The organism is Arcticibacter sp. (genome assembly GCF_053551015.1).
The window spans coordinates 1-115,343 of sequence record NZ_JBMQOB010000008.1 but is presented as its reverse complement, the minus strand read 5'-3'; the positions used below and the strand labels follow the sequence as shown (position 1 = coordinate 115,343).

Below are 115,343 nucleotides of genomic sequence, written 5' to 3'. Positions count from 1 at the left end.
GAGGTGGCAAAAAGCAAAAACATACCAATTGTCATGATCGTGGAAAACACCGACAGGTTCAATAAAGCGTTGTGTTACATTATCGGCATCAAAGGCCTGATAATGAAGGTCCACCTGTTTCTTATCTGCAATTCCCCGGAACAATAAAGCAAGGGCATTTGACGCACTTTCCTGAAAAAGACTGGAGCCGGGCTGCATCATTACACTCGACTCGATATTCGATAACCAGTCCTTATCGGCACTTCTCAGAACCGCCTTCAATTTGAATGCAGCCGATTCATAGTGCCTGCCCATTTCCTTATCACTGAACTTCTGCATCAGCTTTTCCGCCGCGATAAAGCTCGCAGCCTCCTCACGCGTAAACATCACAGGCGGCAAGCGATAACCTTCCATCAGGGAATATCCCACCCCGGCCTCGCTACAGATCGGTACGCCCGAAGCTTCCAGGGTTCTGATATCACGGTATATGGTCCGCAGGCTAACGTCGAAACGATCGGCCAGGTCCTGCGCCTTGATAATTCTTCGCGACTGCAGCTGAATCAAAATAGCTACGATGCGGTCAAAGCGTTTAGGCGATTCGTCCATCTTGCAAGTATTTCGCCAAATATAAATATTTGATCACTTGCATTCCAGCTTTACGGACTTACCGTTTCCACATCATCACGCGTATCTTTCTCTCCAGATTCCTTGGGTTCAGCTTGTTCCTCCTTGCCGCTTTCCTCATTCTCAGACTGAGGCTCAGCTTCAGATGTAGTACTTCCAGATGCAGGTTCCTCAGAAGCCTGGCTTTCAGATGCAGACCCTTTGGTACTTGCACTATCAGAAGCCGGAGCTTCATTTTCGCTGCCTTTGTGCGCACTCAAATGCTCCATCCCGCCATTTTCTGTATCAGGTGTCACCGTTTCTATTTCCGAGGGAACATCAACTGATGGATCAGGATGTCCTTTCACGCCATTATTCAGATTTGGATCTTTTTCGTTATTTTCCATATCAAATAAATGCCCGAAACGTCATAAAAGTTTTTACAACTGTCAATCTACGTCAGACAGCGGTTTAAAAATCCGCAATCCGCCGCGGGCACCCGGGAGGACAAATCGCTGAAAGGATGCGACAAATGTTTCAATCCACCAGCATTCGTAGGAGATCAAGCCGCTTACATGTATTTTCGACCAAAACGCAATCATACACCCAGAAACTGTACTAACCAGGCTCCTGACAGCCACAGCAATTTAACACCATGAGAACTAGCCTTCACGGTAAACTGATTATCTTCCTTTTACTCGCCCTACCCCTCAGCCCTTTTCAACTTTTCGCACAGACCAAGTCGCCGCGCGAAAGAATCCTCATCAATGAAGGATGGCGGTTCTTCAAATATGCTTCCATGTCGGATGCAGACAGCCTGATATACGACGTACGTCCCGTTGTGATCAATGAACAGGATGACAAGCCTGCCGACTCCAGGCCTACTGAAGCCGTAAAGGTCGAACGAAAAGCCAGCGTACTGAAGCCCTGGATCATGCCAACTGGAAATTCCTTTATAAAAGATCCTCAAAGGCGTCATTCACGCCCAACTGGAAATCCGGGTACCGACTTCCCCTTCGTACAAAAAAACTTTAATGACAATACGTGGGAGCCCATTGATCTTCCTCACGACTGGGCAATCAAAGGCCCTTTTCAGCAGGGACAAAACAGCGAAGTAGGAGGCGGTATGGGAAGACTTCCTAGCCATGGTGTAGCCTGGTACCGGAAACAAATTGATATCCCTTCATCCGACAAAGGCAAGTCTATTTACCTCGACATCGATGGCGCCATGTCATACACCATGGTCTGGATCAATGGCAATCTTGCTGGCGGCTGGCCCTACGGATACAGCTCCTGGAGAATCGACCTGAGCCCCTATCTGCTTTACGGTGCCGCGAATCAGCTGGCGATCCGGTTAGACAACCCTCCTAGTTCCTCCAGGTGGTATCCCGGAGGAGGCATATACCGGAACGTCTGGATTACGAAAACTAGTCCCGTTCATGTAGCTCAATGGGGAACATTTATAAAGACGCGCAACGTCTCGTCGAACGCTGCAACTATCGACCTGGACCTGACAGTGGAAAACACTTCGCGCGCAAAGGTCAGCTCCAGTGTCAGCACTAACATCTACATCCTGAACAGTCAAGGCGAAAGGACCGGCAATCCGGTGGCACGTTTCAAGCCGGCAATTATTCAGATTCCCGGCAAGGAGACGGCAACGACGTCGGGTTCGCTGACCCTTGCAAAGCCACGCCTCTGGGGACCGGTGCCGGAACAACAGCCCAATCGTTATGTTGCCGTGACCACTGTCTCAGTAAATGGAGAAACCACCGACACCTACGAAACTACTTTTGGAATCCGCGACCTGCGATTCGACCCGGAAAAAGGAGTCTTCGTCAACGGTCAGCGAATTGAACTAAAAGGCGTTAACCAGCATCACGATCTTGGTGCGCTTGGTGCTGCATTTAACAAACTGGCAGCACAACGTCAGCTGGAGCTCCTTCGCGAGATGGGATGCAATGCCATCCGCATGGCACACAATCCACCTGCCCCTGAGCTTTTGGAGCTGACAGACAGCATGGGCTTCCTTGTTGTAAACGAGATATTCGATGGCTGGGAACTGAAAAAGACACCGCTCGACTTCCACCTGATCTTCCCCGATTGGTATGAACAAGACCTGCGGGCCTTGATCCGACGTGATCGCAACCATCCATCCGTCATCATGTGGAGCTATGGTAATGAGGTGGGCGAGCAATATACCGGCGAACAGGGAGCAAATCTCGCCAGGAAACTAAATCTGATCGTTAAAGATGAGGATACAACCCGCCCCACCACGCTGTCGATGAACTATGCCAAAGCACACATGCCGTTGCCTGGCGTCTCCGACATTATCAGCCTCAACTATCAGGGAGAGGGCATCAGAAACGGCGCTGCATACGCCGGATTAAAGGGGATCAATACGCCACCTGTATTTCCCGAATTTCATTCCAGATTCCCCGACAAGATGATCCTTAGCAGTGAAAACGCAGCAACACTCAGTAGCAGGGGTGAATACATCTTCCCTGTTTTCAAGGGCAACAGTGCGCCCGTATTAGGCAGTCAGGGTGGAGATTCGGTGCGACTGCAGGTCAGTGCTTACGAATTGTATACCGTCGCCTTTGGAGCATCGCCTGATAAAGTATTTGGAAGTATGGATAAACACCCCTTCGTGGCAGGCGGCTTTGTCTGGAGTGGTTGGGACTATCTTGGCGAGCCGAGTCCCTACTATCAGGCGCGCAGCTCGTACTTCGGCATCATCGACCTCGCAGGCTTCAAAAAAGACCGGTTCTATTTGTACCAGGCACGCTGGCGGCCCGAGCTTCCCATGGCACATATCCTGCCTCATTGGAACTGGCCTGCACGGACCGGCGAGATCACACCGGTACATGTTTTCAGCTCTGCAGACGAGGCCGAGCTGTTCCTCAACGGAAAGTCTCAGGGGAGAAAAAAAATGCAGGAATATGAGTATCGCTTTCGTTGGGACGATGTCCGGTATGAACCCGGAGAACTTCGGGTAGTAACCTATAAGAATGGCAAAAGCTGGGCGAACGACACCGTACGAACTACAGGACCTGCTCAGCTCCTCGACCTTAAAGCAGACAGAAACAATATCCGCTCTGATCGCGCAGACCTCTCGTTCATCACTCTGAAAATAAGCGACACAGCAGGCCAGATGGTCCCAACAGCCAAAAACCGGCTACGCTTCTCCATTCAGGGACCGGGCGAAATTGTCGCCACCGACAACGGAGACCCTGCCAGCTTCGTATCTTTTGCCAGCCACGAACGCGAAGCATTCAACGGCCTCTGTCTCGTCATCGTACGTGCGAAAAAGGGTCAGACAGGTAAGATCCGTCTCGTTGCGGAAGCAGAAGGCTTGATGCCCCAAACGATTACAATCAATACTACTGCCGATTAGTTGGCTCTCACCGACCCTGTAAGTTCTCAAGTGAAACTTGCAGGGTCTCAGACATCTTCCCGTGATTCCGCACGCACCCGCCTTTTCTCCGCTGCATACTCAGAAGGCAGCAGATGGAAGCGGGCTTTAAACATCCTTGCAAAGTAATTAGGTGTACCGAAGCCAGTCATATAAGCAACCTCAGAAACATTCATGTCGGTTTTCTCGAGCAGAGCCGCTGCCCGGTCCAGCTTTACAGCCCGGATGTACTCAATGGGACTCAGGCCGGTTAATTCCAGCACCTTGTGATAGAGCGATGCCCTGCTCATGCCTACATGCTTGCTCAGATCCTCTACAGACAGACTCCGGTCATTCAGTTTCTGCTCGATGTACCCATGAATTTGATTCAGCAGTTTCGTGTCTCTGAGTTCTACCTCAACATCCTGACCAACCATTTGAATCTGCTTCGAATAGGTGCTCTTCAACGAGTGATTAAGCGCTAGCAGATTCCTGATTTTCGCATTAAGTATCTCAAAGTTGAAGGGCTTGGTCAGATAATCATTCGCACCTGACTCCAGTCCCCTGATCTCTTCATACTCCCCGGTCTGGGCAGTTAGTAACACTACAGGAATGTGGTTCGTCCGCTTATCCGCTTTTATCTTTCTGCTTAATTCAATGCCATTCATATAAGGCATGCTGATATCGCTCACGATCAGTTCCGGGTGAGAAGACAGTGCTTTCTGCCAACCCTCTTTACCATTACCTGCTTCAATGATCCGATACCAGGCCTTCAGGTTATCTTTCAGGTAAAACCGGAAGTCTTCATTGTCCTCCACCAGCATGACCACCGGCCGCTTTCCATCCGCTAATTTATCCGAAGGTTCCGTTGGCTGGACAGGCCCATCACCGGCGAGAGATAAACTTCCCGTAATATCCGCGGCTTGTGGAGGCACAACGGGCAAAACGACCGTGAACGTGGTACCGACGTTCAACTCACTCTTTACAGTTATTTTCCCTCCATGCATATTCACAAACTCCCGCGTAATCGACAAGCCGATACCACTTCCCTGATTTAATACAGATGCAGCATTCTCATACTGGAAGAAACGTTCAAAGATCTGCTCATGCCGCGCATCCGGGATGCCAATCCCGGAGTCTGAAACTTGTAAGCAAAAATCAGACTGATCGTCTTCGTCCAATACATACAGGTACATATTCACCTCCCCCCCCTCCAGCGTGAACTTAAAGGCATTCGACAGGAGGTTGAATACAATGCGCTCCACCTTGTCGTGATCAAAGCAAGCGGGCAGAGTGCTCATCTCAGTGTGGATATTAAAGCGGATCTTCTTTCTTTCCGACAGATCATGAAATGAATCTGCGGCCTCTCTTACCCAAGCCAGCAAATCACCTGATGAAAGGTGTAAACGGAGTTCCTGTTCTTCCATTTTTCGGAAGTCCAGGAGTTGATTAACCAAATTAAGGAGCCTTTTCGCATTTCGTTTAATCATCTTCGCCTGAGCAGATATCGTCAGATCAGACACCTGATTGAGCATTTTCTCTACCGGCGCGAGAATCAACGAAATAGGGGTTCGGAATTCGTGACTTAGATTGGTCAGAAACTTGATCTTCAGTAAATTCAGCTCCTGCATCCGCTCTGCCTCCCGGCGCTCCTGCCTGATCAGCTCCTGTGCGCGCAGTTTCTCCTGCTCGAGTTCAAGCTGCATTCTGATCTTGCGCACGCTGTTTTTCCGCAGATAGTACAAAACCAAAGCCAGCACCAAAGCATACAGGATATAGGCGTAGATCGTGCGCCACCAGGGGGGCAATACCCTGACCACAATTGACCGGGGTTCTTTGCTCCATGCTCCTTCAGCATTACTTGTCCGCACTTTAAAAACATACTCACCAGGGTCGAGGTTCGTATATTGCGCCGTCTTCGCCCCACCCACATCATTCCAGTCGCTGTCAAAACCTTCCAGCTGATAAGCATACCTGTTCTGGCCGGGGTTCGAGTAGTTTAGAGCAACATACCCAATGGAAAAATTCTGACCATATTGAAGCTCGATATGATCCGCATAGTTAATTTCCGACTCGATGGGTCCCTTCTCTGATGGCCTGATGAGTGCATTTGACACCTTAAGCTCCGTAAATATCACGGGAGGTATATAGGAATCAGACGGCAGCGTCTCTGGATGAAAATAGTTGAACCCCGTTTCTCCACCGAAATAGATCTCTCCCTCCGATGATCGCATGCCTGAACCTCCGATAAAGGGACTATTTTGCACACGGTTCTCTCTCCCATAGTTTTTAAAACGCCGGGTATTTGGGTCAAAGCTGCTGATTCCTCTGTCCGTACTGAGCCATAGTTTACCCCCGCCATCTTCCAGTATTTTGAACACCGTACCGCTGGCGAGTCCATTGGCTTCTGTGTAATTGACAAACTTTCTCTTCTTCCGGTCAAATAGACTTAGTCCTCCATTAGTGCCGACCCATGTATTTCCTTTTCTGTCATGCAACATGGTAAGTACATGGTCGTTGAGGAGCCCGGTGTTTTCATGGCGATAGTGCGAGAAGGTTCCTTTACGGGGATCGAAGACCGCGATACCAGAACCATACGAACCCAGCCACATCTTCCCGTCACTTGCTTCTGCGAGAGCGCGTATAAAGCCATTGAGCGGGAGGCGGTTTGTACCCGACGCATTGCTCTCCGTTTCATAAACCCACTGGCGCCCATCCTCTGGGTTGAATACTTTTACCCCCCTCCCATTCGTTCCAATCCAGATATTTCCAAGACGATCCTCCTCTATACAATAGACCACATTGGCACTGATGGTATTACGGTCATTCTTCTCTATAAACTGCTTGTAGGTTCTCGAGCGTGTGTCGTAGCGGAAATACCCATCCTGGTTCGTGCCAATCCACAGAATGCCATTCCGGGCGACCTTCAGGCTTAGTACCGAAAAATTTTGCATGATCTGCTTCCTGCTCGAACGAATATCGACCCGCTCGAATAAGCGCTCCTTTCGGTTAAACAGCTGCAATCCCCCACCTTCAGTACCAATGAATATCCTGCCATCTCCCCGCTCCGCAAAAGAAGTCACAACGGGTGAGCTTAACCCCTGCCCATCAAAAACATTACTGCGCTGATACTGGAATAAGGCAAGGTTTTTATCCAGGCGATTGACGCCACCCCGGTATAAACCAAACCAGTAGATGCCCCTTTTTCCAATGTGTATACTTTTAACGGAATGATTACTTAAGCTGAAAGCATTCCTTAGATCAGGCTTTATTCTGATGAACTTCCGCGTCTGCACATTCATAATCCGCAATCCATCTTCCGTTGCCAGCCAGAGCTGATCATTCGGTGCACGTGCAAGCACATGAATAATATCCCCCCGCTTCAGTTGTTCATCATCCGGAGTATCCTTGTATAATTCAAAACTCTTCCCGTCGGCCCCCAGCCTGTTCAGTCCCTCCAACGTAGCGAACCACATGTTCCCATGGCTATCCTGAGAAATGCCGGTGACGTAATTACTGCTGAGGCTATTGGGTTGCTTCCTCTCGTGCATGAAACCTTCATACTGCTTTGTTTGTCTTTTGTATCGATAAAGGCCCACCTGAGACCCGATCCACATATTCCGGTCCTTATCTTCAAACAAGCTCAGGATAGCCCATACATTCTCCTTCGCACGCGCCTCTGCCGGCATCCTAACCATGCTTACCTTTCCTGACTTTGCATCCATGATGCGCAGGTCACTATAAGATCCCACCCACAAGTTTCCGCGATAATCACTCGTAATAGATCGCACCGGAACCTGAGCAAAGGCCTCTGGCCTGAAAAAGCGGTCGCTCTTTACATCGTAATAGCAAAGTCCGCTACCTGTACCAACCCATAGGCGGCCCTGTTTGTCTTCATAGAGTGCATGAACTTCATTGGCAGCCAAGCTATGCGGATCATCAACGCGGTTACGGTAGACTGTGAAGTTCGAACCCTCGTACTTGTTTAAGCCATTAGGAGTACCAAACCAGGTAAAGCCCCTTGAGTCCTCCAGTATCACATTCACCGTGTTTGAAGACAGCCCATCCGTCGTGCTCAGACTGGTAAAGTTGAATGGGCCCGAAGCATGGCTGTATAAAACGGTTAAAATTCCAAACAGCTGCAGGCAGAACAGCCGCTTAAAAAAAAGAGAAAGTTTCGGCATTAGAATAATGGCTAGTATTCTCAAATATAATCATCCTCCTCCAATATTTAGTCTGCCCCCTAACTGCCTATGCTCCCGAACGATGCCATTCCGCCGATCAGCGGCCGCCCCCGCCAATTTTAAACATACCGGATAGGTATTTTATCCAAATGTACTAACGATAAAGAGCTGTGCGGTTGAAATTTGACCCCATAAACCAATTGTATCAACCATTTCCCCTAACAGTATGAAGAAAATGCGACGTATAAAAAAACCAGGGATGCCCCGGATTGCGCTGGTCGTGATGGTGGGACTATCCCTTCCCCTGGCAGCGCATAGCAGTGCGACTCCGGCCAGGCAGACCACTGCAATGGAGATCTCCTCTCAGCAGAAGAAAGCTGCAATCGTGGTCTCCGGTAAAGTAACCGATTCAAAAGGCAGTCCGCTCATCGGAGTTAGTATCCAAGAAAAGGGAACAGCCAATGGCGTCAGCACCAAACAGGACGGAAGCTTTTCCATCCGTGTTGCCGAAAACGCCTTACTTGAAGTCAGCTATGTGGGCTTCAGAACAAAAGAAGTACCGGTGAGAGGCACTACTGTGCTGAACATCGTACTCGAAGACAGCGAACAGGTACTTGAAGAAGTGGTTGTCCGCGTGGGGTACGGAACACAACGGAAGGCTGATATCACCGGAGCGGTAGCAAGCGTAGACCTGGAAGCCTTCCGGGAAGCACCCAACACCAATATAGCGCAATATCTCCAAGGTTCAGTACCGGGTCTGAATGTCGGCGTAGCCACCAATGCCGGCGGCACTCCGCCCATCTCCATCAGAGGGCAGGTTACCCTGAATGGGAGCCAGAACGTGCTGATCATCCTCGACGGGGTTCAGTATAACGGATCTTTGTCATCCATCAACCCCGACGACATAGCCTCTATCGATGTGCTCAAAGACGCCAGCTCCACGGCAGTCTATGGTGCGCAGGCAGCCAACGGGGTTATCCTGATCACCTCCCGTCGCGGCAACGGCAACCGTCCCCGCATCGCCTTCACCAGCGCTGTCACCACTCAAAGCCCCACGGAAAACCTCAGGCCAATGAACAGGGAGGAATTCCTCGCCGGCGTGACGGAAGCATATTGGGACCGCGCCTACCTCGCACCGGATTATACGACTCCGAACCCGGCCTTTAATGTTGCCCAGGTAGTTGATGCGAGCAATCGCGACGCTTCCAACAATCTTCTGCCGAACGATTTTGACTGGTGGGAAGAAGGAACCAATCGGGGACTGATCGTCGACAATAACCTCAGCTTTTCAGGAGGATCAGACCGCTTCAGCTACCTTTTATCGGGAGGTATGCTTGATCAGAAAGGAACGATAATTAACGACCGCTTCAAGCGGAAGACTATCCGCGCCAACGTCGAAACGAAGGCACTTAGCTGGTGGAAGGTGGGACTCATTTCATCGGCTGCCTTTGTTAATCAGGACGGTGCAGAGCCAGCGCTGGCGTCATTGCAGCACATGTCACCTCTCCTGGTACCTTTCAGAGAAGATGGTTCCCTGATTCCATTCCCGACCAACACTCTGGAGTCGAACCCCTTCACCACGTATTATGTAGATGACAAAGACCGCAACAACTATTATTTCGCCAATATCTATACGGATATCGATTTTCCCTTTCTAAAAGGCCTTAATTACCGGATGAACTTTGGTAATAACCTGAGGACCACAGAACGCGGCTTTTCCAGTATTTACGCATCCAATCTGGCCGGTGAGGCTTCCAAGGCGAACGAGAACTATTACGATTATACATTTGACAACATACTCACGTATACCCGGCGGTTCGATAAGCATGACCTGACCGCTACGCTCCTCTATGGTGCATCAGAGCGCAAATTCAACAGCACCCTTGCCCGCGCAACAGGCTTCCCGAGGCTGAACCTGAGTTATAACAACCTGGGCCTGGGTACCAATCAGTTCAGCTCATCAGCCGGATACGATGAAGCGCTTGCTTACCAGATGGCCAGGATCAACTACAAGTTTGATGATAAATATTTAGTAACGGCAACCATCAGGCGCGACGGCTTTTCCGGCTTCGCGAGCAACAATAAGTACGCCGTCTTTCCAGTACTCGCGCTGGGATGGGTCATGTCAAAAGAAAGCTTCCTGGAAAATGTATCCGCTATCGAGTTTCTGAAGTTGAGGGCCGGATACGGGGAGATCGGAAACCAGACAGGCAGGTACACTTCCCTTGCACGTGTCGAAAACAGGGCCGCCTATGTGTTCGGCGACGGAGGAACCACCGCCTTCGGCCAGCAGCTTATTTCTCTGGGCAATGACGACCTGAAATGGGAACGTACCAAGGGGCTGAATATCGGTGTCGATTTCAGTCTGTTCGCAAACCGCCTCAGCGGCAGCTTGGAGTACTACAACAACAATACCGACGACCTGCTGTTCGACGTAGCCATTCCCGGCGTTACCGGATTCGGAAGCATCAGATCAAATCTGGGTCGCATCCGCAACAAGGGCTTTGAGGCGAGTCTAACGGGACACATCGTCCGCAAGACTGATTTCTCCTGGTCTTCCACTTTTAATTTCGCCACCAATAGCAATAAGATTATTTCACTTACAGGAGTAGATTCAGACGAGGATGGCACAGAGGATGACTTGGTATCAAGTGGCCTCTTCATAGGGAAATCCATCCGCACAATCTTTGATTACCAGCCCGCAGGAATTTACCAGCTGGGAGAGACGCCGCTGCCCGGCTTCTTCACCGGTAGCACCCGGCTCGTTGATCAGGATGAAAGCGGACGTATCACTCCAGACGACAGGGTGTTCCTCGGCCGCCGTGAGCCCGCATACAGACTCAGTCTGATGAACAGTTTCTCCTACAGGAGATTCGCACTAGGCGTGTTTTTAAATGCAGTTCAGGGTGGAAAAGACGGTTATCTGGGCAATGACAACCCTTCTTATTTCCGAGAAGACAATACCATTCGCTGGAATGATTTTGAAGGCACCGACTATTGGTCCCCTTCTAACCCCGCGGGCAAGTACCCGCGCAATATCTCAGGCAGTCGCGCCCAGGTTGAACCAAATGTCTGGAGAGACCGCAGTTTTGTCCGCCTTCAGGATGTATCCCTTTCGTATAATCTCAGTCCGGAACTGATGAAGAAGATCAAAGCCCAAAATATCAGTCTCTATGTCAGTGGAAAAAACCTCGTTACCTGGACTAAATGGGACGGATGGGACCCTGAATCGGTAGACGCGGATGGAAATGCTGTTGGCCGGCTTATCGGAGGTAGGCCTGTCATGCGCGCATTCACTCTTGGCTTAAACATCACATACTAAATCAATCACAGGAAAGAACATGAAAAAACTATATAAATATCTGATGGCTGTGATGATGCTTACGGGCACCGTCTCTTGCAACGACAGCTTTCTTGACGAAAAACCAGTAGATTTCCTCAGTCAGACAAATGCCTATGTAACGGAGGCCGACTTTGATGCCTCTGTTAACAGTTTATACGGACTCGTGCGCTCGGAATTCTATACCGTCAGCGACTGGCAGCCATTTCATTACCTCTACCGTACGGACCTGGTGTTCGAGATCACAGTGACCACTCCGAACCTCATCGCCGATTACGACCCTTCAGGTTTAGTAAACTCCCATTGGCAGGCCTTGTACAAGATCGTTTCCGAGTCGAATACCATCTTAAGCCGTTTACCGCAATCTCAGCTGAGTCCCGCCAGCGCTACACTTTATGAAGCAAAAGCCCGGTTCTTCCGTGCGTTTGCTTATCGGTCTCTGGCCTATCTTTTCGGAGGAGTTCCGCTGACACTTACAGAAATATCGGGAGAGAAGACCGACTTCGTCAGAGCCAGCAAAAAAGAAGTGCTGAGCCAGGTAATCGAAGACCTGAAGTTTGCAGGAGCCAACCTCCCGGCCATATCGGCGGTAAGGGATGGCGAAATCAGCAATCTCGTGGCACAGCATCTGCTTGCAGAAGTTTATATTGCTGATGAGCAGTTCCAGAACGCGGTGGCTGCGGCCTCTGTCGTGATAGATGATCCCGAAACATCACTGATGACCAGCAGGTTCGGCTCTCGCTCCACCGTAAATCCCGGCGATCCCTATTGGGATCTGTTCCAGGTCAGGAACCAGAACCGGAAATCAGCCAATAACGAAGAAGCGCTATGGGTGATCCAGATTGAACCCGACGTATTGGGCGGCGCCGGTAGCACTACTGCGGGATCGCAGTCGGATGTCTACTCTCTGGAACGCGTTCACGGGCCCCTTGTCCGCGACGTAAGAGTGAACGGTGTGGCCCCGTTCCTCTTCCCCGTAGGCGATTATACCGGCGGACGCGGAGTAGGCTTTATGGCCCCTTCTCCGTATTTCAGCGAAACTGTATGGCAGAGCGATTTCAATAATGACATCCGGAATGCCAACCATAATTTTGTAAGAGATTTCGTCGCCAATAACCCGGCGAGCCCCCTTTTCGGTCAGGTAATTTCCACGCGCAATCCCCCTGCCGGAGCAACGGGAGTGAATGGTGCGATCAGGGCAAACCGGGCTGACCGGGCATTCTACCCGTACCAAAGCAAATCCACCACGCCCTTCAGTCATCCGGCTGACCTTTATGTGAACCCTGGTTCTTCAGATCCAATCAGGAGATATGAATTGAAGGCCGGAGCTGGTGGCACCTATGCCGATCAATATATGTTCAGACTGGCGGAAACCTATTTGTTGCGGGCAGAGGCTTACCTGGGCATGAGCAATACGCCTTCCGCAGCTGTGGATATCAACGCAGTCAGGGCGAGAGCGAAGGCGTCGCCGGTATCGGCAGGAAACGTGAACTTAGATTACATCCTCGATGAGCGTATGCGAGAGCTGGGCGTCGAAGAAAAGAGAATGCTTACGCTGATGCGAACCGGGAAGTACTATGACCGCGTATCGCGGCTGAATCCCTTCTACGGCACACAGATGCAGCCGCATTTTAACCTTTGGCCAATCCCACAGCCCGAAATAGAAAGAAACAGAAGCAGCAAGCTTGAACAAAATCCGGGATACAACTAAGGTTTGCATAGTAGTACTTATCCTGGTAAGGCCGCACCTGCGCTAATGCAGGGCGGCCTTAATGGGTATCCGAGATCTGTCAACTCCTTTTGTTCAGAAAAGTTCGCGAAGATTGAATTAGATGAACCAGCCTGAACGAATGAAACTCGCCACCCCAACTGTCCAATGAAAGACGCAAATACCTTTCAAGGAATTGATGATCAGTCTAATTACTTTACCAAGATCATCAAGGACCTGATAAAGAAATCTGCGCTTAAACAAAGTCCCGCGAAAAACGTAATATTTGCATATGCGCGATATAACCAGCAAGCAAATAACCCTCCGCTCAGCACGAGCTGTTTCCGTTATCTTTTGTTCAGCCGAGACCATCGGACTTATCAGAAATGAAGAGCTTCCTAAGGGTAACCTTTTCGATGTGGCCCGTGCTGCGGGATTTATCGGAGCTAAGCTCACACCGCAGCTCCTGCCCCACTGCCATCCTGTGGCGATCGACGGAATGGACATCCGCTTCAGCTTCTTGTCAAAAGACGAACATGCAGAGTACTTCGACGAACAAACCCTTGAAAGAACGGGCATCGTCGTCCTCGGAGAAGCCAAATCTATCGGGCGGACCGGAATTGAAATGGAAATGCTTACAGCGGTTTCAGTTGCTGCTCTGGAGATCTATGACATGCTCAAACCGGTGGATACCGCGCTGGAGATAGGGCATATCAAATTGCTCAAAAAAACGGGTGGTAAGAGCGACCGGAAGAGATTCTTCGCTACTCCCCCCAATTGCGCAGTGCTTGTCTGCTCCGATTCAACCGCCGAAGGCAAGCGGGAAGATAAAAGCGGCAAAATTATCTGTCAGATGCTGGAGGAGATCAATGCCAAAGTTGTCGACTACCAGATCGTAGCCGACCAGAAGGAGGATATACAGAATCAGATAAAAAAATGGGTGGCTGAAGATGTGCACTTCATTTTCACTACAGGCGGTACAGGACTCGGTCCGCGCGACAATACCGTGGAAGCCGTAAGCGAGATTCTGGAACGCGACGCCGACGGTATCACCGAAGCCATCAGGAGCTACGGTCAGATGCGCACGCCGCTGGCCATGATGAGCCGTGCCGTTGCCGGGTCTATCGCACAAACCCTCATCGTTACGCTGCCTGGCAGCAGCTCCGGTGCACGGGAATCAATGGAAGCTATCGTTCCGGCGGTTTTCCACGCACGCAAAATGATGAAAGGCGGAGGTCACTAAGATGCTGGAATTCGAAGAGGCCTTGAAAATCATTGCTGCTCTGGCACAACCTTCATCTTCTGAGCGGATCCCTCTGGAAGATGCGGATGGCCGCATCCTGTCGGAGGATGTCGTGGCTGACCGGAACTACCCTCCCTTTAACCGGGCCGCTATGGATGGATATGCCATCCGGCTTAGCGACTGGCAGCAAGGCATCCGCAAGTATAAGATTGTCGAGACCATCCTGGCAGGTCAGACCTCACATGCAGAAATCACTTCAGGATCTTGTTATAAGATCATGACCGGCGCGGCAACACCTCCATCCGCTGATGTGATCATCCGGAGAGAAGATGCCAGGGAGCTGGATTCAGAAGTCGAACTATCGGCTGACAGCCTCCGTAAGTTCCAGAACATTTCTCTGGAAGCCGAAGATGCTGCTAAAGGATCTGTATTGGCAAAAGCACCTTTACGTTGTGAGCCGCAACTCATTAGCATTCTCGCCGCCACGGGGTACCATGAAGTCCCAGTTTATAAACTCCCCTCTGTATCGCTTGTCACCACGGGTGATGAAGTTGTCCCGCTTCCTGGTCCGGTTAATCCCGTCCAGATACGTAACAGCAACCAGTACCTGCTAAGATCCTTATTGAAGAAGTGGCAGATCGTACCGCAGCTATGTCGCCACGTCGCTGACAATCCCGCTGCGTTGCGCGACACTCTTGATGCAGCAATCAAAGCGGACATCACCATCATTAACGGGGGTGTTTCTGCTGGTGATGCGGACTATGTACCTACCATACTAAGGGAATTAGGAGTACGCGAGATATTTCATAAAGTAGCCATCCGACCGGGAAAACCTGTCTGGATCGGCCAAACGGATGATGGCAGGACCGTCTTCGCCCTGCCGGGAAATCCACTTTCCTGTCTGACTACTTTTACCTTGTTCGTAGAGGCATTTTTGTATAACCGCATCGGTTTTGATGGAAGGCCTTCCTACAAGATTCCACTGAATCAGAAACGCAGTAAAAAGAGCCATCTGACCGAATTTTTCCCGGTCCAACTTAACGCGCAAGCGTCCGGACTCGACATCCTCCCTTTCAACGGATCAGGCGATATCACAGCCGGACTCCTGGCTGATGGCCTGGCTGCTCATCCGAAAGAGGAGTCGTCAATCGAATGTGGTCAGCTTGTCGACTTCTACCCGTTCAAGTCGGTTTTTTAGTCGCGGACTTCTATGGGCCTTCCTGTATGGGAAGCTCTCTCGTCGCCTCCAGCTTGAGTCTGTTTCTACAAACGCCGTATTTCAGCTGCGCATTAACTTCGAACCAGCTTCGGACCGACTTCGGACCAGCTTCGAGAAAAGTCGACTTTTGAGCGAACTTGATCGGTCCCTGATCCGGCATTTCTTCCTGGTTGTAGGCCCGCAGTTGTAGAACCTTTGTACGCGAGTGCTAAAGCATTTTAATCACAATAGATACATATATTTACAACACTTTGCCCTCTCAAGCGTTAATCCTACCTGTTAGACATCATGACTGGTGAGTACTTATACTTAGAAAGGGAAAAGATGCGCTCAAACAGGTGAAACGGAATTCTACTGTCCCGTTTCATATCATATAAGGTTCAATGACTGAGATCAGAGATAATTTCAACAGAACATTTAAAACGCTTCGGGTAAGCTTGCTGAACACCTGTAACCTGGCTTGTGTGTACTGCTGCTGTGGAAATGAGGACAGCAAGGAAAACTACCGGGATGCAAAAAGCAAGGCGCTTTCAGCAACCGAGCTGATCACACTAATCAGGATGCTGCACGAGCGGCTTAATCTAACGACCGTCAGACTGACCGGCGGGGAACCTCTGCTGTACAAGCAATTACCGGATCTGGTTGCCGGCATCCGTCAGCTGGGCATCCCCGAACTGAAGATCACTACGAACGGATTGTTGCTGGAAGATATGGCTCCTGCATTGAAGGAAGCCGGCATCTCTTCCATCAATGTGTCGCTCGATGCTATTGAGCCGGAGGTGTATTACCTGATGAGTCGCAGGCATGACCTGAGCAGAACCTTAAAGGGTATTGAAACTGCAAAGCATCTCGGCATAGATGTAAAAATTAACTCCGTCGTCATGAAGGGATTGAATGACAGCCAGATCATGCCTTTGCTGCAGTATGCCTTCGACAGGGATATCACCATACGCTTCCTCGAAATCATGGCGATGGGGCATCTGCATGATAGTGCCGACAAGCACTTCTTTTCTCAGGAGGAAATACTCGCACTGATTGAAACCAAATATTCTGTTTTGCCGCTTCCGAGAAAGCCTGCATCCACGTCAAACTACTGGCAAACCGCAGGCGGTCACCTGTTCGGGATCGTAGCAAACGAAAGTGAGCCTTTTTGTTCAGACTGCAACCGGCTGCGTCTTGATGCATACGGAAACATCTACGGTTGCCTCAGCAGTAACAGTCCGATTAGTATCCGCGAAGCAGATCAGCAATCGCTTGATGGCGGACTTATGGAGGCTCTCGCTCAAAAACAATCTGTAAAATTTACCGGAAGCACGCTCAGTATGCTTCATATTGGGGGATAAACACACATGAAAATAGAAGTTTTTGCCGCTCTGAAGAACCATTTCAGCAAGGAATTTGAAGTGAATGAACGTCTCGAAACCGTGGCCGATCTGAGGCAGCATCTCCGCGATATCAATCCTTCCTCGTCCCACCTCATCAACATGTGCCGTTTTGTGGTGGAGGAAGATCTGGTAGCGGATGCTCATCCCCTCACTGCGGAAGACCACGTGATTATTTTACCACCCAGCAGCGGAGGTTAAAAATGGAATATATCACAGAAGAAGCGCTTGACTTAGCTGGCTTGTTGTCCGGATCTCACCATCCTGCTGCGGGTGCTGTTGTGCTTTTTAGCGGCGAAGTGCGCGATAACAATGTCGGCAGGCGGGTTAGCTACATCGATTACGAGTCTTACGTTCCCCTGGCCTCCAAAATGATGCGGCAGATCCTGGAAGATGCGAAAGCACGGTGGGATCTCACAATTGCCGTGGCTCAACATCGTGTTGGCAAGGTGCAGGTCCTGGAATCTGCAGTGGTGGTTATTACGGCATCCGCACACCGGAGTGAGGCATACGCCAGCAATCGCTACATCATCGACCGGATCAAGCATGAGGTCCCCATCTGGAAATGCGAATATTTCGAGGATGGAACCAGCATCTGGGGGGGTAATTGCAATTGCCATGCAGAGACGGGAGATCCAAACAAACATATTTACGAGTCGGAAAACGGATGATGCTCGGTGTAGTGTTATGTGGCGGTGAAAGCCGGCGTATGGGCCGCGACAAAGGTTTGCTATCAGCAGGTAGTGAAGCCTGGGCAGAGCGGGCCGCTTTCAAGCTGCAGATGCTCGGAATCCCTGTTCTTATCTCCATTAATACTTCACAAATCGAATCCTATAGCCTTGTGTTTCAGAGCGATCAGCTGATAATTGATTCAGTAGTTGCCAAAGGACCTCTGAGAGGTTTATTCAGCGTACATGAAGAACATCCGCTGGAAGATCTGCTGCTCCTGGCCTGTGATATGGTGGATATGGATGTGGCTACGCTGCAGAGGCTCAAAGAATCATACGTGGCGAAGCCTTGGGAGTTTGACTACTATACGTACGAACGCGAAGGATTCATTGAGCCGCTTTGTGCCATCTATCCGGCGCGGACACTCCGGCTATTGCGGAAGCGTCTACAGGAAGGGACGCTGACGCAATTCTCCCTGCAACGACTCATCAGCCAATCTAACTACATGGGCATTCCGGTAGAAGACAGCCGGAAATTCGAAAACTATAATTCGGTCAACCCATTCGCCTGAGGATTTAAGCCGCGTTCTATTTTTATCGAAAATCCCGTTATATTTGGCAGCAAATCTTTACACTTATTTTAATGGCAAAGGCATCTGAAGTAAAAACAGGAAATATCTTACGTTACAACGGCGAACTGGTAACGGTTGAAGAGCATGTACACCGTACACCAGGAAAAGGCGGTGCCTTTTACCTTGGAAAATTCAGGAACATCAAAACAGGAAAAATTGTGGAAGCACGTTTGGGTACTGACGAGCAGGTGGAAATCTGCCGCGTGGAAACCAACGATTACCAATACTTATATGACGAAGGTGATTATTTTGTTGTAATGGACAATATCAGCTTCGATCAGTTCAATATCCCTAAAGCACTATTCGGACCATCTGCCAAGTTCCTGAAGGAAGGAATGAATGTGGTTGTTTCTTTCGAGAGTGAAGAACCGATCATGGCACAGGCTCCGAACTTTGTGGAGTTGGAAATTACCTATGCTGAGCCGGCTGTTAAAGGTGATACATCTTCAGGCGCTCAGAAATATGCTACTACCGAAAATGGCGTTGAAGTAAAAGTTCCTTTGTTTGTGAACCAGGGAGACAAAATCAAGGTAGATACCCGCACAGGCGATTACGTAGAGCGTGTAAAATAAAACATCTTCATCTTGAAAGAACAGGGAAGCGGCTTTTTTTAAGGCCGCTTTTTTTGTGCCTTATTGTGAGCTGGAGGAATTGAGAGCCTTGTCTGACGAATTAGCTAAAGATTAGCTATATTAACAGGACTAATTTCTCCGGATGAACACACTTAAACCCACTTACACCACATTGCTGCTGCTTTGGCTATTTTCGTTGCCACTGCTATGCTTTTCACAAAAGCCGAAACAGGACCGAAAGCTGGAGAAGGCACTTGCCTCTCTTACGGAGGGCTTCAAAGGTACGGCAGGAATCTACGTGATGAACCTCAGAACAGGCGAATATGCCTCATTGAATGGCGACAGCATCTTCCCCACCGCCAGTATTGTTAAGGTTCCCATTCTGGTAGGTTTATTCGACCAGATCGAGAAGGGAGCGCTCAGTTACCACCAACAAATGATCTACCGGGATGCGATCAAATATGGAGGATCAGGGATCATGCAGTACTTCAAAGATAGTTCGGAGACAGAAGTGAGCGTCCTGGCACACCTGATGATGGCCTACAGCGACAATACCACATCGCTCTGGAACCAGCAGCTTGCCGGAGGAGGTGAGCAGATCAACAAGTTGATGGAGAAGTACGGACTGCAACATACGCGGGTTAATTCGCGCACAAAAGGACGTGAGGAGATCTGGAAGATATATGGCTGGGGACAAACCACCCCTCGTGAAATGGCCTCTCTCCTGGTGAAAATCCGCAACGGGGAGATCATCAGCAAGGCTGCGAGCGAAAGAATGTACCGGCTCATGAGCAAAGGCTACTACGACGAAGATGCCCTGAGCCAGATACCGCCCTATGTGCAGGCAGCAGCCAAAAGCGGCGCTGTAGACGCTTCCCGTTCTGAAGTTGTGCTGGTGAACGCGCCTTCAGGAGATTATGTGTTTTATGTGGGGACAAAAGATAATACCGATCAGAGCTGGGACCGGAGTAACGAGGGCCAGGCCTTGATCAGGAAGGTGTCGGCTTACCTCTGGAACTACTTCGAACCGAAGAGCAAGTGGAAACATGAGGAACTGCGCGGTACGAATTAAGGGAACAAGCGCAGCTGTCCGCTTTCAGCATGCCGGGGCAGATCGGGCTCGTTGAAGTTAGAGAGCGAGATGCCCAGCAGGCGTACCCGCTGATCTTCGTCGATACTGCCTTCCAGGAGGCGGGTGGCGATGGAATAGATCGCCTGCGCATCATTGATCCCTGTCTGCAGCGACTGACTGCGTGTGATCTGCCTGAAATCGCTGAATTTCACTTTGAGTGTAACAGTTCGTCCTTTCAGGTTCTTTTTCAACAAACGACTTTGCACCAGTTCGGCGATCTTGAGCAGTTCGGCGGCCATATCATCCAGAGAGACAAGGTCCTGACCAAAGGTATCTTCTGCACCTAAAGACTTGGTTTCGCGGTGGGGCTGCACCGGGCGGTTGTCGACCCCTCTTACAATATGGTAGTAAAAGGTACCGCTCTTCCCGAAGTGCCTGATGAGCTCCTGCTCAGAGAGCTTCTTGAGGTCGGCCCCAGTAAAGAAGCCCATGCTTTTCATCTTTGCGGCCGTGACCTTCCCTACTCCATGAAACTTTTCCACGGGCAGCGACTCCATGAAACGCTCTATAGACGAGGGACCGATAAATTTCAAGCCGTCAGGTTTATTGATATCGGAAGCGATCTTCGCAACAAACTTATTGATCGATACACCAGCCGAAGCGGTAAGGTTCAGCTCATCACGAATCGCTTGTTTGATCTGTTGCGCAATCTCCAGGGCAGAGCCAATGTTAAGCTTGTCCGTGCTGACGTCGAGATAGGCTTCATCGAGCGACAAAGGCTCGATCAGGTCGGTATACCTTCGGAAGATGTCCCGCAGATGAGCAGAAACCTCTTTGTAAACCTCGAAGCGGGGACGCACGAATATGGCATGCCTGCACAGCTGGTAAGCTTGTTTGCTCGACATGGCCGAGCGGATACCAAACTTGCGGGCCTCGTAGCTCGCCGTTGCCACTACGCCGCCACGTCCCTCAGGTGAGCCGCCAACGACGATCGGCTTTCCGCGAAGCTGGGGATTGTCGCGCTGCTCCACAGACGCATAGAAGGCATCCATGTCGATATGGATAATCTTACGAATCGGAGCTGAGGCAGGCTGCATGTTGCAAAATTAGCACAAACACTATAAAAAAGATGTTACGTAGCTCGATATCATGTCACAAAACTGATTCAGGATTTTGATGAAATGGGTATTCGTATATCTTTGCCCCAGAATGATCATCAAATTGTTTCACTTCTTGTCGCTTTTTGCGTATCTGAACATCACTGTTTACGAGGCTGGCGCTGGTTCGCCTTCTGAAAAGCAGTATATGTTTGCGGGTGATTCAATTATCGAGTTCTTATTGGACGATCTAATGGACATTCCGATGAAACATCACGGAAATGACATTGAAATCCCGAACGAGAAATACAGGGTCTTTCAAACCGGCACCTTTGTTGCCCCTATTCTGTTATTTTTTCTACTGATTTTCATCTTTAAAGCGATCGGGAGGACGATAAAGGTCAGCCATCCGCTTTATCAGAATAAAAGTTTCTGTTTGCCTGGATACTATTCCTATCTCTTCAGGCTAAAACCCTTTTAATACACCCATCTATACTGACAGACCAGGCTTTGCACAGCTTGCCCGTAGATTTTACGCGCAATAAATCCGCTTGTGCCATCACATAAGCCAGGCTCTTTCATTTATCCGGCTATCCATGGCTTTCACATGGTTAGCCTATGCTGCTGAATGATCATTCAGCATGTAGAGCATTTAAAACAAACTTCAAACTATACACTTCAAACCGGATGTACATACGTCCTAAACACCTTATGACATGATGAAAGTAAATCCCATAGCTTACTTTGCCTCTTTTGTTTCCCTGGCTTTTATGGCCTGCTCTGCAGAAAGCAAGAATACCTCGGCAACGAACAGCCCACGTTCCGTACCCGTGGCACAGGTCAGCGTGCTCGACACCGTGATCTACAACGAGTATGTCGCCGACATACAGGCATCGAAAAACGTTGAAGTGCGTTCCAGACTGAGTGGGTTTCTCGAAAAGATCTACGTCGATGAAGGTTCGCAGGTCAAAGCGGGACAGGTTTTGTTTAAGATTAATGACGAGGAATATAAAGCCGACCTGAGTAAAGCAGAGGCTGTATTGAACAATGCGATTGCGGATGCAAAAACCGTAGAGCTGGAAAAACAGCGGACGCAGACACTGGTCAAGAACAATATCGTTTCGAAGACTGATCTGGATCTGGCCGCAGCCAAGTTGAAAGCAGCACAATCCAAAGTTGCAGAAGCCAGATCGGCCCTGCAATATGCCAAGTCAAGATTGTCATATACACTCGTCAGGGCACCTTTCAGCGGAAGGATTGACCGGATTCCACTGAAGGCCGGTAGTTTACTAGCAGAGGGATCGCTGCTCACCAGCGTTTCGGATCTCAGTTCCGTGAACGTCTACTTCTCCATCTCGGAAAAAGAATATCTCGACATTGCCCGGGGTGCAGGCTATAGCAAAGACAACTTCAGGAAAGAAGTGAAACTCAGCCTGGTCAACGGGGAAACCTATCCTTTCGCGGGAACAGCCGCCTTCGCTGAAAGCGAATTTGCAAGTCAGACAGGTACCATATCCTTGAAAGCCAAATTCCCTAATCCGGATGGCCTCCTGAAACATGGAGCATCAGGTAAAATCAGCGTTCCGGTGGAGACCGGAGAAATACTGGCCGTTCATCAAAAATCTGTGTTTGAAATTCAGGACCGCACCTACGTCTATGTGGTATCAGCAGATAATAAAGTAAAAATGACGCCATTCAATGCAGGGCAGCGTGTGGGTCACTACTATACGATCAACTCAGGACTGAACAAGGAAGACAAAGTCGTATTTGAAGGAACACAGAGCCTGCGTGACGGGGTGCAGATTGCCCCCAAAGCAATGAACTTAACTGAGGCAGGCCGATTAGCAAAGAAATAAACCATGTTCGAGAAATTTATCAAGCGACCGGTGTTATCACTGGTCATATCCCTTTTTATAACCTTGTTGGGACTGCTGGCGCTGTTTACTTTGCCGATCACGCAGTTCCCGGACATCGTACCCCCATCCGTTGTTGTAACGGCAAATTATACCGGAGCGAATGCAGAAGTAAGTACCAATGCTGTAGCCATTCCACTTGAACGTGCGATCAACGGCGTGGCCGGTATGACCTATATGAACTCCGTTTCCACCAATAACGGAACGACGCTGATCCAGGTTTTCTTCAAGGTAGGCACAGATCCGGATATTGCGGCAGTAAACGTTCAGAACAGAGTAACCACCGTGCTTGACGAACTTCCCGAGGAAGTGATCAAGGCCGGAGTAACGACGGAGAAAGAGGTAAACAGTATGCTGATGTACCTCAATGTTTACAGCGACGATGAGACCGCCGACGAGCGCTTTATCTATAACTTCACGGATATCAACATCTTGAAGGAACTGAAGCGTATTGAAGGTGTAGGTTTCGCCCAAATTATGGGACTGCGGGATTACGCCATGCGCGTTTGGCTGAAGCCCGACCGGATGGCTGCGTACGACATCTCGAGCGATGATGTGATCGCTGCGCTCAGGAAGCAAAATGTGGAAGCAGCGCCAGGGCAGACAGGAATCGGTTCAGACAAGTCGGTAAACATGCAGCAATACGTATTGCGCTACCCCGGTAAGTTTTCCAGTGCCGAAGAATACAAGAACATACCGATCCGGGCAAATGCCGATGGCTCCATTATCCGCATCAATGACATCGCCGACGTCGAATTTGGCTCTCTGGATTACGAGATGGTATCGAAGACAGACGGGCGGCCTTCTGCTTCCATTATGCTGAAACAGCTACCCGGGTCAAACGCTCAGCAAGTAATTGAGAACGTAAAAGAACGTATGGCCGAGTTGAAGGATAGCTCCTTCCCTCCGGGCATGAAATACACGATGGGTTATGATGTATCACGCTTTCTGGATGCGTCTATTTCCAGCGTGTTGGTTACGCTTCTGGAAGCCTTTATCCTCGTGTTCATTGTGGTATTCCTCTTCCTGCAGGACTTCCGTGCAACGCTCGTTCCGGCACTTGCCGTGCCGGTTTGTTTGATCGGTGCCCTCTTCTTTATGCAGATGCTCGGTTTCTCTATCAACCTTTTGACGCTGTTTGCGTTGGTGCTGGCCATCGGGATTGTGGTGGATAATGCCATTGTGGTGGTGGAGGCCGTCTACTCCAAAATGGAAGAAGAACACCTTCAGCCTATGGAGGCTACTGTAGCGGCTATGAAAGAAGTAGGAAAGCCGGTTGTGGCTATCACCCTGGTTATGTCGGCGGTATTCATACCCGTGGCCTTCCTTTCAGGTCCAGTGGGCATCTTCTACCGTCAGTTCTCGCTGACACTTGCTTCGGCTATTATCATCTCGGGGATCAACGCGTTGACGCTTACCCCCGCCCTTTGTGCGATTATTCTGCGTTCTCCGCACGACAAGCCTGCAGCAAAAGGTTGGCTGGCCCGCTTTTTCGCGAGGTTTAATCATGGATACAACAGAATGTCGGGTGGCTACCACAGGCTCCTGACACGCATAGCAGGCCGGCGCGTATTGACCTTCGGCTTACTGATCGCCTTTTTCGTGGCTACGTGGGGAATGAGTAGTATCCTTCCCTCCGGATTTATTCCTACGGAGGATCAGGGTATGATCTACGTGAACGTCACAACGCCACCGGGAGCAACTGTGGACCGGACAGAAGCTGTCTTGAACGAAATTGACGCGATCAGCCGGAAGATGCAGTCGGTCGAGACCGTGTCGACCCTTGCAGGTTACAGTCTGGTGAATGAAGTGTCCGGTGCCTCATACGGCATGGGTATGATCAACCTGGTGGGATGGAAAGACAGGGAACAATCTGTTACCGACATGATTGCTGAGCTTAAAAAAGCCACTGCTCATATCATGGATGCAGAAATTGAGTTCTTCCCTCCTCCTACTGTCCCCGGTTTCGGAAACTCCGCAGGGGTAGAAATGCGTTTGCTGGATAAAAGCGGAAATGACGATCTGAACAAGACCTCCGAAGTGCTAAACAAGTTCATGGACGACCTGAGGGCTACTCCGGAAGTAGGCAATGTATTCAGTTCGTTCGACGTCAGCTTCCCGCAGTACCTGCTGAAGGTGGATTACGATCTGGCAGCTAAAAAGGGAATTTCGGTAGAGAACGCGATGAATACCCTGCAGACGCTGATGGGAAGCTTTTATGCCACCAACTTTATCCGTTACGGGCAGATGTACAAGGTGATGGTGCAGGCAGGACCGAATTACAGGGAGAAGCCTGAAGATGTGTTGAACCTGTTCATCAAGAACGAACAGGGAGAAATGCTTCCGTTCTCCTCGTTCATTACCATGGAGCGCGTATACGGTCCGGAGCAGATCACCCGCTACAATATGTTCTCTTCGGCGATGCTGAACGGTGATGCGGCGGCGGGTTACAGCAGCGGACAGGTTATCAAAGCCGTAGAGAAGGTTGCAGAAAGCCTGCCTCCGGGCTACGAGATCGAGTGGTCGGGTATGACAAGGGAGCAGATCCTGTCGGGTAATCAGGCCCTCTATATCTTTGCGCTCTGTTTATTGTTCGTGTACCTGATCCTGGCGGCGCAATACGAAAGCTTCCTGCTGCCGCTACCGGTATTGCTGTGTCTGCCATCAGGTGTATTCGGTGCCTTCCTGTTCCTGAGTGTATTCGGACTGGAAAACAACATCTATGCGCAGGTGGCATTGATCATGCTCATTGGCTTGCTCGGGAAGAATGCGATCCTGATTGTGGAGTACGCCATCATCAAGCAGCAAAGAGGCATGAGCTATCTGGAAGCCGCCATTGAAGGTTCGGTGGTACGTCTGCGCCCAATTCTGATGACCTCTTTCGCATTTGCAGCGGGACTGGTGCCTTTGATGATTGCCACGGGAGCCGGTGCACTTGGAAACCGTTCAATAGGAACAGCAGCTGTCGGTGGGATGGTGATCGGTACCATTGTAGGTGTGATTGTAATCCCGGGCCTCTACGTCCTTTTCTCCTCCCTGCAGAAGAAAAAGAAAGCAGCCGGAAAGAAGACGCTGAAGCCGGAAGTAGTGGCGTGCATCGCATTGATGCTCCTGATCAGCGGATGTGCTTCAAAACGTGAGCTTCCGGAGTATGAACATCGGAATGTGCCCGCGACCTTCAGTCAGAGTACGGATACAACAACAATTGCACAGACGGAGTGGAAGACCTTCTTCAAGGACGAACATCTGATCAGTCTGATTGACTCGGCCCTGGTCAACAATACCGACATGCAACAGGCCCTGCACAACATCGAGATGGCGAAAGCAACGCTGAGGATGCGTAAAGGCGCCGCACTGCCCAACGTAGATGTGGCGGTTGAAGCCGGTCTGCGCCGTTACGGCTTTTACACGATGGACGGGATTGGAAACTATGATACCAACTTCTCTGATAATCTGACGGAAGATGAACGTCTTCCGGACCCTCTCCCTGATTATTTCGTAGGCCTGCGCACATCATGGGAAATTGACCTCTGGGGAAAGCTGAAGAACCGGAAAAAGGCAGCCTTGAACAAGTTTCTGGCGTCTTATGAGGGCAGAAAGCTCGTGCAAACAGAGCTGATCAGCAACGTGGCGGGCACTTACTATGAGCTGCTTACCCTGCAGGAGGAACTTGCAATCCTGAAGAAGAACATGGAGCTTCAGCAGAGAGGTCTTCAGATCATTGAGGTGCAGAAAGAAGCGGGTATGGCAACAGAGCTCGGCGTGCAGCAGTTCAAAGCGGTGCTGGCAAACTCCAGAGCGAAGGAGCAGGAAGTACTGCAGCAGATTAGCCTCATGGAAAATCACCTGCATTTTCTAACCGGACGCTTTGATGGCCCTATAGGCTTGAATGAGCGCGGCCTGGAGCAGTTCATCTATTTGGATTCCCTGGACAGCGGGACTCCCCTGCAGATGATCGCTTTGCGCCCGGATATACGGCAGGCAGGCTTGGAGTTGATCGCGTCAAACAAGGAGATCAAGGCCGCACAGGCCTCTTTTCTGCCGGCCCTTGTGCTGGCGCCGCATGTGGGACTGCAATCCTTCCACCTGGATAAGCTTTTTACCCCTGAAAAGTCGCTTGCCTACGGACTGCTTGGAGGCATCACTGCTCCCCTGTTTAATCAGCACCGCATACGTGCTGAATATGAAAGCTACAAGGCCGCATACGGCATTGCTTTTCAGGAGTACGAGAAGACCGTGCTGGCAGCCTATAAGGAAGTGCAGGATGCGCTGAAAACACGATCTTTCATTCATAAGAAAAGGTCTTTCATATCTGATGAAGTAAAAGCGTTGAATGCTTCCGTTGCTGCGGCAAACGACTTGTTCCTCGCGGGAAGAGCGACTTATCTGGACATCATCACGACGCAGCGTGGTGTGCTGGATGCGGAGTTGAATGAAGTTGAAGCGAAGAAACAGCAGGCTCTCAACCAGATCTCTCTATACAAGGCATTGGGTGGCGGTTGGAGATAAATTTCCCGGCTTATCATGATTTAGAAAGGAGTGCCCTGCGGGGCGCTCCTTTTTTGTTTACAGGATACTGACCCTGACCAGTGTCTTTATAAAACGTGACGACCGTCAATGTTTACCAAGGCGATTGAGGCGACCTTAGCATAAAACAATGAAGGTTATGGAAACGAAACAAAACAACATCGCTGGGTTATGCATCCTTTACTTTCTTCTGGGAATTTGTATGGTTGGCAATTTGCTGATGCGTGCCTTTACAACGGCAGCACATCGTGTACATGCTCATTCATAAAAGACTGTATATCTTATAATTTCACATGTAAGGCTTGATGGACACTCTTGTTGCGCAGGAATTCGACCAGAGAGCCCGGATATTGGAGCAGTTACGAAATAGCTCCTAAACATTTTGGTGTGGTTCAGGGTTAAACGAGTAAGCATCACTATGAAAAGATCTCCCTTACTCCTCCCCTTATTGAGTCTGCTACTTATCACGGCTTGCCGGAACAAACCTGTACAACCAGTACAAACCGATGAGGTCCCCTGGTACAAAACCAGTACCATTTACAACGTCGATATAGATTCCTACAAAGACAGCGACGGCGATGGTGTGGGCGATATTCAGGGCCTGATCCAGAAGCTTGATTACTTGAAATGGCTGGGCGTAGATGTTATCTGGCTGTCACCGTTTCAACCTACCCCCGACAAAGATGATGGCTACGATGTAGCAGACTACTATGCTATCGACGAACGACTTGGCGATCAGAACGACTTCGACCAGTTTATCGCAGAAGCGAAAAAAAGGAAAATAAAGGTCATTATGGACCTGGTTTTAAACCATACCTCCGTAAGCCACCCCTGGTTCCAGCAGGCAATAAAAGACACGACATCACGCTACTTCCCCTATTATGTATGGTCAAAAGAGCGTCCCAGGGACTGGAACAAAGGCATGGGATTTCCTGGTGTGGAGAAGGAAACCTGGACCTATGACGACCAGGCAAAGCACTATTATTTTCACCGGTTCTATACCTTCCAACCCGATCTGAACATCGAGAACCCGGACGTGCAGGCAGAGATGAAGAAGGTACTGCGTTACTGGCTGAAGCAGGGACTTGATGGTTACAGGCTCGACGCCGTTCCGTTCATTGTTGATCTGCCCAAGACAGGTGCCGAGGATCCGAAGAACAAGGTGGAGTTCCTGACTGAAATCAGAAAAGCAGTGAAGGCGATCAAACCGGATGCGCTGCTTCTGGGAGAAGCGAATGTAGAACCTGAAAAGAACATCGAATATTTCGGCGAGAAAGGCGAGCGTCTGCAGATGATGTTTAACTTTTTCGGCAACCAGTTCCTCTTCTATGCATTTGCCTCCGGAGATGTAAAGGATTTTGTGAAGGTACTTGAAGACACCAAAGAGAAGCCGGGGACAGCACAATGGGCCTATTTTCTTCGCAATCATGATGAAATAGATCTCGGAAGACTGTCGCCGAAAAAGCAGGAACTTGTATTTTCCAAGTTTGCGCCCGATTCAGGGATGATCCTGTATGAACGCGGTATCCGAAGAAGGCTCGCTCCTATGTTTTCGAATAACAAACAACAACTTGAGCTAGCCTATAGCCTACTTTTCTCGCTACCCGGTACCCCTGTGATCCGGTATGGTGAGGAGATCGGTATGGGTGACGACCAGCAGCTGAAAGAACGGCTTGCGGTACGTACGCCTATGCAGTGGTCTTCTTCCGCACAGGCAGGTTTCTCAAGCGCAGGTAAGGTCTTCCGGAATGTGATCGACACGGGAGTTTACAGCTATAAACAGGTCAATGTAGCCTTACAGGAAAAATCAGAGGGGTCTCTTCTTAACTTTACCAGGAAGCTTATCGAATTGAGAAAAGGACATCCGGAGATCAGTCTTGGCAATTGGAAAGTATTGAATACCGGCTCCAGACATGTTCTCGCTATTAAATACACTTATAGAAACCGCGAGATGATTGCCATTCATAACTTCAGTCCGAATGCCGTGGAGACTTCCATAAACACCGAAGTCGAGAAGGGCAAAAGTCTCGAAGGCATTCTGAACGCCACAAACGTTAATCCAAAAAATTCTAAAATAAACATTCGGCTGGATAGCTACGATCACAGATGGTATGCCATTAAGTAGGATGATCATGATTCATACAAATTGATATATATGTCTAAATTATTTAAAGCCCTTGAGGTAGAAGAAGTGAACGGCAACTTTAAGATGTCTGTTGTGACCCGCAGTACCGATGATCTGCCCGAGGGAGAAGTGCTGATCAAGGTTCTGTACTCCTCACTGAACTATAAAGATGCGATGTCGGCCAGTGGAAATAAAGCTATTACCAAGGCCTACCCCCATACGCCGGGAATAGATGTAGCCGGCATTGTTGAAGAATCAGATTCTCCAGACTGGAAAGCAGGTGATGAAGTGATTGTTACCGGCTTTGATCTGGGAATGAATACCAGCGGCGGCTTCGGGGGCTACGTACGAGTGCCGGCGAACTGGATTGTAAAGCTTCCGTCCGGTTTAACTTTGCGCGAAAGCATGATTTACGGAACCGCGGGTTTTACTGCAGGTCTCTCCGTTGACGCCGTCCTGAAGCATGGCATCAAGCCTGAGGATGGACTCATTGCCGTATCAGGAGCAAGCGGTGGTGTCGGCTCTGTCGCAGTAAGCATATTAAGCGGTTTGGGTTACCAGGTTGCCGCGATCAGCGGAAAAGATTCGGCTGCTTTTCTGAAGAGTCTGGGAGCGAAAGAGATTATTCAGAGATCGGAAATGGAGGACTCGTCAGGCAGACCACTCCTGCGCAGTCGGTTTGCGGCCGCAGTGGACACTGTTGGTGGAACTGTTCTCAGTACTATGCTAAGAAGTTTAAGCTATGGCGGGATTGTTACGGCGTGTGGCCTGGTTAACGGCACAGATCTTCCATTAACCATCTTCCCTTTCATCGTTAAGGGTATACACCTGGCGGGCATCGATTCAGTGAACCTGCCCCTGGAGAGCCGCCCTGCCATCTGGGAATCACTGGCGAACGAATGGAAACCTGAAGGTTTGGAGACGTTGGTAAACGAAATTGGCCTTGAGGAACTCCCCAAATGTATTGGGCAAATACTGAACGGCCAGATGACCGGAAGAACTTTGGTGAATCTCGCATATTAATGCGTGATTTTTTCTCTCTGAAAATCAGGGGGTTATTTGAAACGGAGAATAAATGTGGAATTTATTTGAACTGAAATGTAGTTTTTTCTCATTTTTTTCTACCTTTGCACACCCAATCAAGGGAATGATTCCGTAGCTCAGCTGGTAGAGCATTACACTTTTAATGTAGTGGTCCTGGGTTCGAATCCCAGCGGGATCACAAAAAGGGACAAGACAGAATTCTTCTGACTTGTCCCTTTTTTATTTCCACGCAATGGTTGGTAGCTTTCCTCCTGATTACTTATCTATGAATAAGCAGGTTAAGGCGTTTCAAACTGTTGATTAGTAGGTGCCAAATATCTTTACTTTTCAGGAACCTATCTCCTATCAAGGCTGTTCCTGGTACACACGATCAATAAATTGCTGCAATGAAGTAGGCTTTCTGGTTAAAAATTTTTCTAATATGTTATTTCTCTGATCAAGTGCACCTTGTTCGTGAGCCGACGCCCACATCGTCAGCGCAGTGATATACATTTCCGGAACACCGGCCTGTGTAAGAGTTGCTTCAAATTCGGATGACGAAGGCGATATATAGTTTACTTCTTTTTCAATGGCTTTTCCTATTGAATTTGCGATTTCCCGGAAGTTTACCGACTCATTGTTAGTTAGAGGATATATCTTGTTGTCGTGACCTTGCGACGTTAAAACATAAGCAGCAGCTTCCGCCAGTTCTTCACGCAGTACATAGCTTGCATTTCCATTTGCTGCAGGAAACAGGATTGTTGCTTTTTCAGCGACATCAGCTCCTACAAAAACGGGAATCATTTCAAAGTAAATACCATTTTGAAGTATCGTATATGTGATTCCGCTATCTTTCAAAAAATCTTCTGTATCGACGTGTGATTGCTGAAATGCAGAAATGGATGATCTTTCAAAACCGGAATTTCTTATAAACGAAGTATAAACAATATGTTTTATACCTACCATTTTAGCTGCTCTGATGACCAAGAGATGCTGCGTTGTACGGTTACTATAAGCTTGTTTATCGTTACTTGATACTAGCAGTAATTTATCTACACCCCGCATGGCCTTGAGCAACGACTCTTCATTGAGATAATCACCAACATTCACTTTTATACCTTGCTCTTCAAATTGTCTGGCTTTTTCTATATCTCGTACCAATACCGCAATCTCCGACGGTTGGGTCTCCTTTTTCAATAAATATTCGACTACTTTGCTGCCGAACTGACCTGTTGCTCCCGCTACTAAAATCATAAGAATTATATTTTATAAATTTTTATGGAGGCAAACTTAAAGAAGTGAATAGGAGTATGTGGCTTCGGGAAAGGTAAATAACACTATACTTTTGTATACTACATTTAGAAAGTGATGAAGAGTTTTGAAGAAATTATAAATACGAACGTTGAAGAATGTCCTCGCAGTTATGTTCTCGCTTTAATGGATACATTGAATGTGGTCAACGGTAAATGGAAATTGCCCATTATCGCCAGTCTTCTTCGCGGCAACGCTCGTTTTAAGGATTTACTCACTAAATTGAGAGGATTACGCCAAAAATGCTATCCAAAGAACTGAAGGAACTGGAAATAAATGGCATTGTAGAACGGTTAGAAACAAATTCATTGATTGAATATAAATTAACAGACTCTGGTAAAAACATGATAGGCATCATCGATGCGATGATTTCCTGGGGGCAAAAACATCGCGAACTGGCTCTCCTAACATTGCAGCCTCCGCTTAATAAATTGGCTCGTCATTAGGAATAAGATCTCGTAAAACTATCCGGTACAAGGTTGATGGATAGACGAAGATTAATATCAATCATTGCACGAGCTGATCAACTCAATTTTCCGGTTAATGAAGTTACAGTCTGTTTTGTTTTTGGCATAAAGCAACGATCGTTGATAGTTTTCCAAGGCTAGGTTCCAGCTTTCAAGCTTAGTATAGCAATGTGCTCTGGCAGCATAATAAAAAAATGCTAGTTCACTGCCTACCTGTTTCTCCATAAGGCTTAGTTCCCTCAGTAAACCTGTTAAGTCCTGATAGTGACTTTCTGCAAGGATACGGTTCAAGGTTACCGAAATGGAATAAGGTTCCAGATGCTCAAGCTGTCGATACAGATAGGTGATCATTTTCCAATCGGTTTTTTCGTACGTTTCCGAGCTACAATGAACTGAGGAGATCAATGCCTCGATATAGTATTTCTCTAGAAAACTAAGGTTATTTTTCGCTATTCGTAAATGCCGGAATCCGGCTGAAATAAGTTCGCTGTTCCAAAGGCTCCGATCTTGCACCTCTAGTGAAATCCATGAGTCACCAGCTGTCCTGGCAGGAAATCTGGAGGAATGAAAGAACATTATCGCCAACAATGAATTGGTTTTTCCATCATCAGGTTGACGGCGGTGTACCAGCGTAGCCAATCTCATGGCCTCAAAGCAGAGCCCATTATTGATGCTGCCATTTTTTTGCGAACTTTTGTGGCCCTCGTTAAAGAGTAGATAGAGTACTCGCAACAGGTGGGCCGGGTCATCAATAGATTGGACTTGGAAATGCTCATACCTGCAAGAAAATTCCTTTATCGTTTCTCTACCCCTCAAAATGGTTTTTTTCACGGTTTCTGTTTTCAGCAGCAGAGCATTCGCGATTTCAGAGTAATTGAATCCGCAGAGAAAGTAAAGCGAAATGACAAGCTTATTCCTTTCGGTAAAGTTTGCCTTAGAAAAAAAGACAAGTAATTTTAATAAACTGTCTTCTGCTTCAACTTCATCATAAGGCAAGGTAATTTCCTCCCCAGTTGGGAGTTGAGAAAGATAAGCATGGGAAAGATTCGATCGTTTAATTCTGTTAAGGAGGTTGTTGCCTGCAACTCTACATAACCAAGCAACAGGCTTCTCGGGAACACCGGAAAACTTCCATGTTTTCAAGGCGGCCTCAAAGGATTCCTGCAGGGCGTCCAATACGTTATCTATTTGATCGTAACCAAATTTCGAAGATAATAGAGAAACCATCTTCCCATGATATTCCCTGAAAAGATAACCTGTCAATGCATTGATACCTTGTTGGGGATCTCTATTCATCCGTGTTGATGATTTCACGGAGTTCCAGTGTAGCACCCGTTCTAAAATCCGGACAATCTTTTACCCGTATTGTTGCCTGTTCTAATGAATCTGCTAATAGGATATAGTATCCACTGATACATTCCTTCATTTCTACATAAGGACCGTCTGTAACAAGGCCATTTTTTAAAGTAATCCCTTTTGCTTCCAAGGGGTTGCCCTCCCTGAAATTTCCACTGGCTACCAATGTTTCCACCCACTCTATGTGTGCCTGAATGTCCGCCTGCATATCCTGAACTGATACGTTCCCATAATCGGCATTTTCACGGATTAGTAATAAGAATTCTTTCATTTCTTTCATTTTATTTTATTTGTCTTTCCAGCCTATAAGACAATCGAGATCTAAAAATCGGGACAAATCCTCATTGCTATATTCCGGTATAGGGTTAGTTCATTTTCTTAAATTTAATACTTTAATTTTTCGCTCCTGGTAAATAAATTCGTAATCTCATTGTTTTATCGAGCTGTAACAATAGGAATAATCATTAAGATTGCACCCTATCAGAAGTCTGCTGTGCGCAATTCTCATGCAAGTCCAATATAGCCGATTTCATCAACCTCGATAACGTTACAAAATTCCGCGATTGGGTTAGAAGTTTCGTTCGGCATCTACCAATCGTATTGTGAATGTAAGTTCCAGCCAGGGTTCGCTTACCCTCCATAGCGATCCGACGTATAAATATTACACCAAAAAAGGAGTTGTTTATCAGTCGTCGAAGTCTGCCTTGAATATGTACACTATCAATCTGGCCTTCGAATTGCGGAATACCACTGTTAAGGTGAATGCGGTTAGTCCTCCATCTACGGCAACCGATTTCAACCGCCATTTTGGAACGAGTACGTTGAAACTGCGGCACATCAGATCCTTAAATACACTCTGATTGGCAATTACGGGCCAACGGGCAAGTTTTTCTGCGAAGATAATAACCCTGAAACAGGTGAAATTCCGTGGTAAGCAAGTGCTGCTAATAATATATGAAATGAAAAGAGACGCTGGTGTTCCTTATAACTTTAATTCCTTATCTGATCTCCACCGTATGCTGGGGTTGCCACAGCCCTTGCATCCGCTTATAAACCTGATCGATAATAATGATAATACATTAGACAGCACTGGCTTGCCGAGTTTCCTTAGCGGTAAATTGAAATATGGTCAGCACTACTATGATTTTGACGAAGGTGGCTTGTTTTTGTCCCTCCGAACCAGTTAAGCGCCAATAGCGAAAATAATGGAGACCATTCGGGCTATACATTGATCGTTCATCCAGATTTTCTGTTATCATATCCCCTGGCAAAAAAGATCAAACACTATGGCTTCTTTTCTTATTCGGCTAACGAGGCCCTGCACCTTTCCTATAAAGAAAAGGAAACCATCATCCATATTTTTAAGAATATTGATGACGAACTACAAAGCAGGATAGATGATTTTAGCCAGGATGTGATCGTTTCTCAACTGGAATCATTATTGAATTACAGCAATCGTTTTTATAAGCGGCAGTTTATCACGCATAAAGCCATCAACAATGAGCTTCTGCAAAGGCTCGAAGGAATATTAGATAATTGTTTTAGCAATGAAAAATTATCAGTCCAGGGAATTCCAACGGTTCAATATCTCTATGAGCAATTATACCTTTCCCCTGGTTATCTGAGTGATATGCTGCGTTCTTTGACCGGGCAAAGTGCACAACAGCATATACAGAATACACTTATTGAAAAGGCAAAAGAAAGGCTCTCGGCTACTACGCTGTCTGTTTCACAGATAGCATACGAACTAGGTTTTGAACATTCACAATCGTTCAGCAGGTTGTTCAAGTCAAAAACTGATCTATCACCTCTAGCATTTAGACGCTCATTCGATTAATCCAATCGGGAATAGCAGGTACACTCTGATTTGGCTTCGTTCTAGGATTGCTGTTCAGGGTGTAAAATCACCACTACGAAAGGAGTTCTGGTCTGGGCGCACTTCCTCCTGGCCTTGATCTATCTTCCGGTAGTGGAATAAACTCTTTATTGTCGTTAGGAGGAAGGATAATTTTCCCCTGTTTCCAATCCTCTTTGGCTTGCTCGATACGTTCCTTTCTTGAAGAGACAAAGTTCCACCAGATAAAGCGTTCGCCTAAGGGCTCGCCCCCTAAAAGCATCAGCGTGGTGTCTTCTTTGGCGATGATCAAAGGATCAACTCCTTTGCTGAAGACCAGCATCTTACCGGGGCCATAGGTTATGCCTGACATCTCTATACTTCCTTTGACGATATAAAAACCTCGTTCTGAGTGTTCCTGCGGGAGTCCGAACCTGGCACCACGCTGTAAGACAACGTGCAGATAAAATAAGGGCGAAGCAGTTTTGACATCGTTTCGCAATCCATAAGCGTCGCCGGCGATCAGTCGCATCCACACACCCTTTTCAGTAAATATCGGGAGCTGCTCCGGCGAGTAGTTATTAAAAGAAGGCGCAGCTTCTTCATCCTTTTCAGGAAGAGCCACCCAGGTTTGTATCATCTCAAGTCCACCCGCGAGTGCTGAAGGATCTTCAAACCGCTCAGAGTGTGCAATTCCACTCCCTGCAGTCATCCAGTTTACTTCTCCCGGCCGGATGATCTGTTCTACACCCAGACTATCGCGATGCATCACCTGTCCCCCAAACAGATAGCTGACAGTAGAAAGGCCTATATGGGGGTGCGGGAGTACATCCATATTCGACACGGGTAAAATCACATCGTCAACCGGACCTGCATGATCCATGAATATAAATGGACCAATCATTCTGCGAAGGCGGAAGGGAAGAATTCGATTAACGCTCATCCCCTTACTAATCTCAGCGCTTCTGGCTTCAATTACAATATCAAGCATAACTCAATTATTAATTCTGGTTCAGGTATTATTAAAGCTATGGTTATTTGATCAATTATCGATGGCTCCTTTTTTATTTGACTAAAATGTAGCAATAAGTGGGACGTACACAAAGAATCATCTTAGCGAGAGCAAGGTAAACGATGATCAGGAGTCCCGGTAGCTCCTTCGGTCAATATTGATTGGTTTTTAACTGAAGGCATCGAGCCTAAATCGCCTTAACAATCTTCTGATTACCAACATCAAAACAGTAAAAGCGGTTTAGTGTTCTAGCTTAGTACAGCTACAAATAAACCACTAATCTGAAAAATATGGATAGCATTAATAAACAACAAGAGGAGAAAAACCATGAAGACCTACAGGGTGCAGAAGCGAAAGCTCGCATAAAGAACATGGCAAAAGATAGCTCATGCTTTTTTTGTACTGATTTCAAGAAAGGAGATGCTTTTGCCACCAGGCCGATGTCTGTTCAGGACATTGATGAGGAAGGCAATCTATGGTTCCTTAGTGCGAGTGATAGCAACAAAAACCAAGAAATCACCATCGATCCTTCCGTTCAGTTATTATTCCAGGGTTCATCCTACTCGGAGTTTCTGACCCTGTTCGGCTCGGCAAAAATCGTACTTGATATGCAAAAAATAAAGGAACTTTGGAATCCGATATTAAAGACCTGGTTCACGGAAGGGGTTGATGATCCAAGAATTACCGCTATAAAGGTTGAGCCTCATAAAGGATATTACTGGGATACGAAGCATGGTGCAGCTGTTTCTATGATTAAACAAGCAGCGGGAGCCATTATGGGCAAGACCCTCGATGATTCTATTGAAGGCAACATTAGCATTTAATCTTCGATTAGTCGTTGTTGCCTGAATCGGAGGTAACATGAGCCAAGTTAGCAGGCTGGAGGGTATATCAAATCGCTTCTATGGTGTGATCCCGGCAGTTGAGATTTAGGGGGCTAGTTACTTAAATTGTTCATTTTCCCCTGGATTCAGTGGGCTTAATACCCTATTCTTGTATAACAAAATGCTTGAAGCACCATGACGGAAGTTGATTCACAAAAATTGAAACATGAACAGATACAATACATCGAGTTTGTATCGAAAGATCTGGCTGAAGCCAAACATTTTTATTCCAGTTGTTTTGAATGGAAGTTCACGGATTACGGACCGGAGTACACCGCTTTCGAAGGCGACTATGTTGACGGAGGCTTCACCTATGGTCAACCCATTAACGGAAGCATCTTAGTTGTTCTGTACTCAAAAGATATCGAAGCGACCAAACAGAAGGTGATTAGCGCCGGAGGCACTATTGTAACGGACATTTTCAGTTTTCCCGGAGGCAGACGCTTCCAATTCAGAGATCCTGACGGATACGAGCTTGCTGTCTGGTCTGAGTAAATTCTATTGAGAAGATACGCGGCGAATTTTAAGGCTCGTTCATCCATACAAACTCCCAGTGATGTCCGTCGAGATCTTCGAAGCTATGCTGATACATGAAACCGTGGTCGCTTGGGGCATTAGGTATAGTTGCACCAGCGGCCTCGGCTTTGGCGACCATTTCGTTGACTGCATCTTTGCTATCAGCTGATAAGGCAATGGAACATTCCGCCGCTTGGTGAGCATCTATAATCTGCTTTTTTGTGAATGTCTGAAAGAAAGCCTTCGTCAGCAAAATGACGTAGATGGTGTCGCTTATTACCATACATGCTGCTTTCTCATCGCTAAACTCCCGGTTGAAGCTATATCCCTGTTTAGTAAAAAATTCCATGGACTTGCTTAGGTCTTCAACAGGAAGGTTTACAAAGATTTGTGTTGCCATATTGCTTATAATTTGTGTTAAAAGTACAACCCTTCTGCCCTTCGTTGGCGTGTAAAAACGTCAACTTAGGGGGGCAATTACGACTAATATGAAAGTAATTGTTCATAGAAAGGGTGGACGGACATAAGCTTGAACGGTCTAATGTTTGTACTTTAGTTGACTAATTACCTTCAACAGCTAGGGGTTTAATCTACTGTTCGATGGTTGCACAACATAGTGTTAATGAAAAAAATTCTATTTGCGTTCTCAGTTCTGATTTCCGCTTGTACCGGTAATCCTTCAAGTCAAACAGAAGAGCCGGTTAAGTCGACTCCGGTCATTAATTATGCTGTTACTAACAGCTTTTCGCATAGCACATCTTCGTTTACTGAAGGGCTGGTATTCCATCAGGGAAAACTGTATGAGAGCACGGGATCACCCGAAGACTTACCTCAGACAGAGTCTGTGATAGGCATATTGAATCTGGAGAATGGAAAAATTGAAGAAAAAGTAAGACTAGACAAAAAGGCTTATTTTGGTGAAGGCATCGTTTTCTTGAACGACAAGCTATTCCAGCTTACATATCAGAACCAGATATGCTTTGTGTATGATGCCAGGTCGTTTAATCAAATTGGGAAATACCAATACAAAAATACAGAAGGCTGGGGTTTAACAACGGACGGGAATTTCATCATCATGAGCGACGGTTCTCATATTCTGACCTACCTCGACCCGGAGAGCTTTCAAACGACTAAGACGATACCAGTATCTGAAAACGGGTATGCAGTCGAGCATTTAAATGAACTGGAATACATCGATGGGTTTATATATGCTAATGTGTGGATGAAGGACGTCATAGTCAAAATAGATCCGGCAACGGGCCAGGTGGTAGGAAAGCTAGACCTAACCAACCTCAGAAAGGAAGTTCTGAAGATCTATCCTGATGCACTTGAAACAAACGGAATTGCGTATCAGCCTGATACCAAAAAGATCATGGTGACGGGCAAACTCTGGCCGAAAATATATGAGATTGAACTGTCGCAGTAATATTAAGCAAGTATTCCATTTTTCTCTGTCAAGATAATCGGCAATGAGTCGGTTACAACAATGGTATGTTCATGCTGAACTGCAAAGCCGCCTTTGTCTCCGAGCATGGTAAACCCGTCTGACTGTTCCACCGCCCATGTGGACTTCGTGGTGATAAAGGTTTCTATAGCGACCACCATATCCTTTCTGAACCTCCTCTTATCAAGCCTGTCTTTATAGTTTAATATAGCATCCGGCTGCTCATGAAGGCCTCTGCCGATACCATGTCCGCCGAGGTTCTTAACTACTTTGTAGCCGTTTCTCCTTGCTTCTGCTTCTATTATCCCGCCAATTTCGTTGATCTTAACCCCTGAGTGGATGCCCGTGATCGCATTTCTAAGTATTGCTATAGACGTGTCTATGAGATGCTTCTTTTCATGAACATCCTCTTCCACAATGATCGACCCGCCGTTATCTGACCAGTAGCCATTGAGTTCTGCCGACACATCTATATTCAACAGGTCCCCTTTCTGAATAATTCTATCACTTGAAGGTATCCCGTGACAGATTTCGTTGTTGATACTGATACAGGTATGTCCGGGAAATCTGTATACGAGATAAGGAGCTGACCGGGCACCGAAGGTAGCCAGTACCTCACCTCCGTAATCATCCAGTTCCTTGGTGCTCATTCCGGCGCGGGCATATTCCTGCATCTTCTTCAGCGTAATCGCTACAGCTTCGCTCACCTGAATCATTCCCTCAAGATCTGTCTTATTATTGATTATCATAACTATGCGTACTTCTTTCTACAAAACTAATCAAGACTGGACCTGCCGGATAGTATAACTTCGACATTTCTGTTTGCCAGTGAAATGGATATATTTGAACAATGCCTATCAGTTTTTTTAAACATCTAGCCCGTCCCGATCATTTACAGATGAACCGGTTTGAAGTTCCAGATCGTCTGAAGCCTTTTGTGGAGGGCTTCTATGTGCTTGATAATGATCGTTGCATTGGCAAACAACTATTTTTCAATGATGGCTATCCTGTTCTTGCCTTTATGCGGGCAAGAAATGAACGAACCCGTCTGATAGTAGACGGCGAAATCAGTCTGGTCGAAAATGCATGGTTCTGCGGGGGTATACTGAAGAATGTTTATTGTGAGTCTTCAACAGCGTTTCGGAACATGTTTGTCATACGTTTCCATCCCATGACTTTCTTTGGCTCGTTCGGGCTGGAGGAGAATTACTTCACGACGAAGCAGGTCGTTAATTTTTCAGAGATCGCGGGCGCCGGTTTCGCGAAATTAAACAACGCGTTCTACGATACAACTTCGACCATAGACCGGATGCAATTGATTTCCGAATGGCTCGCCAAGCGGATGAATCGTCACTACTATCCGGAACTGCTGACAGACATTCTACACTCGATCGAAAAGCGCGACACGTTGAGTGTCAAAGGACTGCTGAATGATTATTCCCTTCGGCTAAATTATAAATGGCTGGAGCGGAACTTTAAAAGGCATGTAGGCATGTCGCCAAAAGAATACATATCTATCCGGCGCTTCCTGAAAGCATACCTGGATTTACATTCGTCGGGGGCAAAGGATCTTCTGCAGGTTGCACTAGATCATGGCTATTATGACGACAATCACTTCATAAAAGATTTCAGGAGATTTTCGGGAGTACCTCCGAAAACCTACTTTCAAAACCTTGAGACTCATTTGGGCACCATTTCCTCTAAATAGTCTATTCTGCTCCTTTAGTCCTCCATGGATTCGAAATAGTCCCAGGTGAGCTTCGAAATATCTGAGATGATCTTCTCAAGACGTTCGGGTTTCTCCCTGGAGTTGGCTACGTAGACGCTGATCGCATAATGCTTACCACTTGTTTGTGTCACAATGCCAACATCATTAATTGCAGATGTTACACCTGAAGTATTCGTACCCGATGTTCCCGTTTTATGTGCCACTGGTGTTCCTGTCGGCAACTCCCCTTTTAACCTGTTAACTCCGGTGCTGGTATTTACCAGCACCTTACAGAGAAAATCAAAACTCTCTGCACCGAGGATCTTTCCTTCAAAGAACATTTTAAGGAGTTGCGTAGATGCATCCGGTGTTGTCCAGTTTTTAAACTGCGCATTCCAGCTGTTATGCATTTCTTCCTCATTAACCACGATAGCAAAATCTTCGATTCCTAAACGGCGGATATAATGGTCAACTTTCTCAGTGCCGCCGAGGAGTCTCAATAAAATATCACAACCGTTGTTATCGCTTTGTGCAACAGTATAGGAAAGAATCTCCGAAAGAGGTACATGAACGTTGCCATCCGGATACTTATCGCGTAATGGACTCCATGTATCTGGCAGCAGGTCTCTTTTGGAAATCATTACCGCCTGATGTAAGTTTAAGCGCTCCTGATCCACCTCATGCAGAACTGCCAATGCGATGTGAAACTTAAAGACACTCTGCAAGGGAAAGTGCTTGTGATTGTTAATATGCAAAGCCATGGGTCCTTCGATAGCCATAATGGACACCCCGACCTCGGCTTTGCTTTGGGCTATTATTTTGTTAATCTCCCTTTTTAGTGGATCAAGAGATTGCGCCGTGCAATTGGACACAATGATTAATAAGCTTAAGACTGCAAGGAAATTAGTAATACGCACTTTGGATGATGTTAAGCATGAGGAAAAAGGCATTGGATTAAAATAAGAAATCTAAATCAACTTATTCAGATCTGTTCAGCTTTCCGAACGATATCTTTAATAACAGCGTCCAGATCATGCGCTGAGGACAAGATACCTTTAAGGAGCAGGCTTCGATCTGTCTGATCAGATTCATAGCTTTCAAGAGCTTCTATATGCTCCATAATGCGTGCCAGCGGCGCTCTTACTACGTGCAACTGTATCCAGGCAATTTCCTTTAGTCGTTCGTTCTGTACCTCCAAAGCCTTCATGTACTCCAAACGATCGGTGATATTGATCGCCAGTACCAAATGTGCCATTTTACCGTTAAAAGGAATCATGCTTCGCTTCATATCCACCTGAATGAGCTCACCGCTTCTCAACCTATGAGTCACCATACCGCCAAAAAAGGCTTGTTGCTTCTTGCGATTAATGTCATCCAGTTCGGGCACACGGCGTAAAGGTTTAATATCTCTCATCGTCATTAACAAAAACTGATTTCTGGGATAGCCATACTGTTGAATAGCGGCGTTATTGACGTCCAGAAAGTGTAGCGTATCCGGGTCATATACCCACATCGGTTGCGGGCTTAAATGAAAAAGGTCGCTATATCTCCTTTCAGACTCCAAAAGTTCAAGCGACTTCCGTTCCCTTTCATCTTCGGCTTTCTTTCTATCTGAGATGTCGATGCCAATACATTGGATCTCCGTAGGCTCACCTTTTAAATTGGTCAGACAGATAAAATGCCAGAAGGAGTGTTTGATGCTACCGCTCTTAGTGTACTTCTCAATCTCCAGCTCATATATTTCGTTTGGATTTTCAATAGCCTTCTTGCAAATATCCTCTACCTGGGACCTATAAGACGGGAGTATCGACGACATGGCATTGGCCCCGAGGGTTTCTGATGATTCAAGACCGAAGTCTTCTATATATTTTTTGTTTGCATAAGTGTATTGTTCATTGAAGTCTACGCGGATTACATAGTTTGTTTGTGAATCGACAAGACTCCTCAACCGACCTTCACTCATTAGGAGCTTTTCCTGTATTTTTTTGCTTTCTGTAATATCCATATAGGCTGCTATCACCTTCGTGAACTCCCCTGCCTCGTTCGCTCTGACTCGCCCCCATGTTTTCAAGTACCTTACTCCTAGTTCGGGGTGGATGATTCTCTCCTCCCCAACATAATCTTCCTTCGTGCGCAGAAATCGCTTTATATTGGCGAGGACCTGATCTTTATCCTCAGGATGCAAGCAATTTTGGTAGAGATCTATGGTAGGTTCGACATCTTCGGGAAGCCCGAAAATATGGTAAAGCTCCCGTGACCATGATAACTGCCGGGTTTCCAAATCGAACTGCACACTTCCAAAATGAGCTAGTTCCTGGCTTTGTCTCATCAGGAAATTGGCTTCCTCCAAAAGCTCGCGGTTCCGACGATCCTGAAGAATCACCTGAAGCAGATGAACCGTTCTGTCAATCACTTTGATCTCTTCTTGAGTGGGAGACTTAACCGTTTTGTAATACATTGCCAGGGTAGCAATAACGCCTCCATCGACGTTTGTAATGGGCTGTGACCAGCAGGAAAGAAGCTTGCTCCTCAAAGCAAAATCTTTGTGCTGGGCCCATCTGGGATCGTTAGCGATATCGCTTACTATTACTTTGCTATTTGTGTAGGCTGCGGTACCGCATGAACCCATGTTATCGGCGATTGGAAGCTGGTCGATCCTCTTCTCGTATTCGGGGGGTAAAGACACACTCGCCCAATTATATAAGTGTCCGCGTTTTACACGCATGATAGCACATATCATCTCAGGAAAAATGGATTCGAGTCCCTGTAGATAGCTTTTTAGCAGCGTGACAGTGTCTTCGAAGGGGCTTGCATTCAGCTCAAGTACCTTTTTCTCAACGTGTTCAAGTTCGGAGATCCGCTTCGCAGCGGTAATATCAATCATCAAACCCCTCAGCCATCTTGGAGTGTCGTTCTCGCGTATCACGGAAATAGACACATTCATCCAGACAACTGAGCCATCTTTTCGCAGGACCCGGTAATCTCCGGTATAGTTCGTCTGAGTCTGAATTCTCTGGAAGGACATTTTCAGGATCTCTTCCCGGTCATCGGGAAAAAGCAATCTATCAATAAAACCAGGTTGATGGACACATTCTTCCGGAGAATAGCCTAGCAGGTCTTCTATCTGTTCACTTACAAAGAGAAATTCCAAGGTTTGAGCGTCACTTTCAAACACGATACCGTCAACCGTTTGAATAAGCGTTTCAATCTGATCCTGTGAGTAGCGCAGCTGCAGTTCGGTTCTCTTTTGGTCCGTTATGTCCTGTCCGATTCCATACATTCTGACAAACTCACCATCTTTTAACTCTCCTCTACCCGTGTATCTGATCCATCGTTCACTACCTTTAGGAGTGAGGATATTTAAGTCGACATTGAAATACTCCCCTGTGGTAATTGCCTTTTTATAAAGTTCTTCAAACGTGTCCCTATCCTCTTGTGTCTTTAACAGAGTAACTCCAAAGTCGACCGTTATCTCCGTACCCGGCTCTACCTCCATGATTTCGTAATGGACATCGGACCATGTAAACCGGTTATTTTTGTCCATCTCCCAGCGGCCAATCTTCGCTACTTTTTGAGCTTCCTGCGAAAGCCACCGCTGTTCTTCAAACTGGCTTTCTTTTTCCTCTTCTCTCTCAAGAGCTTCAACAAAAGCTGTTACGTCTTGCAGAGTGCGTATAACAAAATCGACTTCCCCATCTCCGGTTAGCACGGGAGTATCTGTAGCTTCATAACAGACGGCTTTCGGCTCAATAGCAGCGGGCGGGATAAATTTCTCGGACTGGGTTTTGACGGCTATCTTCTCGGTATATACCCTTTCAAAGGAGCTATTTTGGGAGGAGAAATAAGGAATTCGATAGCCACTATTTGTCAGATTACCAGGCACAAACACCAGATTATCTGCAACTTGCTCTCGAACTTCTCCCGTCAAAGCAAGGTAGGCTTTGTTCACTTCTTTGATGAAGATGCGAGGATAGACACCCGACAGGATCATTGTTGGGACAGGCGACAACTCGAATATTCGATAATATTGCTCTGCGTTTTCCATATCTCCACATCCTACAGCTAGAACAACGCCTGACACATCATTTTGTTTTAACTTTTCGGGTTCTCGGGGAGCCTAAACTCACTGGCAGACAGTCTCCTGCCGACAAATGTCCCCCGACCAAGAAGAAAGTCTATTGCTCTGTCTACGTTCCGCTCTAAAGCTTCTTTAGTCTTTAAATTGGTAAGGTACCTGCATATTTCTTTTTTCATCGAGGCAGAGAGCCCCTCATATATTTCGTAAGCTTGTTTATTCGCTTCTAATCTCTCCCTCAATATTTCAGGAAGTTCTATTACTCTACTCTCCGGATCAAACTGAATACTGATGTCCAACTTCTCACCTATACGTTTAGGCGAGTTTTTGAGCATTGTAGTGTTAACATAGAGTCTCCATTGTCCGCTATATTTCACCAGGGTCTGTCTATATGGCTTGTCGTTGATGTCACCGCAGATCGGAATATGGCCTTTGTCCTTCCCGGCTTGCTGAAATATGTAGTCCAGAACAGCTTCCGGCACTAAAACGTAAGGATTAATTCCAATGATCTCCAGTACTGCAGTGAACTTGTTCATAGTTGTATCGCTTTTACTGGACAAGGTGTGAAATACTTTTAAACTGAACAAAAATCCCATAAGTTGACCTACATATCTCCTTTTGAATCAAGTATTTCATCCCAGAGATAATCAATATTCAAGGCGGCTATCAAGCAGAAGAACAACATGAATCAGGCGAATTACATTTGTCACAGTTTTGTCTTATTTAGATCGATACTAAACAATATTGTTACACAAAAGAAATCTTCTGCTATGTTTGGTGTTTAAAATCATTCTAAATAACATGCTAAACACTTACAAAATTTATCTGGCATCATTAGCGCTGATGCTAATCACCTCGCTGGCTTTCGCTCAAAACACCGGTACTATAAAAGGCTTCGTGAGAACCTCAGACGGCGTTCCTGCCGAAGTTGTTGAAATCTCAATAAAGGGCATTACGGGTGCTTTGACGGACAATAATGGTGCCTACACCTTGAGGAATGTGCCAGCAGGTACCCATACCGTTACTGCTAAAATGATCGGACTCGCACCAAGTTCTTCTCAGGTTACGGTTATAGCTCGATCTGTGGTTTCGCTCAACATTTCATTACAAGCTTCTAATCAGCAATTGAAAGAGGTAGTCATAAGCGGCGGTAAGAAAAACAAGTTCTTCGTCGCTGAGAGCGAATTTGTTTCTAAAATGCCACTGAAGAATGTGGAGAACCCTCAAGTTTATTCGGTAATTCCAAAAGAACTGCTGACAGAGCAGTTGGTGACGAATTTGGATGATGCACTTAAAAATGCTCCTGGGATTGATAAACTCTGGTCTTCTACCGGCAGAGCGGGAGATGGAGCCGGATACTTCTCATTGAGGGGATTTGCTGTTCAACCGACGCTGGTCAACGGACTGCCCGGCCTTACCAATGGTAGCCTCGATGTCTCGAATATCGAACGTATAGAGGTGATCAAGGGCCCTTCCGGAACCCTGTTTGGGAGCAGCCTGATCTCCTACGGTGGACTGATCAATACAGTAACAAAGCAACCTTTCATGCAAACTTTGGCGGAAGTGAACTATGTGGCGGGAAGCTATGGACTGAACCGCATATCTGCTGATGTAAACACGCCTTTGGATGCAGAAAAGAAGGTCTTGTTCAGAATGAATGCAGCTTATCATGACGAGAACAGCTTTCAGGACGCGGGATTTAGAAAATCACTTTTCTTTGCTCCTTCTCTGAGCTATCAGGTCTCAGATCGACTATCATTTCTATTAAATGCGCAATTCCTTAGCTCAGAAGGAACTAATCCCACGATGCTCTTCTTCAGCAGAAGCGCTGCTTTGAGATCGGAGTCTCCCGAAGAGCTTGGCTATAATAATCGCAGATCATATACAAGCAACAGCCTGACTATGAAAAACCCTGTCACCAGTATTCAGGCGCAAATGGAATACAAACTATCTGAACAGTGGAAGTCACAGACGCTTATCTCCCGGGGTACTGCAAGATCCGCAGGCTATTATACCTACTTGTATGAAGGGATTGAGTCTCTGAACGGAACTGCTAAACGAGGCAGCGGAATCTTCACCCGGTATATCACAGACCAAAACTCCACTACAGAGACGACAGACATTCAGCAAAACTTCACAGGCGACTTCAACGTAGGAAATATCCGTAACCGGATCGTAGCAGGCCTCGACTATTTTAATAACACTTCTATAAACAATAGTTCCAACTATGCAGCTATGGGACAGGTTAATCCATTGGTAGATAGTCCGGAAAACCTTACCTCGCAAAGGGCAGATACAGCAATCGCAGCCGCCGGCTACGGTGGAAGCACGAGAACTACACAGCAGGTATACAGTGCCTATATCTCCGATGTCATCAACATCACACCTAAACTTTCCGCCATGGCAAGCTTACGCATCGATCATTTTAGAAATGGCGGGTTGAGCATGACGGATGCTGATAAGTATTCACAAACGGCCTTATCGCCAAAGTTTGGACTGGTATATCAGGTTCTGCAGGATAAGCTTTCTATTTTTGGAAACTATATGAATGGCTTTAAGAATGAAGCTCCCAGAAATCAGGAGGTTAATGGAACGAACGTAGTCACCAGCTTTGAACCTGAGCATGCTAATCAGTTTGAGGGAGGTATAAAGGCCGATCTGTTTCGTGGGAAGCTCTCCGGATCGCTCAGCTACTACGATATCAAAGTCTCGAATATCATCCTGAGTACAGGTATGAACCAGTACACGCAGGGAGGAAATCAGTATAGCCGCGGCCTCGAAGCTCAGGTTATTGCCAACCCAGCGCCGGGCTTCAATTTAATCGCCGGCTACTCAAAAAACAAAAGTAAGTTGACCAATGCTGATGCAAACGTAGAAGGCAGGAGACCTGTAAGTGCAGGACCGGAAGATATGGTGAACTTGTGGGCCAGCTACAAAATACAGCAGGGCACCGCAAAAGGTCTTGGCTTTGGAATTGGCGGAACTCACAGCGGCAAAAACAGCATTGTGAATGATGCTACTGTTGGTGTGTTCACTTTACCTGTCTATACCATTCTGAATGCGTCATTATCTTATGGAAGCGGTCCATTTTCTTTCGGTTTCAAGGTGGACAATCTGACAAATAAGGAATACTATAGAGGCTGGACAACCCTGGAACCGATGAAGCCACGTACTGCGTCGGGAAGCGTTACTTACCGCTTCTAGTTCGCTTTGATCAGGAGTTTTCTGAACGAAGAGCTATCGCCGTTGAAAACATTAAAGTCGACAGCGTGATTGATCCCATTGACCCTACCTCTATCAGAATGCTGCCAAAAGTGCCAGGATCCTGCTGTTCGGATCTTAAGCTTTTCCTGATGATAATGAGCAATCCATAATAGGTGATCATCGAAATATCCCTGAAGGTAATCGTGGTAAAAGCTCAGTCCAGAGTAGATAATAGGCTTAGTCTTTGTTTTGGCCTCAATATGATCTACAAATGCGCTGAGCTCCTTACGCATTACCTCAGGGGTTTTTCCGTCAAGCGTCTCTACATCTACTATTAAAGGCAGGTCTCCCTGCTCTACCGTTGCAGTTTGGAGGAAAAAACGAGCCTGCTGTTTTCCACTCTTCTTTGGTCTGAAATAATGATACGCTCCACATACTAATCCGGTTTTCGCGGCTTCGCGCCAGTTCCTTTTAAAATACGGGTCAATTGTCAGGACTCCTTCTGTTGCTTTTATAAAAGCAAAGCTGATCGAAACATCCTCGTCTTTCATCTCCCGTACTTTGTGCCAGTCGATCTGTCCCTGTGCGTAAGACACGTCAATTCCATGAATAGCATAGCTTTTCGGGATCTTAATTCCAAATTCCGAATAAGAACGATAGTGAGGATTTTCACCGATGTCTTTTATCCACTGCCAGGTTGAGGTAAACGTTTTCAATACATAGCCGTAGTAGAATGGTGATAACAGAACCAGAATAATCGCTGCAACAATGAACTTTGAAAAATTCGACCAGCGGCCGCTATTCTTCTTCCTTGTCTTAGTTTTGGAACTCCGTCTCCCCTTTTGTACAGGACGCTTACGCTGTGATGTGTTTGTTTTCGCTGACACTTCTGCAAATGTAAAAAAGATGAACTAATCTATTTGCGAGATCATGCTTCTATCGTAAAATCAAACAGGAAAGGGCTTTTATGCGTTTGTCTAAAATGAAATTTAAGCATCTACAGGCATTCTTTATTGTGCCGTTTTTCATTTCGTGCCAATCTGGGACACAAGGATCAAAAAGTTCAGCTGCAGATAGTACACGCAGTACGCAAGTGAGTTCACCGGACAGTTCTATTCTGGTTATACCAGGCAAATCAATCGGCACCATATCTATAAAACAGGATATGCAGCTCGTTTCTCAGGCTTTGGGCAAGCCCGATGCCGGAGATGCTGCAATGGGAAAAGCCTGGGGTATCTGGTACGACACCGATTCATCTGATCAGCAAAGAACCGAGATCGCCATCTACTCTTCCTATAAAGACAGCTCGATGATGGCTCATGATGTCAAGCAGATTCGGACCACTGCTAAGCGGTTTAAAACAGAAGCCGGATTAGGCGTCGGTAGCACATACGCGGATTTCAAGAATGCCTATCCGGATTTAGCATTAGTGGCGCAATACTCAAACCAGTCCTCCAAGGATACAATCAAGGTCTACGACTCCAAACAGAAGGGAATTTCGGTAGAGTTCATCGAAAACACAAGCACTGCTATCACAGTTCATGAGACTGGCAAAGCGACAAATGATACCTACTTCACATATCATCCAGACCTGAAAAAGATTGTTCCGTAAAGAATCTATAAGATTGCTGCATGCGTCTGAGCTCTTTTGCTTCAGAAGCTATTGCATATGTCGATTATAATATTTTACTTTGAACAACAAAGTACTTTAATGAAAGAAGATAGCATCTATTCAGAACTTTCCTCCATAAGGTCACTCATGGAGCGATCATCCAAGTTCATTTCTTTGAGTGGACTCTCGGGCGTTATGGCTGGTGTGTATGCCCTTGTTGGAGCATTTTCTGCGCAAAGGCTTGTACAGTCTCACAGCAATGGACTGGCAGATAGTGGCTATCGGTACGAGGGTGTCATTATCACGCAGCTTTTTTTCATTGCCATTGCTGTTCTTGTTCTTTCAATTACCACCTGTATCATTCTCACACGACGGCAATCGATAAAGAAAGGTGAGCCATTCTGGCACCCGGGAAGTAAGAGGCTATTAACCAACCTTTCCCTTCCGCTTCTTACAGGAGGTATCTTCATCATCATATTACTTTTGCGGGGAGAATACACCTTGATTATTCCTTCCACACTTATTTTCTACGGCTTAGCACTGGTATCCGGGAGTCAGTATACTTTTTCAGACGTAAAATGGTTGGGACTATTTGAAATTCTTCTGGGACTGGTTTCTGCTCTGTTCCCGCAGTTCTCATTTATCTCCTGGATCCTCGGTTTCGGAATACTCCATATTTTATATGGTTTTATTATGCACTTCAAATACAAGCAGTGAAGATATCTCTTGAACAATTTGACAAAGCCTTTGAAAACAGGCTACGGCTTCAGATCATGAGTGTACTGGTAGCGAATGAAAGTTATGACTTCAATTCGCTAAAGGAGCTTTTAGCTGCTACCGATGGCAACCTGGCTTCTCACCTGAAGGCTCTTGAGAAAGAAGAATATATCATCGTCTCGAAGAGTTTCATTGGGCGCAAGCCAAATACGCAATACCGAGTCTCAGAACCAGGTCGTCGGGCTTTTAGTAAACATCTTGAAGCGCTTGAAAACTTAATCAAACAACAGAAAATATAATTTTTTTATCTATTTACTCTGAATTGCAAAGTACTTTATAAATCTAAAATCATGGAAACTAATCCCCACAAACCAACAACGCTCGTCTCCTGGATCGGTGATTCCGTTCTGTTTAAGGTAGCAACTATCGGGTTCTTAACACTCTTGCTTCTCATTCCCTCCGAATGGATTCAAAGCCTCATCAGAGAAAGACAATCCCGTCAGGAAGAAGTAGTTGAAGAAATATCCGATAAATGGTCAGCAAGCCAGCTTCTTCAAGGCCCTGTAATGATTCTCCCCTACCGCACAACAGAAAAACTCACCGATGCATCGGGAAAAGTTTCTAATCAACAAGTCATCACCAACGTGTATATTTTGCCCGAGCGACTGAACATCGACTCGGAAGTAAAGCCTGAAAAACGACATCGGGGTATATTCGATGCGGTAGTCTATAACGCAGAAATAAATGTTTCAGGCGACTTCAGTCCGCTTGAACTGGCGAAATCGGGAATCCATCCTGATCGGATCATCTGGGAAAAGGCAAAAGTTGTCATCGGTCTTAGTGACCTGAAAGGATTGAAGAACAATCCCACTATCCAACTTGCAGATGATTTATACTCCGTCGAACCTGATTTCTCTAATCTGGAGTTGTTCAGCAATAACCTGGTCGTTCTACCCGACCTGAGCAAGGACAAGAGAACATCCCTGCCTTTTAAATTCCGGCTCGATCTGCGCGGAAGTACGGAACTGAATTTTATGCCTCTTGGAAAAACAAGTGAAGTGAAAGTCAGAGGCGTTTGGACAAATCCTAGTTTCACAGGCAGATACCTACCCGACAATTCAAATTTAGGTAAGAAAGAATTTAGCGCCCTATGGAAAATCCCCTATTTCAACCGCCCCTACCCTCAGCAGTGGATTGCTGACAACACAAATCTGAATGCACCATTGAACCCAAGCGGAACGCCTGCTCCTGCTACTGATGTATCGGCCGAAAAGAAGGTTAACGAGGCCTTTTTTGGTGTTAAGTTTCTCCTACCAATAGACCAGTATCAGAAGACGATGCGATCAGCCAAATATTCATTCCTCATCATCCTACTGACCTTTGTTTCCCTATTCTTTACCGAAATTCTGAACAAGAAACCGGTCCACATCCTGCAGTATATACTCGTAGGAGCCGCTATGACAATCTACTACACTCTTCTTCTCGCCTTTAGCGAACAAATTGGCTTCAACAAAGCGTATCTGATAGCATCTGTATCTACTGTAGGCCTGATCAGCACTTTCATATCCATGCTTCTGCGCAGACTCAATGCTGCGTTGATCTTTGGCAGCATTCTCTCTGTTTTCTACATTTTCATCTTCGTAATCATACAATTACAAGACCTCGCACTTATCTTCGGAAGCATTGGCCTCTTTGTCACTGTAGCGATCATGATGTACCTTTCTGCAAAAATGGATTGGAGCCGAAGGTCGAATAGTGAACCTGAGTGATAAAACCGAAGCAAACGTTGGAAAGATGTCAGGTAAAAATTCAAAAATATGCCGGCACCTTTCCTACGTACACAAAGTTTTTTGAGCGGTATGGAAAGTCGCGGATCTCTGCATCTTCAAAGCATGAAAATGTCGCTATATTTGGCGGTACAGATCGCCCTCTTGTGGTATCCGGTTGAGGGATACTCTCAAACCAATGGTAACACCCGACAGAAGCCTGCTCAGTCGGGTGTTACCATGCCGGATACAATCCGTGTTCAGAGCTATCTACAATCGCCACCTCGGGCTAGCAAAAGCCCGGGCTTGACTTTCAAAATGCCGATCCTCCGAGATAAAAGTAACTCAAAGATCCTTGTAGTTAAATGGGATTCTAGTTCGCAACATTACTACAAGATGCCGATAAAGAAAGCAGATATCGTAGAATAGAGCTAACGATAGAATCAATTCTGCTTCGTTAGTTACACTGCCCCAGTAGCATGTAAATCACTACGAATATAGCGATGGTTGACAGACAGCCACCACCCAGTTTCTTTGCGCCATAACCGGCAATCAGCGTTTTGAAGAATCCATTCATATCTTTTGGTTTTTTGCTAGATTAACATCAAAGACGCTTCAAAGTTTGTCCGCTGGTATATGAACAGCTAAATTAGAGTAAAGAACAAGCATATGAAGCGCGTAAACCGAAGGTATTTCCTCAAAGCCTCCGCCTTGATTGGAACATCATCTTTTCTCGGGTCTAAAGCCCTGGCGACGGCGCGCAGAAGCAGTTCTGCTGCCGTCCTCCCCAGCAGAATTCTCTTTCAGGGTGATTCCATAACCGATGGAGGACGAAGCAGAAACCATGACTGGAACCATGTTATGGGTCACGGATATGCCTTCATCATAGCGGGCCGGCTCGGCTTCGAACAGCCCGCAATCGACTATCAGTTCTTTAACCGGGGTGTTAGTGGAAACACTGTTCCTGACCTCGCCGCACGATGGAAAGAGGACACGATCGATCTCGCTCCCGATATCTTGAGCATTCTGATCGGTGTAAACGATGCCAATGCAGAAATAGATGGACGATCAGATTTCAGCGCCAGTTCATATGCTAGTCGATATCGCAAGCTCATTACAGAAACGAAATCTCAACTCCCCAAGTTGAAGCTGATAATAGGCGAACCCTTTATCCTTCCTGTAGGGAGAGTGAAAGAAAGCTGGAGCAAATGGTACGATTGCATTTCTGCACGGCAAGAAGCCGCAAAAGACCTGGCAGCTGAATTCAATGCTGTTTACATCCCTTATCAAAGCCACTTCAACGCAGCTCTACAAAAGGCCCCGGCAGATCATTGGATCTGGGACGGCATTCATCCTATGCCTGCTGGTCACGAACTAATGGCACGACAGTGGATTGAGACAGCAAACTTATGAACTGACTTACAACACATTACACCAAAGCACTAAACATTTGAGTTTCAAAAGCAGTTAAGTGGGTATTGTTAAACTTAAAAAGGTAAAGTATATGAAAACCCGATTATCCATTATAGCTGCAATAGCGATATCCGCCGTGCTGCAGGGATGTGTAAGCAACAAAAAGTATAGCACTTTACAAAGCCGTTACGATAAACTGGAGAGTGATACCCGCGAAGTGCGGCAGAAATACCTCCTTACTGAAAGGAATCTGGCGGTCTCCGGCAACCGGGTAAAAAGCCTGGAGGAACAACTTTCAGCCGAAAGAGCCAATCTGAAGTCGCTGCAGGAAGCACTCAACAAATGCCTGAACTCAAGTAACCAGGGCAATGTAAATATTTCCAAGCTGGTAGACGAGATCAACAGTTCGAATAAATACATCCAGCAATTGGTAAACACCAAGAACAAGAGCGACTCACTGAACCTTGTGCTCACCAACAATCTGACCAGATCACTCAATCAGCAGGAGATGAAAGATGTTAACGTGCAGGTATTAAAGGGTGTTGTCTACATCTCTTTGTCTGACAACATGCTCTACAATTCCGGAAGTTACGAGATCTCCAGCAGAGCAGGTGAAACACTTAGTAAGATCGCCAAGATCATTAAAGATTATAACAACTATGATGTTCTGATTGAAGGTAACACCGATAACGTACCAATTTCTCAATCAAACATCCGTAACAACTGGGATCTAAGTGCATTAAGAGCTTCTTCCGTAGTTCAGGCTTTACAGAAAAACTATGGAGTAGATCCCAAGCGTCTCACCGCTGGTGGCCGTGGGGAATATAATCCTATCGCCGACAATAACACCAATGAAGGTAAAGCAAAAAACAGACGTACGCAGATTATCATCACTCCTAAACTGGATCAGTTTATGGACCTGATCGGTAAAGCCCCTGATCAGCAATCTGAATAATTAAAAACATTCCACCCGATACCTTATACAAATGTGCCAGAAGCAGTCGTTTCTGGCACATTTCCCCCCTATTTTTACGATATACCCCCCTCCGGGATGAAGGTTTTCCGAGATATTTGTGTCATACTCTATAACCAATTAAATCAATGAAATTCCTTTGTCTATTAGCCCTTTCATTCTTTTATTGCTGTATCGCCACAGCTCAGGTGTCCTTCGGAAAGCCTGAAAAGATTGTTTCAGACTGGAAGTTTAGTCTCCAGGAATCGCCAGACGCGGCAAAGCCCGGCTTTGATGACAGCAAATGGCAATCAGTAAACCTCCCCCACGACTGGTCAGTGAAAGCACAATTAAGCCCGACGCTTGCCAGTGCTACAGGCTACCTCCCCGGCGGCATTGGCTGGTATAGAAAATCCCTCTCTGTGCCCGCTTCCATGAAAGGCCAGAAAGTCTACCTGTACTTTGAAGGAGTCTACAATCGCAGCGAGGTATTCGTCAACGGTCAGTCTGTTGGCAAAAGACCGAACGGATATATCTCTTTCATGTATGACATCACGCCCTACATCACCTATGGAAAAGAAAACGCGATTGCTGTAAAGGTTGACCACAGTCAATCGGCAGACTCACGTTGGTACACCGGATCCGGGATTTATCGCGACGCCTGGATTGTCTATTCCAACCCGACACACATTGCCCAATGGGGTGTATTTGCCTATCCCGTAGTCAACAAACAGCAGTCATCATTAAATATCGAAGTGGAGATAGACAATGATGCTAACCAGACAGCAGCCCTTACCATCGCTAATGAGTTATTCTCGCCCGAGGGAAAATCGGTATCTAAAGGAAGCAAAACCCTGAAAGTGACCGCTAAAGGCAAAGGAAAAGTTAATCAGATCCTTAAAGTAAGCAATCCGGCATTGTGGAGTATCACCAATCCTCACCTCTATACGCTGAAAACTACAGTAAGTAAAAACGGAAAAGTTATTGATCAAAGCACCACAAAAACGGGCTTCCGCACTTTCACCTTCGATCCGGATAAAGGATTTGCGCTGAATAATGAATGGATGAAAATGAAGGGCGTATGCCTGCACCACGATGCCGGGGTATTAGGCTCAGCAGTACCCCGCGAAGTTTGGAGACGACGACTGCAAACTCTTAAAGATCTTGGTTGCAACGCCATCCGTACCAGCCACAATCCGCAGGCACCTGAACTGTATGAACTTTGTGATGAAATGGGGCTCCTGGTTATGAATGAAGCTTTCGACGAGTGGAAGTTCCCAAAACGGAAATGGCTGGAAGGATGGAATGTCGGCACCCCGGGCTACCAGGGTACATTTGATTTCTTCGAAGAGTGGGGCGAAAAAGATCTGGCTGATATGGTAAAGCGCGACAGGAATCACCTCTCCGTGTTTGCCTGGAGCATCGGCAACGAGGTTGACTATCCAAATGACCCGTACTCCCACCCTATTCTCGCAGGTACAAAAGCCAGCGGCTTTACTCAGGCCATGTACGGTGGCTTCAAGAAGGACGCTCCTGATGCTAATGAACTGGGAGTGATTGCTAAACGCCTCGTCGCAGTTGTTAAACAATACGACCGGTCGCGTCCCGTCACAGCGGGCCTTGCTGGCGTTGCAATGTCTAACGAAACGGAATATCCGGGTGCTCTGGATATTGCCGGATACAACTACACCGAAAACCGCTATGATTCTGACCACAAAAAATATCCTAAGCGTGTGATCTATGGAAGTGAAAACAGACATGATTATCAAGCCTGGAAAGCGGTCAAAGATAATCAGCATATCTTCGGTCAGTTCCTGTGGACGGGGATCGATTACCTTGGCGAGTCAGGCGCATGGCCTTCAAGAGGGTTTTATTCCGGATTGCTTGACTTCGGTGGCTTCATCAAACCGAGAGGTATTTTCCGTCAGTCTCTTTGGTCTGATAAGCCAATGGTCTACGCAGGTACTTATCCGGTTCCAACAAGCAAAAGACGTGGAAATGATGAACCATCAATGGATGCCTGGCCAATATGGAATTACCAGGATGGCCAAAAAATCAGGGTGGTTTGCTATACCAACGGCAAAAGCGCCAAACTTCTGCTAAACGGAAAGACTGTAGGCGAACAGAAATCCTTCGATGACAAATACGGAATTATCTCCTGGGACATACCGTATACAGCAGGAACGCTGGAAGCGGTTTCCTTGGGAGCGAACAATGAAGAACTTGCACGCTACACCATCAGCTCCTCCAAACAACCTTATGCATTAAGCATCAAGGCCGGAGAAAAATCCATTAGCAGAGACCGCGGATTAGCGCAGATCTATGTACAGGTGGTTGATGAAGATGGCATCCCTGTCATGTTATCCGATAACGAAATAACTTGTGAAATCGAAGGTCCTGCTACCCTACTAGGGCTGGAAGCAAGTAACAACCAGGACATGTCTGATTATACCGACAACGTTCATCGCGTTTACCACGGAAAGATCCTCAGCTATATTCAGGCTACTGGAAAAAGCGGACAGGTAAAAGTTCGTTTCTCCTCTCCTTGGTTAAAGACCGTTGCAACGACGATAGATGTAAAGTAAGGTCGATTAACAAAAATAAACGGGGACACCTGCCCATAGCCGGTGTCCCCATTTATATAGATACCAGTCCAGATCCATCTACCCGCACTTCCAACCGGTGTTTCGTCCCGCATCTGAGTGCAAAATTGTTAACCTGGTGCCCCACAGGGAAGTCAAAACAAATGGGATAATTATACTCCTCAACTTTCTCCATAACGATCTCGTAGATCGATTTACCAAAACCACTTCCAGCTCCTTCCGCTTTAAGTTTGAAGCCCCCTACCACCAGGCCTGCAAGGTTTGCCAGTTTCCCAGTGCGCTTAAGGTTCCAGAACATGCGGTCAAGGCTGTAGAGTTCTTCCCCGGTATCCTCCAGAAACAAGATCTTTCCGTAGGTATTCAGGTCTGATGCTGTACCTGCAAGCGTCTCAATGATGCTCAAATTTCCACCAACCAGTACGCCCTCCGCTGTCCCTAATCTGTTCGATAGCGCGCGTGCTGCACTGTATTGCATCTTCGTTCCCATCAAGGCATCGCGAATCGAGAGAATCGTAGATATCTGTATAGGTGTTGCCGTCTGCCAGTTTGAAGGGAAGCTGTTGCACATCTTTGAATGTATGGTAGCAACGCCCAGATTGTTGTGGATATGTCCATGGAGTACAGTTACATCACTAAAGCCAATCAGCCACTTAGGTACTTTCTTAAAATGGCTGAAGTCGAGCTCATCTACAATTCTCACCAAACCGTATCCGCCCCTCGCACACATAATCGCTTTAACCTCATCATCATCCAGCATGCGCTGAAGATCATCCCGCCTCTCTGCATCCGTTCCCCCATATGTATGGTCTCTTCTTCCTACGCTGTCGCCGATTTTTACCTGGAATCCCCAACTTTCCATAAGCGCTACAGAGGGAGCAACCTCTTCGCGGCTTATGTATCCCGCCGGACTCGTAATACCGATGAGATCACCTTCTTTCAGATATCCGGGAACTTTGATGCGGTGCTTCTTTCTGACTGCAGCACCCGACTCAGCCCATACGGGCGCAGCGATGCTCAGGGCACCTGCAGTGAAAAGGGAGGAAATAAATTTTTTTCGATTCATGGTAATTAGGAGAACAAGTAACAATAATATTGAAAAATACGCTCAACTTTACTCCAACTTTATTATTATACCTGCATGATTAGGAAAGCCAGACCTTCAGACGCATTTGCAATCGCTCCCCTCATGATGCAGGCCATGGAAGAAGTCATACAACATTTAACCGGATCTGCTGACGCATATTCAGAACTACCACTCCTGCAGCGCTTCATCAGCCTGCCTGATAATCAATACTCTTATCAAAACACAATCGTCTTCGAGAGCAGAGATGGCGTCGTCGGCTCTCTGACGGCCTATGATGGTGCGAAACTACATGCCTTAAGGCAGCCTGTTCTTGATTACCTAAGCTTCGGCGGCATCCAGCCCCCCCAAATAAACGACGAAACAGAGCCCGGCGAGTTCTATATCGACACCATCAGCGTAGCACCGAAACAACAGGGAACCAGCATTGGCACACAGCTTCTGCAGGCGGGTATCGAATGGGGATTAACTTTGGGCCTTCCGGCTATTGGCTTACTTGTGAACCCGGACAAGCCGAAAGCCAAAAGCTTCTATGAGCATCAGGGGTTTAGGATTGACGGAATACGCCCGTTCATGGACATTGACTACATCCACATGACCTTTAGAGCGGATCATCAACACGATACATCAAACTGATCAAACTCCGGGCTGTTTTATACTTGAAAAACAATTTCAAGGAATCAGAGAACCACTGAAACACTTAACCAAATAGTAATAAGATGAGCAAAGTCAAGATCAGCAATAACGAACTTAAAGCTCTCGGCATAGAGGATACAAAGCTACTGGCCGACTTTAGCCGTGTAGCTAACAAGCAACTGAAGCAGAACACAATGAGCAAGCTTCAGATAATCAACAAACTGGAGAAGCTGATCTCAGAGCCCCGAACATTCATCACTGCCGAAAATGACAAATGGAGTGACCTCGCAGAACAGGTTTTAACCATGCGTAGCCAGGGTTTGTTCAATCAGCCTGCTAACCAGGAAATCCCTCTCAAGGCTGATCAGAGTAACTTTCCCATCTTCGGAGCTGAACATATCGAAAAGGGGGCGCTTGATCAGATGAAGACTGCTATGCAGCTGCCTGTAAGCGTCGTAGGCGCTCTCATGCCCGATGCGCACCAGGGCTACGGCCTTCCCATCGGAGGCGTACTGGCAACCACCCGCAACACGATCATCCCCTTTGCCGTGGGCGTAGATATTGCCTGCAGAATGTGCCTCAGCATCTTCGATATGCCATCAGACATGGTAGACGATGAAAAAGATATGCTGAAGAGCATGCTTCTGAAGCATACTGTCTTCGGCATGGGCGGCACCACAAAGACTCATTTCGATACATCTCTTTTCGACAAAAACACCTGGAAAGCAACCAAAGTCATCCGCGACCTGAGAGACAAAGCTTACGCGCAACTTGGCACCTCCGGCACTGGGAACCATTTCGTTGAATGGGGCGAGCTCCAGGTCCTCACCGGCTCTGAATTCGATCTGCCTCCCGGTAATTACCTGGCCCTTCTCTCCCATTCCGGATCCCGCGGCTTCGGCGGAAATATCGCCAATTACTATTCTAAAGTGGCGATGGATAAGACCCGACTGCCTGCTCAGGCCAAACATCTCGCCTGGCTTGATCTTAACGATGAAGCGGGACAGGAATACTGGATAGCTATGAACCTCGCCGGCGAATATGCCAGTGCCAACCATCACGAAATACATAACAAAATAGCGAAGGCAATGAACCGGCAGCCCTTGCTACGGATTGAAAATCACCATAATTTTGCCTGGGAAGAAACACTTGATGACGGAACCCCTGTGATGGTACACCGTAAAGGAGCAACACCTGCGGGCGCAGGTGTGCTGGGTATTATCCCCGGAAGCATGAGTACGCCCGGCTTCCTGGTTCGTGGTAAAGGTGTTGCGGCCGCCATAAACTCTGCTTCCCATGGAGCAGGACGACTGATGAGTCGAAATGCTGCGTTCAGGACACTTGACCGGGCGCTGATTGCTGAAGAACTTCGAAACAAACGCATTACTTTAATCGGCAGCGACATGGATGAAGCTCCTATGGCTTATAAGGATATACACGCCGTCATGAGTGCACAAAGCGATCTCGTGGAGATCATCGCAAAGTTCCAACCCCGGATCGTACGTATGGCCGCACCTAAAGAACGGCCTGAAGATTAGCGTGCTAATTCAAAGGGGCAACATCGATGATCTTATATCTTCTTACACCATCAGCCATCTCCCACTGAACCTCTGATCCTGCAGCATATCCCAACATGGCTACCGAGATCGGTGATAAGATAGACATGGTTTCATGCTTTCTCCTCGCCCTGGCCGGTGCAACAAGCTTATAGGTGTGTTCTTCACCGTTTTCCAGATCTTTTACTGTTACGCGGGTATCTACAGTTACTACTTCAGCCGGAAGGTCTTTTCTTAAAACCTGAATCGCATTTTTCAGCTCCCGCTCCAGCTTTTCCTCGTTAAACTTGCTCAGTTTCCTCCTCCGGATCTGCTCTTTCAAAAGGTCATAAATTCCTGTAGACAGAACTATTCTGTCTACAGCAGGATTTGTTGTAGTTGTCATATATGAATGTTTAATGTGAATTAAAAAGATTGCTCGCTAAAGAGCATAGCGAGGCACCTGCACCTTACGATTGGTACAGCTGCTTGGGTCTGAAAAGACTATTGATCTGCTTATTTGACCGGCGATACTTGTACCAGCCTTTCATGCCTGCCGACAGAAAGATCAGCAGCATGATCCATAAAGGTTTTACAATAAAAATAGCCAGCAACAGTATAGCAAGGTCTGTAGCCAGCGAGAGGCATATAATAAACCGCGAAAGCATAATGAATGAAGATTAGATGTTTGAATCTGTTAAGAACTGTTCATCCCCAAACCTGCTGAAGGTTGGGGCTTACTTAATGAAGTCCTTACTACTCTTCAAAAACGAATCTCCAAGACGATACTGGATAGAGAGAAAACGACAGAACACGGCTGTAGCAGTCTGCAACTGTCTTGCAGATTGTTCATTACTTGTCTTATTTAGCCACTTGCTCGCGTCCATTTCATACAAACATAGGCAACCTTTCCTGATAAAGCTAGCATGGACTGTAACATTCCCGAAAGATGCGGAAACGAAGCCTCTGGCATGATTTTAGGAGTTGGTGTAGCTATAATATAAACGATCATGAAAAGCAGAATACTTTCGACCATAGCCGCCTCCCTGACGATAGCTCTAGCGGTAAGCGCCTCAGGGAACGACATCAAAGCCCCATTTAGCGATCATTCATTGAACCAGGACTCCATCGGCAGAAAAAAAACCGATGCAGATAGTCTTCCGATCCCGGCTCCGGGGAGAAGCGAAGGCAAAGTAGATTCCACGCCCTTCCGGGAAGACACGCCCCGACCGGTTGACCCCACGCCTAGCCCCAGACCGGAAGATCCTCCCGTAACACAACCGGTAAAACCAGCAAAGAAAGACAGAACAGCCAAAGATTAATTGTCCCGGATCCAGTCGAACCGCTGCTTTTGTACCCGATCATACTCCCGGACATAGTCCGGGTGCTCCGTACCCATCATCCGGTCCCAGAATCTGAAATAGAGTCCGTAGTTCCCTCTAAACTTACTATGATGAAGATTGTGGTGAGTAGACGTGTTTATTACCTGAAACAGCCAGGTTTTCCGGAACCCGCGGGGCATAATTTCATATCCAAGGTGACCGTACACGTTGATAACAAACCCGGAAAAAACGAAGAGCGCTATTGCAAGCGGATGCATCGGCAGAATCATAGCCAGAACGATTATTATCGCGCCTTCAGCAAAAGCCTCAATAAAGTGGAAAGAATATGATGCCCATGGCGATGGGTTGACCGACTTATGATGCACCACATGCGCGTGACGGAAGATCCGCGGATGGTGCATAAGCCGGTGCATCCAGTAAAAGTAAGTATCATGAATGACGAGACTCAACGCAACACTCAGAGCTAAATACCCGGCTCCGAAAGAACTGATTTCCTCATAAACAAGCGTGTACTCTCTCAGGCTGGTAAAAAGCACAACAAACGCTACCGCCGACATAATCGCGGTACTCTGCATAGAATGCACAATCTCCCGCCAGAAATCTTTTCTGCTCGCCTGCCGAGCCTGGATCTTCGCCCTGCTGAACTTTCGGTGAAGTACTTTATAGAATAAGACAAACGCAATCCCTGCTACCAGGAAGTAACGGATTGCCGAAACAGTGAATATCTGAACAAAAATCTCTAAGAAACGATCCATAAGCTTGTGTTTAACACAAAATTATGACTGCATTTCCTGATGCCGATTAACAAAAGTTAATTAACGGTTCCGCCTTCTGAAATTCTTTTCCTGATCCTGCTGAGGGATACCGGGGTGATTCCGAGCCAGGTAGCCAGATGCTTGTCATGACAGCGCTGAACGATATCGCCTTTTTCTTTTATCAACTTAAGGTATCGCTCTTCCGGCGTCATCAGCACAAAGGATTCCACGCGTTCCATTGCCTCGGCCAGCATACTGATCAGGAAAAAATCCTTCGCCTTTGCAAAACGGGGATGAGCGTTCAGGTAATCCATGAACTCATCATAGTTTGCTTCCAGAACTACGGTATCCTCCAGCGCCTGATAGGTGAACCTGGACGCCTGCTTGAAAAATATACTGTCATAAGAGCTAAAGAACTGGTCTTCCCATCTTAATAACATGGTAATTTCATCACCATTATCCTTCAGATAGATCGTCCTCATCAAACCCGTCTTGATATAAGCGAGCTTTCTTGTCATTGAGCCTTCCTGAATATACACGTCACCCTCGCGAAGCACTCTTTCGCGCGTAAGGTTCAATAGTCCCATCAGTTCAGTCAGGTCAAGTTCAAACAGGTCCAGGTAGTACTTTATTGTATTTTCGTCAAGCATAGTTATTATTCCAGCTCCATAAAAAGGTTATTTAAAGATTCAGAATACAGCGGGTGGGCAAACATCATATTCCTGATTGCCTGATGGTCCATTTTACCGATCATAGCCATCTGCAGCACCGACATCACCTCACCTCCTTCTTCGCCGAGGATCGCCGCCCCCAGGATCTGACCCGAATCTGCATCCACCACCGCCTTCATGAGTCCGCGTTCGTCTCCGGTTTCAATTGCCCTTGCAACACGCGACATAGGTATACAAGCTACCCGGATATTCAATCCTTTCTGTCGCGCCTCTTTCTCCGTCATGCCCACGCGCCCCAGTTGAGGATCCGTGAACATGCAATACGGCAGCAGCCGGTCCGCTATCGTCTCTCGCTTCCCCTCCAGGAGATTCTGCAGCAAGATTAAATGGTCATTATAGGCCACATGCGTAAACTCCGGTCCCCCTTTTACATCTCCTATCGCGAAGATCCCTTTAACAGACGTTTCCAGGTAGTCGTTCACTTGTATATATCCGTCCTCGTTGGTTTCTATACCTGCTGATTCCAGATTCAGATCAGCGCTGTTCGGTACCCGGCCAGTGGCCACAAGCAAATGGCTGCAGCTTAGCTGCTGTTCCTTGCCTTCCACGTCAAAGCGCAGCAGCAACTCCCCGTTTTGCTTTTCTACTTTCTTGCTATGGGCCTGGCAAAATACGCGGATCCCCTCTTCCTCCAGTATCCGTTTTATTTCAGTACTCACATCACTATCCTCGTGGTCAAGGAGCTGATCCCCCGTGGTCAGAATAGTCACCTCAGAACCAAAACGCCTGTACATCTGTCCAAACTCCAGGGCGATATATCCGCCGCCAATGATCAGAAGATGTCGGGGAATTTCCCGGAGCTCCATCAAGGTTGTGGATGTCAGATAGCCACTATCTTCGATGCCTTCGATGTGCGGAATACGTTGACTCGTGCCTGTGCTGATGATGATCCGGTCTGACTTCATCTGCAAGGAGTCTCCATCGTTCAGGTTGACCTCCAGGACATCTGCACTCCTGAAATAGGCTTTTCCCCAGACAAGGTTTAGATTTTCCGTCGCTTCAAGTCCTTCCTGTGCCCCGTTGCGAAAGAGGTCAACGATGTCTTTTTTACGTTGAATGATCGCATCGATATTGATTTTCCTAAGATCTGCTTCTATTCCCCATTCTGCTGCCCTCCCGATCGTATGGATCGCCTTGGCCGAGGCGATCATCGTTTTGGTGGGTGTACATCCTACGTTGACACAAGTCCCCCCGGCATGTTCTTTCTCAATGAGCGCAGTTTTCCACCCTGCTTTCGCCAGCTTCTTTGCCAAAGGTGTGCCGCCTTGTCCCGAGCCAATAATGATCGCGTCGTATGTCTCCATAAGCAATGAGTTAAACAGAGTTTGACCACTCTGCTCCTATAAAAGCATGCGGTTCCTTTAATGTTTGAAATTTAGTCGTTACAAGTTCTTAAGCTGTACACTTTCTGCTGAATAAATCTTAAACTTGCCAGTAACAAACCACCAATTGTTACTTATGCCTGTATCATCCACTTCGCTTATCAAACTTTTACCTGTCCTTGCTTTTCTGACCCTGGTTTCGTTCCAATCTGCTTACGCCCAACCCTTCGCCCTATTTTCAAAAGGAACGAAAGCATCCATTGTGTATGACGGTAAAGGCCCTGCTCTCGACTCCATCGCGGCCTACTTGCTTCAGAAGGATATCAGTATGGTGTGCGGCACTTCTCCACTGGTGCTCAGCAACATCTCTCAGGCCAAAGGAGACGTGATCGTAATTGGAAATATAAATGGTCTTCTCGTTCGAAGCCTCCTTCCCGGACGCTCTGCATGGAAAGACAGCCTTTCGGGAAAATGGGAACGCTACGGATACAAGTGCCTTGATAAGCCACTAAAGAATATTGACAGAGCATTCATTATCGCGGGTAGTGATACCCGGGGTACAGCCTATGGTGTATTCAGCCTGTCCGAACGCATCGGTGTATCCCCATGGAACTGGTGGGCAGACGTTCCGGTGAAACGAAAAGCGGAGATCATGCTGGAAGCGGAAGACTACACATCATCCAGCCCATCCGTCAAATACCGGGGAATATTCCTGAATGATGAAGACTGGGGCCTTCAACCCTGGGCAGCGAAAACCTTCGAACCTGAGACAGGCGATATCGGTCCACGCACCTATGCGAAGATATTCGAGCTACTTTTAAGGCTCAAAGCCAACCTGATCTGGCCTGCCATGCATCCCAGCACCAAAGCATTTTACCACTACCCAGGGAACAAGACAGTTGCCCGGGAATACGCCATGCTGGTAGGCTCATCACACGCCGAACCAATGCTCAGGAACAACGTCGACGAGTGGACTAAAGAAATGGGCCCGTTCAACTATATCACCAACAAAAAGACGGTACACCGCTACTGGGAAGAGCGCGTTAAAGAAAGTGCTAAGCACGATGCCGTATACTCCCTCGGAATGCGTGGGGTACATGACAGCGGAATGGAAGGCATTAAAAGTACAAAGGAAGCGGCTCCCCTCCTGGAAAACATCATAAAAGACCAGCGCGCTTTATTAACAAAGTACATCAGCAAGGATCTCAGGAAAGTTCCCCAGGCATTTACAGCGTATAAAGAGGTGCTCGAGATCTATGATCATGGCTTAAAGCTCCCGGAAGATGTCGTTCTGGTATGGCCTGACGATAACTACGGATACATTCACCGCCTGAACAATGACTCAGAGAAACGCCGTCCCGGAGGATCCGGCGTGTACTACCACGCATCCTATTGGGGAAGGCCTCATGATTATCTATGGTTAAGCACCACCCACCCTGCACTGATCCGGGAAGAGATGATGAAGGCCTACGAAAATAAGTCAGACCGCCTTTGGGTGTTGAACGTTGGCGACCTGAAGCCACAGGAGTATTCCATTCAGATCTTCCTGGACATGGCCTATAACGCTGAGCCTTTCAAACAAAGCGACTATGCAGGCAAACACCACCGTCAATGGATGGAAGAGATCTTCGGCACGGATCAGGCACAAGCCATATCGGGCCTGATGTGGAAGTATTACGATCTCGCCTTCGAGCGCAAACCTGAATTCATGGGCTGGAGTCGAACCGAGCCGACCACCCAGACAGACTATACAAAATACAACCACTGCTTTTATGGAGACGAGGCTCAAAGGCGCATCGAAAGCTATTCAGCGCTTGAAGCGGAAGCCAACGCACTCCGGAAAAAAGTAGATGCACCGCTGGCAGATGCATTCTACCAGCTCGTGTACTATCCTGTCGTGGGAGCCTCACAAATGAATAAAAAGTTCCTCTTCCGAGACAAGAGCTTTCTTTACGCCAGACAAAACAGATTGAGTGCCTATACATGGGCGTCGAAGTCAGCAGAAGCCTACGAGAATATCGTCCGGGAAACTAACTTCTATAACACACAGCTTAGCGGAGGAAAATGGAAACACATGATGTCCATGGAGCCCAGGAATCTCCCTGTTTACCTTAAACCGGATTTACCTGTCATCTCCATAGATAGCTCGGAGATATGGGGCTTAGCGACCGAAGGACCGCGCATTGCTGATACCATCCGGCCGGCGCAGAAGCACTCCCTCCCTTCTTTCAGCAAGCTGAGCAAAACGAAGTACTTCATCGATCTCTATCTCAGCTCCAGACAAGAAATAAACTGGAAAGCAGAATCTTACCCAGCATGGATCAGGCTTTCACAATCCTCCGGAACGCTCAAACCCGAAGGAAACCTGGAAGAAGTGCGCCTGTGGGTAGATGTCGATTGGTCGCGTATCACTGAAACATCTGCGGAGGGCGAGATTGTATTTAATGCCGCGGGTAAGACCTTGAAAGTCGCCGTAAAAGCGCAAGACCAATCTCCGGATCTACCAGCAAATTACGCAGGATTCATCGGGGATAAGGGCTACATCTCCATGCCTGCAAAAAAATATTCTCGCCGGACAAGCGTGAATGGAGCCAACTGGCAAACTATTCAGGCGCCGGGACCGGCTGCCACCGCCCTCATAGCAATGCCCCTCACCCGGACCGATATCCGGAAGGAAAACCTGAAAGCCACCTCCCCTGCTTTAGAGTATGACTTCTTTATCTTCAGCGATGCAGCACCGGTAGTAAAGATCCATACCTTGCCAGCCCATCCATTGAACAACGAATTTCGCATGCGCTATGCAGTATCTGTCGATAATGGACCGATCCAAATCCTGGATCACACCACTACCGGAAGAAGTGAAGAATGGAAGGAAAATGTACTAAGAAACAGTGCCATCAAGACTTTCAAAGTTCAGCCACTCACGAAAGGCTCGCATACACTGAAGATCTATATGGTGGATCCGGCTGTCGTGATTCAGCAAATCACCATTGATCTCGGCGGACTTGAGCCTTCCTACGGATGGATTCCTGAAACACGCTAGAACAGAATCGAATAAGGGTTGTTTTTCATAATAAAATACTACTATGAAAGCACCAATCGCCATTATAATAGCAACGCTATACCTGTTCTTGTTCATTATTGCCATACACTTTGAGTTTCCAAAGCCGATGATATTTGGTCTGTTCACATTATCACCGCTTCTGCTGGTATGGGTAGTCATTATGGTATTAAAAGATACCAGTGAAAAATATCCGGACATGAATGAAGACCAGGAATGGGGCTATTTCCATCGGTAAACCCGGTTAACGGTCTCGCTCGGGGTTTATCATCTCAAGCATCAGCCCAATGGGATCATCCGAATGGAGCATCTTCGCACTATCCAGCGTGAGCTGCGTCACGTCCGATGACCGTTTCAGCATTCGCATCTCGTACGCACTAATCGCAGACAACATACCATCATGTCCGGGATCCGATAAACATGCAGCCAGTTCAAAGGCGTCCTGCATCGCCATGTTGACACCTTCGCCCGCATAGGGCGGCATCCGGTGCGCAGCATCCCCGATCATTGTCAAGTTGGGCCGGCTGATCCATTTTTGATCCAGAGGGAAATGATATTGCGGCCGGGGAACAAACCAGGTTTCTTCACCCGCAAATAACTTCTGGAAAACCATATGCCATGAGCCGAAAGCCTCTTGAAACCAGGCAAATATTTCCTCTTTTTTCCTAAAATCAATTCCAACATCTTTAACCCAGGTTTCCGGAACTTTGCACCCCGTGTAAAAGGACAAGCTTCCATCACCTTTAGCACTAAGAATAATAGATTGCTGATCGCCAAATGCAAAAACCTTTCCCCCACTTGTCAGCCGCCAAAGTTCAGGAGCAGATCTTGCCGCTTGACCAATATTTCCTTCAACAATCGTGATTCCTGAGTAGATCGGCTTGACATCGGTGATATAGGAACGGATCTTTGAATTTGCTCCGTCTGCCGCAACAACAATATCCGCATAGGCTGTAGTACCGTTTTTAAAATACAGCCGCCAGCCCTTGTTTTCCTTTTCCATATTTAAGAAATGGCTGTCCCAGACAATGGCATCGCGACTTAAAGAATGAATAAGCAGATCACGCAGGGGACCTCTGTCGATCTCGGGCCTTTGTTCCGGTTGCGAAGCTTCTGCCGTATGATCGTCGAAACCAATGTTCAGATACTTGTCGGTGATCCTTAATCTACCGGCTTCAGGCCTGTAGTGGTCCTGAAACGACTCCATCAGACCAGCCCTTCGAAGCGCCTCCAATCCTGATTCTTCATGAAGATCCAGGGTAGCGCCCTGCTGGCGCACCTCGCTATTCAGGTCGCGTTCGTAAACCTTCACCATAATCCCCTGTAACTGTAAAAGCTTGGCAAGGGTAAGCCCCCCGGGACCTCCCCCTATAATTGCAACGTGTTTGTCTGCTAACAGCATCATCTTCTGATTTAATAAGCATCCCGCCATATACGTGGATGACGACACAAATCTACCTGCTGACTATTAAACAAAATAGTTATATTCAGGAGCAAAACAGTCCCAAACAGTCACAACATGAACATTACGGCTACAGAAAATAAAATACTGGAGGTCTTTGCAAAAATCTGGGCACCAAGGTTTCAAGAGGAAAAGTGGTCATTCCGGAAGAATATGGTTCGGGATATTTAAAGGGATTCATATTCAATCCCCAAATCAGAATGATGATCCGGAATTATGAACTAAAGCAGGACATACTGATCAAACGTCTGAACCAGAATCATCCGGATAGTATGATCCTGTTCCATTTTCAACATATTCAGCACACTAACGACGGTGTAGAAAAAATCGCAGTCAAAAACGATATACCCCTGATCCGGGTGACCACGCGCGGACTCAATTCAGACGTTTTTCTACCCGCATGTGTCAATGAAAGATCCGTTTCAATTTTAATGGATGCAGTCTATCTGAATACATTAATCGATTCCTCGATGGAGAGTACGATACTGAACAGCATCCTTAAAAATGAGCAACCTTTACTTTTCGAAGAGTTGGTATTCCCGTCCCTGCAAAAAATTTTAGATGAGATGGCCAGCATTAGCGTGCCCGACGCATTTTCATTCTTCTATCACAAGCTGAAGGCAGAGGAACTGGTCTGTACCTTGTTGATGGAACTGTTGCAAAGGGAAGAGGTGAGAATGTTCCCGCTGAATATTGCGGACATCAAAACCTTGTACCGCGTGAAAGATCTGCTTTTGCAGAGGCTTGATCAAGCCCCTGCAATTGAAGAGATGGCGAGAGAAGCAAATATGAGTGAGTCTAAACTCACCCGGCTCTCTAAACAGGTCTTTGGTAAAAGCATGTTCAATTATTACCAGAACTACAGGATGACGGAGGCAGCACGACTCCTCAAGAATGAAAGACTCAGTGTATCAGAAGTGGGATACCGCCTGGGCTTTTCTAACTTGAGCCAATTCTCCCGCGTCTTCGAAGAACATCTCGGATTAAAGCCTAAAAAATATAGCTCAAGATGATCAGCAAAGACGATCTGCCGCCGAGTTTGTTCTAGCTACATCCTTACTGTTTCGCACTGTAAACATGCTTCCCCGCCTTTTTCCAGGCTTCTATTCCCCCGTCGAGTCCCGATACCTGAGTAAACCCATTCGCCCGTAGCCATTCGGAGGCCTTCTCACTCCTCACGCCTGAACGGCAATACACGTAGACCGGTTCGGTCCTGGGAAGCTGGCTTATCTTCATCTTGAACTCTTCCGGGCTCTTCCAGTCTGCATTTATCGCGTTTCTAATATGCCCATCTGCAAACTCCTCCGGTGTTCTCACATCAAGAACTATTGCTTCTTTCTTCTTAATCTCTTTCTTAAACTTCTTAACCTTCAAGGCTTCCTGCTGTGCGAAAGCACCGCTAGTCAAAAGAACCCCGAGCATCAACCAAAAAAACTTTTTCATATTCAATTACCTGACGCAATTATAGCTCATTTTAACTCCAAATCAGAAATCCGACAGAATTATCAATCCATCCCGCTCAATCCGGCTCTTTAACTTCGGCTTTGCAATAGACCAGAATATATTGCTGGGTTACATGCATTGCGTGCCGGGAGCCATCATCAAGCCGACTGAACCTGAGCTAAATTGGCCTGCCGGGCTCTTCGTTTTCTAACGACTAAGGTCACGACCCATACACATAAGCACATCGCAAGAATAACCGCTTTGGTCGCATTCAGCTGCGGAAAAAAGTTATTCAAGGAATGAAATGCTGAGACTGCGAGTAAAGAAGACGTACTGTCTGCAACTTTACCAATTCCCCAGCTTCCAAGTACCAATATTCCGAAAAATAACGCGTTAGCACTTGTTAATTCGAAATTCAGATGCCAGACAAACCATAACATCGCAATTATTAATGTACTGGCGAACAATGGTAGCTTCTTCAGTTCCTGCTGCAAAAATCCACGCCAGCCTATTTCTTCCAGAAGGCCATAGATTAAAATTGCAGAGACCGGAATGAATGAAATGGTACCTTTGCTGAGATACTCTGCTGCCGAAATCAGGATGATGGGCAATCCCCAATATAGCATCAGTGGCACGGATAAATTTTTATAGTTTCCCTTTAGTGATAACACCGGCCTGATCTTAAATACGGTAAAACTTACAAGCGCCCCCACTGCAGGACCCGCCCCCTGCAAGATCACCTTCACAAAGGAACTCGTTACCCCCTCAAGTAAACCGGTTTTGTTCGTTAAATAGCGAAGTACAATGGCAACGATATAAAATAAGCCTATAGCCACATAGTTGATCCTGATTTTCATGTTCATCTCGATTACGTTCCCAAAATTAAGTCTGCCTTTACAGTATCCTCTTGACGATGGGTAAGAAATCAAAGTACTTTCTTCCTTATTCTACTCAAACTCTCTGCAGTTACACCAAGATAAGAGGCAATGATCTTAAGAGAAGTCCTCTGTAAGATTTCCGGGCGGTCCCGAAGGAGCTTTACGTATCTCTCAATAGGCGAAAGTGTGAGCAAATTAATCTGTTCCATCTGTTTACGGATGAACATGGCGTCGGCGATCGCTTTCGCAATCAACAGCCCTTTCGTGGATTTTAGGTATAAAGCTTTCAGATCCTGATGGCTGATGGACCATATCACCGAGTTTTCCAGGCTCTCTGTCTTAATAGCGCTTTCCGATTGTGTTAAGAACGACAAGTACTCACTGAAGATTTGATTTTCATAATACAAGCTGATGCAAACATCCTTCCCCTCTGCCGAAACGAAATGAGCAACGGAGCCAGATATCAGGATATTGATATGCTTCTCGGTTTTATAATAATCTTTGATGATCTCACCTCTCCGGAAGGAACGTACTTTCATATACTTTGTAAATTCCGTCCAGAGACTTAACTCTGCGTGATAATATTGGTCAAAGATGCCTTTGACTACTTCGGGCGATGGTTTCTCCATGAATTGATATATCTCTGCCTGCATCAGCCTTTCGAATCGCGAAGTGCTAATCAGCTTCAAGATCCGTCTAATTTATAAAATTTCAACAGCTATCATCTTCGCGGGAAAAGGAGCCCCGGGCAACAACGGCGGAACCCTTTGCGTTCAGGCTTCAGCATGGCGTCATTCTGTACGACACTAAGGGATCTATCGGCGCGTTTACGAAGCCTGGATGGCCTATTCAAGATTTCTGGATCTCAGCTCTGCATCCACAGCTTTTATCTGACTACGATTATTCAACACAAAGAATACAAAAAACAGTGGAAAGAACGTAAAGAACCCCGGTCCGTTTCTCACCGTACTGTAAACCGAAACCCCGATCAAAAAACCACACAGTGCACTATTGATGACTGCACCTTTTTTGAGCTTTTTTTTTTCGGCTAGTAGTTCATCGTCACTTAGTTCAGTTAGTTGTATGTTATCCATTTTTAAGATTGATTGTTTTCCCCCTTTGTTCTCTGCAGAAATCACGTTTTGAAGCATGGTTTTTATGTATTTCTACATCTTCCACCATGTAAATACCTTATCCTGCATGAAAAGATACAAGTTTTCCACGAAGCCCCCAATAAAAAATTCTACTCTATAGGGTAAAAATTCCTGACTCCAATCGGAAATAGAAAGGGGAAATAATCACCGGAATCCCACCTCATCAATTCCGATTCAGCAGAAATATCGAGTTGTTTATCTCGAGACGACTGGCCATTCTGTCTGCGGACTGCTTCCTCGCTAAGGGGATGGAAAAAGTTGACGAGGTTTCCATCCGGATCACGAAATAAGAGGGACCTATTACCCCAGGGCATCGTGGTGGGCGCTTGTACGAGGCAACTCTGGAGAAAGCTCTCCAGGCTGCTGTACACATCATCAACGTTTGGTACCCTAAATTCAATGATCGCTGTCCGGTTCTGGGATGCACTTGCAACTTCTGCACCTCCAAAAAACTGCAGGGTCCTGGTGCTACCTATCGCCAGCGTTGCTGAACTGGTCTTTAATTCAGCAAAATCGTCTGTGTATTGCACGGCCTTCATCCCGGTTACCTGCTCATAAAAACTCACAAGCTTTTTGACATCTTCGGTTATAATTCTAATCGAAATAAGGTTCATTATACTCATCTTTGTTTATCATTAATCATCTACTGAACAAAGATGATTGGAGCTTGTGACAACAGTATGTCAGCAGAATAAACATATATTCAAATAGTCTAAATTCCTTATCTTTCAGCTGATCAGGTATCACTTCCTCAAAGTACTTCTAAGAGAAAATTCAATCTATGTTCGACCTGTTAAAAACGTATATCGCAAGCAGAAGCGACATCTCTGAAGATACCCTGGATCATATTTGCAGTTACTTTATTCCAGTCAGAGCCAAACGAAATCAAATACTCATTAGCTTTAATGAAGTATGTAAAGGCTACTATTTTGTGAACGACGGATGTCTGAGGTTATTTACCTATAATATTGACGGGAACGAGACTACACGATATTTTGGGTTCAAAGGAGGCTTCTGCACAGCCTTGCCCAGTTTTATTCAACAAACAGCGGCTCAGGAATATTTGCAGGCAATATCAAAATCGGAACTCTTGTATATTAGCAGGGCGAACTTTTTCCATCTGGTAGACACTGTTCCACAATTTGCTGCTATTTATCGCGAAATCCTGGAACTTGGATTCATCAACGCGCAAAAGAGAATTTACGGATTTCAGGGTTTCGACGCCGTAGAAAAGGTACGCTGGATTGTTGAATTTCAACCAGAATTCCTGCTGCGCCTGTCTAACAAAATGGCGGCCTCATACCTGGGCATCTCTCCTTCGACTCTCAGTCGCATAAAATCAAGGATCTAAAACCTTGCTCCAGGTCAACGTTTTTTGCAAAAGCGATCTGGATCTTTGTAGTATGACAATCAAAATATTTATTGTTTATCTCTTCTTGGCTATACCTATGGCGGCATCCGCACAGCCGGGAGGACACAAAAAGATCGATGCTGCCAAAGAAGAATCGCAGGCTATGGAAATCAATTCCTATCTGGCAACAAGCAATCAACTTACTTTGAAAGCAGCTTACGCATTAGCAGAAGCTGCAAGAGCTAAAGCCACAGCAATGGGCAAACAGGTATCCATCGCCATTGTAGATCAATCTGGAGTAAGCGTTTATATTAGCCGCGGTGACGGTGTTGGCCCTCATAACACGGAAGCCGCACGAAGAAAAGCGTATACAGCACTCTCAACAAAAACACCAACCCTTACCTTAGCCAGAAGCGCAAAAACGAGTAGGGATAGCGAAAACTTATCTTCTCTTCCCGAATTACTACTGCTTGGCGGAGGCATCCCTCTATGGCACGAAAATACGATAGTAGGGAGTATCGGCGTTGCAGGTGGGGGCAGTGCAGAAAACGACGACCTAATTGCAAGATCAGCAGTATTGCCGATCGCAGATATAACAGTAAAACAAGACTAAAACTATGAAAAAAATGATTTTGGGGATGCTATTTGGGATGATCCTGAATATTGCATACGGACAAGCACAAACCTATCAGCTATCCAGCCATATTCTGGATGTTTCTTCGGGCATGCCTGCCAGCGGCGTTACGGTACAGTTGGAAAAGCTAAATGAAAAAACGAAGACCTGGGCTTTTGTAGACAAGAAAGTAACAGATCAGCAAGGTAGAATTAAAGAGTTTCTTGATCAGCGCCAGCAAAATAAAGGAGTATATAAACTAACGTTTTTCGTTAAGGAATATTTTTCCAGTAAGAATACGGAAAGTTTCTATCCCTTCATTGAGGTCGTATTCCAGATACAGGACGATAAACATTATCATGTACCCATCACTCTTTCAGCATACGGCTATTCAACATACAGAGGAAACTGACAGTAAATAAGAACTTCGCGGTTCTTAATCCCTCCTCCTTCTACATTCCAAATAATTTGTAAGTTTGAACATCTCTCTTTGCTTCCTGTCAAGAGGGTCAGGCATTGAACGCAGCAATGTTAACAGTTTGGAATGCAGCGCAAAAACAACGGTAGGATCACGATAATTCCAGAGGGACAGGGGGCATACTTGCTTCAGGATGTAAGGTTGACAGAGCTCAGCCCCGGTATGGTAACTCAGCTGCGTACTGCGGCTGAAACAGATTTTCTTGATCAGGCCCTCCCCGAACCGAAATACATTCTCGTCAACGAGGCCTGCTTTTTCTTCAGCGAGGCACCAGAGAACGTAATCAGTATCCGGCAACACAAAGAAGGCTTGAGTACCCGGTGCTCCTGCACCATGGCACAAACGGCAATATGCCAGCACCAGGTACAAGTTTTACTCTGTCTCATCGAAAAAGAAGATTACAGGATCTTGTTCGACGATGACCTGAGGCAGTTTAAGCTGCAACGCTTTGCTGCAGACTACGGCTTGCAGGATGACAAGCAGCTCGACCGCTTCTTCCATATGGAATACGCCAACGGGAAACTGTCGATCAAGCCGACCCTCAACAACCTGCTGCCTGTCAGCGATGCCGATCTGCGGACTTATCAGACGCAGTTCAGTCAGACCGCTTCGGAAAAATTATCACAGCAAAACAGCTCTGCCGCAACACACCGGGTGGTGATCTTAAAGCGGCACAAATACTACGGCCACCTGCTGGTTGAGCTGTTTGAAGCCGCACTTACAAAAGAAGGCAAGATTAAGAACCCTGTCAAACCGGTCAATCCACTGGAAAAGATATGGGAAACGGATCATGCCGATGAGATCAAGTTCTATACAGCCCTCTCCAGGTTCCAGAACCAGATTGATCAGGGCGTAAATGAAACAATGATCAAATGCATGAAGGCCATTGTGACGAATCCGCTCGACCTCTCCTTCTATCTGCACGACGGTGATGTCTCGGATAATATTTCCGCGATTTCAGTCGTCCCGGTGCAGATCAGCAAGCAGACGATTCAGCAGATTTCGCTCAGCATCCATCAAAAAGGTCAGTTCTACGAGCTTTCGGCCACTGTCCTGATCAAGGGAGCTCCCCTTGATCTTGCCAAACTGAGCATCAGGCACTCCTGCTTCATACAACAAGCCACCACGCTCTACCTCGTCAGTGATCTGAATACGCTTAATGTAATCAACTTCCTGAAAAGGAAGGGAAACAACCCTATCATACACCGGTCACGCTTCGGCGAGTTCAGAAAGTCGGTACTGGAGAAACAGGAAGAGCGTATGCACATAGACTATACATTCATCCCTGAAGCCACGGAGGTACAAAAGGCCGAAACAGGATTCGATACTGAACTCGAGAAAATCATCTTCCTGTCCGACTTCGGCCAGCACGTCATGATCATCCCCGTAGTCCGCTACGGCGAAGCGGAAATCCCGGTACGTTCGCAGAAGCAGATCTTCGGAGAGGACAGGCAGGGAAACAGCTTCCTGATCCAACGTAATTATGTGGCCGAAGAACAGTTTATCGCCCTGCTGCTCAAACAGCACCCCGATCTCGAAGAACAGCTCGATAATGGCCTGCATTACTTCGATCTTCACAAGAAACACTTTCTCAATGAAGGCTGGTTCCTGCCTGTTTTTGAAGAATGGAGAAGGCTCGGCATCACCATTCTGGGTTTTAACGAGATCAGTGGAAATAAACTGAACGCGCATGGCATCCAGGTTTCCATTAAGGTATTAAGCGGCATCAACTGGTTCAACTCCAACATCAAGGTAAGCTTCGGAAAGACAGCTATCCCCCTTAAACGCATCCACAAGGCCATCCGGGGCAAAACTAAATATGTTCAGCTGGACGATGGCACCCTGGGGATCCTTCCTGAAGAGTGGATCGAAAAGTTTTCTGCTTATTTCAACGCAGGCGAAGTGATCGACAACGAGACGATCCGCATCTCCAAAACGAACTTCCAAATCGCGGATGAGCTCTATGAAGAGCCCTGGTTCACGATGGACGCCCGGCGCGAAATCGACACTCTAAAAAAGAAGTTCGCCAACTTCAGGGGCATCTACCCCGTAGATGTGCCTGCCCAGCTGAAGACCGAACTACGAGACTATCAGAAGGACGGACTCAACTGGCTCAACTTCCTGGACGACTTCAATTTCGGGGGTTGTCTGGCAGATGACATGGGACTTGGTAAAACGATCCAGATCATTGCCTTCATCCTTTCGCAAAAGAACAGAAGAAAGCAGACCACCAACCTTCTGGTTGTACCTACTTCCGTCATCTTCAACTGGACCGCTGAAGTGGCCAGGTTCGCCCCTTCTCTCCGGATTCTGACCCTCCATGGTCCGAACAGGAACAAGGAACTGCATGACTTCGAGAAGTACGATATCGTTCTAACCTCTTACGGTACGATGTTGTCAGACATTAACGAGCTGAAAGAGTATGTTTTTAACTACATTTTCCTCGATGAATCTCAGAATATCAAAAACCCCGAGTCGCAGCGCCATAAGGCGGCACTAAAGCTGCAGGCCCGGAACAGGATCGCAATCACCGGCACGCCGATTGAAAATAACACGTTCGACCTGTACGGACAGTTGTCGTTTGCCTGTCCCGGACTGCTGGGCAATAAGCAGTACTTCAAAGACATCTACTCCACGCCCATCGACAAGTTCAAGGTCACCAAACGCGCCAACGAGCTTCGCGAAAAGATCAGGCCTTTTATACTGAGGCGTACCAAAGAACAGGTAGCTGCTGAGCTTCCTGAGAAAACAGAGATGATCGTGTATTGTGAGATGAATGAAGAACAACGCAAGATCTATGATGCGTATGAAAAGGAGTTCAGAGAATACATATCTGCGCTGGATGAATCGGAACTACCCAAAGCCTCCGTCCATATCCTGAAAGGACTAACCATGCTGAGACAGATCTGCAACTCGCCCGAACTCCTTAAAGGGACGCGTGTAAAAGGCGACTCCTCCTGTAAGATCGATGAGATCATGGAGCAGATCGAATCGAAAGCAGCAAAACATAAGATCCTGATATTCTCTCAGTTTGTGGGCATGCTCGACCTGATCAGACGGGAGCTGCGCAAGCGCGGAACGAAGCATGCTTACCTGACGGGACAAACCATAAACCGGCAGGCCGAAGTGGAGTCTTTCGAGAATGATCCGGAAATACGGGTCTTCCTGATCAGCCTCAAGGCAGGCGGCACAGGCCTAAACCTGACGGCAGCTGACTATGTCTATCTGGTAGACCCCTGGTGGAACCCAGCGGTCGAGAACCAGGCCATCGACCGCAGCCACAGGATCGGTCAGAAAAACAACATCGTTGCTGTGCGGCTGATCTGTAAAGACTCTATTGAAGAGAAGATTATGAACCTGCAAGCTACAAAGAGGCAGCTCACGGATGATCTGATCAAGGTCGACGGAGTCGGACCGAAGTCACTCACGAAACAAGACCTCCTGTCGCTCGTCTTGAATTAGTGACCGTCGCGTCTCGTATACACTTCATCATCAGGACGCGGTGGACGTTGCGCCATCTCAGGATCAAAGCGTAAACCCGGGCTCAGCCAATACATGAGTATCACCCTGGAGTATCGGTAGTTGAACGGCGCTAAAATGATGGCACCAGAAAAGAGGACAATCAGATACAGCCAGGGGTTATCCAGATTGCCGGTAAGCAAATAGGTAGCCACACCGAAAGTAACCAGTTCGGCCACGTTTAATGCATAGCTGACAAACATCGCCACATAGAAATATCCAGGCTCGCGTTCGTAGATCAGGTGACAATGTGAACACTTCTTGTGCATATTCTGCCCTTTGAACCCATACATAGAATTTTCAAAGAGGTCTCCCTGCCGGCAGCGTGGGCATTTAGCCTTCACAGCAGCAGAAAATTCAGAAATGGGTTTATAGGTTACACCTGTGTTGTCTTTGTTCATGTTCTCTTTATTTGTTTGACTTCTCCTAAACTCTTCCGCACCCCAGGCCTGTTCATGAAGATCCGGCTGTTAAGCAATCCTCTTTCCTGACACATCAGCATCAGACAAAAGCTATGCCGTGAGATCATAAAAGAGATCTATGTTTAGTGATGTTGCAAACTTAATCACTTTAACATGAAGATGGGTTGTACTTTTCATTGATTAAGTAACACAATTTTCAGAATTCAGTCACATATACTATCTCGCCCCTCCCCCGCGTTATAGACACTGGATTTGAGAATGAGACTGCGATATTTTTTCTATACACCCTTCCTGTTTACTTTACTTACCTCAATAGCCATACTACTGCTTTCCGTTTCCTGTGCCTCGGGACAGATCATTCTGGAAAACGTAAGCGTGGGATTGAAGCCTTCCGAATTTTACATCTCCCGTGTGTACGATGACCGGACAAACAAAGAACCTGTGGCGAAATTATTAGTCAGTAATCAGGCAAATAAGTTGCTTACTACCAAACTTGATCTGCAAGGCGGCCCTGCTCTGGCATTCAGCGCGTATCTCAACAGGAATTTACCGAAGAACGAACGGCTCAGAGCCGTAACCCTGGGGATAAAGAACCTCACTGTAAATGAAACGGTACTCGCTAATGGCAATATAGATGGTCAGGTAAAACTTGTCGCCTCTTTCGGCTTACCTAAGCCTCACGGTATTGAATCACTTGTGACTACCCAGTACGCCATACACTATGTACGCTCGCCGAAGAACAAGCCCCAGCTAGAGGGCTACCTGAGAAGCATCTTGAAATCGAGTCTGGTCTATTTTAATAACTGGATCAACACACAGGCGCCAACTGATCTGCGACTCGCACGGAATGTCAGGTTTACATTCTCAGATTTTAGCGAAAAAACGGAGGGTGACACCATTTACTACTCGCCCAAACGGAAGCTCAGATGGGACGACTTCCAATCGCGCAACATGTCGTCTGGCAAATACCAGGCATTGGTGATGCCGGGGCTCGGCTATGACCAGGACGCTAAGATCGTGAACGGCACAGTCCAGGTCCATATCTCGGTAAAGGCCTATCTCCCCAAGAGTGCAGCCTGGTCACGACCCACAGGCCGGGACTCCTACACACTCAACCATGAACAGCGCCACTTCGATATCGTCAAGATCATTGCAGAACAGTTTAAAGAAAAGGTCCGCAATGCAGGTCTGAAACCCGACACCTATGATGCTTTCCTGAACATGCAATATCTCGACTCGTTTAGAGACATGCATGCCATGCAGAAAGCGTATGACAATGAAACGTCCCATGGGTTGAACAGAAGCGCTCAAGCCGCATGGGACGATAAGATTGATAAAATGCTGGGGCTCTAATTATTTCGCCTTCTTGCCCAGCAGCTCAAACAGCAGCTCCGGCTCGTTGGTTGTTATATAATCGGCTTTATTGTCGAGCATCCATTGCAGGTCTTCTTTCGGATTCACCGTCCATCCGTTAATGGTCAGCCCTAATGAATGCGCTTTTTCAAACCAGGAAGGATCTTGTTTGTAAACGGAGTAGTGATAGTCTGCACCAGCAAACTTGTCGGCCTTCAGCTTCTCTGCTGTAACGATTCCTTTTCCGGAAGCCAGGAAAGCCACGGTTGCCTTAGGATCAAGTTCAAGTACCCGCTTCAGCGAGCCGTAATGGAAACTGATGTACTCGATCCATGGTCCTGCTTTCATATCCTTCACCATTTTGACAGCTGCATCAGTGAGGTTCATCATCGCTTCTTCACCCTTTGCAGGCTTAAGTTCCAGGATCAGCTTCGTTTTTTTTTGCTTCATTCCTTCTTTCAGGAATGCCTCAAGTGTGGGGATCGATTCTCCATTCGGATGCTTTTTCACAAGAAGCTCCTGATAGGTAGAACTGGAAATATCCATTCCATAGAAATCAGCATCATGATTCACCACAATAATCCCGTCTTTGGTCATGTGGACATCAAACTCTGATCCGTAGCATTTAAGCCTTATGGCTTCCTTGAGCGACGCAATGGAGTTTTCCGGGAGGTTGTTCTTCTTAAAAGCTCCACGATGGGCAATTACAGGATTTTTGTTCCATTTCATAGTTTGGGCCTGACTGGATAGACAAACGGCCATGGCAAAAAGAAGGGCAAAGTAAGACTTCATAAAATTTAGTATTCAAAGTGTGTGTGTGTGTGTGTATGTGTGATCTTTTACGAGATCAAGCTATTGTGCAATGATAGCGCAAAAAGATGTAGTAAATATAAACGATCTGTTAAGATAAAACTAAGGCATCAAGATTGAAACCTTTTTTCCAGTTTTGCATTGCACCATATAAAACAAGACATATATGAAATGGAACCCCTCCGATAACCGCTACGAAAAGATGGTTTATAACCGGTGCGGAAACAGCGGCCTGAAACTGCCCGCTCTCTCCCTCGGCTTATGGCATAACTTCGGCGAAGACTTTAATCACTCTAACAAGAGAGCGATATGCCAGACGGCTTTTGACAAAGGCATCACGCATTTTGACCTGGCGAACAATTACGGCCCCCCTCCGGGAAGTGCCGAAACCGCGTTTGGTAAGATCCTAAAGGAAGATTTTGCGGGCTACCGCGATGAGCTAATCATTTCCACCAAGGCTGGCTATAACATGTGGCCCGGTCCCTACGGTGAATGGGGAAGCCGGAAATACCTCATCTCGAGCTGCGACCAGAGCCTGAAGCGAATGGGTCTCGACTATGTAGACATCTTCTACTCGCACCGCTTTGACCCTGAAACTCCCTTGGAGGAGACCATGATGGCCCTGGATCATATTGTGCGATCTGGACGCGCGCTGTATGTTGGTCTTTCATCTTACAACTCCAAACGTACCAGGGAGGCGGTCAGTATCTTAAAAGACCTGGGTACGCCCTGCCTGATCCATCAGCCCAGCTACTCGATGCTCAACAGGTGGATTGAGGAAGACGGACTCGTCGACACCCTGGAAGACCTGGGTATCGGCTCGATCGTATTCTCTCCGCTTGCTCAGGGGATGCTCACGAACAAATACTTAAAAGATATCCCGGAAGAAAGTCGCGCGAGTCAGCACAAGTCGCTAAACCCTGATTTCCTGAGTGAGAAGAATCTTAGCAACATTCGTGCGCTAAATGATATAGCAGAAAGCAGGGGACAAACGCTGGCACAGATGGCAATCTCATGGGTGCTTAGAAATGACCGGATCACCTCTGCTTTGATCGGTGCGAGTCGCCCTGAGCAGGTCGAAGATTGTGTTAAAGCGCTGGAAAATCCAAGCTTTACCGACGCCGAACTAGCGGAAATCGACAAATACGCTGTTGACTCCTCCATTAATCTATGGGCCAAGTCTGCGGAGCTTTCGTAGAGCTCCCTACTATATCTGAATAGCTAGAGCGTATTTTCTTCATTAAGATCATTTCTGAAGGATATACGCTCCAGTTATTCAAATCCACCGACAATGGTACCTTACCTTTGTTTTCTTCAGCGGCATACCGTTTAAATCACTATCTTTCCTCCTACTTCTGATCAAATCGCTACCTTTTTAGTATAGACCACCTCTATGGCATTTTAGGAGTCTATTCAGTGTAACCAAGGAGAGATTGATTTAGATATCAGCGTATGTTAAGTCCCTTTTGAGTCCGACATTTAGCACGGGAAGTCGGACTCAACAGGGACTCAACACGCATTCTTGATGGTTGCATAGACCGCAAGCTTACTTCATTTTCTCTGTCACTTCTTGCCCTGTCCCATCGTCTTATGTAACAGACGTAACAATTAATAAAAGAGAGCTTTAGGAATAAACCTTTTACAGTCTTTCTACTCTAATTTTCAAACACACACTTTTATGAAAGATCTTACACGCATTTTGATGCTGCTGATACTGGGGACAGTATTCACCAGTTTGAAGAGTACAGGGGCTACCCTGTCACAGCCGGGACTGAGCGTATCTTTCCAGACTTTCTATGATGAACTTGCACCTTATGGACAATGGATCAATTATCAGGATCAGGGACGCGTTTGGGTGCCTGATGTAGAAGAGGGATTTCAGCCGTACGGCACAAGCGGACATTGGGTGGTAACCGAATACGGAAACACCTGGGTCTCTGATTATGACTGGGGCTGGGCTCCGTTCCACTATGGCCGGTGGTTATTTGATGATTACTATGGCTGGATCTGGGTACCAGGCTCTGAATGGGGACCTGCCTGGGTGAATTGGCGCTCCGGCGGTGGCTATTATGGATGGGCCCCTTTAGGTCCTGGTCTTGATATCAATATCAACATCAATATTCCGCTTTCCCGCTGGATCTTTGTACCACAGCGCTATATAACCCACCGTTCGGTTTATAGCTATTGCCTGCCACGGACCCGCTATTCGAACGTTTACGGACATACTACAGTTATCAACAACATTTATGTACGTGATAACAGGCGGTATTTTGCAGGTCCGCGACGCGGGGAAATGGAACGAGTGACCAGGGGCAGAATACCGGTGCATCAGGTGCGTACAGCCGACAGGCCCGGTAGAACGGTGGCTGACCGGGGTTCCGTTCGCGTTTACCGTCCGGAAGTCGTTGGCAGGAACAACGGTTCAAGCAGAGGTTCATTTGAGCGTCCTTCGCGCGGAACCAACGAACAATACAGTATTGAGCAAAGAAATCGCCGATCCGGGGGATATGATAATAACGCGGGCGGACGTCCGTCGTCAGGCGATCGGAACGGCAATCGTAATCCATCATCAGGAGAGCGTGAATGGAATCGAAATTCTCCGGGGAACGATCGAAATACCGATCGGATCCCTTCTGCAGGAGATCGGAACGTAAACCGCGATTCATGGAATCGCAGAAATCCTGAAGATGGACGCTCCGGTAGTGAGGGTCAGGGCACGAGGACGAACAGACCGTCCCGCACGCCCCAGGGTGAACCAAGCCCCTCGGCAACATTCCCTGGTGCGGGCACCCGGGAACGAAATACAGAAATCCGCCGGGAGCGCCCTTCAGGGATGACCAGACCAGAAGGCCGCTCAGAACGACCTATGCAGCGTGAACAACCACAAACCAGGGAAAGATCTGAAGGTCCTCAACGATCAACACCGCGAGTGCAAAGCGCGCCAGGTGCAGGCTCTCAGTCGCCTGATCGTAATTCAAGCGGGAGGGGTTCCTCTTCGGGCGAACGACCTTCCAGAGAATCAGGCAGGCTAACCCGGGGTTAGCCCGGGTGGATGCTGGGAGCCGGAAAGTCTCCGGCCACCAGCTCCTCATGAAACCGGTCGTCTTTGTTTGTGGCCATGCAGACAGAGGCGGCCGGTTTTTTTGTTACACCACCCCTTATTTAGAATAATTAAAAAAAGCAGCTCTTTTATTTGGATCGATTATAAACAAATGTTAAGTTTGCATAACACATCTAGTACATGCAAACGAAGACAAGCACTCACCTCATAGAAGTTTTTCAGACAGAAGTCGGGGCTGTATATCAGTGTGAAGCCAGCAATAATTTTATACTGGAGTTTGGCAGTCGCTTCACATACTTCAAACCCACAAATTTCATTGATTTCAGCAAGCGAATTTTCGCTGTTGATCTGGAGGAAATGGCTTGTAATACTTCAAGACATGCCGATCTGGCGATCATTATGCCGCCTTACTGTGAGACCTGCTTTCTTTTAACAATTTCAGAGATCATCCAGCTGCAACGCATCTTGGGTGGGGCAAAGACCATTCTTCACCTGAACAGCATTCTCCGTACCAGCCAGCTGCAATTCGCCTAGCCAACTGGCCAAAGATCGCTGAAACTGTAATTGTCGGCCGGATCATCTTACTTGTCTTCCAATCCTATGATTTAGATTGAATCCGTATAAAAAATAAACTGGAGCTTTCAAAACTTTTTGGTGTTTATTTGTATATATAATAAACTCGAAACACTATGAAAGATCTTCTTAGATTAAGAACTTCCCTTACAGAGGAAATAGAAACTCTGCTGAACGAACAGATCAAAGTAGAGGCCTATTCATCTTCCCTATATTTAGCCATGTCTTCCTGGTGTAACCGTAACGGTTATGACAATGCTGCCGGATATCTGGAGCGTCAGTCAGGTGAAGAGCGTGAGCATATGCTTAAATTGTTCAGATACGTAAACGATCTTGGCGGAAGAGCAATTTCTCCGGAAGTGACCAATATCCCTCAGGAATTTGATTCATTTAAAGGCGTTTTCGAACTGGCACTGCAGCAGGAAATCCAGGTAACGATGAATTTCAACCGCATATCAGACAGATGCCAGAAGGCAAGCGACTATGTGACCTTCCAGTTCCTGCAGTGGTTCCTGAAAGAACAGATTGAGGAGGAATATGTAGCCCGCCGTATTCTGGAACTTTTCGACATCATTGGCGAAGAAGGTACAGGACGCTGGCAGATCGACAAGCACATTCCTAAAGTGAGCTATGGCGAGGAAGGCGGAGAGGATTAAACTCTCGTCCATCTACCCAGGCTATATCTGGTAAAAGTATAAAAAGGGTCCTCGACCCTTTTTTTGTGCTTATATATTTCGGAGAAAAGCACTCCATCATTCTTGAGCTATGCTGATATGATTGTTTCACTTACCATTATCCGTTATCCGAAAAAGCGGATACCTCTTGCTTTCTTGTCGATGGCCTTGCACCACCTGCCGCTGATGTTAACCAAAGGATGCTCGTTTTACAAGCTGATGGGCTCTGGCAGGAATGGCACCTTTGATCTGAAACCAGATCTTCAACAATGGGCCCTTCTGGCGGTTTGGGACACACAGCAAGACTTCGATGCATTCAACAATTCTTCGTTTGTAAATAGCTGGTGGAAGCGCTTCGCCAACGAACGCTGGACGGTATTGCTGAAGCCCATCAGCAGTCACGGAAAATGGGATGGCAAAGAACCATTCGGATCGGCATACGGGAAATCTGATTTCGCGGGTCCGGTTGCAGTACTGACCAGGGCAACCATCCGCCTGAATAAGCTCAAAGGATTTTGGTCTAATGTGAGCACGGTGGCCAAGTTGATGTCGGCAGCGCCCGGTTATATCACTTCTTTCGGAATAGGCGAAGCGCCCGTGTACAGGCAAGCCACCTTCTCTGTTTGGAAGTCGGTGGAGGATGTGAAGACCTTTGCTTACCGCTCGGCAGAGCATGCAGAGGTGATCAGAAAGACACGGGAACAAGATTGGTACAGTGAAGAGCTTTTTGCCCGGTTTCAGATTATCGGGACAGAAGGGAGTCTTAACGGGGAAGATCCATTGGCGATAAAGACTGAAATTTTATAATACCTTTACCGAAAAAAAGATATGCGAGTAGTTGCCGAATTGCCGAGACCGGACTGTAAAATCACGATATTTTCCATGAACGGAAAGTACATTATTAAGTTTGAAAAAGGTAGTTTTGAACAAACCTATAAGCTGGCGGAGATGGATCTGCTCGATGGTCTGGACGGAGTTTTCCAGCTTTTGGACGAGGAATTTATCGCTACAGTAGTGGCCCGTTTCGATCAGATGCTAGGTGACTTTACAGGCGCTTGGAAGAGGCATGAAGTGTAAAATAAACCTAAACAATTAATTAACAGAATAGAATTAACTAACTAGTTTAAAATATTTTAAAAAAGCCATCAGAACATAATTTTGTACTTTTAGAGGGATTTTAACCGAATGAAAGCGGTAACTGGCGGCTATCTGAATGGTTTATTCAATAAGACTTCACACTCAGCTGTATTTAAGGACTTTAGTACACAGACAGAATATTATTTGGCGGCTTATTTCCGGCACGGCCCTCACTCCCGGACTGTTTGAGCGGCATTGTCTAACAAGCGATGGAAATGTTGGCGTAATAAATTATCTTTGCGCTACGAATGAAGAATATCCGTAACTTTTGCATCATTGCACATATCGATCATGGGAAGAGTACCCTTGCAGATCGGTTATTAGAATACACGCATACCATCAGTCAGCGCGACGCCCAGGCACAGTTGCTAGACAATATGGATCTCGAGCGCGAGCGCGGGATTACCATCAAGAGTCATGCGATCCAGATGAACTACAGCCTGAATGGCGAAAATTATATCTTTAATCTGATTGATACTCCCGGACACGTTGACTTTTCATACGAGGTGTCACGGTCTATTGCAGCTTGTGAGGGAGCCTTGCTGATCGTAGATGCATCACAGGGGATTCAGGCGCAAACAATATCCAACCTCTACCTGGCTTTGGAACATGATCTGGAAATTATTCCGATCCTGAATAAGATGGACCTTCCAGGCGCTATGCCAGAGGAGGTGAAAGATCAGATCATTGAACTGATCGGGTGCAAGAGAGAAGACATCATCCCGGCATCAGGAAAGACCGGCCAGGGAGTTCATGATATACTTGAAGCGATTGTTAGCCGAGTGCCCTCCCCTGTCGGCAACGAAACAGGTGAGCTGCAAGCACTGATTTTCGACTCAGTCTTCAATCCTTTCCGCGGAATTATCGCCTACTTCAAGGTTGTTCATGGAGAGATTAAAAAGAACGACAAGGTGAAGTTCATTGCCACCGGCAAGGAATATATCGCGGATGAAGTAGGTATTTTGAAACTGAACCCGGAACCCCGCGGTGTTGTAAAGACCGGGGATGTGGGTTATATCATATCGGGTATCAAAGAAGCCCGGGAAGTAAAGGTAGGTGATACCATTACACACGTCGACAAGCCTTCCAAGGATGCGATCCAGGGCTTCGAAGAGGTTAAGCCGATGGTATTTGCTGGTATCTACCCTGTAGATACAGATGAGTTTGAAGAACTTCGGGAAAGCATGCATAAGCTTCAGCTGAATGATGCTTCGATCGTTTTTGAACCGGAGTCGTCTGCAGCTCTTGGATTCGGATTCCGATGCGGATTCCTCGGCATGCTCCACATGGAGATCATCCAGGAACGTTTGGAACGCGAATTCGACATGACGGTAATCACGACCGTACCGAACGTTTCTTACGTAGCACATACGACTAAAGGAGACGAGATTCAGGTTCATAATCCATCCGATCTTCCAGATCCAAGTAAACTCGACTCGGTTGAGGAGCCTTTCATCAAAGCAAACATTATCACCAAGTCGGAATTTGTTGGTCCGATCATGTCTCTTTGTATTCAGAAGAGAGGGATCATCATCAACCAGTCCTATCTGACCTCTGATCGTGTGGAGCTGGTATTCGAGCTGCCGATGGGAGAGATTGTATTTGACTTCTACGATCGTCTGAAAACGATTTCAAAAGGTTATGCTTCTTTCGACTACCACCAGATCGGTTACAGAAAGTCGGATTTGGTACGACTGGATATTCGACTGAACGGCGAGCCTGTGGATGCGCTGTCGTCTCTTATTCACCGTTCGAACTCTTATGAGTTTGGAAAGCGTATTTGCGAGAAACTGCGTGAGCTGATCCCGAGACAGCAGTTTGAAATTATCATCCAGGCATCGATCGGTGCAAAGGTAATTGCCAGAGAAACCGTTCGCGCTTTGCGGAAAGACGTAACAGCAAAGTGTTATGGTGGTGACATCTCCCGTAAGCGTAAGCTTCTTGAGAAACAGAAGAAGGGTAAGAAGAGAATGCGCCAGGTAGGTAACGTGGAGATCCCACAGTCGGCATTTATGGCTGTTTTAAAACTTGACTAACACACATAAGCACAAACTACACGAACAAGATGCAGTTACTAGACGGAAAATTCGTATCTGAAAAACTTAAGCAAGAGATAGCTGCGGAGGCTGCAGGGGTTCTTGCGACCACCGGCCGCAAGCCTCATCTGGTTGCCATACTAGTAGGAAACGACGGCGGAAGCGAGACCTACGTAGCGAGTAAAATGAAGAATTGCGAGAAGGTTGGCTTTAAGTCTTCCCTTCATCGCTACGATAATTCAGTTACCGAAGCAGAGCTATTGGCGAAGATCGAAGAGATCAATCAGGACGATACAGTAGATGGACTGATTGTTCAGCTTCCCCTGCCTAAGCATATTGATCCGGAGAAGGTTACAGAAACCATCGACTACAGAAAAGACGTGGATGGATTTCATCCGGTGAACCTGGGCCGCATGATGCGTAACTTACCCTGCTTCATTCCGGCTACTCCTTACGGCATCCTGATGATGTTGGAGGAATACAAAATTGAAACCTCCGGAAAGCATTGTGTGGTAGTAGGGCGCAGCAATATTGTTGGCAGTCCGATGAGCATCCTAATGGCGAGAAACGCTTACCCAGGCAACTGTACAGTGACGCTGACACACAGCCGGACCAAAGACCTGAAGGATGTGGTTGCATCTGCAGATATCATTGTAGCGGCTATCGGCAAAAAGAACTTTGTTACCGCGGATATGGTGAAACCAGGTGCGGTGATCATCGACGTGGGCATCAACAGAGAGGTCTCAGAGACGACGAAATCGGGATACAAGCTGTATGGTGATGTCGACTTTGAAAATGTTGCAGAGCAAGCTTCCTGGATTACTCCGGTTCCGGGAGGCGTAGGATTAATGACGATTGTAGGTCTGCTAAAAAACACGCTTGCATCGGCAAAGAAAGAAATATACGGCTAGCAGTGACAGGGCAATGTGAAAATGACATTGCTCTGCACATATCCCCTGTTTTATTGGGTATATTCGCAGCCTTAGAAAAATAATGAGTCAACAAGTACCAGAAGACGGAACCCTGCTCCCATTGATGGAGGAGTTCTACACCATCCAGGGCGAGGGTTATCATAGTGGAAAAGCCGCATATTTTATCAGACTTGGTGGATGTGATGTAGGTTGTCATTGGTGCGATGTGAAAGAAAGCTGGGATGCAGCATTGCATCCGCTTACACACGCGGATCAGATCGTCGCCAACGCAGAAATGTATCCCGGAAAGGCTGTCGTCATCACAGGCGGGGAACCCCTGATTTACAATTTGGATTATCTGACTTCCGAGCTTCAGAAGCGTGGGATCAAGACCTTTATCGAGACATCGGGTGCATACCCGCTTTCAGGACAGTGGGACTGGATCTGCCTTTCTCCTAAGAAGTTTAAGGCTCCTGTACCGTCCATCGGTCAGCATGCGGGAGAACTGAAGGTCATAGTGTTCAACAAAAGCGATTTTGCCTGGGCAGAATCTCACGCGCAGCTGGTATCTCCTGAATGCAAACTCTATCTGCAACCAGAATGGTCGAAGTCGCAGGAGATGATACCTCTGATCATCGACTATGTAAAAGAGAACCCGAAATGGGAAATTTCGCTCCAAACACATAAGTTCCTGAATATTCCGTAAAGCAAAGCGAGAAAACAGCGGTTCTACACGAGCGTGATTTCTTCCTATCTTAGGAGGAATGAAATGCCCTGTTAAGATCCTACTTCTCTGCACTTTATGCTTGCTCTTCCAAATCGTGCAAGCACAAAACCTTCCCGGGCCTGCTGAACGCGCGTCCAGAAAGGCCTATGAAAATGCAACCAAGTACCTCCAGCAGAAGGACTATCTACAGGCTATTACGGAACTCCGCCAGACCGTTCAACACAACCCAAGCTTTATTAAGGCCCATCAGCAGCTGGCAGACTGCCTCAGGATGACGGGAGCCTATGAAGAGGCCGGAAAGTCATACCGGGCTGTTTTAAACCTGAATCCATCCTATAGCCCGCTGACTATATATGGCTTGGCGATCAGCGACTTTTATTGCGGATTATATGAGTCGGCACTCCCTGCCTTCAAAAAATATGCAGAGAGTACATCCTTGTCGGCTGGCAGCAGAGCCCTCGTCGAAAAGCATATTCAGGACTGTATCTTCAGCATTCAAGCCGTTCAGCATCCGGTAGCCTTCGTCCCCTCAAACCTGGGGAAGGGAATCAACACCAGCGACCAGGAGTATTTCCCGGTGGTGACGGCGGATAACAGGCGACTGATATTTACGAGGCGCACCGAAAAGAATGAAGATCTGTATGAGAGTGAGCGGGAGTCCGCTTCCTGGGCAGCATCAGCCGAACTCAGCAAGAGCATCAATACACCAGGGTACAATGAAGGAGCCCAGAGCATCTCTCCTGACGGCATGTACCTCTTTTACTCGGGCTGCAACAAGCCGGATGGTCATGGAAGCTGCGATATTTATATCAGCAGGAGAACAGGCAATACCTGGTCGGCGCCTTATAACCCCGGCGCACCACTCAATACAGGTACATGGGAGTCTCAGCCGGCTATCAGTGCGAACGGGAAGAGATTGTACTTTGTAAGCGACCGCAAGGGCGGATACGGGGCAAACGACATCTGGTATGCAGACCTGCAACCAGATGGTAAGTGGTCAGAACCCCTGAACGCAGGACCCAACATCAATACGGCGTATGATGAGCATTCACCGTTCATTTATCCGGATAATAAAACACTTTACTTTTCTTCTAACGGCTGGCCGGGACTGGGCAAGCAGGACCTCTTTATGAGCAGGCTTCAGGATGATGGAAACTGGCAGAAGCCGCAGAACCTCGGATATCCGGTTAATACCTCTGAAGAACAGAGCGGCTTAATGGTCAGCACAGACGGACTTACCGCCTATTATGCATCAGACCGGCCCGACGGATACGGGGGGATGGATATTTATTCATTCAAGCTTTCTGCGGAGCACCGTCCCGGATCGGTTACTGTTATTCAGAGCGTTGTGCAGGATGCCGAAACAGGTAAGAAACTGGATGGGAAGATCAGTCTCGAAGCCTTCGGCTCAGGGCAGCTGCTCTATGAGCAGGATCCTGACGCGGGACCAGATTTGCTGGCGGTTGTACCCGGAAGAGGTCGATTCACGATGCGGGTATTGAAGGAGGGATATATGCCCTATTCTGAGAATATCAACGGCGCGGAAACAACCGCCGCAGCCCTCTTAAAAAAGCCAGTCTCTCTTAGGAAGGTTCAGGCAAAGGAACAAGGCGTGCTGAACAACATCTTCTTTGATACAGACCAATACACGCTGCTTCCGGAATCAAAAACTGAGCTTCAGTTTCTCATTCATTTTCTGGAGAAGAACCCCGGTGTCAGGATAGAGATAGGTGGTCACACCGACAATGCGGGAACCGACGAGTGGAACCTGGCCTTATCGGATAAGCGAGCAAGAGAAGTATATAAATACCTGATCTCGAGCGGCGTGTCGCGTGTCAGATTAAGCTATAAAGGATATGGAAGAAGCAAACCTATCGCAGGGAATGACTCCGAACAAGGCAAACAAGCTAACCGTCGGACATCGTTTACCATTCAGCCCTGACAGGCACAGCCAGGTTCCGAAGAGCCATGCCGGAACTTCTAGCTGGTTTTCTTTTCCTTCTCTTTAGGCAGGGAACCGAAGACAACATCCCAGAAAACGGAACTAACTCCAAAGCCTCTTTCGGGGTATTTGTAATGGTGCAAATGATGGTTCCTCCACAAGGCTTTTAGTGGCTTGGGCGGGGCGAATGCGTGAATGGCATAGTGCATGGACACGTAGGCCAGATAGCCGATCATGAAGCCCGGAAAGAACATATAGGCGTAATCGCCAGTTCCGGTAAAAAGCAGGGAAAACAAATAGATCAGGCTGAACACGACGGCTGCAAGGATGATGCTTGGAACCGGTGGCATGAAAAGGCGCATACGGTCACGTGGGTATTCATGGTGATTCCCGTGAAAGATATAGACAATGCGGGTTGCCCAATCACTGCTGGGCTCATAATGAAACAAGTAGCGGTGTGCAAAGTACTCGAACAGGGTCCAGAACGCCAGAGCTCCAAAGAACATCATGGCGATAAAGGAATACGCATAACCAAGCGTATCATGGCTGTAATAGATCAGGTACATGCATAGCGGTATATAGATGCTGTAAATTACCCAGGGGCGGGTCTTCGTCAGACTTTCCAAAAAGTCATTCTTAAAAAGACGTGCCTGACCGGTATTCTTGATCTTATCAAAATGCATAATTGAACTTTTATTTTTCTCCCATAAACAAAAAAGAGCCTTTTTTGTTTGGGCTCTTCTTTGCTGTTTTATAGTCTCAGAAGGGTTGTATTCTGAGCGTCTGGGACTTAATTATTTTTTGACCTGGAATCAGGCAAGAGAAGCCAACTCCCGCGCTTTCGTCAGCGCAAGATCGAGTCCTGAGCTATCCTTTCCACCTGCAGTAGCATAGAAAGGCTGACCACCGCCACCACCCTGGATATTCTTAGCCAACTGGCGCACGATATTACCGGCGTTCAGCGATCTTTTATCTACCAGTTCTTCAGAGATCATGACTGTTAGTCCCGGTTTACCATCTGATTCGGAAGCCAGTACCAGGAACAAATCGGATACCATCTCTTTCAGAGAGAAAGCCAGGTTTTTCACTGCATCTGCATTAGCGAAGTCGATACGTGCGGCAATAAAATTCATACCGTTGATCTGCTCTGCTTTAGCGGCCAGCTCACTTTTCAGATTTGCAGCTTTTTCAAAAACACTTTTCTCAATCTCTTTCTTCAGGCGGGTATTCTCCTCCAGCAGCGATTCAAGGGATTTAGTGAGATCCTTAGGGTTCTTCAGGAGCCCTTTCAACTGGTTGAGCAAGCTCGCCTGCTGATTGAAGAATGTCTCGGCAGCTTGTCCGGTTATGGCCTCAATCCTTCTTACTCCTGCCGCCACGGCACTTTCAGATACGATCTTGAAATAGCCTATTTGTCCGGTTGCCTGCACATGGATACCTCCGCAAAGCTCTTTAGAGTAGTTGTCGTCAAACGTAATGATGCGGACGAACTCCCCATATTTCTCACCGAATAACGCTGTTACGCCCCGGCTTACGGCGTCCTGAAATGGTACATCACGTTCTTCCTTCAATAATATATTCTCGCGGACCTTCTGATTAACAATCGCTTCCACCCTTGCCAGTTCCTCATCGGTCACCTTTGCAAAATGAGAGAAATCGAAGCGCAGGTAATCTGCGTTCACGAGGGACCCCTTCTGTTGTACATGCGTTCCTAAAACCTCTCTTAGTGCAGCCTGAAGCAGGTGTGTTGCCGAGTGATTACTCTGAATCAATACACGTCTTCCTGCATCTACCGTAGCGACCAGAGGTGCTTCCAGTTCGAATCCTTCAGGGATTTCGTCAGTAAAGTGAATATTAAGAGCATTTTCTTTCTTGGTATCAGTGATCCTGATCTGCATACCATCATCAGCCGTCAGGAAGCCGGTATCGCCAACCTGCCCACCGCTCTCCGCATAGAAAGGAGTGCGATCAAGTACAATCTGGAACTGCACCTTGCCCTTAGCTGTTACTTTTCTGTATTTCAGGATCCGGGCAGGTGATTCTGCCAGGTCATAGCCCACAAACTCATTGGTATCGCCGGAATTGATGATGATCCAATCGGTCGTATCTACTGCGGTAGCCGCTCTTGAACGCGCTTTTTGAGCTTCGAGAGCCTGGCTGAAGCCTTCCATATCAACCGTCATTCCATTCTCTCTCGCCATGAGCTCTGTCAGGTCTATCGGGAATCCAAAAGTATCGTATAATTCGAAAGCGAAGTTCCCGTCGACTACCTGATTGTCTGAAGTATATTTTTCAAAGCGCTGAATGCCCGTAGCGAGCGTTCTAAGGAAAGACACCTCCTCTTCAAGAATGACCTTCTGCACAAAGTCCTGCTGCGCCTTAAGCTCAGGAAATACGCCGTCGAACTGATCGGCCAGAACAGGTACCAGTTTATTGAAGAATGGTTCTTTCATATCAAGGAAGCTATACGCGTAGCGTACGGCCCTTCTCAGGATTCGGCGGATAACATATCCGGCTTTTACGTTCGATGGCAGCTGGCCATCTGCGATAGCGAAGGCTATAGCACGAATATGATCGGCCATGACGCGCATTGCGACATCGGTTTTCGCCATACTCTCTCCCTGAGTGTATGGAATCCCACTTTCACTGGCGATGAACGAGATCAAGGGCTGAAATACATCCGTATCGTAGTTAGAAGATTTACCCTGCAGGATACGCACGAGCCTTTCAAGTCCCATTCCCGTATCCACATGCTGTGCAGGCAAAGATTGTAAAGACCCGTCTTTCAGACGGTTAAACTGCATAAATACGTTATTCCAGATCTCAATAACCTGGGGATGATCGGCATTGACCAGGGTCTTGCCATCTACCAGCGCACGCTCTTCTTCAGAACGGCAGTCTACGTGTATCTCTGAACAGGGACCGCAGGGACCTGTATCGCCCATCTCCCAGAAATTATCCTTTTTGTTCCCCAGAAGAATTCTGTCTTCAGAGATCCATTGTTTCCAGAAGTCATAAGCTTCCTGATCTTTAGGAAGACCTTCTTTTTCATCACCCTGGAAAACAGTTACATATAATTTATCTTCCTCAATGCCATATACCTTTGTCAGAAGCTCCCAGCTCCAGGCAATCGCATCTTCCTTAAAGTAATCACCAAAGCTCCAGTTGCCCAACATCTCGAACATGGTATGGTGGTAGGTGTCGATACCCACCTCTTCCAGATCGTTATGCTTACCGGACACGCGCAGACAGCGTTGGGTGTCAGCCACCCTTGCATATTTCACAGGTGCCTCGCCCAGAAAAATATCTTTAAACTGGTTCATTCCTGCATTAGTAAACATCAGTGTAGGGTCGTTCTTTACCACAATTGGCGCAGAAGGCACTACCTGATGGCCCTTACCTGCAAAAAAATCTAAAAATCCTTTTCTGATTTCCTTCGTTGTCATCCTTTAAATATTTGGTTGCAAAGTTAATATCAGATTTGGATTTTGGAATATTAGAGACCATAAATCGCTAAACTGATATCGTTTGTTGGGGAAATCGTCTACATTTGTATTATGCCATATAAAGAAAGAGACATCAACAAACTCTATTACACAATGGGAGAAGTGACTGAAATGTTTCAGGTTAACGCCTCTCAGATACGATTTTATGAGCGTGAATTTGAAATTCTGCAGCCGAAGAAAAACAAAAAAGGCAACAGGCTGTTCTCACCGGAAGACGTTGAAAATCTGAAAATTATCTTCCATCTGGTAAAGGACAAAGGGTATACATTATCCGGCGCTAAGGAGCACCTGAAGAACAACCGGACGGAAATAAAGGAGAACCAGAAGGTGATTGATTCGCTGGAGAAGCTGAAGAAGTTTCTGCTTGAAGTAAAAGATCAGCTGTAGTTTTCAACGCTCTCTGAGTTTATCTTCAATAACGTGAGAGTACTATTCATAATTAACACGAGGTCTGGCAACCAGACGGACGGAAACCTTAAATCGCTGATTCAGAATTCTTCTGAAGAATTACATTATGAGTATTCGATCTTTGAGCTCAAGAAGGACATCAAAGAAAAGCAGATATTAAAAGCCATTGAGGAATATCAGCCGGAGACGCTCGCTGTTGCGGGCGGCGACGGGACCATCAATCTGCTGGCCAAGCTGATCCATAACACCCCCCTTCCTATGCTAATCATTCCCACCGGGTCTGCTAACGGCATGGCCAATGAGCTGGGTATCGGCAACCGGGTGGATACAGCCATAAGTTTGCTGAAAGACGGAGTTAAACAGCATATCGACGTGCTTAAGATCAACGGAAAGATCTGTATACATCTGGCGGACGTGGGTTTGAATGCCCGTATCGTAAAGCGTTTTGAAGAGGATCCGGGAAGAGGGCTGGCAACCTATGCTAAATACCTTTTTCGTGAAGTATTTCTGATCAGGCAGTATCGCTTCTATATTGACATCGATGGCAATCAGTTTAAGCGGAAGGCTGTTTCATTGACCTTTGCCAATGCCTCTAAATATGGTACCGGTGCCGTCATCAATCCGATTGGAAAGATAGATGACGGGCAGTTTGAGCTCGTGATTGTGCGCCCTTTTCCACGCATTAAACTGCTTTCGATTGCCTGGAAAATGTTTACGAACAGCCTGCAGACATCTGAGTACGTGGAAGTTCACCGATGCAGCAAGCTGCACATCCGTTCGTCGAAAAAGACGACCTTACAGGTAGACGGAGAAGTTTGCGGCAATGTAAACGAGATACATGCGGAGATCATCCCCTCCTGTCTGACCCTGATCGTTCCTCCCGCCCGGGCTGAGGAATAACCTAGCCTTTAGCTTCAAGAATTTCCATCTGTACGAGCACCTGCTCCTCAGTAATAGGGTAAGGTGCATCATGGCGGATAGCATCATGAACTGCTGCAAAGAGGCGGTTGTAATTCCCCTTTAGAGCCGTTATGTGCTCGGTAATCTTCTCTCCTCCTTGGTTGATGAGGGTAAGTGTTCCCTCCTTTCCATCCTCCTCAATTCCATACTTTTCGCTGTCGGGAGTTACCCCTGCCTGGAGCTGATCTTCCTGCACATCCGTACGCGCTTTGATATATGAACCTTTGGTGCCGTGCGCTACAAAGGACGGAAGCGGCGCCGCGGTGAGCAGACTGGCAGTTACAAAGACGTTGAGACCGCTTTCATATCGCAGATGTATATGCATAAAATCATCAACCTGCGATGCTGGTCTGAATATCCCTGTTGTTTTGGTGAAGCACTGCGGCTTGCCCCAGACGCTGATAACCTGATCAATCAGGTGGGGACCAAGATCATAGGTCAGGCCGCTGGCGGGCAAAGGAAGCTCTTTAAAGGCTTTTTTGCTGATCTCACTACGATAGCGATCAAAACGCAGATGAACTTCTATAAGATCGCCTAATTTACCGCTGTCGACAATCGACTTCAGGGACATGAAATCAGAATCCCATCGCCTGTTCTGGTAGACGAGTACCTTCAGGTTACGTTCTTTGCCGAGGTTGAAAAGTTCCCTCGCTTCCCGCGAAGTAGCCGCAAAGGGTTTCTCCACGAGGACGTGTTTACCTGCAAGAAGTGCCTTTTTAGCGAATTCGTAATGCGTATTATTAGGCGTATTCACGATAACAAGCTCAATCTCCGGATCTTGAAGCAGCTCGTCGACACTGTCATAGCTGATCACACCCGGATAGTGGTCCTTGATGTTTTTAGCAGATCGCTCCGTTACCGCCCTAAGTTTAAAGTCCTTATTTGCATGAATAAATGGGGCGTGGAATACCCTGCCGGACATTCCGTATGACAATATTCCTGTTATGATCGGTTGTTTCATGATATTGATAATGGTTTACATGCCAACAGATTCCTTTACACCGGCCAGAATAGTTTTCCAGATCAGTGTAAAGAAGGACTTTTCAGGCGGTCTTGCGTAATGTGCATCAAGAGCCCTGGCCTTTTCGCCCTCCTTCGGATTGCGTTCATGAAGTTTAAAATTGTTCGCTATAAAGGTAATTAAACCGCGCTTTTTCAGGGTGCCATCCTTACCTTTTTTTAGCACATCTACTTTGAGATCCTGATAAGTAAGGAGGATCTTTCCGTTGGCTTTGTTGTAGTCTCCGTTGATATCCACGCGCAGCCTGTTGACCTTTGCCTCTCTGACTTTTACTGCTGCTAGGGGCATAGTAGCCTTATTGAGGGTGAGTCCTGACATAGGTCCCAGATCAGCATAAACAGAAAACACCCCTTCTTTCTGACGTTTCAGGTTGAACCGGAAGCCAGCCTTAAGCCGCCCTTCGTTCATAAAGCGAGTGTCTGCATCGATCCTGAGCATGCCGTTCTTTGCTACCCACGAAGGAATGTTTGTCACGTTGGATATCGTAGCGCTCGTATTGTTGAAGGTGATCTTTCCGCGCTGCATAGTCTCCGGGCTCCGTTCCATAAAAGTCACATCCATGTTTTTCACCTTTATTTCGCGGATGCCAATGGCCATATCCGACTGGAAGAGCTGTTGATGCGGGTACCTCACCTTCTTGGATTTGCCCAGCGGTATGGTACGATCGCTATATACCTCCAGGTTACCGCCCTTAATCGTAGCGCGTCCCGCATAAACACCATCCTGACCAAACAGCGTCCACCACCTGACGTCTTCGAGGACGACATCACGTACATCAATATCATAGCGGTCCTGCCGCGCTTTCATGACTTTCGCATAGTTCTCCTTGGAAATACGAGGCTGCAGACTGGCTGACTTAATCCGTAATTCATTCCGTGCTGCCAGAACGGTGATACTGTCGAGCTTGAGTGTATAAAGACTGTCAGCCGTCTTGTGCCTGAAGTTTTTCAGCTGGATAGTGGCGTCTTTCGCATACAGAAAACGGGTAGTGTCAGCTTCTGTTTCACCATTGATGAGAATATCCTTCAAGCTGACATTCAAGTTACTGAGTACCGTTTGAACTTTAGATCCTTCGCTGTGATAAACGAAGTCTACGTCCTTCAGATTCAGTACGTTCAAACCAAAGCTTCCCAGTTCCTTCTCCACCATAGAAGAAACACTTTGTCCTTTTTTCGGCCGTTCGTAATCCAGCCGATGATGGTAGACATGCACAGCAGGCTTTTCAAGAAGGAGGATATTGAGACGGATGTCACGTTTGCTGATCAGATCAGCAGGTGAAAGTCCGTCAAGGGCAAGCGACTGAAGCCGGATGGTGAACACGTCTGCAGGTGCCTGCTTATTTGCTCTCATCTGATTGTAAACTACTGAATCATAACCGATCTGCACCTGTGAAAGAATAATGCGGGAGTTGACTACGTCAGCGTTCACTTTCGCCACCCGGAGGTAATAGAGTCCACCGGATGCATCATGAACAATCTTCTGAAGTTTAGCTTTTATCTGGGGTTCGAAGTCGTCGAGTTTTCTGAACTTGAAGTAGAACAGTGCACCGACAATTAAAACGATAATTGCAGCGCCTGCAATAAGGATCTTTTTTCTCATCAACAGATGAACAACGAAAGCGCCTTAAAGTTTAGGCGCAACCTAGAGGTAAGAGAGCGCCTGAGAACTGGAGTCGGTGTAGAAATGAGGTTCAAATCCGGTCCCGGCAAACTCACAGTTAACCGATATACTATCGAAGCGGACATCGCCAAAGATACTGGCGATAGCAGTGTCGGCTGCATCTCTCCCCGTAGCTATTTTTACGAGCCCATTGAGGGGCGCAAGCTTGGTGGGATCGAATATCACCCAGCGACCTCCCAGATAGGCTTCGAAGCATGCATGAAAGTCGGGCGGACTCAGCTTATAGGAGTATCCTGTGAAATAGCGGGCAGGTATGGTAAGAGCCCGGCAGAGGGCAATGCCCAGATGGGCGAAATCGCGACATACTCCCGCCTGCTCTGTAACCGTGTCGTAAGCTGAGGTTTGTGAGTTGGTTGAGCCACTCAGATATTCAACATTGTTATGGATCCATTCAGTCAGAGCCAGCACCTTTTCAAATGCGTTGTCGATATACCCGAACATGTTGTTAGCCAGTCGATAGAGCTTATCCGACTGACAGTATCTGCTTGGGTTGAGGTACGAAAGCACCAGGGCATCCATATCCCTCACCTGCACTTCATAAAGGTCAGCACAGTTGATCACATCGAAGGAGTTTTCCACCGTCGCCTGATAGCGCAGCTTCACCGGCGAAGGCTCGGTAACGTTTACCCGAACAAAGCGGTTATCTGCGCCTACAGAAATCAGTTCTTCGAAGTAGAACCAGGGGTCTACAAAGAACGACTCCCCTAGTATCTGCTGGTGCGGAGATTTTAACGCATGGATATTGAGGATCAGCGTTCCCGGTGAGTTGAAGTAATAGCCTAATTCGGATGATACCTTGAACTTCATAGATCGACCTTCCCGCAGTCGTCGTTTAAGATTCTTAATTTCTCAAAAGCAGGTTCCATCCAGTTTTCAGGCATGTTTAAGAGGGCTGTTTTCAACTCATTTGCCCACTGGGCAGAAATATGCTCGAGGTCTGCTTTCTCATAACGATACTCGCTCATGGCAAAGCTGTCTTTATTGTAGAGGATGACGTCAATTGGAAAATCAACGTCATTGGTGCTCATACGTGTGGAGTCGAACGATAGAAAACCTGTCTTAAGGGCCAGTTTCATCGAGGAATCTTCCTTTAAGGTCCGGTTTAAGATGGGTTTGCCGGGGCCAGAGTTTCCGATAATGACAAAGGGTGAGCCCTGATCAAGCTCCACCCAGTTACCCTCAGGATAAAGAAGGAAGAGCTTATGCTCTTCATCATCTTTCAGCTGTCCTCCGATAATGGTGTTCAGGTTAAACTTAAATCCTGAACGCTCAAGAGGTACGCGATCCTCCTGAGCCACCCGCCTCACCTGTTCGCCAAAAGCGTTCACGGCCTTGTAGAGCTTATTATATTCGGCCCCGCCATCAATAAGCTCTCTGAAGTAAATGATCGCTTTGTCTCTGACTGAACGCAGGCCACTGGTCATAATAAACAGAGAATGCTGCTTTTTCTGATCAACGAAAACCTTTTTCTTGACTGTAGTATCCGTGCCGGAAGTGATGCGCGTATCGGCAATCGCGACAAGACCTTCTTTTACCTTAATTGCCAAACAATATGTCATACTTCTGAATTAAGCGAGGTTCCTGCCTGCATTAACAATGCCATAAACGGTGCGGATCACCAGCTTGTTGAATATCTTTACCTTCTCCTCGTCGTCTTTATGCTTGTCAAGCTGCTGAAGTGCATAATGCTGAATGATGACCAGCGGCAACACGATACGCTCGCGCAGGGCTATAGAACGACGTTCTACAGGGTACTGTTCCATTAGTGCAGAGGTGCCGGTAAGTTCCAGCATCAGTGACTTGGTCAGGTCGTATTCATTCTTGAGCTTTTTCCAGAAATCGCCGTACGTTTTATCATTGGCAAGGAAAGCCGTGATATTGAAGTTGACTTTAGACATGGACATGATACAGTTGTCGAGCATAGTCTTAAACTGTCCGGATGTTTCGTACATATTCTTAACATCATCCCATAGGCCTTCTTCTTTCGCTTTCTTCAATGCAGACCCTACTCCATAGAACCCGGGAACGTTTTGTTTCAACTGGCTCCAGGAAGTCACGAAGCTAATGGCTCGGAGGTCTTCCAGCTTCAGTTCGGCACCTGAGTCGCGCTTTACCGGGCGACTGCTGATGTTGATGTGTGCAAGAAGCTTCAGCGGGCTGAGTTCTTCGAGATAGCGCAAGAACAATGGATCCTCTCTCAATGCCACGAAAGCGCGGTGGCTGGTATCAGCCATACCATCGATGATGGTTTTCTGAGCAGGAGTAAATGTATTTTTATCGCTGGTATCCAGTGCAGAAACGATACCGGCATTAACCATTTGTTCAATATTAAAGTAGGCCGTATCGAACGACCCATATTGACTGCTGATGGTTTGCCCCTGAATGGTCAGTTGAATATGGTCGTTAGCAATTTCACTTCCCATGGTGGCATAGAAGCGGTGCGTTTTACCTCCACCACGTGCAGGAGGACCACCACGACCATCAAAGAAGGCCAGTTGAATACCGTTCTTGCGGGCAAGCGAGGTCAGTGCAACCTTAGCTTTGTATATAGACCAATTCGCCATCAGGTATCCACCGTCTTTCGTACTGTCTGAGAATCCAAGCATGATGATCTGCTTGTTTCCTCTTTTAGCCAGGTGTTCTTTATAGAATGGGTTGGTATAAAGCGTCTCCATAACGGTACCGGCAAGAGCAAGATCCTGAACGGTTTCAAACAGCGGCACGAAGTCTACACTCAGGTTGTCTTTCTGCCACCCGCTCCATAAAAACAGGTTGATTAGCTGAAGGATATCAGAAGCCTGCTGGCAATTACTGATAATGAAGCGGTGAGACGCCTTCTCTCCTCCTGCAAACTGCATCTTCTTCATGAGGCGAATCGTCTGGAAGGTATCGTCGCTCAGAGGTTGGAATCCTGTTGCAGGTGCATCTGTCTCTTCGAAGCTTATCGCCTTCAACTTCTCTTCCTCAGTCAAACTATCGTAGTTTTCAGGGAAGGAATGAGCTATTGCTCCCCTTAATTCAGCATGTGCCTTACGTAATACGCGGCTGTCCTGTCTGATATCGAGGGATGCGAAGTAACTACCAAACAACTTCACTTTATGAATCAGATCTTCAACAGCGTCTACAAAGAGACCATCATGTGAACGGAGAAGAACATCTTTAACGGAGTTCAGGTTAGACAAGATCTCATCGCGAAGATCGGTAGGCTCTTCTGTCTTGATAAAGCTATTTTGATAAAACAGGTGCTGCAAGCGTTCCATATAGTCTTCTACCCCCCTGAAAGTAATACGACGTTTCAAGGTTCGGAAATCGCGGTAATAACAGCGGAACAGCAATTCTCGCAGGAGCTCCGAAACAGCCTTTGTGCTTTCGCAGGTAACGTTTGGATTACCATCACGGTCGCCCCCTGGCCAGAAGCCAAGTTCGATAAGCTGATGCGTATTGAACATCGGTGCTTCAAATTCATCCTCCACCTGTTTCTGGATGCTGGATACTACTTTATAGAAAACATTCTCCAGGAACCAGGCCAGGCTGACCGCCTCATTAACCGGTGTCGGCTTGGTCTTGTTGAAGAACGGCGTTTTACCCAACTGCTGTAAAAGCAGGTGGACACTGTTGATATCGTTTGTTTTTAAGGCCTCGGTAAGATCTGTGATGATCGCAAGGACCCTACCCGGGTAGAACTGTGTAGGATGCGCTGTAAGTACCAGTCTCAACGAGAAGGTGTCCAGCATCTTACGTATCGCTGCCTTCATTGACGGATTAGATGATGCGTGTTGAAGAAGCACGGCAAGAGAGCCTACTTCATCAGCTGAATGCGTCTTGTTGAACGCAGAATCTTCTATCGCATCAAAAAGCACCACCTGTCTCTCGATGTACTGAATGAAACGGAACAGCAGATCAAAACGGTCTGAAGCCTGAACGTATTGCTCATACTGACCGAAAAAGCTTTCAATGATATCAGACGGAGCAATGTTCTGTTTGACACTTTCTTCGCAATGAGAGGTAAAAAACGGGAGTAAAGTTCCGGTATGTTTTACGCGATAAAAAGGAAGGGTTAGGAATAAGCTATTGTATAATTCAAATCGCGTTACCACCTCACTAGCAAAGACTGCTTCTTTCTGGCTGAGTTTCATCTATTCGTGTACTTGTTTTAAACAAAATTAAAAGGATAAAGCATTTCACAAAATTTTTTATTCCCGTTCAGACTGCATACTCTATAAGATTGAGAGATTTAAGTGCTGCAAAGCAGTCCACCGAAGATCCATAAAGAAATACAACACAGTTCTTTACCCATGAAGATCCGGGAGAATGACCTAAGATACGCTTCGTTGATAATAAAACCGCGTTTGAAGGCAAATTTCGATAGCTTGTTCATTTTAGTTATCATTGCGCATGTTGTTTGATGATACCTATAAAACTGTAGGACGCCCGGGTGAAGGAATTTTTCGTGATAAAGGCAGCAAGTTCATCGGCTATGCAATTCCCGTTAAAACAGAGCAGGAATTGAAAGATCACCTGGCAAGAATCCGTGCTGAGCACCCTAAAGCGAGGCATTACTGCTGGGCAGCCCGTTTCACCACAGACAGATCCGTCTTTAAACTGAATGATGATGGAGAACCCTCCGGAAGCGCAGGAAGACCGATCCTGAATACCCTCCTTTCTCAGGATGTTACAAACACGGTCGTTATCGTGGTGCGGTATTTTGGAGGTACACTTCTGGGCATCCCCGGACTGATAAATGCTTACAAAACCGCCGCTGTAGAGGCCCTGAAAGAAAGCGTGATTATTGAGCTGAGTCTTACAGACGTCTATTCGCTGCACTTCGGCTATCTGGAGATGAATACGGTAATGAGAGTTTTAAAAGAGCATGATCTTCAAATTCTGGAGCAGAGTTTTGATAACGAGTGCTCGATAACCCTTGGGATAAGAAAAAGCATTTTAAATCAGGTATTAGGTAAGATGGATAAGGTCAGCGGACTATCTTACAAATACTTATATTCAAATTAAAAAGGGCGATACTTGTCGGTATCGCCCTTCCTTTTGAACATATCTGTTCACCTGATCTCAGCAGAGACCAGCATTATTAGTTTTTAATTTTCTGATTAATGCTCTTAATGATCTCATTAAACAGATAAGCAGGCATGTTTCCTTTTACCAGACGCCATGAAAGATCGCTATTCTGTGTGAGTGTTCCAAGGAAAGTATTGTCTTCCAGGTTCACACTATAACCATCCTGGTTCTGGGTCACCATAATTTCGTTAAACTCACCGTTGTCAAATAAGTTTACAAAGAAATTATAGCATGTTGCAGCATGCTGTTCCAAGTTGCTCATATCAGTTCCCATATATGAGTAACCTTTGCACCTCATTTTTTGTTCTTCGATTTTTCAAAAAAGTTTTAAATATTTTGAAACGTGCAATTATGCGTGAAAAACTAGGAAAACTTGCTTTTTAGCGCCGCCAGTTTATCCTTAAAATCTTCCTTCCCGGCACTTTTATTACCCTGCCCGGAATTCTTTACAGGCTTCGCATCGCGCGCGGGGGCTCCCTTTGATTTTACCGGAGTCTTAGCACCTTCCATCTTCATGGATAAAGCGATGCGCTTACGTGCTTCATCAACCTCAGTGACTCTCACTGTAACCTGCTGATGAACTTTGACAACTTCATTCGGGTCTTTTACAAACCTGTCTGAGAGCTGACTTAAATGCACCAAACCGTCCTGGTGAACACCTACATCCACAAAGGCGCCAAAACTGGTGATGTTTGTGACGATTCCCGGCAGCACCATTCCAACCTTCAAGTCGCTGATCGCATTTACTCCCTCGGTAAAACTAAAGGCCTCAAACTGCTCACGCGGGTCTCTTCCCGGTTTGGCGAGTTGCTCCAGAATATCATTTATCGTGGGCAAACCGATAGCATCTGTTATATATTTTTCGGGACGAATCTTCTTTCTCAGGCCTTCATCTTTCATCAGATCTGGAACCGTACAATTTAAATCCTTGGCCATCTGCGCAACCAGATCGTAGCGCTCGGGGTGAATAGCGCTGCTATCGAGAGGATTAGGGGCATTATGTATCCGCAGGAATCCTGCCGCCTGTTCAAAAGCCTTCTCTCCCAGTCGGGGAATCTTTTTCAACTCAGATCGTTTCTTAAATGCACCATTAGCCTCCCTGTACTCAACTATGTTCTTTGCCAGTTGAGGACCAAGGCCGGAGATGTACGACAATATCTGCTTCGATGCGGTGTTCAGTTCTACGCCGACAGCATTTACACAGCTGATCACTGTATCGTCGAGAGAAGACTGCAGCTTATTCTGATCCACGTCGTGTTGATACTGCCCCACACCGATTGATTTAGGGTCGATCTTCACCAGCTCGGCCAAAGGGTCCATCAGACGTCTTCCAATGGAAACCGCTCCCCTAACGGTAATATCTTTATCCGGGAATTCCTCTCTCGCTGCTTCGGATGCCGAGTAGATTGAGGCCCCGCTCTCGTTCACCATGATAACGTTCACTCCCGAAAGATTGAGATTTTTAACAAAGAGCTCGGTTTCCCGACCTGCTGTTCCGTTCCCGATAGCGATCGTGTCGATTGTGTATTCTGATACCAGTTGCTTGATAACCCGATTAGCTTCAGCCAGACCTCCTGCACCACTGTGAGGATATATAGCTTTATTAGTGAGCAATTTACCTTGTTCATCTAAACAGACTACTTTACATCCGGTTCTGAATCCAGGATCAATTGCCAGAACGGCTTTTTGTCCCAACGGAGCAGACATAAGCAGTTGCTTGGCATTGTCTGCAAACACCCGGATAGCATCTTCATCGGCCCGCTTCTTTGTCTGGAGTCTGATCTCAGTCTCCATAGACGGCTTCAGCAAACGTTTATAGCTGTCTGCAAGGGCCAGCCTAACTTGTCCCGAAGCTTCTGAGCTGTTCTTGACGAACTGCCGGTCAAGCAGAGCTAGGGCATCCTCCTCCGGAGGCATGATATCAAGCGTGAGAACAAGTTCCTTTTCCCCGCGTCTCATAGCCAGAATGCGGTGAGAAGGAGCATCCTTCACTGAATCCACCCAGTCAAAGTAGTCTTTATATTTTTGTCCGGCTTCCTCTTTTCCTTCAATAACCTTCGAAATAAATTGCCCTTTTTCAACAAACAACTGCCTGATCTGAGCACGTGCCTCCGCATGTTCATTGATAAACTCCGCGATAATATCCCTCGCTCCTGCCAGGGCTTCTACATCGGAACCCACACCTTTAGCATCGTCGACATATTTCGATGCTTCCTGAAGGACGTTAAAAGCACTCTGCTCCAAAAGCATATCTGCTAAAGGCTGGAGCCCCTTCTCCCTGGCAACACTTGCCCGGGTTTTCCTTTTCGGTCTGTACGGAAGGTAGATATCCTCCAGCTCGACCATTGTCTGAGCGTTCATAACAAGCTTTTCCAGCTCGGCGTCCAGTTTACCTAAGTCGCCGAGCGACTTCAGAATGGCTTGCCTCCTTTTGTCGAGCTCACGAAGCTGCTCTGCCCTGTCTCTTATGGCAGCTACCTGAACTTCGTCAAGGCTTCCTGTCATTTCTTTTCTGTATCTCGAAATAAACGGAACCGTCGCACCCTCATCAAGCAGGGTCAGGGTGGTGTTCACTTGCTTCTCAGCAATATTCAGTTCCTCCGCGATCTTTCTTACATGTGTAATCATCTCTAAAACAATATTCTCTATGTGTATGCCAGATGTATCAGAACGATACAGGCAAAAAGGTTTTTATAATTAATCCGGTAACCAGGGCAAAGGCTATACTGATCATAGTTCCAATCAGCACGTATTCACTTCTCTCCTGTGCATTTTTACTTTCCGAAAACCGCAAGATCGATTTCGCAGCCGTTAACAGCCCAATGGCCGCATATTGATTAAACACCACCAGCACGAATATGATAAGTCGCTCCAGAATTCCGATCCACTTACCGGCATCTGCCAGGCTGTTTGATGTATCTGCCAGCTGTTCACGCCACCGGGTTGTCAGCATCCCTATTATAATTCCCGAGGGATGAGCCAGGAATATAACCGCCAGGGCTATCGCCCAGTAGCTTTCTTTTGTCAAAGCCATCTGCAGAGACTTGAATATCGCCATATCCGGTGGATACAACAGAACTCCCATCAACAGAATAACGAGGATGTGTAGTGACTGATCTATAGCGAAATACATCATTTTTCGTGGCCTGTATGACTTCCAGAGATCTATACAGTAATGGGAAATGCCGATAACCAGAGGTACTGTCCAATGGCTGAAACCATCGAACAAACTGGCCATTAAAACAGTGATGATGATGTGATAGTAAATATGCCTGGATCTGAAATGGTAGGTATTTCTACCCAGCACCCATGAATTTGGCTGTAGAGCAAAGTCAGTGAGCAGGTGAGCAGCAAGCATTTTCAGACACCAGAGTAATAGCATATATCAATCCTGTATATAGAATGCAAGTTTACGATATATTTGCGAAGCTTTTTCCAGCTGCGACCAGTTACCTGCCTGTGCGAGCTTATTTATAGTAGATTGACTCTTCTTCAGTTTCAAAGCAACTTCCATCTGCGTGTATCCCATCAACAGCTCACTGAGCACCTCTGCCTGCTTGGATGAAAGATCTTTCAGTATCATGTCGGCCAGCAAGGCAACAGCTTCCAGACCCGGGTCAATCTTACTATCGGAGCAACGTATAGATAGCCGGACCTGCGATTTGGAAATGAGATCAAGTTCCCTTCCTGACAACAGAAAGGCTTCCCCTTTCCCAAGCGCCATACTTTTAATACCATCCTGCACCTTACCCAGGCCTATAGCGATCCGGATATCTGCATTTCCACCAGCACCCACATTCGCCACCTGACGCGCCAGCACGCGGAGCTTCAATGCCATTTCAAAGGCATCCTCAACTTCCGTCAACAGGTGAAAGCTGTCTCCCCTATAAAACTCAGACGACACCTTCGATTGTTTGAACTCAGAACGGATCATCACGATGAGATCATTGAGGTCTTTTCCATCCATCAAGGTCGAATTGACGATATCAGCTGTTAGTACTGCCTTTGTTGATTCCATCCCCGAATATAGTCATATATGGCGATAATTTCAAAATATCGACAAATAATACGATAATTAAATAAAATCGCATAATATGGCGATAAAAGACGCTATAAAACACCCTAATTGCTATATTTGCGCTATGATAAGGAGATTCTTTAAAGAAATAGACAGCGTGGAATTTGAATTCAATCCGATGAATATTTTAAAACTTCAGTTATTCCAGGTGTATGTTGCGAAGGATGAAACCAGACATCGCTTTCACATGGAAGTTTCAGAAGACGGAAATTTTAAAATAGCAGATCCGGTAAACTGCCCACCCGAATACCTTGCACTGGAATTTAAACTTAGCCAAACCATCCTTCAGGAAATAGAGGTGTGACCTTTACCAGATCCCTCACCTACCCCATTCAGCAAAGTTCACAAGAATACACAATAATACCCTTGAGGATCAAACATTTATCCCGTTTTGAGATTTAATTAGTTTAGAAACATCAAAATGAGCGCTATGAAAGTATTAAAACCAGAAGACTTTTTAATTGGCGACATCGTTCAACTAAAGTCTGGCGGCCCTAAAATGACCGTTATTGAAATTGAGCTAAACTTCATTAAATCTAAATACTGGAGTGTCGATAAAGGGTCTTTTGAATACGACCACTCAGATTTTGAGACACTGATCAACTTTACGGCAGAAAAAAGGGAATAAAACTATAAAAATTCCTTTTAAGGCTTCCTTGATAAGATTCTGCAAAACAAGCAATTCCGCGCTAGCTAAAGAAGAACAAACCTTGCCGCTCCCCTCTTTCGTTACATCTAAAGGGCATTTTCCTCAATAAAATCACATTTCATTTTCAAGAAAATAAATTTTATCGTATTTTTGACGCAGTTCTGTAGTGTAATGGCTACCACGTCAGATTCTGGTTCTGAAGATCTAGGTTCGAGCCCTAGCAGGACTGCAAAAAAGCCCTCTATTTCACGATAGAGGGCTTTTTTTATCTTTTGTTGTCGGTTTCGTTGTCGGTTTGTAAAGCGAAAGGAGAATCCTACCAAGTCATCCACTCAAATTCAATATTAGTCCTCGGCTTATAGGAAAACTACAAAAAGGATTCTATATGTTAGTACCTCAAAAACTAATCATATGAGAATCCTATTCAAAGTAGTGTTTCTAGCAGCTTTGTTAATTTCTGCTTATCTATCCTACAACTCCTACCGTGCACTCGAATGGGAGACACTTACTGCATCACTGTCTTTGATAATAGCAGTTATATCCGCGTATGTAGCCTATGAAGTATTTCATAAACAAAACGAAGCAGACAATCCGCAATTAATTATTGACTTTGACATAAAAAGTCGATCGGGGGCCATGTTCCTCACTATACAGAACTACGGAAACAAACCAGCTTTCAATATAAAAATCGAGTGGGAAACACCGTTATTTGATGTAAACAATGAGCTAGTAAGATTTGGAAGTTTTGGCAAGTATGACATTGCCGTTCTAAATAAAGACCGCCGTATATCTATTCCGGTAGACGCTACTAAGGATTATTTTGACAAACATGAGGATGAACCTCTTGACTATTCCGGAGCCTTATCCTATTCCCTCTCGATTAAAAGCCGAAAACGACTAAAGCAGCAATTTCATATTTCGTTGGATCCCTTTAGAAAAACCGCTAGAGTGGAAACCGATATAGCAGACACCTACCTCAAGATGAAAACAATCCCAAAGAAAATAGAGGAGTTAACGCAAGAAATAGCCCGGTTAAGAAATACCCTGGATGGGAATACTAATGGCCGAAAAAGCATTGATGCACGGGATCTATTTTAATAAATTATTTACGTGCTTTGATTTGATGGCACCTTTGCTTCCGACTATAAAGAATAGTATATTTGAACTCTGGTTCTCGTAATCAGAAATTTTATCTCTTTGGCTGGGCCCTATGTCCGGCCATTGTTATTTAAGGACTAGATAAACGATAGCCTATCTTCAATAAGCTTGGAGAGACCCACCGGGTGCGACTCCCCTTGCTTGAATCCATAAATATCATTCAGGCATCCTGCGCAATACTTCGCATCAAGATCATTTGATCGTTTACAGGTACAAACCCACACAGATTTTTCTCCTGACATGAATCCCTTTTTAGAAGTGACTGTTCCTAACGGTTGGAAGGACTCGTCGATTATATCTTTCATCCTTGCAAGGCCTATCTTATCAGCCTCTGTGTATGACTCACGTTTAGCCGCTAGAATGTTCAATGCAAATTTACCCTGCTGCAAATTACCTGACTTCATGATATCAGCCAATTTATCGTAATCGATAAGACACAATTCTTTTATTGCATCGCGAATAGAATACTGATATTTAACACCATAATCAGCCTTCAATAATTCTACATACAACACCTCAGCTGCAGTATTAGGATCGATATTTGAAAAATAAGATCTGATCTGCATTGCCACTGTCTCATCTTCCGGACCTGTGGCGTTAGAGGCATTCCTTCTAGTGTAATCTATCATCGTGTCCACAAACTCAGGATATGGATGTTCCAAAATGAAGTTAAGGTCATTTAAATCCAAGCGTTTATTTATTTCTGATCGTTCAATAATCCTTTTCGCTATCACCTTATTCTCAACATAGGTGCCATCCATAACTTTCTCGATAGCGGAATCGTTAGTCGATACTTCATTACGCTGTCTTATGGCCCGAACAGGTGTACCGTATGCGGTAACCATAAACATCTGTGTCCCCTTGCCGGTGATCTCATCAATATCAATTTTTAATCCCACGATAGCGGAGGCGCCCATGGCCTTAGCTTTTTTTTGAAGTTTTTGAATTGACTGCTCGTATATCTGCTGTAACTTCTTTTCATATGTCCCGGATCTACCTCCAAAAAAGTCAGTTATTGACGCTGAAAAGTCGCTGAAAATATTTGCGCCGACGACAATATTAGACGATACAGGCTGGAGGTAGTTTGTTATGGTCCAACCTTCGAGGTTGCTAGTTGTGGTAGTGATGAGATTACTCATTATAGTAAGGCGATTGGTTCTCAAATGTATACTAATCTATTCAATAAAAAAACGATGAACAGGAATTCAATATGTCATGAGCCTTAGAGCTAGCCGGCCGGCCACTTGGGTGCCCATGATGTCCTTGATAAATGTCATTGCTCTTTCGTTGTTATTCAAAGCTACGACCTTGCTAATGCGTTGTTAAATAGGCCTGTTTACTTAATGTGGGTGGTAAGGAATGGAAAAATTTAGAGGGTAAGCACGCTGGGATTTGCTAGGCAGTGATGAGGGGCTCTTATGATCTAAGTAGGTGGGAGATAAATCCAGTGATTCTTATGACGTGAATGCTATAGTATTCAATTGAAGAAACTTTCAGCTTTTTTTTGAGGAGACACAGAACTTTAAAACAGTAACATTGACGTTAAATGGGAATTTGTGTAAAACAAATGCACTAAGTTTAGATTTAAGTAGTTTATATAGAAAATAATATATATTTGATCCTAAAATCTAAACATGGCATCTATAAGCATCCCAAAAAAGGATATTGAAGCTTTACAGAATTATTTGAAACTTTCGATAAACCAAAAGGAAAAGATAATTGGTTATTTAAAGAATGCCCCACGAAATGTTTCCACAAAAGATTTGAATATAGGTATTGCTTCCTTAATTAACGAATCGGAAGATGACTGCAGACCGATTATAACGCTACTTTTATCAACGCTTGTTACACTTGTCAACACTCCTATAACAAAGGAAGATATAATAGAACAGCTCTATATTTCAGTAACGGGGGAAAAAAGTATCGAAGACTCTACACATTCTAGCGTCTTGGATGATATCACTACATTGCTGAATGTCGAAAATATAAATTTGAAGCTGCTAGCAAAGTCAATGATTTCGACGGGCGATGTTGACGCAGTATTTCAAGGTGCACGAGTTAGCTCTGATATTAAGCCTATCGTTATTGAAAAGAAAGTTGAAGGAAGTATGATTTATCATCATCTTAAGATTTCTTATTCGACTGAATCTTCTGAAAAAGAATTTTCTGTGACTTTGGATAACGCTGATCTCGAGCAGCTATTTAAGACCTTGGCTAACGCTAAAGAGGAAGCAGAAATTATTCAAGAGTATTATCGTTCTGATTTAATTTACAATCAAGTATGATTTCAGTAAAATCCTACGAAAGAAAAAAGAAGCCCTCTACAGAGGACTATTTATTAAGTATAAATACGTGCTGGGAGAATTTTACGCCAACAGACATACATCCTGCGATAAACGTTAAAAGAGAACCCGACCATTTGGCATTTTTGGGACGGATTCACTTTGAGAAGGTTCACATCTTTTTAAAAAATGAACTTACTTCCATTTCAAATTTCATTTCGATAAATGGAGTTGGAGTTGGCGTTGTTCCAATTGAACTTCGAAATCTAGCAGAAGAAATTGAGCGATCTAAATATATGCTTGAACTTCCTGACAATTGGGATGATGAAGGTGCAATTGGCTACACTGTTGAAACTTGGATTAAGGCGATTAAATTCCTAATAAATTATTCAACCAGTATTCTCAATACGACCGGAAAGACAATTTTTATACCTAAAATCTATCATGGACCCGAAGGGAGTATTGATATTTATTGGGAATACGAGCGTTTTAATCTATTAATCAATATCACGAATACGGGCCTTTGCACTTATTTTGGTGACAATTACAAGTCAAATAAAATACACGGAGAGTTTGATGCAAGTGATTATGAATTTTTATTGTTCCCATTCTTACTAAATTATAAGTGATTACTGATATTGAACACATACCGGACGCCGATAGTATTTTTTACCGAATCCACAAGCAAAACATTAGAAATGGCGATATAATACCTGGTGCGTTCAGACCCATTGGTAGTGGAATGTCAACGGAGTGGTCAAAATATAGCACTCCGGAAGACTGTCGACAAAGAGCAAATACTCCCGCCGAGAACGCCGTAGTTGTTATGGATGTAGTCAATGTTAGGAATATCAACCCATTAGATGTTATCCACTGCCCTACAAAAAGCACTATTGCACATTCGGAAGTTTCTCGTTTACCTTCAGAAGAACCAAATAAAACTGAGTACAGATTAAAATTAAAACGTATTTGCCGATGGGCGATTAAAGTTTAGTTGTTATCTAAGTTGCTCTTGTTATGAGTACTTGCCTGCGCCTCCTTCAATTCCTTCTCAATCCGGGCAATCTCTTCAGGAGCCCACCAGACGCTACCTTGACTTAGGATGCATATTTTATATTGGCCAAGCAATCAATTCAGCTTATAATCAATCGATCCCTTCGCAAATAAGATTCCCGCCTTGTAAGGAACTTCAAAAAAATACTAACAAGTAATCCCTTTTTCGATTTCTTAAAAAAACCCTGGCACTATGGGAGTACCGAGGTCATGCGTAACTATTAATTTAAAATCTTTGTCGCTTATAACTTATCTTCCAATATCTCTACTACTTACTCCTCCGGTATTTCTGTTGATCGACTTTAGTTCAGTAATGGCTGAATCTAACCGCTGAACAGTCGCTGCCGTATTTTCTGCCGTCCTCTGTTGATATACGACACCCTGCATAGCGATATCCCTTTGTTGCTGCAGTAGACTCTTGCCATCGTTCATTGTGGCTAATTGTTCCACCAGGTACCCACTTGATCGCTTTTCAATATCGTACATCGCTGTCCAGATACCCAATGCCCGAGATGCCGTTTCTTCGGTCATAGAAGCACCGATGGTCTTCGAGGCGGAGGAGGTGTTTTCGGTGCTTCCTAAACTTATCCCCGCCACCTTCTCCAGGTCCTTGAACTTTACATCAGCATTACTCATGATCGCGTCATACATAGCCCGAAGCTTTCCAATCTCAGATTCTGTAAGCTCCCCATCCGAACCAGAGAACTCCGCAAAATCATCATAGAATCCTTGGAGTGCATCTGTGAGATAATTACGCTTGAAACTGTTCAAAACTGTACCGACCCCTTATTAGTTGGACAAAAGTAATGAACTAGTTGTGTAATATTTGTTGATATCCGCTGATAATTCAGAGGCCGGTTCAGTGATATCTTGAATTCTCTTTCTTTCTGCTCTTTTCTGCTCCGTTATGTGAAT

General features: G+C 46.5%; 104 protein-coding genes and 2 tRNA genes (1 of these 106 running past the window's edge). 64 read left to right on the top strand and 42 right to left on the bottom strand.

Going from position 1 to position 115,343, the window contains the following annotated elements:
• Together ACO1NU_RS04875 and ACO1NU_RS04870 are read right to left on the bottom strand one after the other, a co-directional pair.
• Positions 1-585 carry the 5' portion of a helix-turn-helix transcriptional regulator gene (locus ACO1NU_RS04875; RefSeq protein ID WP_448817341.1) on the bottom strand. The gene continues 387 nt to the left of window position 1, outside the view, so only the first 585 of its 972 coding nucleotides appear in the window; it begins with the start codon at positions 583-585; the stop codon falls past the left edge of the window.
• Positions 586-635: 50 nt separating this feature from the next.
• The gene (locus ACO1NU_RS04870; protein WP_448817340.1) at positions 636-989 is read right to left on the bottom strand and encodes a hypothetical protein; all 354 of its coding nucleotides are present in this window, start codon (positions 987-989) and stop codon (positions 636-638) included.
• Between the two features lie 248 nt (positions 990-1,237).
• Here ACO1NU_RS04870 and galB point away from each other — a divergent pair, with 248 nt between their 5' ends.
• The gene (gene galB / locus ACO1NU_RS04865; protein ID WP_448817339.1) at positions 1,238-3,976 is read left to right on the top strand and encodes a beta-galactosidase GalB; all 2,739 of its coding nucleotides are present in this window, start codon (positions 1,238-1,240) and stop codon (positions 3,974-3,976) included.
• A 47-nt stretch (positions 3,977-4,023) separates the two neighbouring features.
• Here the strand turns inward: galB and ACO1NU_RS04860 are convergent, their stop codons facing one another.
• On the bottom strand, positions 4,024-8,157 hold the full coding sequence (locus tag ACO1NU_RS04860; RefSeq protein WP_448817338.1) for a hybrid sensor histidine kinase/response regulator transcription factor: 4,134 nt from the start codon (positions 8,155-8,157) through the stop codon (positions 4,024-4,026).
• A gap of 235 nt (positions 8,158-8,392) precedes the next feature.
• On the opposite strand from ACO1NU_RS04860, the gene ACO1NU_RS04855 reads away from it, so the two are divergent.
• The 4 genes from ACO1NU_RS04855 (at position 8,393) to ACO1NU_RS04840 (ending at position 15,646) form a co-directional block, all read left to right on the top strand.
• Positions 8,393-11,479, top strand: coding sequence for a SusC/RagA family TonB-linked outer membrane protein (locus ACO1NU_RS04855; RefSeq protein ID WP_448817337.1), 3,087 nt, complete (start codon positions 8,393-8,395; stop codon positions 11,477-11,479).
• Between the two features lie 19 nt (positions 11,480-11,498).
• Entirely contained in the window at positions 11,499-13,208 is a 1,710-nt protein-coding gene (locus tag ACO1NU_RS04850) for a RagB/SusD family nutrient uptake outer membrane protein (RefSeq protein WP_448817336.1), read from the top strand.
• Between the two features lie 289 nt (positions 13,209-13,497).
• Entirely contained in the window at positions 13,498-14,448 is a 951-nt protein-coding gene (gene moaCB, locus ACO1NU_RS04845; RefSeq protein ID WP_448817335.1) for a bifunctional molybdenum cofactor biosynthesis protein MoaC/MoaB, read from the top strand.
• A gap of 1 nt (position 14,449) precedes the next feature.
• Positions 14,450-15,646: a molybdopterin molybdotransferase MoeA gene (locus ACO1NU_RS04840; RefSeq protein WP_448817334.1), complete on the top strand. Its 1,197-nt coding sequence runs from the start codon at positions 14,450-14,452 to the stop codon at positions 15,644-15,646.
• Between the two features lie 10 nt (positions 15,647-15,656).
• Here ACO1NU_RS04840 and ACO1NU_RS04835 read toward each other — a convergent pair whose 3' ends face one another.
• Positions 15,657-15,827 (bottom strand): hypothetical protein, encoded by a 171-nt coding sequence (locus tag ACO1NU_RS04835; protein ID WP_448817333.1) that lies wholly within the window; start codon positions 15,825-15,827, stop codon positions 15,657-15,659.
• Between the two features lie 223 nt (positions 15,828-16,050).
• Here ACO1NU_RS04835 and ACO1NU_RS04830 point away from each other — a divergent pair, with 223 nt between their 5' ends.
• From ACO1NU_RS04830 to ACO1NU_RS04805, 6 genes are all read left to right on the top strand, one after another.
• Positions 16,051-17,010, top strand: coding sequence for a GTP 3',8-cyclase MoaA (locus tag ACO1NU_RS04830; protein ID WP_448817332.1), 960 nt, complete (start codon positions 16,051-16,053; stop codon positions 17,008-17,010).
• A 6-nt stretch (positions 17,011-17,016) separates the two neighbouring features.
• Positions 17,017-17,250, top strand: coding sequence for a MoaD/ThiS family protein (locus ACO1NU_RS04825; protein WP_448817331.1), 234 nt, complete (start codon positions 17,017-17,019; stop codon positions 17,248-17,250).
• Between the two features lie 2 nt (positions 17,251-17,252).
• The gene (locus tag ACO1NU_RS04820) at positions 17,253-17,720 is read left to right on the top strand and encodes a molybdenum cofactor biosynthesis protein MoaE (RefSeq protein WP_448817330.1); all 468 of its coding nucleotides are present in this window, start codon (positions 17,253-17,255) and stop codon (positions 17,718-17,720) included.
• Complete coding sequence (locus ACO1NU_RS04815; protein WP_448817329.1) at positions 17,717-18,289, top strand: molybdenum cofactor guanylyltransferase; 573 nt, start codon at positions 17,717-17,719, stop codon at positions 18,287-18,289. The genes ACO1NU_RS04820 and ACO1NU_RS04815 overlap by 4 nt, the downstream gene beginning before the upstream one ends.
• 71 nt (positions 18,290-18,360) lie before the next feature.
• Complete coding sequence (gene efp / locus ACO1NU_RS04810) at positions 18,361-18,921, top strand: elongation factor P (protein WP_448817328.1); 561 nt, start codon at positions 18,361-18,363, stop codon at positions 18,919-18,921.
• 142 nt (positions 18,922-19,063) lie between these two features.
• Positions 19,064-19,993: a serine hydrolase gene (locus ACO1NU_RS04805; RefSeq protein ID WP_448817327.1), complete on the top strand. Its 930-nt coding sequence runs from the start codon at positions 19,064-19,066 to the stop codon at positions 19,991-19,993.
• Here ACO1NU_RS04805 and dinB read toward each other — a convergent pair.
• Positions 19,990-21,090 (bottom strand): DNA polymerase IV, encoded by a 1,101-nt coding sequence (gene dinB, locus ACO1NU_RS04800; protein WP_448817326.1) that lies wholly within the window; start codon positions 21,088-21,090, stop codon positions 19,990-19,992. The genes ACO1NU_RS04805 and dinB overlap by 4 nt on opposite strands.
• A gap of 112 nt (positions 21,091-21,202) precedes the next feature.
• Here dinB and ACO1NU_RS04795 point away from each other — a divergent pair, with 112 nt between their 5' ends.
• The 6 genes from ACO1NU_RS04795 to ACO1NU_RS04770 all read left to right on the top strand — a co-directional run bounded on the left by ACO1NU_RS04795 (position 21,203) and on the right by ACO1NU_RS04770 (position 30,877).
• On the top strand, positions 21,203-21,571 hold the full coding sequence (locus tag ACO1NU_RS04795) for a hypothetical protein (protein WP_448817325.1): 369 nt from the start codon (positions 21,203-21,205) through the stop codon (positions 21,569-21,571).
• A 235-nt stretch (positions 21,572-21,806) separates the two neighbouring features.
• The gene (locus ACO1NU_RS04790) at positions 21,807-22,946 is read left to right on the top strand and encodes an efflux RND transporter periplasmic adaptor subunit (protein ID WP_448817324.1); all 1,140 of its coding nucleotides are present in this window, start codon (positions 21,807-21,809) and stop codon (positions 22,944-22,946) included.
• 3 nt (positions 22,947-22,949) lie between these two features.
• On the top strand, positions 22,950-27,512 hold the full coding sequence (locus ACO1NU_RS04785) for an efflux RND transporter permease subunit (RefSeq protein WP_448817323.1): 4,563 nt from the start codon (positions 22,950-22,952) through the stop codon (positions 27,510-27,512).
• 436 nt (positions 27,513-27,948) lie between these two features.
• Positions 27,949-29,655 (top strand): alpha-amylase family protein, encoded by a 1,707-nt coding sequence (locus ACO1NU_RS04780; protein ID WP_448817322.1) that lies wholly within the window; start codon positions 27,949-27,951, stop codon positions 29,653-29,655.
• Between the two features lie 30 nt (positions 29,656-29,685).
• On the top strand, positions 29,686-30,678 hold the full coding sequence (locus ACO1NU_RS04775) for a YhdH/YhfP family quinone oxidoreductase (protein ID WP_448817321.1): 993 nt from the start codon (positions 29,686-29,688) through the stop codon (positions 30,676-30,678).
• A 126-nt stretch (positions 30,679-30,804) separates the two neighbouring features.
• Positions 30,805-30,877 (top strand) — tRNA-Lys (locus ACO1NU_RS04770).
• A gap of 167 nt (positions 30,878-31,044) precedes the next feature.
• On the opposite strand, the gene ACO1NU_RS04765 is transcribed toward ACO1NU_RS04770, so the two are convergent.
• Positions 31,045-31,932, bottom strand: a complete 888-nt coding sequence (locus ACO1NU_RS04765; RefSeq protein ID WP_448817320.1) for an SDR family oxidoreductase — start codon at positions 31,930-31,932, stop codon at positions 31,045-31,047.
• Between the two features lie 278 nt (positions 31,933-32,210).
• Between ACO1NU_RS04765 and ACO1NU_RS04760 the strand changes: the two genes are divergently transcribed.
• Positions 32,211-32,435, top strand: a complete 225-nt coding sequence (locus ACO1NU_RS04760; RefSeq protein WP_448817457.1) for a winged helix-turn-helix transcriptional regulator — start codon at positions 32,211-32,213, stop codon at positions 32,433-32,435.
• A 57-nt stretch (positions 32,436-32,492) separates the two neighbouring features.
• Here the strand turns inward: ACO1NU_RS04760 and ACO1NU_RS04755 are convergent, their stop codons facing one another.
• Together ACO1NU_RS04755 and ACO1NU_RS04750 are read right to left on the bottom strand one after the other, a co-directional pair.
• Positions 32,493-33,752, bottom strand: coding sequence for an RNA polymerase sigma factor (locus ACO1NU_RS04755; protein ID WP_448817319.1), 1,260 nt, complete (start codon positions 33,750-33,752; stop codon positions 32,493-32,495).
• Positions 33,745-34,083, bottom strand: coding sequence for a YciI family protein (locus ACO1NU_RS04750; RefSeq protein WP_448817318.1), 339 nt, complete (start codon positions 34,081-34,083; stop codon positions 33,745-33,747). The genes ACO1NU_RS04755 and ACO1NU_RS04750 overlap by 8 nt, the downstream gene beginning before the upstream one ends.
• 331 nt (positions 34,084-34,414) lie before the next feature.
• Here ACO1NU_RS04750 and ACO1NU_RS04745 point away from each other — a divergent pair, with 331 nt between their 5' ends.
• The 3 genes from ACO1NU_RS04745 to ACO1NU_RS04735 all read left to right on the top strand — a co-directional run bounded on the left by ACO1NU_RS04745 (position 34,415) and on the right by ACO1NU_RS04735 (position 35,649).
• The gene (locus ACO1NU_RS04745) at positions 34,415-34,672 is read left to right on the top strand and encodes an SDR family NAD(P)-dependent oxidoreductase (RefSeq protein WP_448817317.1); all 258 of its coding nucleotides are present in this window, start codon (positions 34,415-34,417) and stop codon (positions 34,670-34,672) included.
• 99 nt (positions 34,673-34,771) lie between these two features.
• Positions 34,772-34,999 carry a hypothetical protein gene (locus ACO1NU_RS04740; RefSeq protein WP_448817316.1) on the top strand — a complete coding sequence of 76 codons (228 nt, stop codon included), beginning with the start codon at positions 34,772-34,774 and terminating at the stop codon, positions 34,997-34,999.
• A gap of 41 nt (positions 35,000-35,040) precedes the next feature.
• A complete protein-coding gene (locus ACO1NU_RS04735) occupies positions 35,041-35,649 on the top strand; it encodes a helix-turn-helix domain-containing protein (protein WP_448817315.1) in 609 nt (202 codons plus the stop codon).
• Positions 35,650-35,722: 73 nt separating this feature from the next.
• Here ACO1NU_RS04735 and ACO1NU_RS04730 read toward each other — a convergent pair whose 3' ends face one another.
• Positions 35,723-36,637 (bottom strand): pirin family protein, encoded by a 915-nt coding sequence (locus ACO1NU_RS04730; protein ID WP_448817314.1) that lies wholly within the window; start codon positions 36,635-36,637, stop codon positions 35,723-35,725.
• A gap of 311 nt (positions 36,638-36,948) precedes the next feature.
• Here ACO1NU_RS04730 and ACO1NU_RS04725 point away from each other — a divergent pair, with 311 nt between their 5' ends.
• Together ACO1NU_RS04725 and ACO1NU_RS04720 are read left to right on the top strand one after the other, a co-directional pair.
• The gene (locus ACO1NU_RS04725) at positions 36,949-37,482 is read left to right on the top strand and encodes a pyridoxamine 5'-phosphate oxidase family protein (RefSeq protein ID WP_448817313.1); all 534 of its coding nucleotides are present in this window, start codon (positions 36,949-36,951) and stop codon (positions 37,480-37,482) included.
• A gap of 195 nt (positions 37,483-37,677) precedes the next feature.
• A complete protein-coding gene (locus ACO1NU_RS04720) occupies positions 37,678-38,037 on the top strand; it encodes a VOC family protein (RefSeq protein WP_448817312.1) in 360 nt (119 codons plus the stop codon).
• A 28-nt stretch (positions 38,038-38,065) separates the two neighbouring features.
• On the opposite strand, the gene ACO1NU_RS04715 is transcribed toward ACO1NU_RS04720, so the two are convergent.
• A complete protein-coding gene (locus tag ACO1NU_RS04715; protein ID WP_448817311.1) occupies positions 38,066-38,458 on the bottom strand; it encodes a VOC family protein in 393 nt (130 codons plus the stop codon).
• 222 nt (positions 38,459-38,680) lie between these two features.
• Here ACO1NU_RS04715 and ACO1NU_RS04710 point away from each other — a divergent pair, with 222 nt between their 5' ends.
• The gene (locus ACO1NU_RS04710; RefSeq protein ID WP_448817310.1) at positions 38,681-39,484 is read left to right on the top strand and encodes a glutaminyl-peptide cyclotransferase; all 804 of its coding nucleotides are present in this window, start codon (positions 38,681-38,683) and stop codon (positions 39,482-39,484) included.
• A 2-nt stretch (positions 39,485-39,486) separates the two neighbouring features.
• Here ACO1NU_RS04710 and map read toward each other — a convergent pair whose 3' ends face one another.
• On the bottom strand, positions 39,487-40,251 hold the full coding sequence (gene map, locus ACO1NU_RS04705; RefSeq protein WP_448817309.1) for a type I methionyl aminopeptidase: 765 nt from the start codon (positions 40,249-40,251) through the stop codon (positions 39,487-39,489).
• Between the two features lie 149 nt (positions 40,252-40,400).
• On the opposite strand from map, the gene ACO1NU_RS04700 reads away from it, so the two are divergent.
• Positions 40,401-41,210, top strand: a complete 810-nt coding sequence (locus tag ACO1NU_RS04700) for a helix-turn-helix domain-containing protein (RefSeq protein ID WP_448817308.1) — start codon at positions 40,401-40,403, stop codon at positions 41,208-41,210.
• A 14-nt stretch (positions 41,211-41,224) separates the two neighbouring features.
• On the opposite strand, the gene bla is transcribed toward ACO1NU_RS04700, so the two are convergent.
• The 3 genes from bla to ACO1NU_RS04685 all read right to left on the bottom strand — a co-directional run bounded on the left by bla (position 41,225) and on the right by ACO1NU_RS04685 (position 45,821).
• A complete protein-coding gene (gene bla / locus ACO1NU_RS04695; protein ID WP_448817456.1) occupies positions 41,225-42,121 on the bottom strand; it encodes a class A beta-lactamase, subclass A2 in 897 nt (298 codons plus the stop codon).
• Between the two features lie 71 nt (positions 42,122-42,192).
• Entirely contained in the window at positions 42,193-45,255 is a 3,063-nt protein-coding gene (locus ACO1NU_RS04690; protein WP_448817307.1) for a PAS domain S-box protein, read from the bottom strand.
• Between the two features lie 47 nt (positions 45,256-45,302).
• A complete protein-coding gene (locus ACO1NU_RS04685) occupies positions 45,303-45,821 on the bottom strand; it encodes a YdeI/OmpD-associated family protein (protein WP_448817306.1) in 519 nt (172 codons plus the stop codon).
• Positions 45,822-46,086: 265 nt separating this feature from the next.
• On the opposite strand from ACO1NU_RS04685, the gene ACO1NU_RS04680 reads away from it, so the two are divergent.
• Positions 46,087-48,489 carry a TonB-dependent siderophore receptor gene (locus tag ACO1NU_RS04680; RefSeq protein ID WP_448817305.1) on the top strand — a complete coding sequence of 801 codons (2,403 nt, stop codon included), beginning with the start codon at positions 46,087-46,089 and terminating at the stop codon, positions 48,487-48,489.
• Here the strand turns inward: ACO1NU_RS04680 and ACO1NU_RS04675 are convergent.
• The gene (locus ACO1NU_RS04675; protein WP_448817304.1) at positions 48,486-49,376 is read right to left on the bottom strand and encodes a glycoside hydrolase family 25 protein; all 891 of its coding nucleotides are present in this window, start codon (positions 49,374-49,376) and stop codon (positions 48,486-48,488) included. The two genes, ACO1NU_RS04680 and ACO1NU_RS04675, sit on opposite strands and share 4 nt — an antisense overlap.
• 278 nt (positions 49,377-49,654) lie before the next feature.
• Between ACO1NU_RS04675 and ACO1NU_RS04670 the strand changes: the two genes are divergently transcribed.
• The 8 genes from ACO1NU_RS04670 to ACO1NU_RS04635 all read left to right on the top strand — a co-directional run bounded on the left by ACO1NU_RS04670 (position 49,655) and on the right by ACO1NU_RS04635 (position 57,534).
• Entirely contained in the window at positions 49,655-50,101 is a 447-nt protein-coding gene (locus ACO1NU_RS04670; protein WP_448817303.1) for a hypothetical protein, read from the top strand.
• Between the two features lie 99 nt (positions 50,102-50,200).
• Complete coding sequence (locus ACO1NU_RS04665; protein ID WP_448817302.1) at positions 50,201-50,818, top strand: hypothetical protein; 618 nt, start codon at positions 50,201-50,203, stop codon at positions 50,816-50,818.
• A complete protein-coding gene (locus tag ACO1NU_RS04660; RefSeq protein ID WP_448817301.1) occupies positions 50,815-51,117 on the top strand; it encodes a winged helix-turn-helix domain-containing protein in 303 nt (100 codons plus the stop codon). Before ACO1NU_RS04665 ends, ACO1NU_RS04660 begins: the two co-directional genes overlap by 4 nt.
• A 51-nt stretch (positions 51,118-51,168) precedes the next feature.
• Positions 51,169-52,587: a cell envelope integrity protein CreD gene (creD, locus tag ACO1NU_RS04655; protein ID WP_448817300.1), complete on the top strand. Its 1,419-nt coding sequence runs from the start codon at positions 51,169-51,171 to the stop codon at positions 52,585-52,587.
• A gap of 48 nt (positions 52,588-52,635) precedes the next feature.
• Positions 52,636-53,013, top strand: coding sequence for a hypothetical protein (locus ACO1NU_RS04650; protein WP_448817299.1), 378 nt, complete (start codon positions 52,636-52,638; stop codon positions 53,011-53,013).
• A gap of 240 nt (positions 53,014-53,253) precedes the next feature.
• Complete coding sequence (locus tag ACO1NU_RS04645; RefSeq protein WP_448817298.1) at positions 53,254-53,997, top strand: SGNH/GDSL hydrolase family protein; 744 nt, start codon at positions 53,254-53,256, stop codon at positions 53,995-53,997.
• Between the two features lie 91 nt (positions 53,998-54,088).
• On the top strand, positions 54,089-54,952 hold the full coding sequence (locus tag ACO1NU_RS04640) for an OmpA/MotB family protein (protein WP_448817297.1): 864 nt from the start codon (positions 54,089-54,091) through the stop codon (positions 54,950-54,952).
• 146 nt (positions 54,953-55,098) lie between these two features.
• Positions 55,099-57,534, top strand: a complete 2,436-nt coding sequence (locus ACO1NU_RS04635) for a sugar-binding domain-containing protein (RefSeq protein ID WP_448817296.1) — start codon at positions 55,099-55,101, stop codon at positions 57,532-57,534.
• A 52-nt stretch (positions 57,535-57,586) separates the two neighbouring features.
• Here the strand turns inward: ACO1NU_RS04635 and ACO1NU_RS04630 are convergent, their stop codons facing one another.
• Positions 57,587-58,615 carry a S66 peptidase family protein gene (locus ACO1NU_RS04630; RefSeq protein WP_448817295.1) on the bottom strand — a complete coding sequence of 343 codons (1,029 nt, stop codon included), beginning with the start codon at positions 58,613-58,615 and terminating at the stop codon, positions 57,587-57,589.
• A 75-nt stretch (positions 58,616-58,690) separates the two neighbouring features.
• Between ACO1NU_RS04630 and ACO1NU_RS04625 the strand changes: the two genes are divergently transcribed.
• Positions 58,691-59,269, top strand: a complete 579-nt coding sequence (locus ACO1NU_RS04625) for a GNAT family N-acetyltransferase (protein WP_448817294.1) — start codon at positions 58,691-58,693, stop codon at positions 59,267-59,269.
• Between the two features lie 83 nt (positions 59,270-59,352).
• Positions 59,353-60,807 carry an RtcB family protein gene (locus tag ACO1NU_RS04620; protein WP_448817293.1) on the top strand — a complete coding sequence of 485 codons (1,455 nt, stop codon included), beginning with the start codon at positions 59,353-59,355 and terminating at the stop codon, positions 60,805-60,807.
• Positions 60,808-60,811: 4 nt separating this feature from the next.
• On the opposite strand, the gene ACO1NU_RS04615 is transcribed toward ACO1NU_RS04620, so the two are convergent.
• Together ACO1NU_RS04615 and ACO1NU_RS04610 are read right to left on the bottom strand one after the other, a co-directional pair.
• Positions 60,812-61,210 carry a GreA/GreB family elongation factor gene (locus ACO1NU_RS04615; protein WP_448817292.1) on the bottom strand — a complete coding sequence of 133 codons (399 nt, stop codon included), beginning with the start codon at positions 61,208-61,210 and terminating at the stop codon, positions 60,812-60,814.
• A gap of 64 nt (positions 61,211-61,274) precedes the next feature.
• Positions 61,275-61,472: a hypothetical protein gene (locus ACO1NU_RS04610; RefSeq protein WP_448817291.1), complete on the bottom strand. Its 198-nt coding sequence runs from the start codon at positions 61,470-61,472 to the stop codon at positions 61,275-61,277.
• A 342-nt stretch (positions 61,473-61,814) separates the two neighbouring features.
• On the opposite strand from ACO1NU_RS04610, the gene ACO1NU_RS04605 reads away from it, so the two are divergent.
• On the top strand, positions 61,815-62,126 hold the full coding sequence (locus ACO1NU_RS04605) for a hypothetical protein (protein WP_448817290.1): 312 nt from the start codon (positions 61,815-61,817) through the stop codon (positions 62,124-62,126).
• On the opposite strand, the gene ACO1NU_RS04600 is transcribed toward ACO1NU_RS04605, so the two are convergent.
• The 3 genes from ACO1NU_RS04600 to ACO1NU_RS04590 are packed head-to-tail and all read right to left on the bottom strand — an operon-like array spanning position 62,123 to position 64,937.
• Complete coding sequence (locus ACO1NU_RS04600) at positions 62,123-62,902, bottom strand: sterol desaturase family protein (protein ID WP_448817289.1); 780 nt, start codon at positions 62,900-62,902, stop codon at positions 62,123-62,125. The genes ACO1NU_RS04605 and ACO1NU_RS04600 overlap by 4 nt on opposite strands.
• 56 nt (positions 62,903-62,958) lie before the next feature.
• Positions 62,959-63,552, bottom strand: a complete 594-nt coding sequence (locus ACO1NU_RS04595; RefSeq protein ID WP_448817288.1) for a Crp/Fnr family transcriptional regulator — start codon at positions 63,550-63,552, stop codon at positions 62,959-62,961.
• Positions 63,553-63,557: 5 nt separating this feature from the next.
• A complete protein-coding gene (locus ACO1NU_RS04590; RefSeq protein ID WP_448817287.1) occupies positions 63,558-64,937 on the bottom strand; it encodes a mercuric reductase in 1,380 nt (459 codons plus the stop codon).
• A 154-nt stretch (positions 64,938-65,091) separates the two neighbouring features.
• On the opposite strand from ACO1NU_RS04590, the gene ACO1NU_RS04585 reads away from it, so the two are divergent.
• Both ACO1NU_RS04585 and ACO1NU_RS04580 read left to right on the top strand, forming a co-directional pair.
• A complete protein-coding gene (locus ACO1NU_RS04585) occupies positions 65,092-67,998 on the top strand; it encodes a glycosyl hydrolase 115 family protein (protein ID WP_448817286.1) in 2,907 nt (968 codons plus the stop codon).
• A gap of 43 nt (positions 67,999-68,041) precedes the next feature.
• Positions 68,042-68,254 carry a hypothetical protein gene (locus ACO1NU_RS04580; protein WP_448817285.1) on the top strand — a complete coding sequence of 71 codons (213 nt, stop codon included), beginning with the start codon at positions 68,042-68,044 and terminating at the stop codon, positions 68,252-68,254.
• A 6-nt stretch (positions 68,255-68,260) separates the two neighbouring features.
• On the opposite strand, the gene ACO1NU_RS04575 is transcribed toward ACO1NU_RS04580, so the two are convergent.
• Positions 68,261-69,421 (bottom strand): FAD-dependent oxidoreductase, encoded by a 1,161-nt coding sequence (locus ACO1NU_RS04575; RefSeq protein ID WP_448817284.1) that lies wholly within the window; start codon positions 69,419-69,421, stop codon positions 68,261-68,263.
• Positions 69,422-69,678: 257 nt separating this feature from the next.
• Here ACO1NU_RS04575 and ACO1NU_RS04570 point away from each other — a divergent pair, with 257 nt between their 5' ends.
• The gene (locus ACO1NU_RS04570) at positions 69,679-70,491 is read left to right on the top strand and encodes a helix-turn-helix transcriptional regulator (RefSeq protein ID WP_448817283.1); all 813 of its coding nucleotides are present in this window, start codon (positions 69,679-69,681) and stop codon (positions 70,489-70,491) included.
• A gap of 43 nt (positions 70,492-70,534) precedes the next feature.
• On the opposite strand, the gene ACO1NU_RS04565 is transcribed toward ACO1NU_RS04570, so the two are convergent.
• The 5 genes from ACO1NU_RS04565 to ACO1NU_RS04545 form a co-directional block, all read right to left on the bottom strand.
• On the bottom strand, positions 70,535-70,921 hold the full coding sequence (locus ACO1NU_RS04565) for a rhodanese-like domain-containing protein (RefSeq protein WP_448817282.1): 387 nt from the start codon (positions 70,919-70,921) through the stop codon (positions 70,535-70,537).
• 158 nt (positions 70,922-71,079) lie between these two features.
• Positions 71,080-71,778, bottom strand: a complete 699-nt coding sequence (locus ACO1NU_RS04560) for a CPBP family intramembrane glutamic endopeptidase (protein WP_448817281.1) — start codon at positions 71,776-71,778, stop codon at positions 71,080-71,082.
• 68 nt (positions 71,779-71,846) lie between these two features.
• Positions 71,847-72,488 (bottom strand): Crp/Fnr family transcriptional regulator, encoded by a 642-nt coding sequence (locus ACO1NU_RS04555; protein ID WP_448817280.1) that lies wholly within the window; start codon positions 72,486-72,488, stop codon positions 71,847-71,849.
• A 156-nt stretch (positions 72,489-72,644) separates the two neighbouring features.
• Positions 72,645-72,893 carry a hypothetical protein gene (locus ACO1NU_RS04550; protein WP_448817279.1) on the bottom strand — a complete coding sequence of 83 codons (249 nt, stop codon included), beginning with the start codon at positions 72,891-72,893 and terminating at the stop codon, positions 72,645-72,647.
• A 149-nt stretch (positions 72,894-73,042) separates the two neighbouring features.
• Positions 73,043-73,567, bottom strand: a complete 525-nt coding sequence (locus ACO1NU_RS04545) for a VOC family protein (protein WP_448817278.1) — start codon at positions 73,565-73,567, stop codon at positions 73,043-73,045.
• A gap of 167 nt (positions 73,568-73,734) precedes the next feature.
• On the opposite strand from ACO1NU_RS04545, the gene ACO1NU_RS04540 reads away from it, so the two are divergent.
• The 4 genes from ACO1NU_RS04540 (at position 73,735) to ACO1NU_RS04525 (ending at position 78,857) form a co-directional block, all read left to right on the top strand.
• Positions 73,735-74,304 carry a Crp/Fnr family transcriptional regulator gene (locus tag ACO1NU_RS04540; protein ID WP_448817277.1) on the top strand — a complete coding sequence of 190 codons (570 nt, stop codon included), beginning with the start codon at positions 73,735-73,737 and terminating at the stop codon, positions 74,302-74,304.
• A gap of 52 nt (positions 74,305-74,356) precedes the next feature.
• The gene (locus tag ACO1NU_RS04535) at positions 74,357-74,917 is read left to right on the top strand and encodes a heme-binding protein (RefSeq protein ID WP_448817276.1); all 561 of its coding nucleotides are present in this window, start codon (positions 74,357-74,359) and stop codon (positions 74,915-74,917) included.
• A 4-nt stretch (positions 74,918-74,921) separates the two neighbouring features.
• Positions 74,922-75,329 (top strand): hydroxyisourate hydrolase, encoded by a 408-nt coding sequence (gene uraH / locus ACO1NU_RS04530; protein WP_448817275.1) that lies wholly within the window; start codon positions 74,922-74,924, stop codon positions 75,327-75,329.
• 132 nt (positions 75,330-75,461) lie between these two features.
• Complete coding sequence (locus tag ACO1NU_RS04525; RefSeq protein ID WP_448817274.1) at positions 75,462-78,857, top strand: DEAD/DEAH box helicase; 3,396 nt, start codon at positions 75,462-75,464, stop codon at positions 78,855-78,857.
• Here the strand turns inward: ACO1NU_RS04525 and ACO1NU_RS04520 are convergent.
• The gene (locus tag ACO1NU_RS04520) at positions 78,854-79,315 is read right to left on the bottom strand and encodes a DUF983 domain-containing protein (RefSeq protein WP_448817273.1); all 462 of its coding nucleotides are present in this window, start codon (positions 79,313-79,315) and stop codon (positions 78,854-78,856) included. The two genes, ACO1NU_RS04525 and ACO1NU_RS04520, sit on opposite strands and share 4 nt — an antisense overlap.
• 279 nt (positions 79,316-79,594) lie before the next feature.
• Here ACO1NU_RS04520 and ACO1NU_RS04515 point away from each other — a divergent pair, with 279 nt between their 5' ends.
• Complete coding sequence (locus ACO1NU_RS04515; protein WP_448817272.1) at positions 79,595-80,689, top strand: DUF922 domain-containing protein; 1,095 nt, start codon at positions 79,595-79,597, stop codon at positions 80,687-80,689.
• Here ACO1NU_RS04515 and ACO1NU_RS04510 read toward each other — a convergent pair whose 3' ends face one another.
• Positions 80,690-81,418: a glycerophosphodiester phosphodiesterase gene (locus ACO1NU_RS04510; RefSeq protein ID WP_448817271.1), complete on the bottom strand. Its 729-nt coding sequence runs from the start codon at positions 81,416-81,418 to the stop codon at positions 80,690-80,692.
• Positions 81,419-81,665: 247 nt separating this feature from the next.
• On the opposite strand from ACO1NU_RS04510, the gene mgrA reads away from it, so the two are divergent.
• The 10 genes from mgrA to ACO1NU_RS04460 all read left to right on the top strand — a co-directional run bounded on the left by mgrA (position 81,666) and on the right by ACO1NU_RS04460 (position 92,560).
• On the top strand, positions 81,666-82,697 hold the full coding sequence (gene mgrA / locus ACO1NU_RS04505; protein ID WP_448817270.1) for an L-glyceraldehyde 3-phosphate reductase: 1,032 nt from the start codon (positions 81,666-81,668) through the stop codon (positions 82,695-82,697).
• Between the two features lie 480 nt (positions 82,698-83,177).
• Positions 83,178-84,542: a DUF6600 domain-containing protein gene (locus ACO1NU_RS04500; RefSeq protein WP_448817269.1), complete on the top strand. Its 1,365-nt coding sequence runs from the start codon at positions 83,178-83,180 to the stop codon at positions 84,540-84,542.
• Between the two features lie 198 nt (positions 84,543-84,740).
• Positions 84,741-85,094 (top strand): hypothetical protein, encoded by a 354-nt coding sequence (locus tag ACO1NU_RS04495; RefSeq protein ID WP_448817268.1) that lies wholly within the window; start codon positions 84,741-84,743, stop codon positions 85,092-85,094.
• Positions 85,095-85,249: 155 nt separating this feature from the next.
• A complete protein-coding gene (locus ACO1NU_RS04490) occupies positions 85,250-85,789 on the top strand; it encodes a ferritin (RefSeq protein WP_448817267.1) in 540 nt (179 codons plus the stop codon).
• Between the two features lie 117 nt (positions 85,790-85,906).
• A complete protein-coding gene (locus tag ACO1NU_RS04485; protein ID WP_448817266.1) occupies positions 85,907-86,614 on the top strand; it encodes a DUF3291 domain-containing protein in 708 nt (235 codons plus the stop codon).
• Between the two features lie 21 nt (positions 86,615-86,635).
• On the top strand, positions 86,636-86,884 hold the full coding sequence (locus tag ACO1NU_RS04480) for a hypothetical protein (protein ID WP_448817265.1): 249 nt from the start codon (positions 86,636-86,638) through the stop codon (positions 86,882-86,884).
• 308 nt (positions 86,885-87,192) lie between these two features.
• Positions 87,193-88,980, top strand: a complete 1,788-nt coding sequence (gene lepA, locus ACO1NU_RS04475) for a translation elongation factor 4 (RefSeq protein WP_448817264.1) — start codon at positions 87,193-87,195, stop codon at positions 88,978-88,980.
• 29 nt (positions 88,981-89,009) lie between these two features.
• Positions 89,010-89,891, top strand: coding sequence for a bifunctional 5,10-methylenetetrahydrofolate dehydrogenase/5,10-methenyltetrahydrofolate cyclohydrolase (locus ACO1NU_RS04470; RefSeq protein ID WP_448817263.1), 882 nt, complete (start codon positions 89,010-89,012; stop codon positions 89,889-89,891).
• 82 nt (positions 89,892-89,973) lie between these two features.
• Complete coding sequence (locus tag ACO1NU_RS04465; protein WP_448817262.1) at positions 89,974-90,597, top strand: 7-carboxy-7-deazaguanine synthase QueE; 624 nt, start codon at positions 89,974-89,976, stop codon at positions 90,595-90,597.
• 115 nt (positions 90,598-90,712) lie between these two features.
• Positions 90,713-92,560, top strand: a complete 1,848-nt coding sequence (locus tag ACO1NU_RS04460) for an OmpA family protein (RefSeq protein ID WP_448817261.1) — start codon at positions 90,713-90,715, stop codon at positions 92,558-92,560.
• Between the two features lie 38 nt (positions 92,561-92,598).
• Here ACO1NU_RS04460 and ACO1NU_RS04455 read toward each other — a convergent pair whose 3' ends face one another.
• Positions 92,599-93,243, bottom strand: a complete 645-nt coding sequence (locus ACO1NU_RS04455; RefSeq protein WP_448817260.1) for a sterol desaturase family protein — start codon at positions 93,241-93,243, stop codon at positions 92,599-92,601.
• A gap of 129 nt (positions 93,244-93,372) precedes the next feature.
• The gene (alaS, locus tag ACO1NU_RS04450) at positions 93,373-96,006 is read right to left on the bottom strand and encodes an alanine--tRNA ligase (RefSeq protein ID WP_448817259.1); all 2,634 of its coding nucleotides are present in this window, start codon (positions 96,004-96,006) and stop codon (positions 93,373-93,375) included.
• Positions 96,007-96,117: 111 nt separating this feature from the next.
• Between alaS and ACO1NU_RS04445 the strand changes: the two genes are divergently transcribed.
• Positions 96,118-96,453 (top strand): MerR family transcriptional regulator, encoded by a 336-nt coding sequence (locus ACO1NU_RS04445; RefSeq protein ID WP_448817258.1) that lies wholly within the window; start codon positions 96,118-96,120, stop codon positions 96,451-96,453.
• A gap of 33 nt (positions 96,454-96,486) precedes the next feature.
• Entirely contained in the window at positions 96,487-97,374 is an 888-nt protein-coding gene (locus ACO1NU_RS04440; RefSeq protein ID WP_448817257.1) for a diacylglycerol/lipid kinase family protein, read from the top strand.
• 1 nt (position 97,375) lies between these two features.
• On the opposite strand, the gene ACO1NU_RS04435 is transcribed toward ACO1NU_RS04440, so the two are convergent.
• From ACO1NU_RS04435 to ACO1NU_RS04415, 5 genes are read right to left on the bottom strand one after another with little or no spacing between them, the layout of a single operon-like run.
• Positions 97,376-98,395: a Gfo/Idh/MocA family oxidoreductase gene (locus ACO1NU_RS04435; RefSeq protein WP_448817256.1), complete on the bottom strand. Its 1,020-nt coding sequence runs from the start codon at positions 98,393-98,395 to the stop codon at positions 97,376-97,378.
• A gap of 15 nt (positions 98,396-98,410) precedes the next feature.
• Positions 98,411-100,054, bottom strand: a complete 1,644-nt coding sequence (locus tag ACO1NU_RS04430; protein WP_448817255.1) for a hypothetical protein — start codon at positions 100,052-100,054, stop codon at positions 98,411-98,413.
• Positions 100,055-100,096: 42 nt separating this feature from the next.
• The gene (locus tag ACO1NU_RS04425) at positions 100,097-100,942 is read right to left on the bottom strand and encodes a transglutaminase-like domain-containing protein (protein ID WP_448817254.1); all 846 of its coding nucleotides are present in this window, start codon (positions 100,940-100,942) and stop codon (positions 100,097-100,099) included.
• Positions 100,939-101,694 (bottom strand): peptidase, encoded by a 756-nt coding sequence (locus ACO1NU_RS04420; RefSeq protein WP_448817253.1) that lies wholly within the window; start codon positions 101,692-101,694, stop codon positions 100,939-100,941. The genes ACO1NU_RS04425 and ACO1NU_RS04420 overlap by 4 nt, the downstream gene beginning before the upstream one ends.
• A gap of 9 nt (positions 101,695-101,703) precedes the next feature.
• The gene (locus ACO1NU_RS04415; RefSeq protein WP_448817252.1) at positions 101,704-104,271 is read right to left on the bottom strand and encodes a phosphoenolpyruvate carboxylase; all 2,568 of its coding nucleotides are present in this window, start codon (positions 104,269-104,271) and stop codon (positions 101,704-101,706) included.
• Between the two features lie 259 nt (positions 104,272-104,530).
• On the opposite strand from ACO1NU_RS04415, the gene ACO1NU_RS04410 reads away from it, so the two are divergent.
• On the top strand, positions 104,531-105,145 hold the full coding sequence (locus tag ACO1NU_RS04410) for an IMPACT family protein (RefSeq protein WP_448817251.1): 615 nt from the start codon (positions 104,531-104,533) through the stop codon (positions 105,143-105,145).
• Between the two features lie 76 nt (positions 105,146-105,221).
• Here ACO1NU_RS04410 and ACO1NU_RS04405 read toward each other — a convergent pair whose 3' ends face one another.
• The 4 genes from ACO1NU_RS04405 to ACO1NU_RS04390 all read right to left on the bottom strand — a co-directional run bounded on the left by ACO1NU_RS04405 (position 105,222) and on the right by ACO1NU_RS04390 (position 109,226).
• Positions 105,222-105,470: a hypothetical protein gene (locus ACO1NU_RS04405; protein WP_448817250.1), complete on the bottom strand. Its 249-nt coding sequence runs from the start codon at positions 105,468-105,470 to the stop codon at positions 105,222-105,224.
• Positions 105,471-105,571: 101 nt separating this feature from the next.
• Positions 105,572-107,836, bottom strand: coding sequence for a Tex family protein (locus tag ACO1NU_RS04400; protein WP_448817249.1), 2,265 nt, complete (start codon positions 107,834-107,836; stop codon positions 105,572-105,574).
• A gap of 37 nt (positions 107,837-107,873) precedes the next feature.
• Entirely contained in the window at positions 107,874-108,590 is a 717-nt protein-coding gene (locus ACO1NU_RS04395) for a DUF3307 domain-containing protein (protein ID WP_448817248.1), read from the bottom strand.
• 3 nt (positions 108,591-108,593) lie between these two features.
• Positions 108,594-109,226: a helix-turn-helix transcriptional regulator gene (locus tag ACO1NU_RS04390; protein ID WP_448817247.1), complete on the bottom strand. Its 633-nt coding sequence runs from the start codon at positions 109,224-109,226 to the stop codon at positions 108,594-108,596.
• A gap of 76 nt (positions 109,227-109,302) precedes the next feature.
• On the opposite strand from ACO1NU_RS04390, the gene ACO1NU_RS04385 reads away from it, so the two are divergent.
• From ACO1NU_RS04385 to ACO1NU_RS04370, 4 genes are all read left to right on the top strand, one after another.
• Positions 109,303-109,590 carry a hypothetical protein gene (locus ACO1NU_RS04385; protein WP_448817246.1) on the top strand — a complete coding sequence of 96 codons (288 nt, stop codon included), beginning with the start codon at positions 109,303-109,305 and terminating at the stop codon, positions 109,588-109,590.
• A 126-nt stretch (positions 109,591-109,716) separates the two neighbouring features.
• A complete protein-coding gene (locus tag ACO1NU_RS04380) occupies positions 109,717-109,914 on the top strand; it encodes a DUF2158 domain-containing protein (protein ID WP_448817245.1) in 198 nt (65 codons plus the stop codon).
• A 178-nt stretch (positions 109,915-110,092) separates the two neighbouring features.
• Positions 110,093-110,164 (top strand) — tRNA-Gln (locus ACO1NU_RS04375).
• Positions 110,165-110,346: 182 nt separating this feature from the next.
• Complete coding sequence (locus ACO1NU_RS04370) at positions 110,347-111,033, top strand: hypothetical protein (protein WP_448817244.1); 687 nt, start codon at positions 110,347-110,349, stop codon at positions 111,031-111,033.
• A gap of 137 nt (positions 111,034-111,170) precedes the next feature.
• Here ACO1NU_RS04370 and ACO1NU_RS04365 read toward each other — a convergent pair whose 3' ends face one another.
• Positions 111,171-112,232 (bottom strand): YbjQ family protein, encoded by a 1,062-nt coding sequence (locus ACO1NU_RS04365; protein ID WP_448817243.1) that lies wholly within the window; start codon positions 112,230-112,232, stop codon positions 111,171-111,173.
• A gap of 495 nt (positions 112,233-112,727) precedes the next feature.
• Here ACO1NU_RS04365 and ACO1NU_RS04360 point away from each other — a divergent pair, with 495 nt between their 5' ends.
• On the top strand, positions 112,728-113,378 hold the full coding sequence (locus ACO1NU_RS04360) for a hypothetical protein (RefSeq protein ID WP_448817242.1): 651 nt from the start codon (positions 112,728-112,730) through the stop codon (positions 113,376-113,378).
• Positions 113,375-114,004, top strand: a complete 630-nt coding sequence (locus ACO1NU_RS04355; RefSeq protein WP_448817241.1) for a hypothetical protein — start codon at positions 113,375-113,377, stop codon at positions 114,002-114,004. The genes ACO1NU_RS04360 and ACO1NU_RS04355 overlap by 4 nt, the downstream gene beginning before the upstream one ends.
• 673 nt (positions 114,005-114,677) lie before the next feature.
• Here the strand turns inward: ACO1NU_RS04355 and ACO1NU_RS04350 are convergent.
• On the bottom strand, positions 114,678-115,199 hold the full coding sequence (locus tag ACO1NU_RS04350) for a hypothetical protein (protein WP_448817240.1): 522 nt from the start codon (positions 115,197-115,199) through the stop codon (positions 114,678-114,680).
• Between the last annotated feature and the right edge of the window lie 144 nt (positions 115,200-115,343).

Excerpts from the sequence above, each read along its gene's own strand:
- ACO1NU_RS04870 (WP_448817340.1), bottom strand. The coding sequence starts at position 989 with ATGGAAAATAACGAAAAAGATCCAAATCTGAATAATGGCGTGAAAGGA.
- galB (WP_448817339.1), top strand. The coding sequence starts at position 1,238 with ATGAGAACTAGCCTTCACGGTAAACTGATTATCTTCCTTTTACTCGCC.
- ACO1NU_RS04860 (WP_448817338.1), bottom strand. The coding sequence starts at position 8,157 with ATGCCGAAACTTTCTCTTTTTTTTAAGCGGCTGTTCTGCCTGCAGCTG.
- ACO1NU_RS04855 (WP_448817337.1), top strand. The coding sequence starts at position 8,393 with ATGCGACGTATAAAAAAACCAGGGATGCCCCGGATTGCGCTGGTCGTG.
- ACO1NU_RS04850 (WP_448817336.1), top strand. The coding sequence starts at position 11,499 with ATGAAAAAACTATATAAATATCTGATGGCTGTGATGATGCTTACGGGC.
- moaCB (WP_448817335.1), top strand. The coding sequence starts at position 13,498 with ATGCGCGATATAACCAGCAAGCAAATAACCCTCCGCTCAGCACGAGCT.
- ACO1NU_RS04840 (WP_448817334.1), top strand. The coding sequence starts at position 14,450 with ATGCTGGAATTCGAAGAGGCCTTGAAAATCATTGCTGCTCTGGCACAA.
- ACO1NU_RS04835 (WP_448817333.1), bottom strand. The coding sequence starts at position 15,827 with ATGCCGGATCAGGGACCGATCAAGTTCGCTCAAAAGTCGACTTTTCTC.
- ACO1NU_RS04830 (WP_448817332.1), top strand. The coding sequence starts at position 16,051 with ATGACTGAGATCAGAGATAATTTCAACAGAACATTTAAAACGCTTCGG.
- ACO1NU_RS04825 (WP_448817331.1), top strand. The coding sequence starts at position 17,017 with ATGAAAATAGAAGTTTTTGCCGCTCTGAAGAACCATTTCAGCAAGGAA.
- ACO1NU_RS04820 (WP_448817330.1), top strand. The coding sequence starts at position 17,253 with ATGGAATATATCACAGAAGAAGCGCTTGACTTAGCTGGCTTGTTGTCC.
- ACO1NU_RS04815 (WP_448817329.1), top strand. The coding sequence starts at position 17,717 with ATGATGCTCGGTGTAGTGTTATGTGGCGGTGAAAGCCGGCGTATGGGC.
- efp (WP_448817328.1), top strand. The coding sequence starts at position 18,361 with ATGGCAAAGGCATCTGAAGTAAAAACAGGAAATATCTTACGTTACAAC.
- ACO1NU_RS04805 (WP_448817327.1), top strand. The coding sequence starts at position 19,064 with ATGAACACACTTAAACCCACTTACACCACATTGCTGCTGCTTTGGCTA.
- dinB (WP_448817326.1), bottom strand. The coding sequence starts at position 21,090 with ATGCAGCCTGCCTCAGCTCCGATTCGTAAGATTATCCATATCGACATG.
- ACO1NU_RS04795 (WP_448817325.1), top strand. The coding sequence starts at position 21,203 with ATGATCATCAAATTGTTTCACTTCTTGTCGCTTTTTGCGTATCTGAAC.
- ACO1NU_RS04790 (WP_448817324.1), top strand. The coding sequence starts at position 21,807 with ATGATGAAAGTAAATCCCATAGCTTACTTTGCCTCTTTTGTTTCCCTG.
- ACO1NU_RS04785 (WP_448817323.1), top strand. The coding sequence starts at position 22,950 with ATGTTCGAGAAATTTATCAAGCGACCGGTGTTATCACTGGTCATATCC.
- ACO1NU_RS04780 (WP_448817322.1), top strand. The coding sequence starts at position 27,949 with ATGAAAAGATCTCCCTTACTCCTCCCCTTATTGAGTCTGCTACTTATC.
- ACO1NU_RS04775 (WP_448817321.1), top strand. The coding sequence starts at position 29,686 with ATGTCTAAATTATTTAAAGCCCTTGAGGTAGAAGAAGTGAACGGCAAC.
- ACO1NU_RS04765 (WP_448817320.1), bottom strand. The coding sequence starts at position 31,932 with ATGATTTTAGTAGCGGGAGCAACAGGTCAGTTCGGCAGCAAAGTAGTC.
- ACO1NU_RS04755 (WP_448817319.1), bottom strand. The coding sequence starts at position 33,752 with ATGAATAGAGATCCCCAACAAGGTATCAATGCATTGACAGGTTATCTT.
- ACO1NU_RS04750 (WP_448817318.1), bottom strand. The coding sequence starts at position 34,083 with ATGAAAGAATTCTTATTACTAATCCGTGAAAATGCCGATTATGGGAAC.
- ACO1NU_RS04740 (WP_448817316.1), top strand. The coding sequence starts at position 34,772 with ATGAAAAGAGACGCTGGTGTTCCTTATAACTTTAATTCCTTATCTGAT.
- ACO1NU_RS04730 (WP_448817314.1), bottom strand. The coding sequence starts at position 36,637 with ATGCTTGATATTGTAATTGAAGCCAGAAGCGCTGAGATTAGTAAGGGG.
- ACO1NU_RS04725 (WP_448817313.1), top strand. The coding sequence starts at position 36,949 with ATGGATAGCATTAATAAACAACAAGAGGAGAAAAACCATGAAGACCTA.
- ACO1NU_RS04720 (WP_448817312.1), top strand. The coding sequence starts at position 37,678 with ATGACGGAAGTTGATTCACAAAAATTGAAACATGAACAGATACAATAC.
- ACO1NU_RS04715 (WP_448817311.1), bottom strand. The coding sequence starts at position 38,458 with ATGGCAACACAAATCTTTGTAAACCTTCCTGTTGAAGACCTAAGCAAG.
- ACO1NU_RS04710 (WP_448817310.1), top strand. The coding sequence starts at position 38,681 with ATGAAAAAAATTCTATTTGCGTTCTCAGTTCTGATTTCCGCTTGTACC.
- map (WP_448817309.1), bottom strand. The coding sequence starts at position 40,251 with ATGATAATCAATAATAAGACAGATCTTGAGGGAATGATTCAGGTGAGC.
- ACO1NU_RS04700 (WP_448817308.1), top strand. The coding sequence starts at position 40,401 with ATGAACCGGTTTGAAGTTCCAGATCGTCTGAAGCCTTTTGTGGAGGGC.
- ACO1NU_RS04690 (WP_448817307.1), bottom strand. The coding sequence starts at position 45,255 with ATGGAAAACGCAGAGCAATATTATCGAATATTCGAGTTGTCGCCTGTC.
- ACO1NU_RS04685 (WP_448817306.1), bottom strand. The coding sequence starts at position 45,821 with ATGAACAAGTTCACTGCAGTACTGGAGATCATTGGAATTAATCCTTAC.
- ACO1NU_RS04680 (WP_448817305.1), top strand. The coding sequence starts at position 46,087 with ATGCTAAACACTTACAAAATTTATCTGGCATCATTAGCGCTGATGCTA.
- ACO1NU_RS04670 (WP_448817303.1), top strand. The coding sequence starts at position 49,655 with ATGCAGCTCGTTTCTCAGGCTTTGGGCAAGCCCGATGCCGGAGATGCT.
- ACO1NU_RS04665 (WP_448817302.1), top strand. The coding sequence starts at position 50,201 with ATGAAAGAAGATAGCATCTATTCAGAACTTTCCTCCATAAGGTCACTC.
- creD (WP_448817300.1), top strand. The coding sequence starts at position 51,169 with ATGGAAACTAATCCCCACAAACCAACAACGCTCGTCTCCTGGATCGGT.
- ACO1NU_RS04650 (WP_448817299.1), top strand. The coding sequence starts at position 52,636 with ATGCCGGCACCTTTCCTACGTACACAAAGTTTTTTGAGCGGTATGGAA.
- ACO1NU_RS04645 (WP_448817298.1), top strand. The coding sequence starts at position 53,254 with ATGAAGCGCGTAAACCGAAGGTATTTCCTCAAAGCCTCCGCCTTGATT.
- ACO1NU_RS04640 (WP_448817297.1), top strand. The coding sequence starts at position 54,089 with ATGAAAACCCGATTATCCATTATAGCTGCAATAGCGATATCCGCCGTG.
- ACO1NU_RS04635 (WP_448817296.1), top strand. The coding sequence starts at position 55,099 with ATGAAATTCCTTTGTCTATTAGCCCTTTCATTCTTTTATTGCTGTATC.
- ACO1NU_RS04630 (WP_448817295.1), bottom strand. The coding sequence starts at position 58,615 with ATGAATCGAAAAAAATTTATTTCCTCCCTTTTCACTGCAGGTGCCCTG.
- ACO1NU_RS04625 (WP_448817294.1), top strand. The coding sequence starts at position 58,691 with ATGATTAGGAAAGCCAGACCTTCAGACGCATTTGCAATCGCTCCCCTC.
- ACO1NU_RS04620 (WP_448817293.1), top strand. The coding sequence starts at position 59,353 with ATGAGCAAAGTCAAGATCAGCAATAACGAACTTAAAGCTCTCGGCATA.
- ACO1NU_RS04615 (WP_448817292.1), bottom strand. The coding sequence starts at position 61,210 with ATGACAACTACAACAAATCCTGCTGTAGACAGAATAGTTCTGTCTACA.
- ACO1NU_RS04610 (WP_448817291.1), bottom strand. The coding sequence starts at position 61,472 with ATGCTTTCGCGGTTTATTATATGCCTCTCGCTGGCTACAGACCTTGCT.
- ACO1NU_RS04605 (WP_448817290.1), top strand. The coding sequence starts at position 61,815 with ATGAAAAGCAGAATACTTTCGACCATAGCCGCCTCCCTGACGATAGCT.
- ACO1NU_RS04600 (WP_448817289.1), bottom strand. The coding sequence starts at position 62,902 with ATGGATCGTTTCTTAGAGATTTTTGTTCAGATATTCACTGTTTCGGCA.
- ACO1NU_RS04595 (WP_448817288.1), bottom strand. The coding sequence starts at position 63,552 with ATGCTTGACGAAAATACAATAAAGTACTACCTGGACCTGTTTGAACTT.
- ACO1NU_RS04590 (WP_448817287.1), bottom strand. The coding sequence starts at position 64,937 with ATGGAGACATACGACGCGATCATTATTGGCTCGGGACAAGGCGGCACA.
- ACO1NU_RS04585 (WP_448817286.1), top strand. The coding sequence starts at position 65,092 with ATGCCTGTATCATCCACTTCGCTTATCAAACTTTTACCTGTCCTTGCT.
- ACO1NU_RS04580 (WP_448817285.1), top strand. The coding sequence starts at position 68,042 with ATGAAAGCACCAATCGCCATTATAATAGCAACGCTATACCTGTTCTTG.
- ACO1NU_RS04575 (WP_448817284.1), bottom strand. The coding sequence starts at position 69,421 with ATGATGCTGTTAGCAGACAAACACGTTGCAATTATAGGGGGAGGTCCC.
- ACO1NU_RS04570 (WP_448817283.1), top strand. The coding sequence starts at position 69,679 with ATGATGATCCGGAATTATGAACTAAAGCAGGACATACTGATCAAACGT.
- ACO1NU_RS04565 (WP_448817282.1), bottom strand. The coding sequence starts at position 70,921 with ATGAAAAAGTTTTTTTGGTTGATGCTCGGGGTTCTTTTGACTAGCGGT.
- ACO1NU_RS04560 (WP_448817281.1), bottom strand. The coding sequence starts at position 71,778 with ATGAAAATCAGGATCAACTATGTGGCTATAGGCTTATTTTATATCGTT.
- ACO1NU_RS04550 (WP_448817279.1), bottom strand. The coding sequence starts at position 72,893 with ATGGATAACATACAACTAACTGAACTAAGTGACGATGAACTACTAGCC.
- ACO1NU_RS04545 (WP_448817278.1), bottom strand. The coding sequence starts at position 73,567 with ATGAACCTTATTTCGATTAGAATTATAACCGAAGATGTCAAAAAGCTT.
- ACO1NU_RS04540 (WP_448817277.1), top strand. The coding sequence starts at position 73,735 with ATGTTCGACCTGTTAAAAACGTATATCGCAAGCAGAAGCGACATCTCT.
- ACO1NU_RS04535 (WP_448817276.1), top strand. The coding sequence starts at position 74,357 with ATGACAATCAAAATATTTATTGTTTATCTCTTCTTGGCTATACCTATG.
- uraH (WP_448817275.1), top strand. The coding sequence starts at position 74,922 with ATGAAAAAAATGATTTTGGGGATGCTATTTGGGATGATCCTGAATATT.
- ACO1NU_RS04525 (WP_448817274.1), top strand. The coding sequence starts at position 75,462 with ATGCAGCGCAAAAACAACGGTAGGATCACGATAATTCCAGAGGGACAG.
- ACO1NU_RS04520 (WP_448817273.1), bottom strand. The coding sequence starts at position 79,315 with ATGAACAAAGACAACACAGGTGTAACCTATAAACCCATTTCTGAATTT.
- ACO1NU_RS04515 (WP_448817272.1), top strand. The coding sequence starts at position 79,595 with ATGAGACTGCGATATTTTTTCTATACACCCTTCCTGTTTACTTTACTT.
- ACO1NU_RS04510 (WP_448817271.1), bottom strand. The coding sequence starts at position 81,418 with ATGAAATGGAACAAAAATCCTGTAATTGCCCATCGTGGAGCTTTTAAG.
- mgrA (WP_448817270.1), top strand. The coding sequence starts at position 81,666 with ATGAAATGGAACCCCTCCGATAACCGCTACGAAAAGATGGTTTATAAC.
- ACO1NU_RS04500 (WP_448817269.1), top strand. The coding sequence starts at position 83,178 with ATGAAAGATCTTACACGCATTTTGATGCTGCTGATACTGGGGACAGTA.
- ACO1NU_RS04495 (WP_448817268.1), top strand. The coding sequence starts at position 84,741 with ATGCAAACGAAGACAAGCACTCACCTCATAGAAGTTTTTCAGACAGAA.
- ACO1NU_RS04490 (WP_448817267.1), top strand. The coding sequence starts at position 85,250 with ATGAAAGATCTTCTTAGATTAAGAACTTCCCTTACAGAGGAAATAGAA.
- ACO1NU_RS04485 (WP_448817266.1), top strand. The coding sequence starts at position 85,907 with ATGATTGTTTCACTTACCATTATCCGTTATCCGAAAAAGCGGATACCT.
- ACO1NU_RS04480 (WP_448817265.1), top strand. The coding sequence starts at position 86,636 with ATGCGAGTAGTTGCCGAATTGCCGAGACCGGACTGTAAAATCACGATA.
- lepA (WP_448817264.1), top strand. The coding sequence starts at position 87,193 with ATGAAGAATATCCGTAACTTTTGCATCATTGCACATATCGATCATGGG.
- ACO1NU_RS04470 (WP_448817263.1), top strand. The coding sequence starts at position 89,010 with ATGCAGTTACTAGACGGAAAATTCGTATCTGAAAAACTTAAGCAAGAG.
- ACO1NU_RS04465 (WP_448817262.1), top strand. The coding sequence starts at position 89,974 with ATGAGTCAACAAGTACCAGAAGACGGAACCCTGCTCCCATTGATGGAG.
- ACO1NU_RS04455 (WP_448817260.1), bottom strand. The coding sequence starts at position 93,243 with ATGCATTTTGATAAGATCAAGAATACCGGTCAGGCACGTCTTTTTAAG.
- alaS (WP_448817259.1), bottom strand. The coding sequence starts at position 96,006 with ATGACAACGAAGGAAATCAGAAAAGGATTTTTAGATTTTTTTGCAGGT.
- ACO1NU_RS04445 (WP_448817258.1), top strand. The coding sequence starts at position 96,118 with ATGCCATATAAAGAAAGAGACATCAACAAACTCTATTACACAATGGGA.
- ACO1NU_RS04435 (WP_448817256.1), bottom strand. The coding sequence starts at position 98,395 with ATGAAACAACCGATCATAACAGGAATATTGTCATACGGAATGTCCGGC.
- ACO1NU_RS04430 (WP_448817255.1), bottom strand. The coding sequence starts at position 100,054 with ATGAGAAAAAAGATCCTTATTGCAGGCGCTGCAATTATCGTTTTAATT.
- ACO1NU_RS04425 (WP_448817254.1), bottom strand. The coding sequence starts at position 100,942 with ATGAAGTTCAAGGTATCATCCGAATTAGGCTATTACTTCAACTCACCG.
- ACO1NU_RS04420 (WP_448817253.1), bottom strand. The coding sequence starts at position 101,694 with ATGACATATTGTTTGGCAATTAAGGTAAAAGAAGGTCTTGTCGCGATT.
- ACO1NU_RS04415 (WP_448817252.1), bottom strand. The coding sequence starts at position 104,271 with ATGAAACTCAGCCAGAAAGAAGCAGTCTTTGCTAGTGAGGTGGTAACG.
- ACO1NU_RS04410 (WP_448817251.1), top strand. The coding sequence starts at position 104,531 with ATGTTGTTTGATGATACCTATAAAACTGTAGGACGCCCGGGTGAAGGA.
- ACO1NU_RS04405 (WP_448817250.1), bottom strand. The coding sequence starts at position 105,470 with ATGAGCAACTTGGAACAGCATGCTGCAACATGCTATAATTTCTTTGTA.
- ACO1NU_RS04400 (WP_448817249.1), bottom strand. The coding sequence starts at position 107,836 with ATGATTACACATGTAAGAAAGATCGCGGAGGAACTGAATATTGCTGAG.
- ACO1NU_RS04395 (WP_448817248.1), bottom strand. The coding sequence starts at position 108,590 with ATGCTATTACTCTGGTGTCTGAAAATGCTTGCTGCTCACCTGCTCACT.
- ACO1NU_RS04390 (WP_448817247.1), bottom strand. The coding sequence starts at position 109,226 with ATGGAATCAACAAAGGCAGTACTAACAGCTGATATCGTCAATTCGACC.
- ACO1NU_RS04385 (WP_448817246.1), top strand. The coding sequence starts at position 109,303 with ATGGCGATAAAAGACGCTATAAAACACCCTAATTGCTATATTTGCGCT.
- ACO1NU_RS04380 (WP_448817245.1), top strand. The coding sequence starts at position 109,717 with ATGAAAGTATTAAAACCAGAAGACTTTTTAATTGGCGACATCGTTCAA.
- ACO1NU_RS04370 (WP_448817244.1), top strand. The coding sequence starts at position 110,347 with ATGAGAATCCTATTCAAAGTAGTGTTTCTAGCAGCTTTGTTAATTTCT.
- ACO1NU_RS04365 (WP_448817243.1), bottom strand. The coding sequence starts at position 112,232 with ATGAGTAATCTCATCACTACCACAACTAGCAACCTCGAAGGTTGGACC.
- ACO1NU_RS04360 (WP_448817242.1), top strand. The coding sequence starts at position 112,728 with ATGGCATCTATAAGCATCCCAAAAAAGGATATTGAAGCTTTACAGAAT.
- ACO1NU_RS04355 (WP_448817241.1), top strand. The coding sequence starts at position 113,375 with ATGATTTCAGTAAAATCCTACGAAAGAAAAAAGAAGCCCTCTACAGAG.